Annotated in this window: 64 protein-coding genes and 8 pseudogenes; 55 read left to right on the top strand and 17 right to left on the bottom strand. The window is 55.5% G+C overall.

Annotation, left to right across the window (positions count from 1 at the left end):
* Positions 1 to 101 (bottom strand): annotated as a pseudogene (locus tag AC2FIT_RS19485) (IS110 family transposase); the annotation flags it as partial.
* An 85-nt stretch (positions 102 to 186) separates the two neighbouring features.
* Between AC2FIT_RS19485 and AC2FIT_RS19480 the strand changes: the two are divergent.
* The 3 genes and pseudogenes from AC2FIT_RS19480 to AC2FIT_RS19470 form a co-directional block, all read left to right on the top strand.
* Positions 187 to 409, top strand: a pseudogene (locus tag AC2FIT_RS19480) (IS6 family transposase); the annotation flags it as partial.
* A 212-nt stretch (positions 410 to 621) separates the two neighbouring features.
* Positions 622 to 1380 carry a LamG domain-containing protein gene (locus AC2FIT_RS19475; RefSeq protein ID WP_496831682.1) on the top strand — a complete coding sequence of 253 codons (759 nt, stop codon included), beginning with the start codon at positions 622 to 624 and terminating at the stop codon, positions 1378 to 1380.
* An 893-nt stretch (positions 1381 to 2273) separates the two neighbouring features.
* Positions 2274 to 3389, top strand: coding sequence for a glycosyltransferase (locus tag AC2FIT_RS19470; protein ID WP_496831680.1), 1116 nt, complete (start codon positions 2274 to 2276; stop codon positions 3387 to 3389).
* Here AC2FIT_RS19470 and AC2FIT_RS19465 read toward each other — a convergent pair.
* Positions 3386 to 4933 (bottom strand): lipopolysaccharide biosynthesis protein, encoded by a 1548-nt coding sequence (locus AC2FIT_RS19465; protein WP_496831679.1) that lies wholly within the window; start codon positions 4931 to 4933, stop codon positions 3386 to 3388. The two genes, AC2FIT_RS19470 and AC2FIT_RS19465, sit on opposite strands and share 4 nt — an antisense overlap.
* A gap of 1120 nt (positions 4934 to 6053) precedes the next feature.
* On the opposite strand from AC2FIT_RS19465, the gene AC2FIT_RS19460 reads away from it, so the two are divergent.
* From AC2FIT_RS19460 to AC2FIT_RS19395, 14 genes and pseudogenes are all read left to right on the top strand, one after another.
* A complete protein-coding gene (locus AC2FIT_RS19460; protein WP_496831677.1) occupies positions 6054 to 6938 on the top strand; it encodes a right-handed parallel beta-helix repeat-containing protein in 885 nt (294 codons plus the stop codon).
* Positions 6939 to 7582: 644 nt separating this feature from the next.
* Positions 7583 to 8878, top strand: a complete 1296-nt coding sequence (locus AC2FIT_RS19455; RefSeq protein ID WP_496831675.1) for a right-handed parallel beta-helix repeat-containing protein — start codon at positions 7583 to 7585, stop codon at positions 8876 to 8878.
* Positions 8879 to 9183: 305 nt separating this feature from the next.
* Complete coding sequence (locus tag AC2FIT_RS19450) at positions 9184 to 11187, top strand: nucleoside-diphosphate sugar epimerase/dehydratase (protein ID WP_496831673.1); 2004 nt, start codon at positions 9184 to 9186, stop codon at positions 11185 to 11187.
* Between the two features lie 2 nt (positions 11188 to 11189).
* On the top strand, positions 11190 to 12365 hold the full coding sequence (locus AC2FIT_RS19445) for a DegT/DnrJ/EryC1/StrS family aminotransferase (RefSeq protein ID WP_496831687.1): 1176 nt from the start codon (positions 11190 to 11192) through the stop codon (positions 12363 to 12365).
* A complete protein-coding gene (locus AC2FIT_RS19440) occupies positions 12365 to 13015 on the top strand; it encodes a sugar transferase (protein ID WP_496831672.1) in 651 nt (216 codons plus the stop codon). The genes AC2FIT_RS19445 and AC2FIT_RS19440 overlap by 1 nt, the downstream gene beginning before the upstream one ends.
* Positions 13008 to 14273, top strand: a complete 1266-nt coding sequence (locus AC2FIT_RS19435) for an O-antigen ligase family protein (RefSeq protein WP_496831671.1) — start codon at positions 13008 to 13010, stop codon at positions 14271 to 14273. Before AC2FIT_RS19440 ends, AC2FIT_RS19435 begins: the two co-directional genes overlap by 8 nt.
* Positions 14273 to 15445: a glycosyltransferase gene (locus AC2FIT_RS19430; RefSeq protein WP_496831669.1), complete on the top strand. Its 1173-nt coding sequence runs from the start codon at positions 14273 to 14275 to the stop codon at positions 15443 to 15445. Before AC2FIT_RS19435 ends, AC2FIT_RS19430 begins: the two co-directional genes overlap by 1 nt.
* Before the next feature lie 6 nt (positions 15446 to 15451).
* Positions 15452 to 16480, top strand: coding sequence for a glycosyltransferase family 2 protein (locus tag AC2FIT_RS19425; RefSeq protein ID WP_496831668.1), 1029 nt, complete (start codon positions 15452 to 15454; stop codon positions 16478 to 16480).
* Between the two features lie 135 nt (positions 16481 to 16615).
* Positions 16616 to 17323 (top strand): annotated as a pseudogene (locus AC2FIT_RS19420) (IS6 family transposase).
* 519 nt (positions 17324 to 17842) lie between these two features.
* Positions 17843 to 18067: a hypothetical protein gene (locus AC2FIT_RS19415; RefSeq protein WP_496831666.1), complete on the top strand. Its 225-nt coding sequence runs from the start codon at positions 17843 to 17845 to the stop codon at positions 18065 to 18067.
* Between the two features lie 3 nt (positions 18068 to 18070).
* Positions 18071 to 18784: pseudogene (locus AC2FIT_RS19410) on the top strand (IS6 family transposase).
* Positions 18785 to 18903: 119 nt separating this feature from the next.
* Complete coding sequence (locus AC2FIT_RS19405; RefSeq protein ID WP_496831664.1) at positions 18904 to 27390, top strand: GAF domain-containing protein; 8487 nt, start codon at positions 18904 to 18906, stop codon at positions 27388 to 27390.
* Positions 27391 to 27392: 2 nt separating this feature from the next.
* Positions 27393 to 27731: an Hpt domain-containing protein gene (locus AC2FIT_RS19400; RefSeq protein ID WP_496831662.1), complete on the top strand. Its 339-nt coding sequence runs from the start codon at positions 27393 to 27395 to the stop codon at positions 27729 to 27731.
* The gene (locus AC2FIT_RS19395; protein ID WP_496831660.1) at positions 27724 to 28770 is read left to right on the top strand and encodes an adenylate/guanylate cyclase domain-containing protein; all 1047 of its coding nucleotides are present in this window, start codon (positions 27724 to 27726) and stop codon (positions 28768 to 28770) included. Before AC2FIT_RS19400 ends, AC2FIT_RS19395 begins: the two co-directional genes overlap by 8 nt.
* Before the next feature lie 182 nt (positions 28771 to 28952).
* On the opposite strand, the pseudogene AC2FIT_RS19390 reads toward AC2FIT_RS19395, so the two are convergent.
* Positions 28953 to 29237 (bottom strand): annotated as a pseudogene (locus tag AC2FIT_RS19390) (transposase); the annotation flags it as partial.
* A gap of 137 nt (positions 29238 to 29374) precedes the next feature.
* The gene (locus AC2FIT_RS19385) at positions 29375 to 30355 is read right to left on the bottom strand and encodes a glycosyltransferase family 2 protein (RefSeq protein ID WP_496831658.1); all 981 of its coding nucleotides are present in this window, start codon (positions 30353 to 30355) and stop codon (positions 29375 to 29377) included.
* 751 nt (positions 30356 to 31106) lie between these two features.
* On the opposite strand from AC2FIT_RS19385, the pseudogene AC2FIT_RS19380 reads away from it, so the two are divergent.
* Positions 31107 to 31802: pseudogene (locus tag AC2FIT_RS19380) on the top strand (IS6 family transposase); the annotation flags it as partial.
* 75 nt (positions 31803 to 31877) lie between these two features.
* On the opposite strand, the gene AC2FIT_RS19375 reads toward AC2FIT_RS19380, so the two are convergent.
* Positions 31878 to 32546, bottom strand: coding sequence for a GntR family transcriptional regulator (locus tag AC2FIT_RS19375; protein ID WP_224889731.1), 669 nt, complete (start codon positions 32544 to 32546; stop codon positions 31878 to 31880).
* Between the two features lie 128 nt (positions 32547 to 32674).
* On the opposite strand from AC2FIT_RS19375, the gene AC2FIT_RS19370 reads away from it, so the two are divergent.
* The 5 genes from AC2FIT_RS19370 (at position 32675) to AC2FIT_RS19350 (ending at position 36872) form a co-directional block, all read left to right on the top strand.
* Positions 32675 to 33619 carry a class II glutamine amidotransferase domain-containing protein gene (locus tag AC2FIT_RS19370; RefSeq protein ID WP_496831656.1) on the top strand — a complete coding sequence of 315 codons (945 nt, stop codon included), beginning with the start codon at positions 32675 to 32677 and terminating at the stop codon, positions 33617 to 33619.
* Complete coding sequence (locus AC2FIT_RS19365) at positions 33616 to 34329, top strand: GltB/FmdC/FwdC-like GXGXG domain-containing protein (protein WP_082677567.1); 714 nt, start codon at positions 33616 to 33618, stop codon at positions 34327 to 34329. Before AC2FIT_RS19370 ends, AC2FIT_RS19365 begins: the two co-directional genes overlap by 4 nt.
* Positions 34314 to 35738 carry an FMN-binding glutamate synthase family protein gene (locus tag AC2FIT_RS19360; RefSeq protein WP_496831654.1) on the top strand — a complete coding sequence of 475 codons (1425 nt, stop codon included), beginning with the start codon at positions 34314 to 34316 and terminating at the stop codon, positions 35736 to 35738. The genes AC2FIT_RS19365 and AC2FIT_RS19360 overlap by 16 nt, the downstream gene beginning before the upstream one ends.
* Entirely contained in the window at positions 35735 to 36430 is a 696-nt protein-coding gene (locus AC2FIT_RS19355) for a type 1 glutamine amidotransferase (protein WP_496831652.1), read from the top strand. Before AC2FIT_RS19360 ends, AC2FIT_RS19355 begins: the two co-directional genes overlap by 4 nt.
* A gap of 91 nt (positions 36431 to 36521) precedes the next feature.
* Positions 36522 to 36872 (top strand): hypothetical protein, encoded by a 351-nt coding sequence (locus AC2FIT_RS19350; protein ID WP_496831650.1) that lies wholly within the window; start codon positions 36522 to 36524, stop codon positions 36870 to 36872.
* On the opposite strand, the gene AC2FIT_RS19345 is transcribed toward AC2FIT_RS19350, so the two are convergent.
* A complete protein-coding gene (locus AC2FIT_RS19345; protein WP_496831649.1) occupies positions 36869 to 38008 on the bottom strand; it encodes an FAD-dependent oxidoreductase in 1140 nt (379 codons plus the stop codon). The genes AC2FIT_RS19350 and AC2FIT_RS19345 overlap by 4 nt on opposite strands.
* 92 nt (positions 38009 to 38100) lie before the next feature.
* On the opposite strand from AC2FIT_RS19345, the gene AC2FIT_RS19340 reads away from it, so the two are divergent.
* The 14 genes and pseudogenes from AC2FIT_RS19340 to AC2FIT_RS19275 form a co-directional block, all read left to right on the top strand.
* Entirely contained in the window at positions 38101 to 39393 is a 1293-nt protein-coding gene (locus tag AC2FIT_RS19340) for a glutamine synthetase family protein (RefSeq protein WP_496831647.1), read from the top strand.
* Positions 39393 to 39659, top strand: a complete 267-nt coding sequence (locus AC2FIT_RS19335; protein ID WP_496831645.1) for a EutN/CcmL family microcompartment protein — start codon at positions 39393 to 39395, stop codon at positions 39657 to 39659. The genes AC2FIT_RS19340 and AC2FIT_RS19335 overlap by 1 nt, the downstream gene beginning before the upstream one ends.
* Positions 39660 to 39702: 43 nt before the next feature.
* Positions 39703 to 40011: a BMC domain-containing protein gene (locus AC2FIT_RS19330; RefSeq protein WP_068340255.1), complete on the top strand. Its 309-nt coding sequence runs from the start codon at positions 39703 to 39705 to the stop codon at positions 40009 to 40011.
* Positions 40012 to 40034: 23 nt separating this feature from the next.
* Positions 40035 to 41219, top strand: a complete 1185-nt coding sequence (locus tag AC2FIT_RS19325) for a hypothetical protein (RefSeq protein WP_496831643.1) — start codon at positions 40035 to 40037, stop codon at positions 41217 to 41219.
* Positions 41219 to 42598 (top strand): aldehyde dehydrogenase family protein, encoded by a 1380-nt coding sequence (locus AC2FIT_RS19320; RefSeq protein ID WP_496831642.1) that lies wholly within the window; start codon positions 41219 to 41221, stop codon positions 42596 to 42598. The genes AC2FIT_RS19325 and AC2FIT_RS19320 overlap by 1 nt, the downstream gene beginning before the upstream one ends.
* Entirely contained in the window at positions 42595 to 43218 is a 624-nt protein-coding gene (locus AC2FIT_RS19315; protein ID WP_068340262.1) for a BMC domain-containing protein, read from the top strand. Before AC2FIT_RS19320 ends, AC2FIT_RS19315 begins: the two co-directional genes overlap by 4 nt.
* Complete coding sequence (locus tag AC2FIT_RS19310; protein WP_496831640.1) at positions 43218 to 44399, top strand: malate dehydrogenase; 1182 nt, start codon at positions 43218 to 43220, stop codon at positions 44397 to 44399. The genes AC2FIT_RS19315 and AC2FIT_RS19310 overlap by 1 nt, the downstream gene beginning before the upstream one ends.
* Positions 44396 to 44806, top strand: coding sequence for a Rid family hydrolase (locus AC2FIT_RS19305; RefSeq protein ID WP_496831638.1), 411 nt, complete (start codon positions 44396 to 44398; stop codon positions 44804 to 44806). Before AC2FIT_RS19310 ends, AC2FIT_RS19305 begins: the two co-directional genes overlap by 4 nt.
* A 96-nt stretch (positions 44807 to 44902) precedes the next feature.
* The gene (locus AC2FIT_RS19300; protein ID WP_082677552.1) at positions 44903 to 46183 is read left to right on the top strand and encodes an ABC transporter substrate-binding protein; all 1281 of its coding nucleotides are present in this window, start codon (positions 44903 to 44905) and stop codon (positions 46181 to 46183) included.
* Between the two features lie 65 nt (positions 46184 to 46248).
* Complete coding sequence (locus AC2FIT_RS19295; protein WP_068340275.1) at positions 46249 to 47100, top strand: branched-chain amino acid ABC transporter permease; 852 nt, start codon at positions 46249 to 46251, stop codon at positions 47098 to 47100.
* A 2-nt stretch (positions 47101 to 47102) separates the two neighbouring features.
* Positions 47103 to 48050, top strand: coding sequence for a branched-chain amino acid ABC transporter permease (locus AC2FIT_RS19290; RefSeq protein ID WP_496831635.1), 948 nt, complete (start codon positions 47103 to 47105; stop codon positions 48048 to 48050).
* On the top strand, positions 48047 to 48778 hold the full coding sequence (locus AC2FIT_RS19285; RefSeq protein ID WP_496831633.1) for an ABC transporter ATP-binding protein: 732 nt from the start codon (positions 48047 to 48049) through the stop codon (positions 48776 to 48778). The genes AC2FIT_RS19290 and AC2FIT_RS19285 overlap by 4 nt, the downstream gene beginning before the upstream one ends.
* Positions 48779 to 48786: 8 nt before the next feature.
* Entirely contained in the window at positions 48787 to 49485 is a 699-nt protein-coding gene (locus tag AC2FIT_RS19280; protein ID WP_496831631.1) for an ABC transporter ATP-binding protein, read from the top strand.
* A gap of 173 nt (positions 49486 to 49658) precedes the next feature.
* Positions 49659 to 49751: pseudogene (locus AC2FIT_RS19275) on the top strand (IS6 family transposase); the annotation flags it as partial.
* Positions 49752 to 49858: 107 nt separating this feature from the next.
* On the opposite strand, the gene AC2FIT_RS19270 reads toward AC2FIT_RS19275, so the two are convergent.
* The 4 genes from AC2FIT_RS19270 to AC2FIT_RS19255 all read right to left on the bottom strand — a co-directional run bounded on the left by AC2FIT_RS19270 (position 49859) and on the right by AC2FIT_RS19255 (position 54004).
* Positions 49859 to 50827, bottom strand: a complete 969-nt coding sequence (locus tag AC2FIT_RS19270; protein ID WP_496831630.1) for an NAD(P)/FAD-dependent oxidoreductase — start codon at positions 50825 to 50827, stop codon at positions 49859 to 49861.
* A complete protein-coding gene (locus AC2FIT_RS19265) occupies positions 50824 to 51549 on the bottom strand; it encodes a hypothetical protein (protein ID WP_496831629.1) in 726 nt (241 codons plus the stop codon). The genes AC2FIT_RS19270 and AC2FIT_RS19265 overlap by 4 nt, the downstream gene beginning before the upstream one ends.
* 113 nt (positions 51550 to 51662) lie before the next feature.
* A complete protein-coding gene (locus AC2FIT_RS19260; RefSeq protein WP_496831627.1) occupies positions 51663 to 52070 on the bottom strand; it encodes an NAD(P)-dependent oxidoreductase in 408 nt (135 codons plus the stop codon).
* 1073 nt (positions 52071 to 53143) lie between these two features.
* Positions 53144 to 54004, bottom strand: coding sequence for a LysR family transcriptional regulator (locus tag AC2FIT_RS19255; RefSeq protein ID WP_496831626.1), 861 nt, complete (start codon positions 54002 to 54004; stop codon positions 53144 to 53146).
* A 93-nt stretch (positions 54005 to 54097) separates the two neighbouring features.
* On the opposite strand from AC2FIT_RS19255, the gene AC2FIT_RS19250 reads away from it, so the two are divergent.
* The 9 genes from AC2FIT_RS19250 (at position 54098) to AC2FIT_RS19210 (ending at position 63927) form a co-directional block, all read left to right on the top strand.
* Positions 54098 to 55543 carry an aldehyde dehydrogenase family protein gene (locus AC2FIT_RS19250; RefSeq protein ID WP_496831624.1) on the top strand — a complete coding sequence of 482 codons (1446 nt, stop codon included), beginning with the start codon at positions 54098 to 54100 and terminating at the stop codon, positions 55541 to 55543.
* A complete protein-coding gene (locus AC2FIT_RS19245; protein ID WP_496831622.1) occupies positions 55540 to 56553 on the top strand; it encodes a membrane dipeptidase in 1014 nt (337 codons plus the stop codon). The genes AC2FIT_RS19250 and AC2FIT_RS19245 overlap by 4 nt, the downstream gene beginning before the upstream one ends.
* Positions 56554 to 56644: 91 nt before the next feature.
* On the top strand, positions 56645 to 58147 hold the full coding sequence (locus AC2FIT_RS19240) for a BCCT family transporter (protein ID WP_496831620.1): 1503 nt from the start codon (positions 56645 to 56647) through the stop codon (positions 58145 to 58147).
* 56 nt (positions 58148 to 58203) lie between these two features.
* Positions 58204 to 59883 (top strand): hypothetical protein, encoded by a 1680-nt coding sequence (locus AC2FIT_RS19235; protein WP_496831619.1) that lies wholly within the window; start codon positions 58204 to 58206, stop codon positions 59881 to 59883.
* Positions 59880 to 60608 carry a DUF3726 domain-containing protein gene (locus AC2FIT_RS19230; RefSeq protein WP_496831617.1) on the top strand — a complete coding sequence of 243 codons (729 nt, stop codon included), beginning with the start codon at positions 59880 to 59882 and terminating at the stop codon, positions 60606 to 60608. The genes AC2FIT_RS19235 and AC2FIT_RS19230 overlap by 4 nt, the downstream gene beginning before the upstream one ends.
* A gap of 63 nt (positions 60609 to 60671) precedes the next feature.
* A complete protein-coding gene (locus AC2FIT_RS19225; protein WP_496831615.1) occupies positions 60672 to 60980 on the top strand; it encodes a RidA family protein in 309 nt (102 codons plus the stop codon).
* Positions 60977 to 61264, top strand: coding sequence for an integrase core domain-containing protein (locus AC2FIT_RS19220; protein WP_496831685.1), 288 nt, complete (start codon positions 60977 to 60979; stop codon positions 61262 to 61264). Before AC2FIT_RS19225 ends, AC2FIT_RS19220 begins: the two co-directional genes overlap by 4 nt.
* A 25-nt stretch (positions 61265 to 61289) precedes the next feature.
* Entirely contained in the window at positions 61290 to 62879 is a 1590-nt protein-coding gene (locus AC2FIT_RS19215; protein WP_496831613.1) for a GH3 family acyl-acid amido synthetase, read from the top strand.
* A gap of 31 nt (positions 62880 to 62910) precedes the next feature.
* A complete protein-coding gene (locus AC2FIT_RS19210; protein WP_496831612.1) occupies positions 62911 to 63927 on the top strand; it encodes a hypothetical protein in 1017 nt (338 codons plus the stop codon).
* A gap of 4 nt (positions 63928 to 63931) precedes the next feature.
* Here the strand turns inward: AC2FIT_RS19210 and AC2FIT_RS19205 are convergent, their stop codons facing one another.
* Both AC2FIT_RS19205 and AC2FIT_RS19200 read right to left on the bottom strand, forming a co-directional pair.
* Complete coding sequence (locus AC2FIT_RS19205) at positions 63932 to 64720, bottom strand: SDR family NAD(P)-dependent oxidoreductase (protein ID WP_496831610.1); 789 nt, start codon at positions 64718 to 64720, stop codon at positions 63932 to 63934.
* A 6-nt stretch (positions 64721 to 64726) separates the two neighbouring features.
* On the bottom strand, positions 64727 to 65992 hold the full coding sequence (locus AC2FIT_RS19200; protein ID WP_496831608.1) for an aminotransferase class I/II-fold pyridoxal phosphate-dependent enzyme: 1266 nt from the start codon (positions 65990 to 65992) through the stop codon (positions 64727 to 64729).
* Positions 65993 to 66068: 76 nt separating this feature from the next.
* Between AC2FIT_RS19200 and AC2FIT_RS19195 the strand changes: the two genes are divergently transcribed.
* The 6 genes from AC2FIT_RS19195 (at position 66069) to AC2FIT_RS19170 (ending at position 73711) form a co-directional block, all read left to right on the top strand.
* Positions 66069 to 67910, top strand: coding sequence for an AMP-dependent synthetase/ligase (locus AC2FIT_RS19195; RefSeq protein ID WP_496831606.1), 1842 nt, complete (start codon positions 66069 to 66071; stop codon positions 67908 to 67910).
* A gap of 508 nt (positions 67911 to 68418) precedes the next feature.
* Complete coding sequence (locus AC2FIT_RS19190) at positions 68419 to 68733, top strand: nuclear transport factor 2 family protein (RefSeq protein WP_496831604.1); 315 nt, start codon at positions 68419 to 68421, stop codon at positions 68731 to 68733.
* Positions 68734 to 68890: 157 nt separating this feature from the next.
* Complete coding sequence (locus tag AC2FIT_RS19185; RefSeq protein WP_496831603.1) at positions 68891 to 70279, top strand: SLC13 family permease; 1389 nt, start codon at positions 68891 to 68893, stop codon at positions 70277 to 70279.
* A 149-nt stretch (positions 70280 to 70428) separates the two neighbouring features.
* Positions 70429 to 72351, top strand: coding sequence for an ATP-dependent zinc metalloprotease FtsH (gene ftsH, locus AC2FIT_RS19180; protein WP_496831601.1), 1923 nt, complete (start codon positions 70429 to 70431; stop codon positions 72349 to 72351).
* A gap of 655 nt (positions 72352 to 73006) precedes the next feature.
* A complete protein-coding gene (locus AC2FIT_RS19175; RefSeq protein WP_496831599.1) occupies positions 73007 to 73366 on the top strand; it encodes a group I truncated hemoglobin in 360 nt (119 codons plus the stop codon).
* A gap of 189 nt (positions 73367 to 73555) precedes the next feature.
* On the top strand, positions 73556 to 73711 hold the full coding sequence (locus AC2FIT_RS19170) for a cation:dicarboxylate symporter family transporter (RefSeq protein WP_496831684.1): 156 nt from the start codon (positions 73556 to 73558) through the stop codon (positions 73709 to 73711).
* Here the strand turns inward: AC2FIT_RS19170 and AC2FIT_RS19165 are convergent.
* From AC2FIT_RS19165 to AC2FIT_RS19150, 4 genes are all read right to left on the bottom strand, one after another.
* Positions 73708 to 74433, bottom strand: a complete 726-nt coding sequence (locus tag AC2FIT_RS19165) for a universal stress protein (RefSeq protein WP_496831598.1) — start codon at positions 74431 to 74433, stop codon at positions 73708 to 73710. The two genes, AC2FIT_RS19170 and AC2FIT_RS19165, sit on opposite strands and share 4 nt — an antisense overlap.
* A 208-nt stretch (positions 74434 to 74641) precedes the next feature.
* Entirely contained in the window at positions 74642 to 75019 is a 378-nt protein-coding gene (locus AC2FIT_RS19160) for a SnoaL-like domain-containing protein (protein WP_496831596.1), read from the bottom strand.
* 644 nt (positions 75020 to 75663) lie between these two features.
* Complete coding sequence (locus AC2FIT_RS19155; RefSeq protein ID WP_496831595.1) at positions 75664 to 76617, bottom strand: MBL fold metallo-hydrolase; 954 nt, start codon at positions 76615 to 76617, stop codon at positions 75664 to 75666.
* A 113-nt stretch (positions 76618 to 76730) separates the two neighbouring features.
* Positions 76731 to 76871 (bottom strand): hypothetical protein, encoded by a 141-nt coding sequence (locus AC2FIT_RS19150; protein ID WP_496831593.1) that lies wholly within the window; start codon positions 76869 to 76871, stop codon positions 76731 to 76733.
* A gap of 572 nt (positions 76872 to 77443) precedes the next feature.
* Here AC2FIT_RS19150 and AC2FIT_RS19145 point away from each other — a divergent pair.
* The 3 genes from AC2FIT_RS19145 to AC2FIT_RS19135 are packed head-to-tail and all read left to right on the top strand — an operon-like array spanning position 77444 to position 81454.
* A complete protein-coding gene (locus AC2FIT_RS19145; protein ID WP_496831591.1) occupies positions 77444 to 77788 on the top strand; it encodes a hypothetical protein in 345 nt (114 codons plus the stop codon).
* Complete coding sequence (locus tag AC2FIT_RS19140) at positions 77785 to 79584, top strand: caspase family protein (RefSeq protein ID WP_496831589.1); 1800 nt, start codon at positions 77785 to 77787, stop codon at positions 79582 to 79584. The genes AC2FIT_RS19145 and AC2FIT_RS19140 overlap by 4 nt, the downstream gene beginning before the upstream one ends.
* A 13-nt stretch (positions 79585 to 79597) precedes the next feature.
* Positions 79598 to 81454, top strand: coding sequence for a CHASE2 domain-containing protein (locus AC2FIT_RS19135; RefSeq protein ID WP_496831587.1), 1857 nt, complete (start codon positions 79598 to 79600; stop codon positions 81452 to 81454).
* Positions 81455 to 81565: 111 nt separating this feature from the next.
* On the opposite strand, the pseudogene AC2FIT_RS19130 reads toward AC2FIT_RS19135, so the two are convergent.
* Positions 81566 to 81754 (bottom strand): annotated as a pseudogene (locus tag AC2FIT_RS19130) (IS3 family transposase); the annotation flags it as partial.

Genomic DNA, 81754 nt, shown 5'->3' with positions numbered 1-81754 from the left:
AGTTTTGATCTGGTCACCTTCTTCGAGATCACCTCGCCCTGATCGGTGATCCCGTGGATGTGAAACGACTGTTTGCCTAAATCAATCGCAAGTAACTGCATTCTGTGAACTCCTTCTGCTTGCTACGTCTGCCGAAAACTATCGGCGTCGGTGCAAGGGGCGTCCATTCCATAAGATGAGGAAGAAAGGTGGCTCAACAACCGGGTTGAAAACTCACACCTTGCATTCCGACGACGAGAACGCGGGATACATCGTTCTAGGCGGATGCAAAGTTTGCAGGACATCGCCGCCGTTCATCCCTCCGTCTACAACCACTTCAACCAGCAGTGATCTACTTATTAGCCGAAACACTTCCGAGCCGATACGGTCCGTCGCTCTTGCCGGGTGGTGTGAGCTTCACGCGGCATAAGGCGCAGCTTCAATCAGTCTAGCTGAGACTGGTTCGAAATTGTCTGACAGCACCGTCGAAAGAGAGATCATGTAATCTTGTCGGTAAATCGCGTATGGTTATGCGCAAAAGTTGCGCGAACTAGTGGATAGTAGACGTCACTTTGTTGAATAAAACCAGAATTCGGGGGGCAGCGTTTTGAGCTTTCTTGTATTTTATTGGAGTACTTGGGTGTGAAGAACTCATTGTATGTTGCAGTGGCGTTGTTGTTGGTTTTCGCTCTAAAGGTCGGTGCGGATGAGAAAGAAGGCCTTGTCGGAATGTGGAGCTTTGACGAACATCACGGTGACCTTGTCGTAGACATGTCCGGCAATGGGCATGATGGCACAATCATCAATATCGGGTCAGAAGAAGGGATAATTGATGGCGTGCTGTTGCTCGATGGCGAGAACGACAGCATCGTCTCGGTCCAGATGACGGACGAGATTCGCGCGACGTCCAAGTCGATCTCTCTGATCGCGTGGACTTATCGCACCGAAGACAAAAATGTTTCCGTCGTTGCCAGTGCCTATCCGGCGTTGTTCTTTGGTTTTCACGGCCCGCAGTTCAAGCTGCAACTTGCCGAGCGTCGTTCATTGCTTGCAAAAGTGACGCAAAAGATTGGGCTTTCGGATAGGGTACAGGTCGAGTGTTACGCTGATTTGCAATATGTGGCCGAGCTCGACAAGTGGATCCATCTTGCCGCAACCTATGATGGTCAAATGGCGCGCCTTTTTGCTGACGGAGCCGAGGTATGTGCGTTGCCTTACGAAGGTGAGATCGGCTTTGAGGATGAGCCTCTGACGGTTGGCGCGTTTATAAAAGCCGATGGCACTATCATCGATGAGATCGCCGGCAGTCTGGATGACGTCCGGATTTACAATCGCGTCCTTTCATCCGATGAAATCCACGCTCACTACCTGTCCACCACCCCGGTATCCCTTGGGCAATGACCCCATTCTCAGGCAGACGGGTGTTGTAAAAGCAAACTGGCTTGAGACGGGGAGGGCGTTTTTGTGGCGTCGCCCCATCACCAATCGATCGCCGTTTCGCTGTTTCAAGACCAGTTCACAATTCATCCATCTGGCGGTGATGCTGTTTGTCCTGTTTCCATGTCTCTCCGGAACGTCGAGAACCTACTGCACGAGTGCGATATCGATTTGAGCCCTTAAGCCATTCGATTTGATGGCGCAGGTTCGGCCGATTTTTCTTAACGAGTTCAGGAAACGACATGTCGAAGGGATTAAGTCGAACCGTTGGTGCTGGCATCTGGCCGAGTGGGGTGGTCTTTACGCAGGGGAAAGGTTAGCTATGCTGTCATTGCTCAGACGTGTTCGATCTCGTCCGTAAGTACTGCGATCTCTTATCAGCCAAGACACCTTCAAGCTGACACCTTCCACCGCTCTTACCGAGTGGCGCGACCTTGTCGCTGCATAAAGTACAACTCTACTCGCCTGCTTAGACTGGTTCGAATTTGTCTGACAGCATCTTGGCGGGGCCGGCAGTGTCGACTTAACGATGCTTGGAATTGTGCATGTTAGCAAATCGCTGGTATGCAGCAGCAAATGGAAAGAGCCCGCTCCCGAAAACTTGACCAAGAGTGTTGCGTCGGTAACGTTCTTGCGGCAAAAGATTAGTTTAAGAAAACAACATCTTGGATGATGTCAAAAGGTTAACTAGGGTGAGTTTTCTGGCGGAGTCCCGTCATTCTTGAAGCTGAGTGAATCTTGAAACAGACCATAGAGGTGCACGCGTTAGTCAAGAAAGGGAATGAATTAGCCGCGTCAAGGCTTGGATGTATGGAGCTGTTGCTATTCATTGCGATACCACTTTTGGAGGTCAAGGAATGTCCGGAAAGCGCGTAGTGCATGCTATCGATCATCTGGAAATAGGCGGTGCACAACGACTTCTGGACGTCATGCTTAACGAGGATCTCAGCGCCGACACACTTACTGTTTTATCGTTCGGCTCAATTTCGGACTTCCTATATGATCGACTTGTGTCGAAAGGCGCTGAGGTCGTCGTCGTAGAAAATTGCCGTCTTTGGACGCCGGTTAGCTATCTTCGGGTTCTTCGCTCGCTCAGAAAGCTTCGACCCGACGCGCTTCACCTGCACTTAACGTACGCCACGATCATCGGCGCGGTGGTTGGTCGATGGGCAAATATTCCGATGGTTGCTTCGATCCACAATGTTCGTACGGTTCAGTACGATGGTGTTCGTGGCTGGGTCTTGAGATTGATGGAGACTCTGGCGGTCAGGATGTTCGTGGACCGGGTTATCTTTGTTGGTCAAACAGCAGCGCAAGCCAACGAGGGGCGGTTTCCCGGAAAGCCAATGACGACGATAGACAACGTGGTCGAACCCGCCAAACCAAGTAGTGAGGAAGCTAGAGAAAAAGTCCGGTCCAAACTCGGTGCGGATCCGGGAGAGGTCATTGCCATTTCCACCGGCCGGCTTGCCCCGGTCAAGGATATCTCGACGATGCTCAAGGCGTTTGCCATCACACTCAAGACCGTGCCCAAAGCTCGGTTATGGATTTGCGGCGAAGGTCAGTTGCGCGAGGAACTTGAAGAGCAGGCAGAGCGCCTACAGATCGGAGAGCGCGTCCAGTTTCTTGGTGGTCGCAAAGATGTGAATTCCTTGCTGAATGCGGCGGATATCTTTGTCTTGAGCTCGGTCTCGGAGGGTTTGCCTCTCTCACTGTTGGAAGCGATAGCCGCTGGGCTTCCAGTGGTCTCAACCGCAGTCGGAAGCGTCCCGGAATACGTGAGTGCATCACAAGGACGTTTAGTCCCGCCTGGTCAACCGGAGGCGCTCGCCGAGGCGCTCGTCGAGTTGTGCTCCGATCCGGAGCTGCGAAATTCGATGTCGGCCAATGCTATCGCAAGTGCTGAGCGCTTTACGGATATAGCAACTTGGAAAAAGAAACTGAAAGCGCAGTACGACGCCCTTCCAAACTAAGATCGGCGAACCAGACGCGTCAGCAAGACGCGATCACCAGAATCGAATACGAAGAGATAGGAAAGCACGGGCAGAATTGCGAACCCGAGCATAACTGGCCAGACAGCGTCAAGCGCAAGGGCAAGTACTCCGATTACCATCGTCGAGGGCAGCAACACATAGATTGGCGACCAGACCCATGGTAGCGGGTAGGCTCGTTGCGCGAACAGCGTAACGACAGCCGTCTTGGTTATACTCCCCAAAACGACCGCCCATGCACAGCCAGAAATTCCGTACGTCGGTGCAAGGATCAAAATAGCTATTATTGTCACGCAGAATGCCAGAATGTAGGCGACAAGCTTCAGTCCGCTGCGCTTGGCAAGTACAACGCCGATTTCCGTCACCCAGCCGACAGCCTCAATCACAAGCGCCAGCACTAGTGGGAAAATGACGACCACTCCCGACCGGTAAGCTTCTGACGCAAGGAGTACGAGAAGTGGCTCTGCGAGGATGAGAAGGGCGAAGGAGGCAAGGCACACCGCAAGCGTGAAGCTCTTCAACACGGCATTGTAGGTCTCTGCCGCATCCGATTTCTTAAAAACCGCAAGGGCAAAGGGATTCCATGCGGTCTGGAATGCGAAGGCAAACAAGGAGAAAAGCATCGCGATCTTGGCACCGGCGGCGTAGAGACCGAGCGCCTCTGTCCCGATCAAGGCCCCGACAAGCGCCCGCTCTGCCAGCGGCCCTACGGCGCGCGAGGCACTGATCAGGCCATAGGGCCCTGCGTAGGGTAGCATCTCGCGAAGATAGTGCACATCTGACGGCCGTGTAAGCCAGTCACGCGTTAGCAGAAGCGCGATTAAAGCGAAGATAAGCGCGGCGGCGAAATTTGCGATCATGAGTTGGCCGATGCCCGCATTGAAAACGAGGATTGCGCAGACCACGAACGCCGCTTGCACGAATGAGAAGGCGAGCGAAAGCATTACAAAATGCCACCGTCGGAAGGTCAGACGCAGCAGTGTCACCGAAAACTCGATGATCACCATACAGGGCACTTGAAGGACGAGGATGCGAAATGCGAACACCGTTTCGCTGTCATACCCGAAATGACGAATGGCTGCTGGACCTAACGTCCATAACAGCGGCACGAAAATCACGATCAAAAAACCCCGAAACATCAGCGACTGAGATATCACCTGTTTCCTGGCTTCAGTTTTTTCGTACTCGAAGTAAAAGCGGGATACGGCGCTGTCCTGACCGAAAATGAAGAGGATGGTCAAGAACGCACCCATTACTTGAAGCGTGTCAAAGATGCCGTAGTCAGAGGTGCTGAGATGACGTGCAAGAAGGGGAAAGGTAATCAGCGTCGCCAGCCGACTAACAGCCGCCGCTCCTCCATAAACGGCGGAATCACGAAAGAGAAAGCCAAGTCGGCCCTTCGTCGATAGGCCCGATGGGCTTGGTGCGTTACTCGGACTTATCTCGTTCTCTTCCTTCATGAGATCACTCGTTAGCCACAGATGCTTTGCTTTCCAACAATGGTAGTCAAGGTCCACCAGCACCATTTCTCATGATGCAGATAAATGCTAGTCGGCAAGGAATTTCTATGTAAATACGTGACCCCAAAACGGAATGGTGCCGAACAGAAAGTGTGCGCAAGACGAATAAACTATCGAGAGCTTCATAGCGTTGAGTCCTGGCGAGCGGCAGGAAAACCCGCGGTACCATCTGACGAAAGAATGAAATCCATTACGCTTTCGTAGTCGATGGACAACCTGTTCATGCGAGGCAAGTATTATTTTTTTGGGATGCGGTAGCAGATTATCTGCATCGACCTTCTACAGCATCGGAACTGTTTTGGTGGACACCACGGCTGAAGAGTGGAATTGAACACTGCCTGCCAACGTTGCGTTGAATGCTGGTATTCTGTACAAATTACTTGTGACGGCTCGTAGTAGCATAAATCGCAAATATCTGTTGAGCGTAAGGTGAATGCCGATGAGCCTATTTCCGTCAATAGTGATGACTTCATTGCTAGCTCAAGGGCGGCTTCTGGTATGAAGGACAAGCCTAAATGACTGCAATTCGAAGTGTGGATGAAAAGTCTCTCTTGGCCGGCTTTGTGTTAAACGTCCGGATTAGGTGCGGCAAATGAAAACATCCAGAATGCCGCGGCCCGATTTCGATTGTCCAGATGAGCTGCGACGGACGACTGCTGACGGGATGGTTGAATTCAGCACTCACATCAACAAGCCCCGTCTCGATTTGCTTTCGGTGATCCGCGTGAGGAAAGCAGCCACGACAATTGCCTTTTATTGTGGATCGCAGCTTGCGCAGCTGCGGTTTCAGAAACTCCAACCCAGAGGATTCACCCTTCGCCATGGGTGTCCCCGCATGGTGTGCCTTCCACGCTAATGTGGCTCCAATCATGGGGATGATTAGGCAGACATCGCATCGTATCATTTTCCCGGTGCAGCATCCGGCAGGGGGGCGGCTTCTGTTGGGTGAATCCAAGGAAAACGGGGGGCGCGTCGCCTTCAGAGAATGGGACTTTTTATGAGACGTCGGAAATTTTCCTTCTTACTAATGTTGACGATAGCGTTGCTGAGCGGTTGTGCGTCAAGTCCGGACCAGCTAGAAGCGCGCGCGGCAGGAAATACGGGTGATCAGAGTACATCAGGTCGTGTGATCCATGTTTCCGCGGCAGATGGTAATGACACAAACGCCGGGACTTCATCAGACCCGATTAGGTCCATCCAGCGTGGCATCGCATTGGCACAACCCGGAGACACGGTTCTCGTTGCGCCCGGAGTGTACGGCTTCCAGGGCAGCACGCAGTATGGTCTCAATCTGGCAAAGAGCGGCAGATCCGATGCTCCGATTACCCTACGCGGCAGCGGTCCCGGTGTCCTTCTCGATTGCAGCGCTAAGACTTCGGCGCGCACGCTTTACTGTTTAAACCTGAACGGCGACCATTGGCGACTTATCAATTTCTCGGTCAGAGGTGCAAAGCAGAATTCAGCAGGGGCATGGGCCGTCGGTATTCAAATCAAGAATGCATCGAACAACCTGCTCGATAGGGTCCATAGCTTTGAACACCAGGGACCCGGAATTCTAGTAATCGGGGATTCACGCAACAATCTGCTTCGGAACTGTAAAGCGCACAGCAACTATGATCCAAGATCAGAGACGCCGGGCGGCAATGCCGACGGGATAGGTGTCACGTCCATTCCGAGGCGAGCTACAGGCAACGTGATTTCGAATTGTAGTTCCTACAACAATTCCGATGATGGCTTTGATCTGTGGCTGGCCGAGGCTCCTGTAACGATTGAAGGTTCGACCGCATCCAGGAATGGATGGATCCCGGGAACGCGTCAGGCCGCTGGTGACGGAGTTGGGTTCAAACTTGGCCGTAACACCACCGGGCCATTGCATCAAATTATCGGCAATCGGGCTATCGGCAATCGCGCAAGCGGATTTGACAATAATGGCGCGATGCGGCCCGCCCGCCTTTCCGGAAACAAGGCTTCGGGCAATGGGTGGGGTGGCTATAAAGACTTAAATCCGTGACGCAGATTTTTCGGACATTTTCTATAGCACCGATTTCGATCCAACGCTTAGCAAATAAGACTGGCCCCGACTTAACAGTTGCCTTGCTCTTTGGACAGGTTTGACCGCGATGTAGCCCGCCGGACTCACCTTTGCTTACGCAGCTTGCGCGACCGATCACCTGAATCGAATCGCTTTAAATGCGAGAAAACGCTGCGCGCTGAGCTATGCAATTAAAGGTCCTTGCATGCGTGTCTGCTTACTGACGGCATTAAATGCGGCTTTTCGTTTGTCCTCACGGTCCCAGAACGGAGAGCAGAGTGAGCAAGAAATTACTGGAAGCTCAGCATGTGACATGATTGCTTCCCTACCATGGGAAAAAGTTCTGATTTCAAGGTGATGTCAGCGTTGAAAAGCGCCAATCGGAGTCAATCCCCACAGACTGATCGGCGGAAATCAGCAGGGAAGTTGGCCGGAACTTGTCAGTTTGCCGCCTGTTCAGGCGTCGCAACCTTAGTCTTCTAGAAATTTTCGACACTACGCTAGACAATGGTTTTCGGATCGTCATGTCGCCGAACTGCCGTCGCTTACTAACACTTCAATAGACGGCAGATATCGTTGCACGGCGGTCACGCGAACAAAAAAACAATGTGCGAGCAGAACAAATGAACCTTTTCCTGTTTCTACGTGGGCTCTTTAGTAATGGCCTGTTTGATAGGTCGGATTGGCGAGGCGGCGAAGATACCTCTCATTCATTTTGGCAGTCTATCCACGATGCGGCCAAGCCTGCGTCGGAGTATGAGCCGGACTCTGGGTCTGAATTGGAATCCGAAAACACGCCGGAAGAAGTGATCGTTGCGGATCCGGGGTCGCCGAGCACACCGCCACCCGAGGACGTCGCTGCACCGGAACTTCAACCCGAGCAAGAACCTGAACCGACGCCGGATCCAGAACCAGTGCCCGAGTCTGTACCCGACAATAGTGCTCAGGCCGACGTCATCTCGCAAGCAAGGTTCTTTGTTTCAAACAGCGGCAGCGACAGCGGCACCGGCTCGATCGACGATCCTTTTAAGACCATCGAGCATGCGGCAAGTGTAGCTGGCGCAGGAGATGTCATCCTCGTTCGTGGCGGGGTATACGATGGGCCGATCCTGATCGAAAACGGTGGCGATGTTGGAAACGACATGGTCATCGCCGCCTATCCAGGAGAGCGTCCAGTCATTGATGGCAGTCGAACACCGCCCAATACGGATCTCGTCACCCTTGCAGCGGACAATATCCGTTTCGAAGGCTTCGAAGTTACAAACTCCACTGGAACGGGGCTTGTGGTCTGGGCGTCCGACAACGTGACCATTTCTAACAACATCGTGCATGCATCGGAAGTTGGTGGCATTTGGGTCGGGTCTAATAAGTTGGGTGATAGCAGTGGACATGTGATTACGGACAACGTCGTCTTTGACACCGGCTTGATGAATGAAGAACGTGATCTCGACTATGGTTGGCCGCGTGGGATTGCGATTGATGTCTCAACCGACGTTCTTGTCGAGGACAACATCGTGTTCAAAAATTACGGCGAAGGTATCGGCGTGTTGTCCTCCTCCGACGTCATGATCGAAGGAAACAGGGTCTACGACAATTTCAGCGTGCAAGTCTACCTGGACAATGCTCAGGACGTGACGGCGACAGACAATCTGCTGTTCCACACCGGCGACGAAGAATACTTCCGAAAGGATGCACCGGGAATCGGCCTTTTAATTGCCAACGAACACACCCGCTTTGAACAGCCAACGACAGACATTGAAGTCTATGACAACGTCTTCGGAGACGTGCAGCCCGTTTTCTACGATGACAGTTACGGCTGGGGCGGCGGTATCCAAGACTCAAACCTTGGACCAAATACAGTCATCGGTGCCGACGAGATTGATCCGAATTGGGAGTATTCCAACGGTCTTCTGTTCTGATCGTTACTGTTCCGCGTTTTGGACCGTTCATTGTTTTTGCGCGCTCGGGTCGGTTTAGCGGTCTGAGCGCGCTGTATTTTTAGGCCGTCTGGTAAGAGAATCTGACCACAAATCGGTGTGTTCCCAGTTTTTTTATGTGCAGCAATTTGGAAACAAACCGTATTTTTTCAGATTTATGGCGACAATGTGGCAACCCTGTGGCAAGACTATTGGAATTTTATCAGTACTGCGCATATGATGATATTATCATAAGTAACACTTGACTGTGTGTGACGCTCCATCTTGCGTGGCGCTTGGGGGTATTAGTGTTGGTTCATTTTCATGCCAACGGTCGTGTTGCGAACGGCCGTGTTTCGAATTTATTAACTACTGCTTTTAATTATGGTCGATGGCTGCGGCGGGGGCTAGCCAGGAAAAAATCTGGCCTTGTAGCAGCGGTTGTCTTTCATGATACGTTTGTCACTTGCGCCGCAACGTATTTTACCTTTTTGCTTCTGCCAACCGTGTACTGGGATCTGGACGCGAGTCAGATGCTTTTGGTAGTGGCCATCATCGCGGGGCTTTGTGTACCGGTTTACCTCGCCTTCAAGCTTCAATGTCAGGTTTGGCGCTATTTCTCTGTGCGGGATTTGCCAGGTATTCTGTGCGCGAGCGCGGTCGTTGTGTTTCTGTCCAATATATTGTTGAGCATCGGCTTTGCACGCTCTGGTGGTCAGTTTGAATTCTTGCTGGGTGTTTTCGCTCACTGGTTCTTTGTGAGTTTCGCTTTGCTTGCCGGTCGACTTGGCTGGCAGTATGTGATTGACTCAGCTCATCCCCTTTTGGAAGCCTCGCAGACTACTAATCGTGTCCTGCTGTTCCATGCCGGCGCCAATTGTAATCTTTGGCTTCGAGGTCTGGAACTGAACTCAGAAGCGAAGTTCGAGCCCGTTGGAATCATTGATCACAGAACAGACTACGTTGACCGTACGGTGCGCCAAGTGCCGATCTTGGGCGACCTTTCACGGCTTGACGCGGTGGTGGAAGAACTGGCGCGCAAAAACCGCCGTCCAAGCGAACTTATCCTGACGCGGCATCCATCGCAGGAAGAGCTCGCCCTAATTCTTAATGCAGCGGTCAAGCAGAACTTACGTATTTCAGCTATCCGCACTTCAATAGCGACAGCATCTTTCGTCGAAAGCGAGAGGATCGAAGTGGACCACGGCCTTCTGCAAGCTGTTGTTGGTCGCGCCCCGGTCGATCTCGATATGGCTCCAATTGAAAAAGCCATTAATGGCAAGCACGTGGTCGTGACCGGTGCTGGCGGGAGCATAGGAAGTGAGCTGAGTAGGCTCGTCGCTGAGATCGGGTGCTCGAAATTGGTGCTTATCGACAATTGCGAGTTCAATTTATGGAAGATCGAGCAGGCGATTAAGAAGGAATTTCCGGACGCTCAGATTCAGGCAACCATTTGCGATATCCGCGATTCGCAACGGCTTGAAACCGTATTCATGCAAGCTCGTCCGGATGTCGTGCTGCATGCAGCTGCGCTTAAACACGTACCCATGGTCGAGTCGAACCCGGTTGAGGCGGTTCTGTCGAATGTTATTGGCACACGAAACGTGGCACGGGCCACACTTGCCTCAGGCGCTAAGGCAATGGTTCAAGTCTCAACCGACAAAGCCGTGAACCCTTCCAGCGTTATGGGTGCGACCAAGAGACTTGCGGAACTCCACTGCCAGGCATTGGATCGCAGTCGTACTGGCGCGCGCTTTATGACGGTGCGCTTCGGAAATGTGCTCGGCTCATCCGGTTCGCTCATCCCGATCTTTCAAAAGCAGATCGAAGAGGGTGGGCCCGTTACCGTTACACATCCAGAAATGACCCGTTTCTTTATGACGATTCCAGAAGCTTGCAAGCTTGTCGTACATTCACTTGTGCTTGGCCTGAACAGCGATGACCGTGGAAACATCAACGTGCTGGACATGGGCGAACCAGTAAAAATCATCGACATTGCCCGCCAAATGATTGTCCTCAACGGCAAGCGGCCGGGCACGGATATTGACATCAAAATCATTGGTATAAGACCCGGCGAAAAACTCTATGAAGTTCTGTTCGACGATGCCGAGGAATGTATAGACGGGCCCACGCCGCGCATTTTGATGGCCCGATCCGCGGGAAAGTCTCTTGTGGAGACCACGCAAACGATCAACGAGCTTGAAGAGCTTATACGCATTGGCGGTGACGGTGATATCGTTGCAGCGCTGCAAGGATGTGTTCCTGGATATGCCGAGCAGCTTTCTTTTCATCGCGACAAGGGTGCAGCTTGAATATGCAAACTGACGAGTTGCGGCCCTATTTGCCGTTCGCTCTGCCGGATATCGGGCAGGCAGAAATTGATGAGGTCGTTAGAACCCTAAAATCCGGCTGGATCACGTCTGGACCGACAACGGCACGCTTTGAGCAGGAGTTCGCGGAACACCTTGGTGGCGAGGTCCAGGCTGTCGCGGTGAATTCTGCCACTGCGGGCCTACATTTGGCTGTCGAGGCCCTGGGTATCGGGCATGGCGATGAAGTCATCGTCCCGGTTCATACATTTACGGCGACAGCCGAAGTTGTTCGTTACATGGGGGCTGACCCGGTCTTCGTGGATGTCGATCCGGTAACGCTGAACATTGACGCTACCCTGCTTGCCGATGCCCTGACTGACCGAACGCGTGCGATCATTCCTGTGCATTATGGCGGTTTGGCATGCGACATGAGGTCCATACAGAGTTTCGCGAAATCGCATGGACTGGCTGTCGTGGAAGACGCCGCACATGCGCTTCCGACCACTTTCGAAGGCCAGCCGATCGGCAGCCTTGAGACCGACGCATGCGTGTTCAGTTTCTACGCGACGAAAACGCTCGCGACCGGTGAGGGCGGCATGCTGGTAACTCAAAACGAGGAGATAGCAGCGCGTGCGAGGACAATGCGGCTCCACGGGATCAACCGAGATGTTTTCGACAGGTATCAGGCCGGAGGACCATGGTACTATGAAGTGGTCGCCCCGGGGTACAAATACAATATGACTGATATCGCGGCCGCGATCGGAGTGCACCAACTTCGCCGCCTTTCGGAGATGCATCGGCGGCGCGAGTTCATCGCCCAGCGCTATACCGAGGCTTTCAAAGAGCTTCCGCTTCAATTGCCCTCTGCCGGGACATCGAGTGATTGCCACGCTTGGCACCTTTATCCTATCCGCCTTGAACCTGACTGCGGCATAGACCGAAATGCTATGGTGGCTCATATGAACGCGCACGGGATAGGCGTTAGCGTGCATTATGTGCCGCTTCACATGCAACCCTATTGGCGGGACCAATACCAACTGACCGAGGAGGCGTTTCCGGTCAGTAGTGCTGCATATCAATCAATGTTGAGCATTCCGATCTACAGCAAGATGGACGACGCGTCAGTCGAACGTGTCATTGACGCAGTAAAAAGCGCCTTCGAAAGTAGTCCGAAATAATGGGAAAGCTCGGGTATCTTCACCGCGGTCTGGACCTCCTTATTGGAGTTTTTGCGGCCATTGTATTTGCGCCTTTGATGATACTGACAGCCGCCATCGTTGGGCTGACAAGCAAAGGGCGTATCCTTTATCGGGCGCCACGTGTTGGGAAAGACGGCGATCAATTCACGATGTTCAAATTTCGCACCATGCCGGTCGGATCCGAGTCTGGATCCAAGGTGACGGCACCGGACGACAAACGTCTGCTACCGGGTGCCAAGTTCATCAGAGCGGCGAAGCTCGATGAGTTGCCGCAACTATTCAACGTACTTGCCGGTCAGATGGCTATTGTCGGACCGCGTCCTGAAGACCCTGAAATCGTTAAACAACTATACGGCCCAAGCGAGTGGGAGTCGCTCGCCTTCCGGCCCGGCCTTACTAGTCCAGGTAGTCTTTGGTATTATCAAGAGGGAGAAGCGCTTCTCTCACCTGATGATCCACTCCAGAATTACGTGAGTGTCATGCGTAAAAAACTCGCAATTGACGTAGACTACTTCCAGAACGCGACACCTGCCAGCGACCTGCGGATCATTATCTTGACCATACAAACGATACTGAAGACACTTTTCCTGAACACTTCTGTTTACCCGCGAAGAGCAAAGAATGGCTGAGGGAAATTTGCGACTTGCCAACTACCAAGTTGTTGTGAGCGCCGGACCAATTGCGATAGCCGTGACGTTGGCCTTTTGCATACTGGCAACAAACCTAGATATCTTCCTATCGGAAAGAGGGCTCTTTCCTTTAAGTGCCTATTTCATTTTCGTTGCTCTGGCAGTTGTGTTTGTCACTGCTATTGCGGTCGAAGGGACGGTTCGTACTTCTTTTGAACGCTTTGAGGGTGCGGTTCGGTTCTGTGTTGTGCCCCTGACGATTTTTTCGGGTTGGGTCGCGATACATGCCATTCACTCTGGAGGAATGCCGTTATCCGGCGACGTGGACTTCACCATTATTCTACCTGTCCTCCAGTTTGCTGTTCTGTTGTTCGGGATCGCATTAGCCAGTGAAGCTACGGTTACGGTTACCGTCCGTAAGATGTCCGCACTCGTAGTCCTGCTGTTGAGCGCGTCGGTTATCCTCGAAACTTTCCTGCCGACTGCACTGGGGTCTCCCATCGGGCGCACGGGCGGTTTGGCCCTTAATGCGAACACGGCTGCTTTTCTCATTGCTGCAAGTTTGTCATTGTCGGTAGATTACAGACGCATGCGATTGCTGGATGTTGGTGTCATTGTGGTTGCTGCAGCGGGAGTTGTTTGCACGCTCTCGCGGATGGGTATCTTCTTCCTCTTCATCGTTCTCGCGACATATGGTGCATTGTTCGCACTGCGTGAACTGCGGGGGCGGCGGCTTGACCGGTTGGTATTTGGTGCGGCGGTCGCAATTTCGGCTCTGGGGGTCAGCGTGGCGATCCTGTATGTTTTGACAACCCTGCCGCAAGTTCAGAACACGGCCATTGTTGAGCGTGCGGAACAGCTTCTACTTTCAGGTGCGGGAAACCTACAGGACCCTTACAGACCGCTTCTCTTCAACCACTACCTCGATATCGCGGCAAGAAGCCCGTTTGTCGGAAATGGGGCGGGCCACACATTAACCAATTTGGAAGCAAACGCCCCGTTTGGCTTCGGTCCACACAACATGTACCTGCGCGCCTGGATTGATGTGGGCTTGGTTGGACTGTTCATCTATGTCGCCTTTGTCTTCTCGATCATCGCTCTTGGCGCAGGAGCCAGATCGCCAGAATTGATTCTGGTCGGTTGCCTCCTCGGGCTATACGGCTTTTTTTCTCATAACGTGATCGATAACAAAGCGGTGGTTATTTTAGTGGCTGTGGCAATGGGGCAGGCGGCCGTCCTCTACGAGGGGAGAGGCTAGTGCGTGTTTTGCATGTCATCGATGGGATAGACGTGGGTGGTGCGGAATACGTTCTCGTTCAACTCGTCGAGGGGCTTCAGGCCGCTGGGATAAAAAACCACATACTGGTAATGACCAGTTGCGGACCTTTGAAGGAACGCTTGCTAGCGTCGGGCGCAGAGTTGATCGAGATCGGCGCCCCTCGTAAGAGGGTGCCTTTGCGGGCACTCTATCGCATGGTTCGAGAGGTGAGAAAAGCAGCGCCGGACGTGATCCAGGGATGGATCTATCATGGCAACCTTGCCGCCACGGTCCTGCGTATATTGGCACGTTCGCCAGCGCCGGTCGTCTGGAGTAATCACAACACGCTCGATCCGCCGGTTCAGCTTCCCGCGATAAGTCGGGCGGCAGCGAAGCTCAACCGATACTTATCTGGCTGGCCTGAAAAGATCGTCTATGTTTCGGAGGTCGCAGCGAAGCAGCACGAGCGGGCCGGATTCAATGCGTCCAAGACACTGGTAATCCCGAACGGCACAGATTGCGTTCACTTTCGGTCCCGGCCGAACTCTCGCGAAATGCTGAGCAACGAGATTGGCAACACTGGGGATGCAACCCTTTTTGGTCTTTTTGCCCGCTGGCACCCAATGAAGGGGCACGCGGTGCTTTTTTCTGCGGCAGCCAAATTGCGCGCGTCAGGGGTGCCAATTCACCTCGTACTCGCAGGTACCGGGATCGAACGTCAAAACCCGGAACTCGTCGACGCGCTCGCGCGTGAGGGGATTGACGATCATGTATCCTGCTTGGGCGAGCGTTACGACATACATGCCCTACTGCCTGGACTCGACGCTTTTGTGTTGCCCTCAGTGTTTGGCGAGGCTTTCCCGCTCGTCTTGGGCGAGGCGATGGCGAGCGAGGTGCCATGTATTGCGACAGATGTCGGAGATAGTCGACTGATCGTTGGGGATACCGGTGCGATCATCCCGCCCGGAGATACCGAAGCGCTCGCGGATGCCATGCGGGCAATTGTCGAAATGCCAGCCGCCGAACGCCTGACCTCGGGGCGGCTCGCCCGAAAGCGGATCGAAGAGAAGAACTCCCTCGAAGCGATGGTCGGCCGCTATGCTGACCTCTATGAGCGCGTGTGCCTCAACGCCCCGGGTCAAAAACAGCAAGTGCTGGGTCTGGGGGACTGACTGGAGATGAAGCAGCGAAGTGGTGACGAGAAGGGGCTTCCTTCAGTTGCGGCGATCATGCCTTGCCGTAACGAGATCAAACACATCGACGCCGCAGTTACCTCGGTTCTGGAGTTTGACTACCCGCGCGAACGCCTCTCTCTCACGGTGGTTGACGGGATGAGCGAAGACGGTACACGCGCGCGCCTTGACGCGCTTGCGGCATGCGAGCCCCGTGTTTCGGTGCTTGATAATCCTGATCGGCTACCGGCCCATGCTCTAAATCTTGCGCTCGAAGCGACCGACGCAGAGATTGTGTTGCGGCTTGATGCACATGCTGTCTACCCAGCCGAATATGCCCGGTCCTGTGTTGACGTGCTCCTCGAAACCGGAGCTTGGAACGTCGGTGGCGTCGTCATCACGCATCCAGGCGCAAAGACCCCCATGGCAGAAGCGATTGCTTTCGCCATGGCGCATCCGTTTGGGGTCGGGAATTCCTCATTCCGGATCGGAGCCGAGGGGCGAAAGCGTGTCGAGACCGTACCGTTTGGCTGCTGGCGGCGCGAGGTACTTTGGGATTTGCGCGGCTTCGCGACCGACATCCCCTATGCCGAGGACGACGAATTGAATGCGCGGATCGTCGCGAGGGGCGGCGATGTGGTGCTCGATCCGACTATACAGGTGGCCTATATCGCGCGAGACACGCTGCGTACTCTGGCGCTTCAGATGTTTCGCTACGGTCGTTATAAGCCAGTTTCAGGCAGGCGTCTCGGTCGGGTAACGACTTGGCGGCAGACAGTTCCTCCCGCTTTCGTAGCAGCAATTAGCATTTCCGCGTTGACCGCAGTTCTGTGGCCGCCAATGGGCGGTATCGGTGTCGCATTGCTGGCGCTTCATCTTTTTGCCGGCGGTCTGGTCGCTGCTCGTGCAACGTGCGATCTAGAGCCGGCCGCGGCGTTTCGGCTTCCGATAGTATTTGTTTCAATGCATGTAGCTTATGGTGCCGGTTACCTCCGCGGTTTGGCGTCCCTGCTCTTTGAACGAGGCAGCGGATGAGGTGCCGAAAGGGGCACCCGATGTTGGATTGTCGCAAGCCAGGACCTATGCGTTTTCGCCTGTTTCGACTCACGCGCAGTGTCTTTTCAGACTGACCAATCTTGAGCGGGCTGGGCCGTTGGCTAGCGTTCGCGCATGGTCAAATCTACCTCCTTCAAATACGTCAAAACCAGCCCCGAGGTTACTCGCCTGTCGGTGATGATCTATTTCCGGCTTCCGTGATCGCTCAGAAACGTCGAAGACCTGCTGTACGAACGCGGCATCGACGTCAGCCATGAAACCATCCGGTTCTGGTGGAACCGGTTCGGGCCGATGTTTGCGCCTGAAATCCGCGGGCGGCGTGTTCAGCAACTGCGCGCGTTTTCGTGATGGCAGTGGAAAGTCGACGAGGTCGTTGTGAAGATCAACAGTGAGCGCTACTACCTGTGGTAGGTTGTCGATCTCGAAGGTGAGGTGCCTGAGAGTGTCGTCACAAAACGAAGAAACAAACGCGCTGCATTGAAAACGCTCAGGAAATTGATGCAGAGATATGGTCCGCCAGAAGTGCTGGTAACGGATCGGTTTACTTCATACAAAGCCGCGCTTCGCGACATGGGCTATGAAGACCGGCAAGCCTATGGTCATTGGCTGAACGACAGAGACGAGAACTCGCAACTACCATTCCGACGACGAGAACGAGCCATGTAGCGCTTCCGTCGGATGCGAAGATTGCAAAAATTCGTTTCCGTCCATTCTTATGTCTTCAATCACTTCAACCAGGATCGCAGCCTCTCCAAACATGACCATTTCAAATTCAAACGCACCCCTGCTCTGGCCGAATGGTGCGATCTCGGCGTGGCATAAGGGACAGCGTCATTGTCCTGACAAAGACGACTTCGAATTAGTCTGACAGCACCGCCACTTATACCCTTCTCAATTCAGTTGTGTTTTCCAAGCCGGAATTGTGCCGTAATTCCCGCGAGTTGGCGCATGCGCTTTCAATCAGAGACGGAGCAGACTGTACATTCAGAGGACAATTCAGGCGCCAGTCTCAGTATCGCATTTTGTCGGGGTCGCCTTGGGCCAGATTTCCCTGATAAAGCGGCAACTTACAGGGAATTTTCGCAAAACGGGACTGAGTTCCGTCATTTCTCCCTCTATAGCTGTATGTTTTTCAGAGGTTTATGCTGCAAATTCCCTAAAAGGTGGAACAGGGAATTCTCTCGCGCGAACAGGGAATTGTTCCGCCGGATCAGGGAGGACGAACCCTGTAGCAGGGAGGCCCGATCTGAAGGTGTCAGAAACCGGGCTGATACAGTTCTGGCGATCTGGGCGCGCTATGCCGGCCAAACAGTTCTGGTTGGACTATTGGTTGCTCCTCGAATGAAGACGGTTTTGAAAACAGGTTGCCCTGGTTTGCAATTTTTTCGTTCTTTGTTTCTGCTCATCGCAACATCATTCTTCTTCTTTGGCTTTATATCCATCGGCCTCGCAAATGCCGCGGCAATCATGTCGCTCAACCCCGTACTTAATACTCTGGGCGCAGCTTTGATCCTTGATGGTCATGTCAGAAGAACTAGGGTTGAGGCGGGCAGGGCGGTTGCGTAGTTTTTGCCCATAACCAGACCCGCCTCTTTCAAATACTTTAAAACCAGTCCCGAGATCATCCGCGTTGCGGTGATGCTGTACATCCGCTTCCCGCTCTCGCTTCGGAATGTCGAAGATCTGCTGCACGAGCGAGGCATCGACGTGAGCTACGAAACTATCTGCTATTGGTGGAACAGATTTGGTCCGATGTTTGCGCCGGAGATCCACCGGCGACGTGTTCAGCAACAGCGCGCGTTCTCCAAATGGAAATGGCACGTGGACGAGGTTTTCGTGAAGGTGAATGGCAAGCGGCATTATCTTTGGCGGGCTGGTGATCACGAAGGCGAGGTGCTAGAAACCGTTGTCACCAAACGCCGAAACAGAGCTGCAGCACTGAAATTCCTCAAGAAATTGATGAAGCGACACGGCAAAGCGGAAACCGTCGTCACAGATCGCTTCGCCTCATACAAAGCCGCGCTCAGAGATCTGGGCGCGCTCGAAAAACAACAGACGGGAAGGTGGCTCAACAACCGCGTCGAGAATTCGCACCTGCCGTTTCGACGACGTGAACGCGCGATGCAACGTTTCAGGCGCATGCGAAGTTTACAGAAGTTCGCCGCCGCCCATTACTCCGTACACAACCACTTCAACTAGGAAAGATCACTGACCAGCAGAGATACTTTCAAGTTGACACGCACCGCCGCTCTTGCTGAGTGGCGTCAACTTTGTTCCGGATAGGTTCTTGATTTTAGCGTCAAACTGAGACTGGTTCGAATTTGTCTGACAGTACCTATCTGGCCATGTCTACGTGTCATAGACTAAACTATCACGAAAACGCGATAACGTGGGATGATTGATTGCCGGAATTAGTCGACAACGCAAAAATCGATAGCTCGCTGGCGCAAGCCCGGGCGCGGGAAGCTGCGCTGTTGGACGTGCTGTCGCTCATGCATCAGGCGGCAGGCGATGTGCAGCCGGTACTCGATGCTGTGGCGCGGCATGCAACTGAGTTGTGCGATGCATCCTTTTGCAACATGTGGCGGCTTGAGGGTAACGTCATTCATCACGCCGCGATCTACGGGTTTCCACGCGAAGAGCTTGAAGACTATTTGTCCGCGTTTCCCGCGCCAGTGACGCCGAACACGGCAACCGGGATGGTCTATGACAGCGGCGCTCCTGTGCATCTTAAGCATGTCGGAGATACGGATTACCGGGATAAAAAGCTCGCACAATCCTATGGGTTCAACGATGTTATTGGAGTTCCAGTTCCGGCAGAGGACGGGATGTGGGGCGTCATTGTGCTGGGGCTGCGTGAGACATTCGAGACGGCGGATGAACAGATCGCGCTTGTGCAGGCCTTTGCCGAGCAGGCCAGCGTCGCTATTCAGAACGCGGCGATGTTTCGCGAAACGCAGGCCGCTCTGGCGCAGCAAAGCGCGAGCGCGGAAATTCTGCGGCTCGTCAGCAATGCGCCGGGCGATCTGCAACCTGTGTTCGACGCGATAGTGGAGAAGACCGCGGAGCTATGCGACGCGAGCTTCGTAGTACTCGATCAGGTCGGGGATGCCGGCATACTGCATCGCGCGGCGCACGGGTTTGCGTCAAATCTGGCACAGGAGCTGAGCGATCACTATCCGGTGCCGCCCGATGATCTGACCCATCCCTCGGTTCAGGTTGTGCAGTCCAAAGATCTCATCGACGTCGAGGATTGCCGCGATGAGACCTATTACGACGCTAATTTCGCCCAAAAAGTCGGCCTGAGGCGCCTGATTGGCGTGCCGATTTTCAACGGTGGGCAAGTTTGGGGTGTCATACTAGTTGCGTGGCCCAGCACGGCCGAGCGGCCGCGCGCTCAGGTGGAACTCATTCAAAGTTTCGCCGATCAGGCCGCAATAGCAATCGAGAACACACGGCTTTTCACCGAAACCCAAGAGGCGCTCGAGCGGCAGAAAACCACCTCGAGTATCCTGCGGGCGATCAGTCAGTCGCCCACCGACGTCCAGCCGGTGATCGACACGATTGTGCGCAGCGCGGTAGAGATGATTGGCTGCGAGATGGCCATTTTCCACCTGCGCGAGGGTGACAATTACTATCCGGCTTCGGGCGCGGTGCGGGGCGGTGTGATGATCACCGAAAAGGTTCGCGAAGGCGCGGCCAAGCTCGCCTCGCGCTTCACCGTGGGCGGTCTGCCGCTCATGCCGCTTGAGCCTGAACAGAACTTTCCGTCGCGAGCCATGATCACAGGTGAGACGCAGCATATTATCGACTGGGTCAATTACGATCTTCCGCCCCACGAGGTCGCTCGCGGCAAGCAGCTTGGGCTCTCTTGTGCCATCTACATTCCGCTAGTGCAGAACGGCGTCTGTCTCGGCTCTCTTGCGCTGGGATCCAAAACGGCGCTGGAATTTTCTGCGGCCGAGATTGCACTTGCACAGTCCTATTGCGATCAGGCCATTATCGCCCTGTGCAACACCCAGCTTTTCGTCGAAACGCAGGAAGCGCTGGAGCAGCAGACGGCAACGGCGGATGTGCTGCGGACGATCAGCGGGTCGGTGTTCGATCTGCCGGTGGTGTTGCAGGCCGTTCTAGAGGCCGCCGCGCGGCTCTGCGATGCGTCGATTGCGATCCTCTTCAACCGGGAAGGCGATCTACTCACGCTCGGCGCAAATGTAGGCTGCCCACCAGAGATGGTGGCGTTTCACACCGAGAACCCGCATCGCCTGGAGCGCACCAATGTCGCCGGGCGCGCGGTGCTTGACCGCGCCACGATCCATATCCCTGATATCGAAGAGGACCTCGAATTCGACAACCCGCTCTCCACCGAGCTTGGCGGGTGGCGCTCGATCATCGCGGTGCCTCTGATGCGCGAGGGTGAGGTGATCGGAGTGCTTGATCTGGCGCGCCCGAATGCCGGCCCGTTCACGAAGCGGCAGATCGAGCTTGTGGAGAGCTTCGCTGATCAGGCGGTAATAGCGATCAATAACGCGCGGCTCTTCGGCGAGGTACAGGAACGCACAACGGAGGTCGAGGAAGCGCTGGAATACCAGACCGCGACGTCCGAGGTGCTGGGGGTCATCTCGCGCTCTCCAAATGAGCTTGAGCCGGTGCTGGAATCGATCCTCACTGTCGCGTCGCGGATCTGCACGCCGGAATACGCCTTCTTTGCCATGCGCGATCCAGATGACGGACTCTACCGGATCGCAACGTCGAACAACGTCTCGCAGGAGTTCACCGCGTTCCTGCAGGCCAACCCAATCCCGCCGGAGGAAGGCTCCTGCATCGGGCGCGCGGCACTGCACGGCAAGACGGTTTATGTCGCCGACACCGCGACCGATGAAAGCTACACGTGGAAGCAGGCTGCCGACGTCGGCATGTACCTGACGACGCTGGGCGTGCCGCTGGTGCAAGACGGGTTGGTGGTCGGGGTGATCGTAATGGCCCATAGCAAAGCGCACGCGTTCAGCGCCAAGCAGATTGCGCTTTTGGAGACGTTTGCATCGCAAGCAGTGATCGCACTCAGCAATGCGCGTCTGTTCGACGAGTTACAGCAGCGCACGGCGGAGGTCGAGGAGGCGCTGGTGCGCGAGCAGGCCAGTGCGGAGCTCTTGCAAGTCATCAACGAGGCGACATCAGATCTTCAGCCCGTCTTTGATTTGCTGGTGAAAAAGGCCGCAGAGCTTTGTCAGGCGACCTTCTGTGTTCTGGATCACTTTGACGGCGAGACCTACAGCTTCCGGGCGCAGTACGGGTTCGATGCGGAAATTGACGAGCTTGCAGAAGGCTACGCGTCCAACAGCCCGGAAGTTCATGTCGGGTATCGTGTGATGCAAACTGGCAAACCTTTTTTTGTCGAGGATGCACAAAACGATCCCCTCATGGCCAACGCTTTTGCAACGCGTCTGGGCTACCGGCACACGCGGGGTGTTCCTGTCCGGGTCAATGGAAAGGTAGAATATGCGATCGTGATGGGCTGGCCCCACACAGGCTCGCCTCCGCCTGCACAAGTCGAACTTGTGCAGACCTTCGCTAATCAGGCCAGTATCGCCATAGAGAACGCACACCTGTTGCAGGAAACGAAAGAACGTACGGCGGAGGTCGAAGAAGCGCTGGAATACCAGACTGCGACCTCGGAAGTTCTCGGGGTGATTTCCCGCTCGCCGAACGAGGTCAGGCCTGTGCTGCAGGCAATCTTGCGTGTGGCAAAGCGGCTCTGCGCGCCGAAGGGCGGTTACGTGGCCTTGAAGAACGCAGAGACGGGCAATTTCGAAGTTGTCGAGGTCATTGACGCACCTGACGATATTGTTGAGATCCTGAAAGCAAATCCCATCGTGCCTGGCCAGAACACTGTCACTGGCCGCGTCGCTGGAGCGGGCGAACGGGTATATGTCGCCGACACTCTCGCGGACCCGACATACGAATGGAGCGGACCCGCGCGGCAGGGCAATTATCTCTCCGCGCTCGGGGTGCCGCTGATCAAGAACGGCGAGACCATCGGTACCATCACCATGGCCCACGATCAGGTGAACGGTTTCTCTGAAAAGCAGATTGGATTGATGGAGACCTTCGCCGCGCAGGCCGTGATTGCCATCGGCAACGCCCGGCTGTTTGACGAGGTCCAGCAGCGCACTGCGGAGGTCGAAGAGGCGCTGGAGCAGCAGAAAGCCAGCGCGGAAATCCTTAGCGTCATCAGCCAGTCCGTCGAGGACACTCAGCCCGTGTTCGAGAAAATCCTCGACAGCTGCCGCAATCTCTTTGGCGGTGAGGAACTTGATGTTCTGCTGATAGACGATAATGGGCTCTTGCAGGTCGCGGCCTATATCGGGAACTACGAAGACGAGCTTTTGCAGACCTTCCCTGCGCCATGGGAGATCACACCGGCGGGCGACGCGATCCGTACCCGGCGTGTGGCAAACTTTGCCGATTGCGCGAACAACCCGGACGTGCCGAAAGTGCTGCGCGAGATGGCTCGGATCGCCTCCTATCACTCGGTCGCTTTCGCGCCAATGATCTGGGAGGGCAAAGGGATCGGTGTCGTGGGCGTGGCGCGCTCGGCGAAGCCCTTTACTGACAAAGAGCTCGGCATTATGCAGGGCTTCGCCGATCAGGCCGTTATTGCAATTCAGAACGCGCGGCTCTTCCGCGAGACCAATCAGGCGCTTGAGCAGCAGACTGCCACCGCGGATATCCTGGAGGTCATCTCCAATTCGGTCGAGGACGCAAAGCCCGTATTTTCCAAAATCCTCGACAGTTGCCAGAAGCTCATTCCCTGCGACGATCTTTCGGTGCTTACGCTCGAAGCCGACGGTTTGGTGCATATCGGGGAAATCCGCGGTCCTTATGGGACACGGCAAGGCGCCGACTATCAACCATCGCCCCCATCTCGGACACTGCTTGATGCCGTCTCGGACCAGCCGCGCGTCCGTTATGTGCCCGACGCCGTTAACGGTGGCGACGTGCATCCGGTCGTCAAACGCATGGGCGAAAAGAATGGAAACTTCGCCACGATCCTTGCGCCGATGCTGTGGAAAGGTCAGATTATTGGGCTCATAAGCCTCGCTCGCAGCCATGACGATCCGACCTCGCCCAGTGTGTTTACGCAGCGCGAAATGGACCTGCTGGAAAGCTTCGCTGACCAAGCAGTGATCGCGATCCAGAATGCGCGGATGTTCAATGAAACCCAAACAGCACTGGTTCGCCAAACTGCCAGTGCCGAGATCCTGCGCGTGGTCAGCGAGGCTCAGGATGATCTCACGCCGGTCTTCGAGGCGATTCTGAGCCGGGCCGCCGACCTCTGCGACGCGCCCATGGCCAGCATGAACCTCGTCGAAGAACAGAAGACCCATTCGCGGCTTGTTGCCCATTGGGGCGAGGAGATCGAATTCCTGAAAGTGGGAGAGACACGCTGGGATCTGGCCTCCGGTCTCAACACGACGGAGTCGATTGTCCAGATGCGCCCCATGCACGTTGAAGACGTGCTTGAGACCGAAGCCTATAAGAACGATGACCCTGCTATCATAGCGGCCAAGGCAGAAAACATCCGCACCTTCCTTGCCATTCCGATGGTCCACAAAGGTAAGGGGATCGGGAACATCGCTCTCTACCGGAGGGAGGTGAAACCCTTCGCCGCCACGGACATCGCGCTCGTTGAGAGCTTCGCCGATCAGGCGGTGATCGCGGTGGAGAATGCGAAGCTCGTCAATGAGACGAAAGCCGCGCTGGCAAGGCAAACCGCCAGCGCCAATGTGCTACGGGTGATCAGTGAAAGCCCCACAGATGCGCAACCCGTCTTCGAGGAAATCGTCACCTCTGGCGTCTCTTTGATCGACAGTGATGTCGTTCAGGCCATGCAATCGGACGGTACCTATGGGTGGCAAACCACAGTCGCCACGCCCGAGGGGCTCTCTGCGAACGTGGCGGAGGTGCGGTTCCCGCTTGATGCCACGGAGAGCCTGCTTCCAATGGCGATGCGCAAAGGGGAGCTGGTGCACATTCCAGACTGGAGTACAGCTGAGCTCGGCCCGGCAGATATCGTTTTGCGCGACAAACACGGCTATCGATCCTCGCTCTTTGTGCCTATGATGCGAGGGCAGACCTGTCTTGGTGGCTTCACGTTTTTCCGCACGACCAAGCGCGCGTTTTCCGAAGAAGAGATCGCAATGGCCCGGTCCTTTAGCGACCAGGCGGTGATTGCCCTCGAAAACGTTCGACTCTTCAGCGAGACGCAAACCGCGCTCGCGCGGCAGATCGCCAGTGCCGATATTCTTAAGGTCATCAGCCAGTCACCGGACGACACGACGCCGGTGTTTGAGGCCATCGTGCGGTCGGGGGTGCGGCTTATGGGGTGCGATGGGGCAGTTATCCTGCAGCGCGAGGGAGATTTCGTCCGGCCCGCAGCCGGGGCGCGGCCCTCAGGTCCCGCAGACGATCTGGTCAAACGCGCGATCCCCATCAAGCCGGATCGGAACTACCCTTCGCGTGTCATGCTTACAAAAGAGTATCTGCACATCCCCGATGGCTCACAGGTCGATCTGATCGGTCACGAGCCGGAAACATGGGAAAAATTTGGTCTCAAGACTGCGCTCTATCTACCGCTCTTGCGCGAAGGCGAGGCGGTGGGGGTTTTAATTTTCACACGGACCAAAGCGGCCCAGGCCTTTACTGACGACGAGATTGAGCTTGCACAAAGCTTCTGCGATCAGGCGGTGATTGCGATCGAGAATGTGCGGCTATTCAACGAAACGCAGTCTTCACTCGCCCGGCAAACAGCAAGCGCCGAAATTCTGCGTGTGATCAGCCAGTCACCGGACGATTTGCAGCCCGTCTTCGATCGCATCACCGAAAGCGCAACCGATGTGTGCAACGCCAAGTTCTGCATGCTCTGGCGCTATGAAGACGGGCTTGTTCATCATCGCTCCGCCAGCGGATTTTCCGAGGACTTCATGCGGGTATACCTACGCCGTTACCCAGCGCCGCCAAGCGAGAACTCCATCGTCGGAGAGGTCATCACGACCGGCCAGCGGCATCACATCGTCGATGCGCAAGACCCCGCGCTCTATTTTGACCATGAAACCGCTCGGCTTCACGGCTACCGGCATATCATCGGCGTTCCGGTCCGCACCGGCGGGGGGCTCTGGGGTGTTTTGGTCGTGGCCTGGGCGGACGGGGTCATGCCCAGCACGTCCGATTTCGACCAGCTCGAAGCTTTTGCCGATCAAGCCGCCATTGCAATCGAGAACGTGCGCCTGTTCCGCGAAGCGCAGGAGGCGCGGGAGGAAGCCGAGCAGGCCAACGAGGCCAAAAGCGCCTTCCTTGCTACCATGAGCCACGAAATCCGCACGCCGATGAATGCAGTGATCGGTATGAGCGGGCTTTTGATGGACACCCCGCTGAACAACGAGCAAAAGGACTACGCGCGGACGATCCGGGATAGTGGCGACGCGCTCTTGGGCATCATCAACGAAATCCTCGACTTCTCGAAGATCGAAGCCGGGCAGATGGAGGTCGAAACGCACCCGTTTGATCTGCGGGAGTGCATCGAAAGTGCGCTTGAGTTGATGGCTGGTCGCGCGGCGAAAAAGCAGCTCGATATCGCCTACCTGATGGACGATGCCGTGCCTGCCGCGATCAGTACCGACCTCACCAAGCTGCGGCAGATTCTGCTCAATCTGATCTCGAACGCCGTGAAGTTTACCGATTCTGGCGAGGTAGTGCTCTCTGTGACGGCCACGCCGCAAGAGGACGGGTACGTCTCGGTCGAGTTTTCCGTTCGCGACACCGGGATCGGTCTCACCGAGCAGGGCATGGCCCGTTTGTTCCAATCCTTCAGTCAGGCCGACAGCTCCACCACCCGCAAATACGGTGGCACCGGGCTCGGCCTTGCGATCTCGAAACGTTTGGCGGAATTGATGGGTGGGACGATGGCCGCCGAAAGCGAAGGGGTAGGGAAAGGATCGACCTTCCGCTTCTCGGTGCTGGCAAAGCCTGCGACACTGCCGAAAACCGAAATGCGCAGCCTCACCGGCCCGCAAAACGAGCTTGTCGGCAAGCGCCTGTTGCTGGTCGATGACAACGAGACCAATCTCAAGATTCTGTCGCTGCAAACCGAGAAATGGGGTACGCACACCGTGGCCTTCGACACGCCCGCAGCTGGCTTGAAAGCGGTTGAGCGCGGCGAGCCGTTCGACCTTGCCATTCTCGATATGCACATGCCCGACATGGACGGGATTGCGCTGGCCACAGCGATCCGCAAGGTGCGCCCGGACCTGCCGCTTGTTCTGTTCAGTTCGCTGGGTGTGCGGGACGTGAAATCCGAGGAAGGGCTTTTTACCGCGTTCCTCTCCAAGCCCCTCAAGCAATCGCACCTGTTCGATACGCTCATCAGCATCTTTGCGCCCAAGACGCGCCGCAAGCCGCGGCGCCGGGTCTCATCGGCCAAGAAAAGCACCGAGCCAAAACTGGGAGAACAGCATCCGCTGCGCATACTGCTCGCTGAGGACAATCTTGTGAATCAAAAGTTGGCGACACGTCTCCTGGAACAAATGGGCTATCGCTGCGATGTGGCCAGCAACGGGGTCGAAGCGCTCGAAAGTCTCGTCCGGCAGACCTATGACGTAGTTTTGATGGACGTGCAGATGCCTGAGATGGACGGGCTCGAAGCTTCGCGCCGCATCAACGCCGCGTCTTTTGATGACCGCCCCCGGATTGTTGCGATGACCGCCAACGCCATGCAGGGCGACCGGGAAATGTGTCTGGCCGCCGGGATGGATGACTACATTGCCAAACCCATTCGCGTCGAGCGCCTTGTCGAGGCGCTCAAACAGGTTCCGCAGAGAAAGAAGAAATGACCATGGCCGATCTGCCACTAGATGCCGACATCTTTGACACGTTGCAGGACACGATGGGTGAGGGCTTCGTCGAAGACCTCGTGAACACGTTTCTCGAAGAAGCGCCCGGGTTGATCAAAGAGATGAAGACGGCGATGGTCGTCGGCGATGCCGACAAGTTCCGGCGCGGCGCGCACTCGCTGAAATCGAACGCAAATGTGTTCGGGGCGACTGATCTCGCGAAACAGGCCAGGCAGCTGGAACTGGGCGGTCTCAGCTCCGACAATGGGCCCCAGATCGAAGCGCTGGAGGACCGCTACGCCGAAGCCAGCGCCGCCCTGATCGAGTGGCGTGATGGCTGAGACTGGGCAACGACTTCTGATCGTCGATGATAACAAGGTCAATCGGCTTCTACTGTCCCGAAGCGTCGAGATGCTCGGCCACCACGCCGAGATTGCGGAAAACGGACGGCTGGCGATGGCGCGTCTCAACAAAGAGGCGTTCGATCTGCTTCTTCTCGATATCGAGATGCCGGAGATGGACGGATTCGAGGTTCTCGAAGCGCTCAAGGCCGATCTGGCGCTGCGCGACCTGCCGGTAATCGTGACCTCGTCCGTCGAGGGATTGGAAAACATAGTGCGCTGCATCGAACTCGGTGCAGAAGACTATTTACCCAAACCGGTGAACAAGATCTTGCTCAAGGCCCGGATCAATTCCTGTCTGGAGAAAAAACGGCTACGCGACGAGCAAAGACGGCTGCTGCAACGCTTCGCGACGCGTGAGGTGGCACAGGACCTCGCCGAACAGGGCTTTTCGATTGGCGGGCGGCGCGTCGAGGCTTCCATCCTCTTTTGCGATATCCGTGGCTTCACGGCCTTAAGCGAGGCGCAGACTCCCGAGGAGAGCATTGAGCTTCTAAACGCCTATTATACGCTGATGTTCGACGCGATCGCAAACCATGGCGGGATCGTAACGCTCATGATCGGGGACGGGCTTATGGCGGTGTTCGGGGCACCGCAAGCGCTTGAAAATACGGCGGTCTCTGCGGTTTCTGCCGCGCAAGACATGTTTGCGATGATGGCGGATTTTAACTCCGAACGTATCGCGGCCGGCGCGCCCGCCATCCGGATTGGGGCTGGTATTGCGACTGGTGAAGTCGTCGCTGGCTATGCCGGGACCGAGGCGCGCGCGAGCTATACCTGCATCGGCAGAACGGTGAACCTCGCAGCACGGCTTGAGGCGCACACAAAGGCGATTGGCTGCGAGCTATTGATTGATGAGACCACGAAGAATGGCCTTGGTGCAACGCTGGATTCGAGATTGATTCAAGGCGTAGAGTTCACAGGTTTTTCCGAGGCCATGGATGTTTATTCGATAGCCACATCGCACCACGCTAACTAAACTGCTTTGGTCTCCTGACCGTAGCTTCGCGTTATTTCGCAAAAAAAAGGGTGACCGATCATACCGTACGCCGCTGGGCTCAAATCCACCATTCGCTGTGGCCTTGTTGCACAGATCTGCTGAGGGCCGGAGTTCCCCTTTCCCCGGACGGATTTAACCTACGGTCACTGTGACGGGCACCGGGTACTGAAGTCCGGCACCGTCCAGTCCAAGCCGACAAGCTTCAGCCAGCTTTGCACGAACCCTGCCGTTTGCCGCAATGGCATGCCAAACAGCACCTTCATGGTCAGTTTGGTTTGGATCGCCGCGTCGCTGAAGCTCGGTTGTCGACCACGCTTGCCGGTCGGTGGTGGTCGCCATGTCATCTCCGGATCAAACCAGTTCGAAAAAGATCCGCACCGCATCAACGCTTCATTGTAAGCCGACCAGTTCTTGGTCTTGTACTTCGTAGGGGCCCATCTGTTCATGCCATCCAGCTATCTTACTGGATTCACGCAGTGAATCCCTCAACCGAATTGTGCAACAAGGCCCCGTCGACCATAAAACCCATGACACCCACGACTGCAAAACGGGCAATCCGTGTCAAAGAGTGTGGCGCTGGCACCTAGCGGCTCCGGACCGGTGGTGTCTGCAGGTAGTACAGCCGCTTCATCTCGCGTCGCCCCAAGGTCACCGTCCCCAGAATGAGGCCCGCCATCGTGGAGAGGACGGCAATCACCATGATTGAAGCTGCGAGCACCGCAGTGGGCAATCTCGGCACAAGCCCCGTTGCCACGAACTCGGCCACCACAGGCCAACCTAAAACAACCGCCAGTACCGCGAGCAGCCCGCCGAGCCCAGCAAAAAAAGCAGTCGGGCGCTCCTCTTTGATGAGGCTTACGATCATTCTCAAAATGCGGAAGCCGTCACGGAAAGTCGACAGCTTGCTATTAGATCCCGGTAGCCGGTCAACATAGGCTGTATCGACATCGGCGATGGGCATGCGCAATTCAAGTGCGTGAACGGTCAGTTCCGTTTCGATTTCAAATCCGCGCGATAATGCCGGAAAGCTCTTCACGAAGCGTCTTGAGAAAACGCGATAGCCCGACAACATATCGCGTGTCCGCCGACCAAAAACGGATGTGACCAGACCGGTAAGAACCCTATTGCCCAACACGTGGCCTGGTCGGTAAGCCTCTCGGATTTTTGTCACGCGGCATCCGGTGACCATGTCAAGCGTGCCGTCAACCAAGGTTGAGATCAGTCGAGGTGCAGCGGCTGCCTCGTACGTGTTATCGCCATCGACCAGAACATAGATGTCTGCGTCAATGTCTGCGAACATGCGGCGTACCACGTTGCCCTTACCTTGCTGTGGCTCAGTGCATACGATGGCGCCCGCCTCTTCTGCGACTTCTATGGTGCGATCGGTGGAGTTGTTATCACATACGTAAATCCGGGCATCGGGCAGGCTATCCCGAAAGCCGCGTACGACGTGTTCGATTGATTTTTCCTCATTGTAACACGGCACCAAAACTGCAACGGACGCCACGGGGTGGCGGCGAGCGTCACGGTTAGATGCTGTATGGAGCGGGTCTTTCGTGGACATGATAAAAAGGCTCTCGCTTTACTTGAACAACCCGTGCGTCGGGAATTGTATATTGCGACGCAGAAAAGACCATTGAAGCCAGGCGGATCAGGTATTTCGCAGGCCGGCGGTTTCCGTTTCGGCTACAATAGTTTTTCCCGTCTGGAATTGCACACGGTTCCCTGAGGCATTGGGCGCTGAAATGTCACAATATTTCTCATGACTGCGGCGCAAGGCGTGCGAGATCGCGGACGGGTTACTGTCCTAAAGGGTTCAAACCCGAACTCCTGACCGATTGGCCGACAGGGGATCGTGACTTGATTGTTCCCGTCGATCTGCTTCCGCCAGCAATGCAGCAAGGGATGGGCGACACTTGGCGCAAGCGGCAAGCTTGTGGCGAAGCCCTAGGTATGGAATAGCCCTAACTTTCCCCCGCCCTTCGCGTTCAAATTGTGCGAAGTGCGGTTAAACTCATTTCGATCATTGTTGTGTGACTGCTTCGTCCCGGGAAACAGACATAGTGCGGAACTCGCTGAAAGTCTGCGTCGAGCCCACTCTGACCAATGCTGCGGTCTGGACAAACGGGTAGAATGCCGAGGTCGCGGACATCCTAAGGAAGGACTCGGAGGACCGCGTGTGGCGTTTAGCTGTCCCTAAGCCAATTCTCTCGGACGATGATCGGTGCCACATCGACTTGCCGCAAGGTTATCTGCTGGGTTTTGTCAGAAGAACTTGGGTTGAGGCGGGCAGGGGCCTTTCGTCGCTTCGGCACATGAATAGAAGATTGCCTTTCAAGTACTTTATAAGCAGTCCTGAGGTCATTCGTCTGGCAGTGATGCTATACGTTCGGTTTCCTCTTTCACTTCGAAATGTGGAAGATCTGCTGCATGAGTGAGGGGTTGAAGTAAGTCATGAAGCCGTTCGGTGCCGTTGGAACCGTTTTGGTCCAATGTTCGCATCGGAGATCCGGTGGAAGCGGGTCCAGAAATTGCGGGCATACTCAAAATCGAAGTGGCATGTGGATGAGGTCTTCGTAAAGGTGAACGGCAAGCGGCACTACCTGTGGCGCGCCGTTGATCACGAGGGCGAGGTGCTCGAAGCCGTTGTTACCAAGCGTCGAAACAAGAAGGCGGCATTGAAATTCCTCAAGAAACTGATGAAGCGACACCGGGCTGCGGATGAAGTTGTCACGGATCGCTTCGCGTCATATCGGGTTGCGTTCAGAGAACTCGGTGCGGCATAAAGGGCAGCTATACTGGCCTAGCTGAGACTGGTTCGAATTTGTCTGACAGTACCCGTTGGTGAAACAATCGCGCCGAATACTCTCATCTCCTGCTTCCGGCGAATGCGAAGTTAACAGAAATTCGCATCTGTCCACGCCTCAACCTACAACCTCTTCAATTCGGAACGCAGTCTCTACTCCAGATCAGAGTCCAAGCTGAACCGCGCCGCTGCTTTTGCTGAATACGCGGTCTGGGTGCGGAAAAATGGGCAGCCATACTGTCCATACGTAGACGAGTTCGAATTGGTCTGGCACCACCTGTCAATCAGCCATCTCCTTCAGACCTTCGATCTGCAGGTCGAAACCCTCTTGAATGTGACTGGTGAACGTCTCAAGAGCTTCGGTTACATCACCGGTCGCAATTGCATCAACGAGTGCAAGATGGTTTCCGAGGGACTTGGAGATATCCACATTTTCAATAGCTGAAAACAGATGGAACGCCATTGCTTTGCCCCAGATCATATCGAACATGTCGATAAGAAATTTGTTGCCCGCTTCGACCATGAACGCGCGGTGGATGCGGCGATTAGCGATGAAATAGTCGCGGGTTGTTGGTTGGATTAGATCTTCTTCGCGACGAATTAAGTCGCGCAGTCGATCAAGGACTTCCGGTTCTGCGTGAACAGCAAGAATTCGAGCAGCTTGGCCTTCGATCGCAGCACGTGCCTGATACAATTGCCGAACTTCGGTCTGATCCATGCGAGCCAGTCGAAATCCGCCACTTGCGGCAACTTCCAACACGCCTTCGGTTTCCAACCGCATGAGCGCCTCGCGTACCGGTGTCCGGCTGATGTTCAACTCGGCCGCAAGTTTCTCCTGCACGAGCCGATCCTCGCCGGTGATCTCGCGACTCATGATGGCTTCGACCAACTGGTCATAGACCTCGTCCGCAAGGCGCCTACGTTGTGTTTTGATCTGCTTTAGAGCCACTCGAAGCCTCTCTTTCTGTTCTTTCTGAATTCTGTATTCAAAAATGCAGCGGGTGCCAAGGCGAATAGGGTTGCTATTGTCCGTGTACTGTATACAGTATACAAGCATGAATGAACAGGGAGTCCTTTATGTGTGGAATTGCTGGCAGAATACTGGCCGCGCCCGGTAAGGTTGGGGCGGACCTAGTTGACCTGATGGACGCGCAGGAACATCGAGGTGCCGACAGCACTGGGTTTGCTGTTTATGGCTTGCCGCGGGAAACCGGGTATGTATTGCGAGGAATGGGCTTTGACAAATCCCAACAAGATGCGGATCTGATCAAGTTTGAGGCCACACTGCGTGAGCACGGAAGCAGTTTTCTATCCGATCCGGCAATCGTCGCGGATGATAACCCTCATTACTGCTTTCGGATGGAGATTTCGGATCCAGCAAATTTGAAAGCGTGGGTCGCAGATGCTGATGAACTGACGGATCGAATTGAAATACAATCTTGTGGTCGCAGCCTTGAGATCATCAAGGATATCGGTGGCGCTGAGGCCGTGGCCGAAAAGCACGGTGTGCGCGATTTAATCGGAACGCACGGGCTGGGGCATGCACGGCTGGCCACAGAAAGCTCAGTTCTGCCCAACGCATCACACCCGTTCTGGGCGCGTCCGTTTTCGGATGTCGCTATTGTTCACAACGGGCAGATCACCGACTACTTCACCTGGCGCGATAGGCTGACCAGGATGGGCTATCGGTTCCTGACCGAAAATGACAGTGAGTTGATTGCCGTGTGGGTCAGTGACCAGATGAAGGCGGGGTTGACGATGGAGCAGGCGCTCAAAAAATCTATCACCTCGATCGACGGCGTATTCACCTACATGATCGCGACACAAAACGGTATCGGTTTTGCCAAAGACCGATTTGCCATGAAGCCTCTGGTCGTTGTCAATCGCAATGGTGATCTGGCCGCAGCGACCGAGGAACAAGCGGTCCGGCGCGTGATGACCGAAGAATGCGATGTAATCAACTATGACGGACCATCATTAACGGGCATCTGGGGTGTTGGAAACCGGAGCATGGCGGCATGAGCGAGGTGGCAGAAAGGATGGACGAGATCGTCATCGAAGTCGGCAAGCGACATATCCGCGAGGTGAACCGGGACATTATGGATGCGTGTGCCACTGGTCGGCCAATCCGTGTCGTAAACACGCTGTCGCGCCATAACCTTGGGGTGGGTCTTCCAGACAACGTGGATATAACATTCGAAGGGTCCGTCGGCTATTACTGCGGCGGTCTCAATACTGGTGCGAACATTTCAATCGAACGCAACTGTGGCTGGGCTGTTGGTGAGGGTATGGCCAAGGGGCATATAACCGTGGGTGGTTATGCTGGCATGTCCTGCGGGGCCGCCATGATCGGTGGCACGATCCACGTCAAAGGTGATGCCGGGCCAAGGGTCGGCGTTGCGATGAAGGGTGGAAACATCGTTGTCGAGGGCAAGATCGGATATCAGTCCGGCTTCATGGCCCATTCCGGTCGGATTATAGCGCTTGGTGGGGCAGGGGAATCCTGTGCTGACGCACTTTGGGAAGGTGAGGTCTGGGTTGCCGGAGAAGTTGACAGTCTGGGCGTGGATGTCGACGTGATCGAACCGACTGCCGAAGAAGTGGCCGAGGTAGATGCGATCCTCGAACCGCTTGGGTTGGTCGACAGTTCGCGAAATTGGCGCAAAATGGTTTCGGGCCAGCGTCTTTGGTATTTTGAAAGCAGGGACGCAAGCGCATGGCTCATGATCTGAGTAAACCTTACGAATATCCGTTCGACGTCGCATCGGAAGAGGAGATCAGATTCCGGGATGCCGGTGCGGTTGATGGCCGCCCGGCCGGTGTTCCATCCTCTTATGATGAGGGAGGCTCGACCCGCTGGACGCCCGAAGCGATCTCGGAAGTTCACGCTCTGGCGCAGCTCGGGCGCTATCAGGTGCGCGGGTACAATACGTTCAATAAGCAATTGCCGACATTTGATGACCTGACATTCGTGCCCGCCACAATGACGCGTCTTCCACTGGAAGGGTATCGCGAGAGCTGTGACACGACGACCGTTCTAGGCGGTGGGCGCGGATTGGTTGAACGTCCGCTGGAACTGAAAATCCCGATTTATATCGCCTCGATGTCCTTTGGCGCCTTGTCAGCGTCGGCGAAGGCGTCGCTGGGCTATGGTGCTTCCAAGGTGGGCACCATGACCTGCACGGGTGAGGGTGGCATGTTAGAGGAAGAGCGCGAAGCCTCTCAACGCCTGCTCTATCAGATGTCACCCGCCCGGTATGGCGTGGATCTTGATCACTTGCGCCGCGCTGATGCGCTGGAACTTGTTGTAGGGCAGGGGGCGAAGCCAGGTACCGGAGGGCTACTGCTGGGCATGAAGGTCAGCCCGCGGGTCAGCCAGATGCGGACTTTGCCGGAAGGCGTCGATCAGCGTTCGACGATCCGCCATCCCGATTTCCTCGGGGCTGACGATCTTTCGGTCAAGATTGAGGAATTGCGCATTGCCACCAATTATCAGGTGCCGATCTTTATCAAAATGGGTGCGACACGGCCCCGATTTGACGTGGCGGTTGCAGCCAAAGCCGGCGCGGATGTCGTGGTCGTCGATGGTGCTGAGGGCGGCACAGGAGCGTCTCCGGAACTATTGTTGAACCATACCGGTATCCCAACGATGAGCGCCATTCGTGCAGCGCGCGAAGCATTGGATGAATGTGGCATGACCGGAAAGGTTTCCCTTGTGGCTGCCGGTGGCATTCGATCTGGTGTAGATGCTGCGAAATGCCTGGCACTTGGCGCCGATGCAGTCATGATCGGCAACGCGGCCATGGTTGCTCTGGGGTGCAACAGCCCGCGGTACTTGGAGGATTACGCGGCCTTGGGAACATCCCCCGGCGCCTGCCATCATTGCCACACAGGTCGTTGCCCGGTTGGCATTGCGACCCAGGATGAGGAGCTGGAATCACGGATGAACCCGCGTGCAGGGGCAGAGCGAATTGCGCGCTATTTGACTGCCATGACGATGGAGATTACGGCGCTGGCTAAGGCCTGTGGCAAGTCGTCTGTTCACAACCTGGAAACCGAAGACCTGCGCGCCCTTAGCTTTCAAGCGTCGGCCTTCACAGGCGTGAAAATGGCCGGAATTGATAGGGCCTTCGACTGGTGAGGATTACAGTTCTTGAACTGACCAGCCACCCGCTGCCACTGCTGGACGGAATGCCGCGAACCGCGCAGCAGATTCAAGCGTGGATCGCGCCGCATCTGCCGGAGGCTGTTTTTGATGTGGTAGGAGTCGTTGATGGAGAACCGCTCCCCAACGACAATGATTTCGACGGTATTATTGTCGGCGGATCAGAGTTTGGCGTTTATGACGTCACGCAATGGATGCAGCCGCTGCGTACGTTCCTTGAACGCTGTCGAGAGACTCGCAAAGCGGTATTTGGAATTTGTTTCGGGCACCAAATAATGGCTGACGTCTATGGCGGGCGGGCCGAGAAGGCCGAGGTGGGCAAAGTCGTTGGCGCCCGACACTTCAACTTTGGCGGTGACAACGTTGACGCTTTTGTCTGGCATCAGGATCAGGTGACACGGGTTCCCAGTTCGGCCCGGGTGGCGGGTTCAGCAAGCCACTGCCCCGTGGGCGCTTTGGATTACGACTTTCCCGCGCGCTCAGTTCAGTTTCATCCCGAATACAGGGAGGATCATTTGCGTGATTTGTTCACTAGGGGGCGAGGGGAATTGTTGTCACCAGCTGAAGCGGATGCAGGGATGTCGTCGGTCAGCTCTGCAAAGGTCTCAGACGATCTTGCAGCGTTTCAGGCGGTGGAATTGTTTCGCGGTACCTACGTCCCGGAGTGATAAGCTTTCGAAAAAAGGCTCTTGATCCTGATCAAGTTCACCTGATCGTTTTCGTGTATACTGTATACGAAGTAAATCGAGAGGGCTCGGGATGACAGAGTACAAGGGCTTCATTGAGCGGATGGCGCGTATTTTCGGGGTTCCGCGTGAACGGCGTATCAGCGACCTAGAGTTATCGGATCTTGGCCTTTCCAAAGCAGATTTTATCATGCTTCGGTCTGGTGTGCCAAATGCACGGGAGCGCATTCTGTCAATGGCCCGTCAATTTGGTCTGACAGAAGACGATCTTGACGCACATCCCGAGCTTAGCCTGGAGTTGGCGGAAAAGTGTGGGCATTGCCGTCAGGCAAAGACCTGCCGCGACGCAATCAGATCAGGTGACCGCCTGCCGCAAGAGAAATGCCCGAACTCGGGGCTGTATGCGGCGCTTTCAGAAGTTTAACGCCCACTTGGGCTTTCTTTTGCACTTAGCTTTCTGCGACCGGTGATCTTGAAGCGATCAGCCGTTCCGAAGTCATTCATTCCAACCCCTGCAGCAAACTCGGCAAAGACCGGTGCGTGCTTGAACAGATGCCCTGAACAGCCGCCAGCAAACAACACGTTTTCGTGCTCGGGGTGCCAGTCTACAATGAAATGCGTGTCTGGTGTCAGGATGATCTGGTTGAATTTTGAATCCACAACTCTTTGACCCTCAAGGCCCGGGAGCCGGTGTCGGATATAACTCCGAGTGCGGCCCAACGTTTCCTGACGGATCAGCCGTTCGTCGTTATCCAAATCGATTTTGTCCGGAATGACCACAGCCGCTTTTACGCCTGAACCTTCGGACGAGGGTAGACCAAACGAACCCTGGCCATGATCGATCCAACAGGGCATCCGGCTCATGTCGAAATCTTCGGATCCTTCGGGCGTCGAGGTGTACAGAACGTTTACACCAACCACCGTCGATATCGGCTTGATCGTTCTGGGGAACATGTCCGCCATCCAAGGGCCTGTCGAAACAACGATAAGGTCCGCCTCAAGCGGTTTTCCATCCAGCATCGGGCGCTCTGATCCATCGGTGGTTACGCGACCGCGCTGCACAATCCCGCCTGCACGCCGAAACAGCTCCAACGCGGTCAGGACGCAGCGATGTGCCATCAGCATTCCGGCTTCGGGCTCGAACAGGGCGTATTCGATGTCAGGCACGCGAAATTGAGGGAACCGACTTTCGATATCCTGCTGCCCGAACTTGTAGTAGGGCACGCCAACACGATCGAAGGTCTCGGTCGTGGCGTTTTCCCAATCACAATGACCACCGGTCGCCAGAATCAGTGCACCGCACTCATACATCAGGTTCTGGCCGCTCTCGGCCTGCAATTCCAGCCAGCGCAGGCGGCTTTCGCGCGCCCACCTCGTATAAAATTCGTCCCGCCCGGAAATCGCGCGGATTACACGGTTGTAATCCGTTGAAGACGCACGGGAATGTCCCGGCTCCCAGCGGTCGATTAAAGTCACCGCCTCGCCGCGTCGTTGCAGTGTAAGCGCCGTCATGACGCCGACGATGCCGCCTCCGACAACGATGACCGAGCTCTTGGACATGATGCAGATTTTCCTTGTTTATCGATTGGCTTTGTGAATACTGTATACAGAATACAGCAATTATAAAGCCAAAAAACAGGGAGAGCGCACCAATGAGTTCGGGATTTGATTTGCCCAAGGGCACGCACACCGTCATTCTTGGTGTGGGTGACCTGAACGGCATCATGCGCGGGAAGCGCATTCCGGCCAGCCACTGGGACCACGTCTGCGAAAGCGGCAATGCGTTGTCGATTGCTTTGATGGCAATCGACATGACATGCGACGTCTGGGATACGCCTTACGTCAATTTCGACAACGGTTACCCCGATATGCACGTCTTCCCTATGACCCAGCCCGTTGCTGTGCCGTGGGAACCGGGAGTTGCTGTTTGTTTCGGGCGCGCAGAGGGTATGGACCATAAGCCGGTTCCCATCGATCCAAGGCAAGCATTGGTGCGTCAGGTTGAGCGGGCACGCGAGATGGGGTTCGAGGTCAATGTCGGCACTGAGCTTGAGTTCTATCTTCTGGATCCGGAAACCGGGAAGCCTCGTGACAGTGGAATTCAGGTTTACGGCCTTGGTCGCGCAGCGCGGATGGAGCACATTGTCGGGCCAATCCGTCAACAGATCAATGAATGCGGTATTCCCATTGAGCAATCGAACCCTGAGTACGCCGCGGGCCAGGTTGAGGTGAATATCCGGTACGGGGAAGCTCTGCAAGCTGCCGACCGAGTTGTCCTGTTTAAGTCTTTGATCCGCCAGTTGGGGATCGCCCATGGGTATCTGGCGACCTTTATGCCTAAGCCGTTCTTTGAACAGTCAGGCAATGGATTTCACACTCATTATTCACTGTGGAAAGACGGTAAGAATGTCTTTGCTGACAACGGCAAGATCAATGGCGTAGGCAGATCATTCATCGCCGGGCTGCAACAGCGCATGTGCGAAACGGCAATTTGCGGCAGCGGTACGGTAAATGGCTATCGACGTCGCCAGCCCTATACGTTCTGCCCAATCAATACGAGTTGGGGCCACGACAACCGTACGGTTGGTATTCGGGTGATAGAAGGGTCTGACAACGCGGTGCGCGTCGAAAAGCGTGATGCAGGTGCGGACGCGAACCCCTACCTTCTTCTGGCTGCTGAAATTGCGGCGGGGCTGGATGGGATCGAGCAAGGAATGACGCCCACAGAGCCGACAACCGGCAATGGTTACGAGGAAGGGATCGGCGATCCCATTCCTACCGATTTGCCAACTGCTATCGAACTGGCGAGGGGATCGGATTGGCTGCGTGACGTAATGGGCGAAATGCAGTGGGAGCTGGTTTTGCAACAGGCCGAGCGCGAGCTTGAGTTCTTCAATCAACAGGTCACACCGATTGAGTTGGACCGATACCTGAGGACTTTCTGATGCATTTGGGCAAGGTTGCCGGAACCGTCACCGCTACAGCCAAAGACGCAAGACTGGTGGGTACGAAACTGCTGGTGACGGATTTGGTGGACAGCAAAGGCAAAGTGGTCGATCCGGCGCGGGTTGCTGTCGATACTTGCGGCGCCGGAGTTGGTGACATGGTTCTTGTTGTCAACGGCTCGGCGGCGCGCATGGCGGCCGGTTTGTCCACCGCACCGGTCGATTTGGCAATCATTGCGGTGGTGGATCGCGTGACTACGACCTGAACCAAACACAGCACACATCAACATTTTTTTGGAGGAACAGAAAATGGCGAAACCAGTGGCAGGGCAAATGGCCCTGGGGATGATCGAAACTCGCGGACTTGTCGGCGCGATCGAAGCGGCGGATGCGATGGTCAAAGCGGCCAGCGTTTCGATTGTCGGTCAGACCAAGGCTGGCGGAGGTCTGGTCACGACCCTCGTACGGGGTGAGGTTGGCGCGGTCAAAGCGGCAACCGATGCGGGTGCCACGGCTGCTAACAAAGTCGGAGAAGTCGTATCTGTACATGTGATTGCGCGCCCGCATGATGAGCTTGAAGCCATCATCGACGGACTTGGTGCTGGCACTGCGGCCTAATCCGCCTGCTATTAGGAGACGCTATGTCAGCCGGATTCGAAGAATTCACACGTGCAGCGACGCGTGGCGCGACGCGGGGCGCGCCTGAACTGCCCAAGCTCGACCAGATTGCAGTGCTGGGTGGCGGTGCAGATGCGCGGTTATTGGCAGCTTTGTGTTTTGCGGAAGGGGCTGAGGTCACCTTGTTTTCCGCCTATGGCGCTGAACTGTCGCTGCTGGCGCAATCCTCTGGTATCTCGCTTCGGGGTGAGGGGCCGGTCGGGACTTATCAGGTTGACCGGGACGGGCCATCGGTGCGCACGACCGCTGAACTGGATGCGGCAGTGAGCGGAGCGCAGGTGATTTTTCTGACCGGTCCGATTCATAAACAGCGCACCTACGCCATGGTTCTTGCGGATCACCTTAGCGACGGGCAGGTTTTAGTTCTTGCGCCGGGCCGATCGCTGGGCGCTGTTGAAACGGCCTGGCTCTTGCGGATCGGAGGCTGTGTGGCGGACGTCACGCTGGTTGAGGTTCAGGGTCTACCGTATTGGTTCCGGTCCGAAGGCGCTGGGCTGACACTTTCGCTGGCGGCTCCGATGGCTGCGGCAACTTTGCCACGCGGACGTGACGAGGTCTTGCAAGCCTTGTCCACGTACCTTCCCAACTTACAAAAAGTCGACTCCGTCTTGGCATCTGGCTTCAACGATCTTTCAGCCGCCGTTGAAATACCGGCTTTGATCCTCGGTGGGTCTGCAATGGGCACAGGTGGTCCAAATGTTCCCATGGGTGGCGTTCCGTTAGAGGACAACCAGACTTTTGCATCGCTGATTGGGCCTGACCAGAAAGAGGTAGTCCGGGGGCTTGCGGACGAGCGGCGGCGCATTGCGGCTGCCTTCGGTGTACGCAAACTACCTGAAACTGAGCATTGGGTATCCGTGTTCGCCGGTTCGGAACGGGGTTCAGGTGCACGTCCAATCCCAGATCAGCAAAGGTCTCGTTCCATGATGCGTGACGGGGTGTTGGGTTCACTTGTTCCACTTGTGTCTGCCGGTGAGCTTGCGGGTATTCCAAGCCCTCTGACAAGCAGTCTGATTACCGTGTCTGATCGCATTCTGGGCGCTGACATAGCTGCTGCCGGGCGGCGCCTTGAAACTATTGGTATTTCAGCGGGCGACGTCGACCAGGCACGCCGTATCTTTGACACCATCGTCACCGGAGCTTCGTAATGGACGCAGATCTGAAATCGATTGCCTCTGCGAGGCGCGCTGCCGATAGCGCGTTTGAGGCCTATCGTGCTTTTCTGGGCACTGACCCGGTGCAGGTGGACGCAATCGTTGACGCCATGGCGCGCGCTATCGAGCCGGAAGCCGAACGGCTGGGGCAAATGGCGGTCGAGGAAACCGGTTACGGAAATGTTCCGGACAAACGGGTCAAGAACCTGTTCAATGCTCTTTCTGTCGCGGACTACCTCAGAGACGTGACAACGCTGGGGATGCTCTGGCGAGATGATGCGACGAAGATCGCCGCCTTTGGAGAGCCTATGGGTGTCGTTGCAGCCCTTATCCCTGTGACGAACCCAACGTCGACAATCATCTACAAGGTGCTCTCGGCGGTAAAGGCAGGTAATGCAATTGTGTGTGCACCGCATCCGCGCGGCGTTGAGTGCGGGATCGAAACCGTGCGCATCATGGCGCGCGTGGCCGAGCAGATGGGGGCTCCAAAAAGCCTGATTCAATGCCTCGATTCAGTGACAATTCAGGGCACCGCTGAGTTGATGAAACATCGCCGTACGTCGGTTGTGATGGCCACTGGTGGCCCGGCAATGGTTAAAGCCGCATATTCCAGTGGCAAACCGACGCTCGCAGTCGGTGCCGGTAACGTGCCTTGCTATGTGCACAAGTCGAAAGCACGCGATCTGGCCGAAGTGGCCGAGATGATCGTGACATCGAAAAGTTTCGACTATGGAACGGCCTGTGTCAGCGAACAGGCTGTCGTGGCCGACCCGGAAATCGCACGTGATCTGCGCCACGAACTTAAACTGAAAGGTGCCTATTTCTGCACTCCGGCCGAGGCGGACCGTCTTGCCAAGGTGATCTTTAAAGGCGTGCGGGTTATGGATCCCGACAAGGTTGGGCAAAGCCCGCAAGCGCTCGCAGATGCGGCGGGATTTGCGATTCCGCCGCGCACCCGGTGTCTTGTGTCGGAAGAGAGTGAAGTTGGTTGGCAACGCCCGCTATCTGCTGAAAAACTAAACCCTGTTTTGGCGTTCTATGAAGCGAAATCCACAGATCATGGAATTAAACTGGCGCAATCCATCGCCAAATTTGAAGGTTGGGGTCATTCCTCTGTTATCCATTCGGATGACCCCGAGGTCGTCGCCCGTTTCGCCTCAGTTCCCACTGGGCGAGTTCTGGTAAATACGCCGGGCATTATGGGTGGAATGGGCTATTCCACCGATCTTGAGCCATCTTTCATGCTGGGCACGGGCACGTGGTCGGGGTCGATTACTTCCGACAACGTCACGGCGCTACATCTCATCAACATCAAACGGGTCGCCTATGAAAGCAGACCTTGGCGCGACATTTACGAGGAGTATGGCGCATGAGCGAGATCACGATCCGGGCGCTGATGCAGATCGACAACCTGCAACCCAAATTCGCCGCCTATAACGGGGCGACGGTTCAGGGTTCGGTGCCCTTGTCCGGCGATACAGTTCTGATCGGAGAGTTCGCGCCAGGCAACGGGGTGTTTTCGCTTATCGACCGGGCGCTCAAGGCGTCCTCGGTCGAGGCTACGACACAGATGGTAGAGCGTGAGTTCGGGTTTTTCATCCTGCGGTCTCCGTCAAATGCCGAGGTGTCCGCCGCGCGGGATGCGATGTTGTCCGAACTCGGGGCCACGATGTCTGACCGCCTAAAGCCAGCGATAAGCTCCACTCAAATCATAACCAGTGTAGAGCCCTATCAGGCGCAGCTATTGAACAAATGGCGGAAGGGTGCGCTGATCGTTCCGGGTCAGACTTTGGGGATCGTGGAATGTGCACCGGCCGCATATATCTCAATCGCCGCGAATGAGGCTGAGAAGGCAGCAGAAATCGACATCGTCGAAGTGCGTGCTGTGGGGCGGTTTGGAAGGCTGTTTATCTCCGGGTCGGAAAACTCGGTCAAAACCGCCGTCGAGGCCGCGACAAGCGCCGTCGAGGCGGTGGATGGACAGGCCGGTTGATGGCAGATCCGCGTGTCATAGGTACAGAAGCGGTCGAAGATGCCCGCCGTCGTGGTCGGATCGTTTTAGAGGTGTTACCTGATGATATCGTGACAGCCTTGGCCCGCGAAACCGCTGAACGTCTCGGAATTACACTGGTCGATGGCCCGCTGGAGAGGCAGCAACCACAGCGCACGGATGCGGCGATTTCAATGCAGCGGGTGTTATATCGCCGCTCGCCCAAATGGGTTGCTCCGGTTCGCACTAAACGTAAGGCGCGCAGGCTGGGCAAGCTTGCCCTGATCGGAGCAGGGGGGGTCGGTGGTAATGTGGCGCATCTGGCGGCCATGCAGGATATCGCGGATGAGATTGCTCTGATCGACATCGTACCTGGTATGGCCGCGGCAACCGCCTTGGACCTTAATCACACCACAGGCATTACCGGAGCACGTGCGCGGTGCGTAGGGGGCGAGTCGCTAGACCTTGTGACTGGGGCCGAGGTGGTTGTCGTAACTGCAGGCCTTGCTCGCCGCCCTGGTATGAGCCGAGCAGATCTGATCGACGTGAATGCGCGCGCAATCCGTCAGGCCGCCGAGGCGATCCGGTCGGCCGCTCCAAATGCTATCGTCATTGTTGTCACTAATCCGCTTGATGAAATGACCTTTGAAATGCTGCGTGCAACTGCGTTCCCCCGCGAACGCGTCCTTGGGATGGCTGGAACGTTGGACAGCAGCCGTTTTCGAAATGCCCTTGCCGTGGCCGCTGGAGTTGGTCCCGCTGATATTGAAGCCTTTACTCTTGGAAGTCATGGAGACGAAATGGCGCCAATATCCAGCCGGGCCAAAATAAAAGGCCGGGCTTTGGATGTGTTTCTGTCTTCTGATCAGATCGACGCCTGTGTTCAAGACGCAGTCACGGGCGGGGGGCAGGTCGTTGCCCTTAAGAAGTCAGGTTCCGCAACCATCGCTCCAGCGCATGCGTCGATTGAATTGATTGACCATATCCGGGGTGCACGTACCGGCCCTGTTCCGGTGTCCGTCATGTTGCAGGGTGAATATGGAATTGACGGTGTGGTACTTGGCGTTCCCGCCCATCTCGGGTCCACCGGGTTGATTGAGGTTGAGGAGTTGCGTCTGACAGATCAAGAACAAGCGGCCTTGCATGAGGCGGCTGATGCTATCCGGTCGAGGTTGGGTCTTTGACCCGCCGCATATGGAAATCAGGCGGACGGTTCGAGGAAGTCGCGTCTTATTCCCGCGCAAAACGCATCGGTCCCTTCGTTTGGGTCGCCGGGACCACAGCTATCGAGCCCAGCGGGCGCATTCACGCGCCAGGAGATGTTGAAGCCCAGACAAGCTATATCCTTTCCCGTATAGAAGAGGCTTTAAAAGCTGTCGGAGCCGAGATGCGCCATGTTGGACGCGTCCGGGCATATCTGACAGACATATCCAGTGCAGGAAAGTTCGCCCGCGTTCATGGAACTGTCTTCCGTGACATTGATCCGGTCCTGACAGCTGTTCAAGCGGGCCTGACGCAGCCCGGTTTGGTGGTAGAAATCGATGTCGACGCGGTTATTCACGACGAAAACGGCGAAATCAGTGGAATCTGAACATGAGTTGCAAAGAAAGGATTTGATCGGACAAGCGTCTTGTGTACTGTATACAGAATACAAGAAAGGCATAATAAGACACAGGGAGCTAATGTGATGATGAAGACAGCGCTACTCAGCGGGACATGCATCGCGCTCATGGCCTCGGCGGCCGGGGCGGAAATTAAGGTTGGATTTATCGGGTCGCTTTCCTCGGATACCGGCCTATCGACCCTGCGGGGGGCCGAGGTTGCGATTGAGGAGTTGAACGCCAATGGCGGCGTGATGGGCCAGCAGATAACTTTGGTTTCAGCCGATACCGGACAGGACCCAACCGAAGGGGTGCGCGCATACGAATACCTCGCCGAGACCGAAGAGGTCGATTTCATCATCTCAGGCTCGATTGACGATGTGTCCCTAGGTTGGCTGCCAAGGATGCAGGAATATAGAATTCCGACGCTGGACACATGGACATCCTATATTGGCATAATCGACATGGTGGTCGAAGACCCCGAAAGTATGGCGCCCTATTTCATGAATATTGCCTCAGATGAGGCGCTGGCAACGCTTTACATAAACTTCGGCGCGGATGTTCTTAAGGAAAAGATGGGCTGGGACTCGGTCGTCATTCTGGCCGAGGACACGGCTTTTGGTGAGGCGATCACCGGACTGGTTACTGAAGCGCTTGCGCCGGTTGCCGGGATCGAGGTCAAGGACATCATCACCTATGACGTCGCGACTGTTGATTTCGCACCAATTTTCAGCCGGGCACAAGACACCGGGGCGGACTTCATCTATCAGGTATCTTCTGTGAATTCGCAAGTTGTCTCATCGCAATATGTCAAACTGCAAGTGCCAATGGCGATGACGGGCGTAAACGTATCCGCATTGGGTATGGAGTATTGGGAAGACACTGGCGGAGCCGGTGGCGGCATCTCGACCCTGTCACCTATCCCGTCTGTGGGGTTCAAGCTGGACCCGGCCAGTCAGGCTTTTGTGGACACCTATCAAGCCAAATATGACAGCCGCCCATTGCTGCCGCATTTCAACGGCTTCAACGCCTATCACGGTCTGAAGCAGGCCATGGCTGCTGCAGAAGAGGCTGGAGGCTTCGACAATGTCGAAGGCTGGGCCGACGCGATGAAGAAACAGGATCTGGTTTTGGAGATGGATGGCCAGCTTTGGCTGCGCTACGCCTTCTGGGGCGATGATGAGGTCGAGCCCGTGACGGGCCGCACCTATCCGCACAATATCCGCTTTGATCTGTCCGAGCCGTTTGACGATGCAGCTCCGTCAATGGTCGTGGTTCAGTGGTACGAGGATGGCACTGCGGCTGTTGTGTATCCCGAAAAATACGCGACGGGTGAGTTCACGCTGCCCAGCTGGGTAAAACAGTAGACCGCTCGCCCAGATAGCCCGAACCGGGCGCGCGCAGGTGCGCGCCCGCAGCCAGGAATCCCGACATGTTACAGATATTGATTCAGGGGCTTTTGCTCAGTGGCCTCTACGCGCTTATCGCTATGGGTTTTACGCTGATCTTCAGCATCGGGCGCGTTCTGAATCTCGCTTATGGCGCATATTTGATGGTCGGCGGTTACATGTACTTCTGGGTTTCTCAGACGCTTGGGATGCCAAAGCTCTTGGGCGTCGCCGTGGCGGCCGTGCTTGGTGTACTGATGGGTTTCTTGAAATATCGCCTGATCGTCAAAACGCTCAAAGGCGATCATGTGGCGGTCGAGATTTCGACGCTGATCCTCGCGGTTGTTATTCAGGCAGGGATCGTTCTGGTATTCGGAGACAGCAGCAAAATTCTTTTGCCGATTGTCCCGGGCGTGATCAACGTGGCCGGGGCATCAGTTACTTATAACATCCTGATCGCGACCCTTATCAGCTGGGCAATCCTATTGGGGCTGTTTGCCTTTGTACGGCTCACACATACCGGACGGGCGATGCAGGCCGTGTCGATGGATGCTAAGGGCGCAGCGATTTCGGGAATTGATCCTGATCGCATCAACCTGATTACGTGGGGTATCTCTGGCGCTTTGGGAGCGATCGGCGGCGTCTTCTTTGCAAGTTATACGCAATTATCGCCATCTATGTGGGTAGCACCACTTATCATTTCGGTGGCCGTGGTAATCGTGGGTGGCATCGGCTCGATCCTGGGAACGCTGGTGGTGGCCCACATTATCGGGTTCCTTGAAGTCATTGTCGTGGCGACACTTGCACCAGAATTGCGCGGTGTCTTCACTATGTTGTTGATCATCGGCGTGTTGGTGACGCGCCCGCAGGGTCTGTTTGGCCGCGAGGAGTTGTAACGATGGGGCTGCGCTGGTTTCACTTTGCACTCTGGGGCGGTTTGATCGTCGGAATGCTCCTGTTGCCGCAGGTTGTTTCGAACGGAACACTGCGAACGATGATCTTTGCGAACTATCTGGCGATCTTTGCCATCAGTTGGGATGTGCTATCGGGTCGAACAGGGTATGTAAGCTTTGGCCACCCGTTCCTGATCGGTATCGGAGCCTACACCACTGCAATCCTGACCAAGCGGTTCGATGTTCCGGTCGAAATCTCGATACCCGTGGCAGTTCTGTTTACCATGATCGCGGGCCTTTTGGTTTTGTTGCCAGCCTTGCGTATTCGAGGCAGTTATTTCGCTTTGGTCACGCTAGCCTTCATGGAGCTGCTCTATCAGCTCGTTCAAGTTATTCGTCCGGATCTGACCGGTGGAACGCGGGGTATGTCTGGAATTCAAACGCTTACACGCGGTGCAGCGAACGGGTATTACCTGTCCACTACGTTGATGCTGACGATTGCTGTCAGTATGTGGTTGCTGATGAAAACGCGGCTTGGCACTGCGTTGTCCGCTATTGGCATGAATGAGGAAAGTGTTCGGGGTTCGGGCCTGAGCACTACACGTCTGAAAGCATTTGCCTTTCTGGCAAGCGCAATGATCGCCGGGCTAGGCGGAGCATTCTACGTCCACTACTTGGGATCACTCGCGCCGCGTGCTCTGTTTGATATCAATTTCTTGTTCACGATCATTGTCGCTGCGCTTTTGGGTGGAACATCAACCATTATTGGCCCAATGATTGGCGCTTTCTTCATGACCTTCCTGCTAGAGTACTTAAGACCCGTTCTTCCCGGTGCAGAGCGTTACTTTGTATACGGTGCCATTGCGCTGCTCCTTTACATGTATCAGCCGAAAGGTCTTGTGGAACTTGTCCGACGTGGCTTCAAAAGTTTGAACAAGGGGCGAACGGCATGAGCACAGCCTTGCAGGTCTCAAATCTGGTAAAGCGTTTTGGCGGGTTGGTCGCGACAAATAATCTGTCGTTTTCACTGAAAGAGGGAGAGTCCTTGGGGTTGATCGGCCCCAACGGAGCGGGCAAGACCACCGTATTCAGCCAGATCATGGGTGAGCTGCGGCAAAACAGTGGCACAATTGAACTGTTTGGGGACGAAATCTCAACGTTGTCAACGCCTCAGCGTATTCGGGCCGGTGTCAGCAGAACTTATCAGATTCCGCGCCCGTTTGGTGAGATGAGTGTTGCTGAGAATATTCGTGTAGGTCTGATGCCGGACGACATCTGGCAAATGATCGTGTCACCCCCTGATACCAGACGTGAAAGAGAACTTGCGCTCAGTGTCGGTTTCCTAAAGGCGGACCTTGGCCGTATGCCAACTGAATTGGCGATGGGCGATCTGCGCAAGCTTGAGATGGCGCGAACCATGGCGACGGCGCCCAAGGTGATGTTGTTGGATGAGGTGTTTGCAGGCCTTACCACCGGTGAGATCGCTCAGATTTCCGATCTCATTCAGTCCATGCGCAAAGATGGGATGACCTTTCTGATTGTCAGCCATGATTTGCCTGCGCTTGAACCTTTGATTGATCGCGCGATCGCCATTGAAAGAGGCACCATGATCGCAGAGGGCACGTTCAGTGAGGTCATGAACGACAAGGCGGTTCAAGCCTCGTATTTGGGGGGCGTGTGATGTCATATTTGGAGATCGAAAACCTTTCTGCTTTCTATGGCAAGGCCCAAGCGCTGACTGACATTTCTATAACTGTACAACCCGGCGAGATCGTAGCTGTTGTTGGTCCGAATGGTGCTGGAAAGTCCACGTTACTGGATAGCATTATGGGTTTGGTCAAAATCGACGGTGACATTCGGCTTCGAGGCCACAGTCTTGTCGGTCGAACACCTTCGGAAATTGTGCGGCACGGAGTGGGTTATGCGCCGGAGCGTTTCAACCTGTTTCCCTACATGTCGGTGCGTGACAACCTGATGGTCGGTGCCTTCACGGCTCGTGATGATATCCAGAGCAATCTGAGCATGGTGCACAGCCTCTTCCCGCGTCTTGAAGAGAGGGAAGGGCAGGAAACTTCGACCCAATCAGGTGGGGAACGACAAATGGTCTCATTCGGTCGCGCCCTAATGACGAGTCCCGAGCTGTTATTGGTTGACGAACCCACAATTGGATTGGCCCCAAAAATCTGCCACGAAATCGCCGAGGTCCTGCGAAAGCTCAACAAGGAATACGGTCTGACGGTGGTAATTACAGAACAAAACGCCAATTTTGCTCTTTCTCTTGCAAGCCGGATTTATGTGCTCGAGTCGGGCCGTATGCAGACTTCGGGCACAGCAGATGAACTGCGAAATGACAAGAGATTGCTTGAAGCTTATTTTGGCGGACATTGAGACCCTTTTGGGACAAGGGAGCACATTCTCTTTTTTCCATTAATGGAGGGTCAACACTAAGTCCTCTGCGTGCTCTTGTCGGAAGAAATCAGACTGAGGCGGGCAGGTGGCTTTCGTAGCCTCGGTTCGTGACTAAACGATCGCCCTTCAGGTAATTCAAGGCACGTCGAGAGATAATTCTTCTTGCCGTGATGCTTTACGTTCAGTTTGCTCTGTTGCGTCGAAACGCCGGGAAGCTGCTGCATGAGCGAAGCATCAACGTCAGCCAACCGCGACGAAGCCAGGAACGATCATCCGGATCGTGGTTGTTTCTGCCTGTCACAGCCCTTGGGAACTTCTATCGTAGGGCCACAGTGGCATTTAATTACACGCTTCAGTTGGCAACTTCTGGACTGGTAAGATCAGGCAAATCCAAGGTTCTTAAGACATCCTCCGCTATGTCTGTGCCCGAGCGCCAGGCATCCTGAATCTTGGAGCCGCAACACCAATCGCCTCCGGCCCATAGGGTTCCATGTGATACAAATGGCTGACCGAGTGGTTTCTCTACCAGGCCGTATCGCCACCCCTGCAAGCCTTCGTGGCGGAGTTTGGCTGTATCGACATCCAGTGCGTCGCATAGCAGGTCCACCATCTGCGCTTTGGTTTCCGCCCGGTTAGAATCAATGTGCTTGGCACTCCAATCCGGGTGCGCCTGCGCAACCCAAGTCTGATACGCCTTCGAACGGCCTGGTTTGGTATTGTTTTGTGCAATCCAACTCAGCACTGCATCAGCGTCGCGCCGTGTCACAAAGGGCGCGGGTGTGCTGGGATCAAAGGCTGCCATAAGGGTTATGCACGGACGCATGAACGCACGGGCGGCGTCCTGAACTACCGCATGCGTTTCGCCAAGAATGGGGGCGAGTTGGGGCGCCGGGACCGTGATGATCACGTGCGAAGCGGTCGTCTTGCGTGTCTCTGTCGCGATCTCCCAGTGGGAGGCTTGCTCCCTCACGGCCGTCACGCGCTTGTTGAGGGTCACATCCAGACCACGCGCCAAAGCCTTTGGCAGGGCCCCCATCTCCGGCGCACCAATGATGCGTTTCTTTCCTTTGTCCAAGTGCCAGAAATCTACGTTGCAAGGGGCGAGTGCCGCGATCCTCGCGGCGTTTTCACCTTGATCGAGATATTGCGCGCCGTGGTCGAAAGTAATGCGCTCATCGGCCACGTCCGCGCGTCTGGTTGCCACGCGTCCTCCTATCCCACGACTCTTGTCGATCAAACGCACGGGCACACCGGCGTCCTGCAGGGTTCGTGCGCAGGCGATCCCAGCTATGCCTGCGCCGATGATCACGATGTCAATCATGTCAGCTCCGCGTTTTGGACAAAAGCGGGGATAGGTTTAGTGTCCTTGAAGAACGCAGCAGTGGCGTGAGGCAAAATCGCGCCATCAAAATCCCAGCGCCATTCGCCCAAGTCTATTCTTGCTTTATCCAAGGCGTGCTTAGTTTTGAGCACAAAAGCCCGAAAGCGACCCGTAAGACTGCATGGTGTTGCAAATTGAGTATCGCCCAACCGCCAAGGCAGTTCGAGAGAGTGGATCCAGATTGACGTGAACGAAAAGTGAGCATGGGTTTGTAGGTAGCCAGTATCCATTGGTTCCTCGGCCCTGCTGTCGAATAAATCGGGTGCTGACTGCCCGGCCTGAGCTGCTTGCACCCGTCCGCAATGACCATGATCCCGATCCAGTACCGCAAGCTCGCGGTTCAGGCCTTTTTTGTAATGATCCCAGACGACGGGATGTCGTTTCATCCACCCCTCAAAGTGATCGCGCCAATTGATTTCTTGGACGAACTTACCTGCGCTTTGCCCATGCACTGCGGTCGCAACTGCATCTTGTTCGCACACAAGACACCGCCGCAGGTATGTCGAGAGTATCGAGACATCGCATTGTTGGCCCAGGCCCCGATCAAAATTGCGCCCTTTGGTGTACTGTTTGCCTATCCGTGGCGCGAAGGGCTGAAGGGCTTCTTCAAGCGTTGCTCGCGTGAACGCCAAACTCTTATTTCTCTTCGCGTCGAGTGGCATAAAGTCATTTCCCAGCTGTTTTTGCAGTGACGTAAACCGAAGCCCTGTGCCGTCGAACCCTTGCGTGGCCGTCTTGCAGAATTTCACCCGTGGTAGCGGGTCTGATCAAAGGATCAGCGCGCAAGTACGACATCTTTTTGAATGTGCAATCCCTGCTCCACAGCGTCCACGAGATAAGAAGCAACCTCGGCTCGAGCGACAAGCCCATTTCGCCATTTATCTGGGTTATCAAGCACGCGTACCTTACCAGTGGCTGGCCGATTGATAAGTATCACCGGACGTACGATGGTCCAGTCGACATTACTTTCGACGATTATCGCTTCTTGCCTCGTCTTATCCGCGTATACGCACCCCAGAAGCGATCCGTGACCCAGCCGTTCCCGGATGCCAAGGGCTACGACGACAGCGCCAACGTCACTTAAGGCTAAAGCGATATCCTCCGCCTTTAAGGCGTCACCGACCATGCGATCCAGTAGAGGGTGTTCCGCAAGGCTGTCGGCAGATCTGGCAAAAGCCCTCACAGAACCCTTCTTGCTGCAAGCTGAGGACTCGCCCTGGTGTTTGTTCATCTGAAACTTGAAGAGCCAGGTGTCTTGGTTTTTCGGAGCAGTTCAAAACCTAATAAAACAGAGTGGCTGCCTATCAAACCGGGCTCACGCGGACAGTGATCGCTGCCAAGACCACCGCTACAGCGGCGATGACAAATGCTGTACGGCGAGACCTTGACGCTGTTTGCCAGTGTCTTGGTCTGATTCCCTTTAAAACCAATGGAATCGGCGACGCTGGTTGTGTTTCACACGTACGGGCATCGCGTCGCGTTGGCGCATTGCGCGTCTGTCGTGATGCTGGGTGGCCAGCACAACAAGGATAACTGCTCCAGCTAAGATTATTGACATTTCATTCATGAGTTTGCGTCCTTGGACCATCAGATGTTTGTTGATCGTTTTGTCTCAGTTGGCGAAGCCTGCTCTGGCAGGCTTTGTTCGCACGAAACGCTCGCCGCAGCTCGTGTTGGCTCTTTCGGGTTCCGGGCTTCTCTCCCATCTCGCTTCCTTGGTGGTTACGATGTGCCAGAAAACCTCTCTTATCGAGTCACCCTGAACTGTCTCAGCGGCGATGACGTCAGGCACGCCGATGTCTGTTAGGGCACTGTCTGCCCTTTGACTGGTTGCCGTTAAAAGAAAACTGTTGCGTAGTGCGTGTGCGGTTTGGTTGCGTCTCAACATCTTGCAAGTCGAATTAGTTTAAAGGCAGCCTTTTTCTACCTATTCCTGCCATGGTGACGGTCTGCCGCATCTGCATATGAAGTTCGAAGCGTGGTTCTGTAACCGGCGAACTCACCCGCTTTCCTTGCGCACCGCGGAGTGCAACCAAAACTGAAAGCCAGAACTGTGAAGCGAAGTAAATTTTTGCCTCTGCCAGCCATAACGGCAGAAATGGCCACGTGGCAGACCTTGGCGTCTCGGAGCACTCGGACTGCTATCCGGCCACTAAGTGAACAGCTGACAAAAGCGCTGATGTTACCGCCTTGACTTGCCGATTCAACCGATCATGGTAACACCTCTTCGTGCCGTCCGCAGCACGACTCACTTTCTTACAGCGACAACCAGAATGCTTCTGCCGCCGGGCTGAGGTGGTGTGACTTTTCCCGGATCTTGCGAAGCTGTCGACGGGTCGGCGGGTCATCGGGCCGAAGGAAGGACACTTCGTCGAGTTGGTGCTGCACAGCACTTCGTGGCAAAACCGTTGCCCCAAGGTCGGCCCGGACGAAAGATAGCAGAGCGGTGGTGTTGCGGGCTTCGAGGTTGCAGGTGGCCAGCAGCGGCGCAAGGCAAGCATGCGCGACCAAATGGCAAAGCGGATTGGCGATGAACGGCTCGCGAAGCAGCAGTTGCCACGAACAGGCTTCGCCGTCTGCCATCGCATTGGAAATGGCCCCATCCCTGCGGCAGACTATGCCAAGATCGTCTTCGTAGATCACAGTGTCTTCGGTTGCGTCCTCAACGGGCTCGGACAGGATCCCGATATCGGCATCATCAAGCTTGACACGCTGCCGAACCGTCGCGCTGTCTACATCGCTGATTTCCAGCCGCACGTCCGGGCGCTGCTGCTGAAAAGAGGCGATGATGCCGGGCAGGAAGGTCACGGTCGCTGAAGGGACGACGGCAAGCCGTACGGTGCCGGCGGTGGAAATAGCGTGCCGCCCAATCGCATCGACACTTCGTGAAAATGCTTCCGTTGCACGATTACTTTCCTGAAGGACAAGCTGACCCAGCGGTGTGAGTCTGTTCTTGCGGTCTGTCTCGAACAGCGGCGCGCCGATATGGTCCTCCAGCAGCGCCAGCGTCATCGACACTGCGGATGGCGTCCGCCCAAGCTGTTCGGCCGCGGACCCAAGCGATCCCTGCTCGGCGACGGTTCGAAAGGTGCGCAGCATCTCAAGCTTGATCGCCATTTCAGTTTTCCTGAAATTATCTTCAATACTTCCAGATTGCCTGAAATCACATACTTCGTCTAGGACCGATCTCAGGCAAGACGAGGATGTTCCATGCAAACCGGACTCTATATCGATGGTCGTTGGCAAAACGGCGCAGGTGAGATCGAAAACCGTAACCCTTCGGACGTATCGGACCTGATCGGCACTTTTGCCCAGGCCAGCGCGGATCAGTTGGACGCCGCTCTCGACGCCGCCAAGCGTGCACAAAAGATCTGGTGGGCAGCGGGCATACAGAAACGCCATGACGTTTTGATGGCAATCGGAACCGAGTTGATGGCGCGGGCTGATGAGATCGGACGCCTCGTGTCGCGCGAAGAAGGCAAACCGCTGGCCGAGGGAAAGGGCGAGGTTTACCGCGCCGGGCAGTTCTTCACTTATTACGCCGCTGAATGTCTGCGCGGTCACGGCGACCTGGCCGAAAGCGTCCGTCCCGGTGTCGAGATTGACGTGCGCCGCGAACCTGTGGGCGTGGTTGCGATCATATCGCCCTGGAATTTTCCCGTGGCGACGCCCGCATGGAAGATCGCCCCCGCCCTGGCCTTTGGCAACGCGGTGGTTTGGAAGCCTGCCAACCTGACGCCCGCCAGCGCCGTAGCACTGACCGAGATTATCGCTAAACAGGACATTCCCGCCGGTCTCTTTAATCTTGTCGCAGGACCGGGCCGCGATGTCGGCCAGCGGCTGGTGGAAAGCCGTGACGTGGCGGCGATCAGCTTCACCGGGTCGGTTCCGGTTGGGCGCGGCATCGCGGCCTCGGCGATCGGAAACATGACCAAGGTGCAGATGGAGATGGGCTCAAAAAACCCCATGCTGATTATGGACGATGCAGATCTCGATCTCGCCGTTATGCATGCTGCCGGCGCGGCCTTCGGTGCCACGGGTCAGAAATGCACCGCCGCCTCGCGCCTGATCGTGCACGCTGCGATCCATGACGAATTCGTTGCAAGGCTCGTTAAGGCTACCGAGGCATTTAAGGTCGGCCATGCGCTGGAAGACGGCACGCAACTCGGCCCGGTGGTCAGCGAGGGACAGCTGGAACAGAACCTGAATTACATCCAGATTGGCAGGGACGAAGGCGCTGAACTTCTGACAGGCGGAGGGAGGCTGGAGCGTGCGACTGACGGGTACTACATGGCCCCAGCCGTCTTTGCGGGCACAACCAATGATATGCGTATTAACCGTGAGGAAATGTTCGCGCCGATTACCTGCGTGATCAAGGCCGACGGCTACGACGAAGCGCTCGCCATCGCCAATGACAGCGACTTCGGCCTCACCGCTGGGATTATGACCACAAGCCTTGCCCGCGCCAGCCATTTCCGCGCCAACATGCAGGCCGGCTGCGTCATGGTGAACCTACCGACCGCAGGCACCGATTATCACGTCCCCTTTGGCGGGCGCGGTGCATCATCTTATGGCCCGCGCGAACAGGGCAGTTACGCCGCCGAGTTCTATACTTCGGTCAAAACCGCTTATGTCGCGGCGGGAGAACCGGCATGAGCGTCCTGATTGACGGGCTGCAATACGCCAACTGGTCCGAGAAGATTTTCCGCCAGATGCGCGCTGGCGGGGTGGATGCGGTGCATGTCACCATCACCTACCACGAGACTTTTCGCGAAACGGTCCTGCAAATCGAACATTGGAACCGCTGGTTTGAACAGTTTCCCGACCTGATCTTTCAGGGCCGCACCGCCGCCGATGTCCGGCTTGCGCAGGAAACCGGGCGCACCGCGATCTTTTTCGGTTCGCAGAATCCGTCCTGCATGGAAGACGATATCGGGCTGATTGAGATCCTTCACACACTTGGCCTGCGCTTCATGCAACTGACCTACAACAACCAGTCGCTGCTGGCTTCGGGGTGCTACGAAGACGACGACACGGGACTCACCCGCATGGGTCGCGAGGTCGTGGCTGAAATGAACCGTGTCGGGCTGGTCGTGGACATGAGCCATTCCGGAGAACGCTCGACGCTTGAGGCCATCGAACATTCGTCACGTCCGATCACCATCACCCACGCCAATCCTGCGAGCTGGCACAAGGCGTTGCGCAATAAGTCGGATACAGTGCTCAAGGCACTGGCAGAGAGCGGCGGGATGCTGGGGTTTTCGGTCTACCCACACCACCTTAAGGACGGCAGCGCATGCACGTTGCAGGATTACTGCGACATGGTCGCCCGCACTGCCGACCTGATGGGCATCCACAATATCGGTATCGGCACCGACCTGTGCCAGGATCAACCGGACAGTATCGTCGAATGGATGCGTGTGGGCCGCTGGACCAAGCGAATTGACTATGGAGAAGGCAGCGCAGCGGTGCCGGGGTTTCCTGAAATGCCTAGCTGGTTCGCCGACAACCGGGATTTCGGGCACATCCGGGCCGGTCTGCGCACTGCCGGGATGGACGACGCAGAGGCTGATGCCGTCATGGGCGGCAACTGGCTGCGATTTTTCGAACAAAGCTTTGGCGCGAAAAGATCGGTAAAAAACACCAGCGCTCGCGCAGCGGAATGACCATCCCCGCGGGAGGCGGGGCTTTGTCTGGGAGGACAACAAATTGACGGATAGAACGACAACCGGCAGCCAGCCGGCCAGCCTGGGCAGAGTGGACAAACCACTTTTCGCCATCACCGGCGGGTTCATCGCGTTGTTCTGTGTGCTGGCGCTGATCGACATTGATCTTTTGTCGCGCATGGTCGACTGGGGTTTCAACTTCTCCGCAACCTATTTCGGCCTCTATTGGCAGCTACTGCTGCTGGCCACATTTGTGATCGGCCTTGGGCTTTGCGTCCTTCCTGGCGCAAAAACCCGCATGGGCGCGCTGACCACACCGGAATTCACGATGTTCCAGTGGGGCTCGATGATCATGTGTACGCTATTGGCGGGCGGCGGTGTCTTTTGGGCCGCCGGTGAACCTATCGCGCATTATCTGTCCACGCCACCGCTGTTCGGAGACCTGAGCGCTGACCCCAAGGCGCAAGCTTATGCCGCTTTGGCGCAAAGCTTTCTGCACTGGGGCTTTCTTGCCTGGGCGATCCTGGGGTCGCTGACAACGGTGATGCTGATGCACTACCACTATGACAAAGGCCTGCCGCTGGCACCACGCACGCTGCTCTATCCGCTGTTCGGAGACCGCGCGCTCAACGGACCTATCGGCCTGATCGCCGACGCATCCTGTATCATCGCGGTGGTCGCAGGAACGGTCGGACCTATCGGCTTTCTCGGGCTTCAGATGTCGTACGGGTTGAATGCGCTTTTCGGCATTCCTGACACCTTTGCCACCCAGACGGTGGTGATCCTGGCGCTGGCAAGCGTCTACACCGTGTCGGCGATCTCGGGCCTTTCGAAAGGCATTCAGCTCTTGTCTCGGGTCAACGTCATCCTTGCCTTCGTGCTTCTGGCCTTCATGCTTGTCGCCGGCCCCACCTTTTTCATCTTCGACGGTTTTGCCGGCGGGATGGGCGTATATCTGTCGAACTTCTTCGACATGGCGATGTACCGCGGCGAAGCGGGTATCGTTAGCGCGCCGGGCTGGCTAGGCTGGTGGACAGTGTTCTTCTGGGGCTGGTTTCTGGGCTACGGGCCGCTCATGGCGATCTTCATTGCCCGCGTTAGCCGGGGCCGGTCGATCCGGTCGATCATCCTGATGCTGTCTGTCCTAGCACCCATCGTGACAAACTTTTGGTTCACCATCATCGGCGGCACGGGGATCGCGCTGGAGCAGGCTGTCCCGGGTGCAATTTCTGGCCCGTTCGAAGGGTTCAACCTGCCTGCCGGTCTGCTCGCCACTACGCAGGCACTGCCGATGGGTTTCCTGCTTTCTGTTCTGTTCCTGGTTCTGACGATGATCTTTGTTGCCACGACCAGCGACTCGATGAGCTTTGTCATCGCCACGTCGATGTCAAACGACAATCCGTCACCCGTGCTGCGTGCCTTCTGGGGGATTGCAATGGGGGTCATGGCACTTATCCTGATCTCGACCGGATCAGGGGGGATCGGCAAGTTGCAGAGCTTTATCGTGGTCACGGCCGTGCCGGTGTCGCTGGTGCTCTTGCCATCGCTCTGGGATGCGCTGCGGATCACATTGATGCTGGGCAAGAAGAGCTGAAAAAGGGGCGCGGGCACGTCGCCCGCGCCGACACCCAATACCCCGAGGAGGACATCATGGATCGTGCGCATAACTGCCTGAACCCCGAAACCGCACCGTTCCGTCGCGCGCCGTCGCAGGTCATGCGCCTCGACCGGATGGGTTGCGCGCATCCCACCCGCCTGTCCTTTCTGCGCACCCTGTTGCGCCGGATCGAGCGCGAAGGCTGGGTCTTCGACCGCCCGGTGTGGGAGATCGACGCGTTGGGCGTAGGCCGCGCCGTCTATCGCGCCAAGGGCCCCGAGCGGACCTATTGCCTCGTCGCTTTTGCCCATGACCTGCCCGACGAGATGCGCTCGGACCGGGTCATCGCAACGGCCTGGGACGCGACCTTCGCCCTTTTCGACGGTGAACCGACCAAGGCCGATCTTGACCGTCTTCAGGCCAACGTACCCCTTCAGGAAGCAGGCCGTATCTCTCCGCGCGAGCTTTCGCTCAGCCGCGCCAACCGCTCGGTCCGGCTGTTTGCCCATGTCATCGACCATCTGGCGCAGGGACAGCAGCCCGACATCGCCGAGGTCGAAAGCGTCGGCTACCTGATGCGCACCACTGCGGTCTACGGCTCGGGCAAATTCGGCGCTGCTGATCGGGTGGCCATTGCCGACCGCCCGGAACTCAACGCGCCGTTCCAGATCGAGATGCTCTCGGTTTGGCTGACCCGGCAGTTCACTGTCGACATCGCGGAACATCTCGCCGCGGCTCAAGGCGGCGCAAAGGCCGTGCGGTTAGACCCGACCATCCGCAGAATGCTCGGCGTGGGGAATTCAACAGGCCTCGGCATGGCGCCGTTCCTCGTGCGGCACCCGGTGTTGCTGAACAACTGGATGATGGCGCGTGAAGAGGCCTTGGCGCGGGTGCGCGCCCAGGAATCTGCGACACCGCAGGTAGCAGATGAGCTACGCACGGCGCTCACGGCTGCGCAGGTCAATGCCGCAAAATGGACCTCAACCCATCCGCTTCAGATCGCCAAGCTCGAGGCCCTTCGCAAGGATCTCGACCAGTTGGCTAGCTGGCTTGGCGACTGGCCCGCGCCAGACGCACCATACCCCTGGGACGCGCTCTGGCGCCGGGCCGAGGCCGAGCTGTCGCTCGAAGGGCAAGAGGCCTTGGTGGCGCTGATGCTGGAACCGCACGGCGCGCTGATCGACGACCTTGCCGAACAGATGACTGCTGATGAGTCCGCAACCTTCCGGCTCGACGGCGCGATGACGACCGGAGCCCTGACCTGCATACTGGCTGATCACTACGATTGGGCGCTGGATATCGATTTCGATGCCCCGGAAAATATCGCCCGGTTCTGGTATGTGTCGGAGGAAAAGCTGGAACCCCGGCTCGGAAACCGCTTCGCCGAGGATGGTGCCACGCTAGAGCAACCGCTTTGCATCGCCCGCTTGGCCAATGAACTACACGCCGCCCTTGCTGACCGCCCCTATGACGAACCGCTCGCTGCCTTTCTACTGGCGCATCCCGATCATCGGTTCATGGCCCGCCGGGCGCAGATCGCCGCCAAGCACCCGTTTGGCGAAGTGCGCGACAACTTGATCGCTGAAGATATGCTGCCAATCGACCTGATGCGCTGCAAGCTGGCGTTCTTCGGTGCCAGCCGCTTTGATCCGAGATCCGACAAATGGGTTCGCATCAGCTTGTTCCAGGATATGCCCTATCCCTCAGATCTCTGCCCCGGAGGTTGGACATGACCGTTCTGCACGATCAAACCGAAGCCATGGACCCGACCCGCTCGGGCTCTCCAATGCCGACCGGCAAGAGTGCCAGCCTGTCTCTGAACGAGATCGAACAGCTTTGCTTTAAGGCTGCGCGCGGAGCGGGCATGAGCTGGGGACAGGCAGAAGAGGCTGGCTTTGCCGCAGCATGGCTGGCACGGCAGGGGCTGGACGGTCCGGGCGCGCTTCTTGCGCAATTGCAGGCCGCGCAAGGCCGCGCCTGGCGCGACATCTGCCCCGTGGTCGACGCTGGCGCTTTCCGAGCATCTGATGGTGGCCTTCTCTGCCCCATCGCATTGGGATCGGCGCTGTGCGATCATGTGGCGTTGCCCTTGATGCAATGTGACAGCCTGCGGATTGGTCCGGTCACACAGCCAATCCTGCTCTTGCCGTTCCTGTCCGACATGGCTCGGGCACGGCAACAGCCGGTTCGGATCGAATGGCCCGGCGGCGCGGTCGTGACAAGCCCCGATGGCCGGGTAGCTGGCGATATCAGAGCACTGGCAACGGCATTGCAAGTGGTCGCCGAGCTTCTGGTCGGATCCGAGTTCGCCACGCGCCAGCCGGACTCGGCGCCGATGGCACCGATGGTGGTGGCCGCCGAAACTATTGGCGCGCTCAATACTCTTGCAATGCGTATCACCGTCCCTGCTTCTGATGTCTCGCGCGCCGGAGCAGGCGCGGCGGGCGACAACGATTGACACGAAAAGGAAGACCACATGAGCCTTCAACGACTGAACCCGGGCCCGAGCATGAGCTAGGCGGTGTGCATAGGCGACATCGCCTTTCTCGCCGGACAGGTGCCAAATGGCCTGACCAGCGATATCACCGCGCAGACCCGCGAAGTGCTGGACAAGATCGATGCGGTGATGGCCGAGTTGGGCGGCAGCAAGGCCGACATCGCCTCGGTTCAGGTCTGGCTGTCCGACATGGCCGATTTCCAGGGCATGAACGCGGTCTGGGATTCATGGGTTGATCCGAACCATCCGCCCGCACGCGCCACTGGCGGCGTGCCGCTCGCCCGGCCTGGCATGCGCGTCGAAATGATTGTTACCGCCCGCGCCCCAACATAGTTCACTTTCGGACCGCTGACATTGCTTGCATCAAGGCCTTCAACAGCAAACTCCGATCCGAATGCCTGAACGCGTATTGGGTCATGGAGCTTGAAGATACGGTTGAAAAGCTGGAAGTTTGGAGAAGACACTACAACGAGGACCGACCCCACAGCGCGATCGGATACAAGATGGCTGGAGGTCTTAAACAACGCCGAACCTTAATTGACCCAAATTATCTGACAAAGGACAACTTCATTTGGCGGGCAAAAAACACCCGTAAAGTAAACGTTTTCAAAACCTAACCTTGCAAACTGGGTGACTAGGACGATGAGTAAACCGCAACCGAAGCGCGCAAACAGCCAATCCGGGCATATTGTCGACTTCAGTCCGTTGGCTCGTCAATGCGCGAAGGCCAGGGTTTGGAGTTTGAACCGACAGAACCCTTGTGTTGTTCAGTCGAGCCTTTTGACCCGGCTTGTTCGCCGCGCGTCTAACACGAATTTCGGGCAAGCCCATGGCTTCGACCAAATCACCAAGCTCAGAGACTACCAGCAGCGAGTGCCTATCCGCCACTACACCGAGTTCTGGAAGGAGTGGTGGCAGGAAAAATACCCCGATCTCATCAACCGAACTTGGCCGGGGCGAATTCCGTATTTCGCAATGACCTCCGGGACAACAACGGGCCGCTCTAAATATATTCCCTATACGTCCGAGATGCGGCGTTCCGCAGCGCAAGGATTTCTAGATTTATTGTGTCATCACTTTGTAAACAGGCCAGACAGCCGACTACTGGGTGGTGATGCTCTTGGATTGACCGGCCCGATTGACTTACAGCCTGCTGCTTCAGGTGTCGATGTCGGTTCGGTCAGCGCGATCACAGCAGGTGCTTTGCCGAATTGGTTTGAGGGTCGCGTGTTGCCGCCCCCCGATATTGCTGGGATTGAAGACTGGGAGGAAAAGATCCGCCGTCTTGCTCCGTTGTCTCTGCGGAAAGATGTGCGTTTCTTGGGTGGTTCACCAAACTGGTTACTGATCTTCTTGGACGAATTGGCCCAAGCGGGGGACACTTCAGGTGTAAAACTAGCCGATTGGTACCCAAACCTGGAGCTCATCGTTCATGGAGGTGTAAACTTCGCCCCCTACCGGCAGCGGTTTTTAGGATTGATGCAGGGAGGTCATTCAGAAACACGAGAGATGTACTCTGCAAGTGAGGGTGTATTTGCTTATGCCGACAGAGGCGACGGGGAGGGTATGCGCCTGCATTTGAACGGGAATGTGTTTTTCGAGTTTATTCCTGCGGAACAAATCCATTCCAAAAGCCCCGATCGGCACTGGGTTGGAAATATTGAAACCGGAGTTGATTACGCCTTGGCAATTTCAACGGCCGCCGGGCTATGGTCATATATTGTGGGGGACATCGTCCGCTTTGTGAATATCTCGCCACCACGCTTGTTGGTGGTCGGGCGAGTGGAAAACGGGTTGTCCGTCTTCGGTGAACATCTGATTGAGGCCGAGATCGCGGACGCAGTAGCTGCCGCTGCATCGAACACGGGACTCTCCGTTATCGACTATAGCGTTGGTACCGTCTGCCAAGATCAGCGCAATCGCCACCTCTATCTCATCGAAGTTGAAGGAGAACCTCAGCCGAATGCTGCAGAATCGTTCGCGGCAATAGTCGACAAAGTTTTGTGCGCGCAAAATGATGACTATTCAGAATTGCGCACAGGAGGTCTCGCTCTGTCTGCACCAGAGGTGAATTTCGTTGCCAAGGGAGGGTTCCTCAGATGGATGAAATCTCGAGCCGGTTTGGGCGGCCAGTATAAGGTTCCCAGGCTCGTGACGGACGCCAGTTTGTTCGATGACATGCGTAGGGCTATTTTGAGCCAGGCAACCGAAGGTCAAAGTCATGACGGTTGAGGTGATTTGGCAAGACCCCAGCTCACTCCGAATGATCACGCGATCGGATGAACCTTCAGCGGCAACCGTTGAGTTGCTTGCTCAAACAGTCTGGGGTAGCCGGTCCACGAAATACCGCATTATTGATATCGCCAAAACGTTGGCTCGGTTGCGTGACCCAAGTTATTTTGTTTTGTCAGATGCCGGGCAGGAGCTTTGCGTATTCGTTCTGGATAAGTGTTTGAAATTGTTGATGGGGAAAAGGTGCCATGGCTTCCACTTCGTAATGGCCTCGACTAGGCCTGATCGACAGCACGAGGGACTTGCAGGACAGCTGATTGAGCATGTCCGGAACTATTGCACCTCGACCGTCGGGGCACCGGGGTTCGGATTTGCCTATGTCGAAGAAACAACTGAATATTCGCTGCACCTATCGGATCAGATTGGTCACACAGTTGAGGCAAACATTACTCTGGCGCTATTTACTCGGGTTTTTCCGCGTAATGATCCAAAAGTGGGCTTGGTCCTGCCCGGGGAAGCGGAACAGGTCTTGGCTGACTTGGAGCAGACCTACGAAGGCCACGAATTAACCGATTTCCGCTCATCATTCAAACCGGACGAGTGTTTCGTTGTTCGAGAAGGAGCGACAATAGTAGCGCTTGCTCAGGCGGAACTGTTGCGGTGGTCGATCATCTCGATACCCGGAATCCGGGGAGCTTTTTTGCTGAGGATTCTTCCATTTTTGCCGGGACTAAATGGCGTTTTGAACTTGCGGGACCTCAGGGTGGTCAGGTTGGGGAACTTGGTTGTGAAAGAGGGACAGGAAGCAGCATTCTTTAAGCTGTTGGAGGCCTGTTTGTATCACTACCAAGCCAAAATTGGCCTCATAATGCTTGATGAACGAAGCAGCGTATTTCGCCGCATTCGGGAAAGTGGAAAAATGGGACTGCTATCTCATGCCATGTCAGGGTCCGCCAAACTGAGGATCGACGTTGTGGGAATGGGCGAGGATATGATCGCGAAGTTGCGAAACGGACCTGTAATGGTGAGTGCTGGCGACGTCTTCTGATCGGTCACTCGCCAACTATCTTGCGCCCCAGAGAACCGGGTATGACCTTGAAGAACAACGCCACTGCCTTGTTGAACAGGCCCGGAATACAGATTGGTTGGTTTTTTTCCACGGCGCGTAAAGCGGCGGCCGCAACATCATTCGGCTCGCTCCACATCCACTTCGGGATTGCGACAGACTCCACAGTCCCACCCGCTGCAGCTTGAAACCCAGTATGTGTGAACCCCGGGCAAACGGCGGTGACGTGTACGCCACTCGCTTTCATTTCTGCCCGCAAAGCGATTGAAAACCGAGCGAGGTACGATTTTAAAGGGTAGTACAGAGTTCCTCCTGCGTGAGGTGGAACAAATGCCGCCAGGGAGGATACGTTTATGATCCAACCCGACCCTCTTTCCTGCATTGTCGGAGCAAAAAGATAGCACAGCCGAACCGGGGCTGCGCCCATAACTTCGATGGCCTCACGATGCCTGTCCCATTCCACTTCGCACAGAGTTCCGGGAACCCCGAACCCGGCATTGTTCACGAGGATATCCACGTGGATGTGTTGCCCCGTCAGGTAATCGAACAGGCGTAGAGGCGTCTCAGGTATGGCAAGGTCTCCGGTCCAAACTACTACGTCTATGCCATGTTGTGATCGCAGCTGTGACGCCAACTTTTGTAAGGGATCATTACGACGTGCGACGATGACTAAATTGACGCCTTTGGATGCGTATTCTTCCGCAAAAGCCTGTCCGATACCCGAGGACGCCCCCGTGATGAGCGCGGTTCTGTTGTTTAGGGTTTCCAACGTCACGCGCTCCTAAAGGTTCAGGGTCTCACGCATTTCCGCAAGGCAGCCCAGCAGGAAGTCAATCTGTTCGCGTTCGTGTTGGCAAGTCATCACGAACCTGATGCGAGCTTGGCCGAGTGCAACAGCGGGGTAACGAGCATGCGGTGCAATAATACCGCGATGTCTTAGCAGGCGGGTAACCTCTGCCGCTTTTAGTTCGTCGCCAATCAAGGTCGGGACAATGTGTGCTTCGCTGCCAAGCGTTCTATATCCTAGGGATTCCACTTCACGCCTAAAGTAGAAGGCGTTTTCAAGCGCTTTTTCGCGTCGCCAGGGCTCGCGTTCAGCAATGTCGATAGCTTCAGTAACCCCGGCTGCGATGGCGGGTGGCAATGGTGCTGAAAATATATAAGTGCGTGCGGAAATACGCAAAAAGTCGATAACCTGCTTATCTCCAGCAACATATCCACCAACGCCTCCGAAGGCCTTTGTAAATGTGCCCATTTGCAAGTCGACGTCGGTTGAAGCGACCCCGTGGTGTTCAAGGCTGCCCCGTCCATTTGCCCCGAGCATACCTACCCCGTGCGCATCATCGATCATCAGCATGGCATCGTGTTCGAGTGCCAAATCGGCAATCGCCGGGATCGGTGCGATGTCTCCATCCATGCTGAACACGCCGTCGCTTACGATAAGCTTGGATGGCATTTTCGACACGCCAAGAGCCTCAGCGAGGCGTTTTATGTTTTTATGGGGGAACTTGCTGATCTTGGCTTTTGCAAGGCGTACACCATCTACGACGCTTGCGTGGTTCAGTTCTTCACTGAAAACTTCCCAACCAGCGGTATCATCCTCTCCGAGCTTGTCTAGGGTAGGATTGCCAAGGTGGGTCTCAGCCAACGACTGAAGAAAGTCTACCTTCATTAGCGCTGGGATCACCCCAACGTTGGCCATGTACCCTGCTGCAAAACAGATAGCGTCTTCTTGGCCGACAAATTCGGCGATACGCTGCTCAAGCGCTCTGTGAACATCGATGTTCGCCGCCATCTGTCGAGATCCGCCGGAACCAAGCCCATAGCGTTCGAGCGCTTTCTGGGCTGTTGCTTTGACTTCTGGATGGTTGGATAAGCCAAGTAGGTTGTTGGAGCAAAATAACAGATGATCGCGGCCGTCGACCCATATCACCGGCTCAGTCGTCGCACTGTTCACGATGGGATTGTTCGGGTAAAGTCCCGAATTTTGCACGAGTTCTGTCAAAGACTTTATTCGTGCAGCGGGTGAGGAAGCAGTTCCTGCCATCAGTCGAACCTTTCTTTCCAAGCCTCGAATTTTCGAGCAATTCAAGACCCACTTCGAAAGGTTAACCCCCTCAGCGTTGAATGAAATTGATTTGAATCATGGAGGTTTTGAACACCAACTGGGAAGATCGGCCATGCTTGAAAGGTCGCCAACCAGCGGGGTAGGGGATGCGCTATGCCAAACGATTCCAGAGGCATTTGAAGCAAGAGTCAGTGATACGCCTGACAGCCCTGCCTATATTCAGTTCGTGAACGGTGCCTGGCAGACACTGACTTGGCGCATGGTGAAGGAACGTGTCGACAAACGACGCGCTGCCTTTGCGCAAACTGGTTTGCGTTCCGGTGATCGGATCGGGATTTTCTTACCAAACGGTGTTGACTGGATAGTCACCGATCTGGCAGCCATGAGCGAGAGGCTTGTAACCGTTCCGGTCTACACGCGGGATAGTGCCGCCAATATTTGCCACGTCCTGAACGACAGCGGTGCGGCTTTATGTGTGACCGACAGTATAGATCGCTGGGAAGGGTTGGGGCCTGACCGTAAGTCCCTGACCGAATTAAGTCACGTTTGGCTGCTCAACGGGGAACAGCCTTCTAGAGGACGAGCGATAGCCTGCCCCGACCCAGTAAAGGGACCTCACCAACAAGATCCAGGGGAATTCGGTTCGCCAAATGACCTGGCGACACTTATTTACACTTCCGGCACCACGGGGGCTCCAAAGGGGGTAATGCTAGCTCACAAAGCACTCCTTTGGAACGCGGCGACGGTGGGGAAAATTAATCCGATTTCAAACAAGGACTTATTCCTGTCTGTCCTTCCTTTGGCTCACGCATTCGAGAGAACCTTGGGCTATATTTGTCCGATGCTCGCGAACAGCCCGGTAGCTTTTACGCGTTCCATACAAGAACTAGCTCAAGACATGGAAACTTTGCATCCGACCGTGATGCTGGCGGTGCCACGACTTTTCGAAAGGTTCCATGACAAGGTGATTTCTGAAGCAGAAGGTTCGCTAATCGCACGCAAGTTGCTAGCTTGGACCGAGGCAATCGGCTGGCGCCGTCGTCAAGCAATTGAAAAAAACCTACCTCCTCCTTCTACTATGGCGAAACTTTATTGGGGCCTGATCGGTAGACGTGTCGCCAGGCGTGTGCACGCAGCTTTCGGGGGCCAAATTAGGATGTTGATTTGCGGTGGCGCGCACTTGTCTGCAGACACGTCCCGGTTTTTTGCGGCAATGGAAATACCTCTGCTTCAAGGGTACGGACTTACTGAGGCTGGACCTGCAGTTACCGGGTCGACAATTGAGGATCGTCGCTGTGACAGCGTCGGGTTCACGCTACCTGGCAGCGAACTGAGAATAGGCGACCGCCAAGAACTCTTGGTCCGCTCGCCAAGCGCAATGATCGGATACTGGAACAATCCAGACGCCACAAACGACGCTTTCGATCAAGATCACTGGCTCCGTACGGGGGACGCTGCCGAAATAATCGATGAACGCGTCTACATAAACGGGAGAATAAAGGACATCCTCGTGCTATCGACCGGGGAAAACGTAAACCCAACGCCTATAGAAACAGCTCTGGCTGCCAATCCTCTGGTCGATCAGGTCTGCGTCTTGGGTGACGGTAAGCCATGGTGCTCAGCGGTTGTTGTTGTAAATGTACCGAAATTCCAAGCTTGGTGCCGAGGGTTGGATATTTCTGTGGCTGACCCAATGTCCGAACAAGTACGAAGGAAGCTGGTCAAATTTTTAGCCATTGGTTTGGAAGATATCCCACGGTTTGCCCGCATCCGCGACATTGTTATTGAAACTGAACCCTGGGGTCTCGAAAGCGGTCTAATCACGCCGACACTTAAGCCTAAGCGTCCGCAAATTCTAGCGCGCTATGAGAGAGCATTCACAAAGCTCTACCATTGATTGCACATATCGCGCTGTGCCTAAATGCCGTTAGTGCATCCGAAGCGGGGGTTCATTTTGCCGGTAAGGCGGTCACACGCGAGGGCCATACAAGAAGAACTTGGGCTTAGGCGGGCCAGGGGTTTCCATGGGGTCTCGTTGAAATGCCTGCTCTAAGCTCAAGGCGCACTATTGCGCCGGAGCGACACCTTCTGTTTCCTCTGGTCGCAAAGCGGCCGTTGGTCAAGAGACAGTAGGGTGCGTGCATCGGCGCGGTGGCGAAGCCTGAGCTTACGGACAATTTGTAAGACTTGGCGCTGTTAAACCTTGTGATCCACAGCAATACGGGCAGGCCGTTTCGGTTCGCCAGAAGATCGAGAAAACAGCTTTGGTCGGTTGATGGCAGTCGTCCGCCATACCAGACCAGACACTGCCAACATCTGACAGCCCCCTCCGTTCAAGGGCCCAATACGAACCAGTTTCCGGCTTGTTGTAGAACTACCTTGGATCACATGAACTGGAGGGTGCAATGACTAATCTTGACCCAATTCTCGCCACGTTGGAGGAATACGCTGATGCGCACTGTGCCAAGGACCTTGAACGGTTGATGACCCTCTTCGTTGACGGGGATGCGATCTCGCTCATCGGGACTGGTGGTGACGAGCTTTGTTCGGGTCGCTCAGCTGTGTCGTCAGTTTTTGCGCGGAACTTCCGAGACGCGACGGCAACACCATTTGAATGGGGATGGAAAGATATTGCTGTTCATGGCGAAGCGGAGCCAAAATTTGGACTCCTGCATCCCGCTTCAACCGATCGGTGCTGTAACCGTCAGCATTTTGCATGACCGATCTACAGATCTTGGGAGGCGTCGAATGAAAGTGGCAGCCGCTGCAAAAACTTTCACTATTTTGATTGTGTTGAGAATTCTTTGTTTGGCCGAGAACGCACAGATCGATAAGATGATTGCCTGAACCCGAATGACTTGCTGTTAATCTTGCGCGATGAAACTGAACACGTTGACCATTGCCGCCGGTTTGGTCGTGCTTTTGGTGCCAGTCCTCGTACCGGCTCCGGCTGGTATGTCAGAGCCAAGCTGGCGAGCGTCTGGCTTAGCCGTTACCATGGCTTTTTGGTGGCTCACGGAAGCGCTGCCATTAGCTGCAACAGCGCTACTGCCTTTGGCTTGCGCTCCAATCCTTGCTCTTGCCGAACTGGACGACGTGGCTCGATCTTACAGTGATCCGCTGGTCATATTGTTCTTGGGCGGTTTTCTTATCGCCAAGGCGATCGAAAAATCGGATTTGCACTGCCGTCTCGCGACTGCGCTGGTGCGACGGGCAGGTACGAGTCCACGTCGTGTTCTTGGCGCGTTCATGGCCTGCACCGCATTTCTCAGCCTTTGGATCAGCAATACGGCCTCTGCAATGGTTGTGGCTCCGATTGCTGCTGCGATTGTGAGTGCGCACGATGATGACAGAGGCTTTTGTACCGCGCTGATGCTCGGCGTGGCATTTTCGGCCACGATCGGGGGGATGGGCTCCTTGATCGGCACGCCGCCCAATGCGATTTTTGCGGCCTATGTCAGCACCACCTACGATGTCACCGTGGGTTTTGCGCAATGGGCGGTGATTGGCATTCCTGTCGCGTTTGTTCTGTTGCTGGTGACATGGGTCTTTCTCGCTTGGGTTTCACCGGGTGTGCGCAAGGGTGAACTGCACGTTTTGGATGAGCGATCGGGCATGCAAGTAAGTTTGGCCGAGCGCCGAGTCGCAATTGTCGCAGGTCTGACGGCGACCGCATGGCTGTCGCGCCCTTTGGTGGAATGGCTGTTGCCGACACTTGAGTTTTCAGACGCGGGTATCGCAATGATTGCGGCTGTTACGCTTTTCGTCGTTTCGGATGGGAAAGGTAGTCGGTTGCTCGACTGGGAGACCGGGTCATCAATACGCTGGGACGTACTTATTCTTTTCGGCGGCGGTCTGGCCCTTGCCAATATTATTCAAAGCTCCGGTTTGGCGGAAAGCATGGGCGGGAGATTTCAGGTGATCGCTCACTGGCCGGAGTTGGCTGTTTTGCTCACCATAGCGGGGCTTATTGTTTATCTTGGAGAACTGGCAAGCAATACTGCAATGGCGGCAATATTTTTGCCAATTGCCGGTGCAATCGCGACAGGACTGGGCGCTGATCCAGTAACGTTTTTGCTGCCAATCGCATTGGCCGCCTCGATAGGCTTTATGCTTCCCGTGGCAACACCACCGAATGCCATCGTCTTCGCCAACCCCGCTGTTACGCGGCAAAGCATGCTGCGCGCGGGCGCGCCGCTGGATCTGATTGCTTTGGTCATCACAGTAGTCCTGACATCAATTCTAGGACCTTGGCTGCTAACGTAAGATGGTGCTTTTGGTGAGGGCGCTGGCCGTATCGGGAACAGCCGCCGCCTGCACGCCGGTCGATGTTGCATAGTTTGCGCTTCTCGTTAAAGTGTTGCGTCTGCTGGTCCTTTTGAACAAAGCGCTGATCAAACCGGAAGCAAAAACCAATGCCGCAAGAGCCCCCAAAAAGTCCACGCAACGGGCCAAACTGGTCGGTTTGGACCAATTACATCGGCTTCGCTTTCATTCTGGCGTTTGTATTGATCGCCAACTTCCTGGTTCAGCCCGGCGAAAAGGAAACAACGGTTACTTACACCGAGTTGAAACAGGTTCTGCGCGAAGGCCGGGCTCAGTCAGCAGAGCTGCGCGAACATGTTATTGTCATAAATGCAAAAACAGAAGGAGGAGATGGCACGCAGGTTCTGCGAGCTGTCATACCGCCTGTGGGCGATCCGGAATTGCTGGAATTGCTCGAAGACCAAGGTGTCGATATCACTGCTACTGAACCAGCTGATATTTCGCTCTTCACCTATATTCTGCCTTGGGTCCTGATCCTTGGCATATACTTGTGGCTTCAACGGCGAATGATGGGCGGTGTTCCGGGTAGCCCTGGCGGCATGACCGGTAGCCTTCTCAGCGGCCGCTTTTCCAAGCCGGCGAAATCGGGGAAAACTTTGACCTTTGACGATGTCGCAGGCCAAGATCAGGCCAAACGCGAGGTGGCGGAATTGGTCGAATTCCTGCGTGACCCGGAAAGGTTTACCCGCGTGGGCGCTGAGGTCCCGCATGGTGTTTTGCTTGTCGGTCCGCCCGGTACCGGAAAAACCTTGCTGGCCAAAGCACTTGCCGGTGAGGCGGATGTCCCTTTCTTTTCGACGTCAGGTTCTGAATTCATAGAGATTTTCGTAGGCGTCGGTGCAGGTCGGGTCCGCAAGCTGTTTGAAGAAGCACGCAAAGCGGCCCCTTCGATCATCTTTATTGATGAGTTGGACAGTGTTGGACGCACACGCGGCACGGGGCTTGGCGGTGGCCATGATGAGCGGGAACAGACACTGAACCAGATACTTGCCGAACTTGACGGGTTCACCGAACGCGAAGCGGTTGTCGTGTTGGCCGCAACAAACCGGCCAGACGTGCTGGATCCGGCCCTGCTCAGGCCGGGCCGGTTTGACCGGCATGTCACGCTTAACCTTCCTGACAAAAAAGCGCGACGTGCGATTCTCGATATCCATGCCAGGAAACTGCCGTTGGAAGATTCCGGTGATCTTGACCACATCGCAGCTGGGACACCGGGTTTCTCGGGGGCAGATTTGAAAAACCTCCTCAACGAAGCCGCAATCGGCGCGGCGCGGCGCAATGCAAGTCTGATTTCGCGCCCTGATCTCGACGAAGCGCGTGACAAGGTGATGATGGGAACGGTACGCACACTGGCAATTAGACCGGAGGAACGTCACCGTCTCGCGGTACATGAGGCTGGCCATACCGCCGTTTCTTACTTCATGCCCGAAGCTGATCCGCTCTACAAGGTTACAATCATACCGCGAGGCCATGCTCTCGGCGGAACACATTCCTTACCAGAGGCAGAGCGCCATACACTTGATGAGGCCTTCCTTCGAGACCAACTTGTAACATTGCTTGCAGGGCGTGCCGCCGAACGCTTGTTCCTTGGGACTGTGAGTTCGGGTGCCGATGACGATATCCGGAGAGCCACTGCAATCGCGCGTTCAATGGTTGCGCGTTGGGGGATGACTGAAGAACTCGGCCCCATCGACCTGCGGCAAAGCGAAGATCACCCGTTTCTGGGGCGGTCAATCGCGCAGCCCAGAAGTCATTCCGACACAACTGCAGCCCAAGTGGACCAAGCTATTATCAATTTGCTCAACGAGGCCGAGACGCGGGCAACCGCCACTCTTAAAGAACACAAGCTTCGGGTAGAAGAACTGGTCTCGACGCTTGAAGCCAAAGAAACACTGGATTTCGATGAGATCCAGTTGTGCCTCGATCCAGAACATAGCGTGCAACAGCCTCGGCAGGTCCCGCGCTCGGTTACAAAGATACCGGCGGCTGGGCATACGGAACACTCCAGTTAGAAATGCAAATGCCGTTGCCTACGTGATGGACGGCATTTTTTGCATTTTGGGTGAACCCAGCCTTTGGTGGTCACTGCAGCTGCTGCAAAATTCGGAGACCTTGACCGTTTCCAAAAGATCCACATCGTCGATGACTTACCCCGGCGCTGCCATGGCAACCCAGACGAGGGTTTTGTCAGAGGAACTCAGGTTTAGGCGTGTATTTGCAGGAGGTCTGGGCGGGAATCGCGGGTCTTTCGTCCGAGTAAACCCGCCAGCTTAGTGCCATTTAATGCGATGCTGAATCGTCCCGCCTGGCAGTTGTTCGCGGTACTTTGGGTCGGCTCCGATTGCGCAGACCATTCGGAGTACCAGACGTGTTCATCCTGGTAGCCACCGCACAAAACTTGCGGCAACAAGCGAAACTCAAGCCAACGACACAGCCCGCACCTAACGAGGTGGGCTGAGCGCCGATTGTCCAAATAGATACTCGCGTCAGCCGTAGCCACCTCACCAAATCCAATGCGTTTTTTTCAACGGCATTAGCACAATGGGGGGCATCTTGTATCGCTGTGATGCGACAATTAATCAAGAAATTTGGCTCTGGGCAGAGTTGCATGCTAGCGTTCTGGACATAAAGACCGCGTAAAGCACGCTATTTGCAAGGAGTTCAGTCATGACCGCAACGTTATATGACCGACTAGGAGGAACTGACGGTATTCGAAAGATAGTTGACGTGCTCGTCGACAACCACTCGAAAAACTCGGTTGTTTCTGCGCGATTTGCGGGAAGCGATATGAACAACCTGAAGCAAATGGCGGGTGACTTTTTCATAGCTGGTTCCGGTGGTCCTGAGATTTATTCAGGCAAAGACATGATTGCGGCGCATCAGTTTATGAACATCAGCGGAGATGAGTTTGTCGCAGTTCTTGACGATGCCATGAACGCTCTGGAAGCGAACGGCATTGGCCAACGGGAACAAGAGGAAGTCCTGTACATTCTCTACGGCCTCAAAGACCAAGTCGTAGGAATTTAGGCGCGCTATTCTGTACAAAAGGCTGCAAAGACCTTTTGATGCTTTGGCCGTAAGCAAAACGTTGCGCTAAAACAAGCGACATCCGCTTAAGATTAGCGGATGGTAGCCTTTGACTGCACTACGATACCGGTTCAATTCTTCTGGTGACCGGTAATATGCATTTTTCATGGTTAGCGAGCCGAGCCTTTCCTGTTGTTGATGGAAGCCTTGTTATCCACCACGATGAATATCGTGAAATGGGCGACGTTTCTGGCGCCGCTCGCGGTTTTCGGTCTGATGGCTCAGCTTGTGATGCGCGTCGGCTTCGACACATTGCAAAGTATAGGCACCAATTTATTTCTTTAGTGCCCGAAAAGAACTGGAACGCTGGTTTGTTCCAACATTGCTTGCGTTGTTCCCCCAAAAACGGACTCATGCAAATAAGAATGCCCGTAAGCACCCATTGCAACGAGGTCAGCCCCCACTTCTCTTGCACGCTCCTGAATGCAGTGTTCAATCGACAGCCCACCACTCGGGAGCCGCGAAACGACCACCTTGCAACCGTGATGGTTGAGCCATGCAGCAATGTCAGTTCCGGGTTCCTGATCTTTTGCGTTATCAAGCAATGGCGGATCAAAACATCCGACCACAACCTCTTTGGCCGCCAGAAAATAGGGTAAGGCCAAATGCGCAGCCCTGGACGCAGGCAAGCTATCATTCCATGCCAGAAAAACGCAATCGCGTTGGGCAAACGGATCTCCGTTGACCATCAAAGCGATCGGTGAATGGAATAATAGCCCATATGCGATCTTGTGAAATACGTCGGGGTCTTTTCGCAACTCAGTGTCCAGAAAGGCGACGTCGGAGCAATTAGCTTGCCGTGCAGCAAGATGCTGTAAATCTGTTCCAGAACCCATAAAGGCGATTACGTTTGCTGATACGCCATGCCGCACAAGAAGGGCTTCAATCTTTGCGGCACGGGACTTTAAGGCGGCGTCTTTTTCTTTCAGAGCATCCAACCAGTTTGAAGGCAGACCTGCTTTAACAAACCTGTTTGATTCATACTTTAGGTAAGGCAGGTTGGGCAAAGCCGTGGTCAGAACGCAAATTAAACGGCTGTTCTGCATACGGGCAGCTTCAGCGCATTTCAAAATCTGCGCGTCATCAGTATCAACTGCTAAGAAATATGCCGCTGTTCTGTGTTGCATTCCTTACCTCCATCCAGAATCCCACATCGCCTGGGAGCAGAACGCGCTGTTTCAACCAAAACTGAGATAATTTTGCCGGTCGCTCTTCTTACTTCGGCAGCATGAAAAACTCTTCCAGAACAATCTTGCCGTCGGCCACTGAATAAATCGCTATCTCGCGCAAGGTCATGCGCTCTCCCGTAGCTTTCTGAGTTACTTCAGCCCTAAACCGCACTCCAAAACGGTTGGGAGGGTGGACGTAGGGGCCATCCACGTCGAGTTCCTGAATCTCATGCGTCGCCAGCCAATCCTCTCTTTTCCCCTTTATCGCTTCCCGACCTTTTGTAACGCGGAATTGTCGGACCGGAGGCACAACCGCCTCTATCGACTGTGCGTTTTCGGCATACATTTCATCGACACTTGCAATTCCCCTGCGTTCACGCATGGCCTGTACGAATGATCTTCCGATTTCAATTAAGCCTTCCATGAGCACCCCCCTGCTTTGCGATTAGCTGTACCACTTTTTGTCGCAGTCAGTCTTGACAAAGATCAATGAGTATATCGACCGATGGTTTGAAGCCAATTCGAACCAACTTCGGCTAGGCCAGAAGGGATGACCTTTATGCCGCGCCAAAGCCGCATTGCTTTGAAAAATAAGGCGGACCAGCATTGTCAGAAGAAACCAACTAAAGGCGGCCAGAAGAGAAAGCCATTATGGCATTTGCGGACATGCTGAACAGGATGAACTGACGGCGGCTTCGACTTCGCTACCCCCCGGCTTCCAAACGCAGATTGCAATTTTTCCTGAACGCCTTTCCGGTGAGGTTAATGAACTCAACTCACTTGGAAAGCACAACGAACAGGCATCAACTTGGAATTTGTCCCTACACGATCCTCCTGGATGATTGGGGTTAATTTCTATCAAAGAACGCCAGTTCAAAGTGCTGCACGGGCTTACAGTCGTGGCATTAGCAAGAGGTTCGGTAAGCAATCAAAAAAGAAAAGGATATTGAACCGACGGCTCGAAAAATACTCACACCCGTCAGCAATACGTCAAGTTAGGCATATGGGCGCGCGTGAAGAACAATGCCTTCAGGCGTGTGAGCCGTCAGACCCCCTGCCGCTCAAATCTCAGCCATATTGCCAACTTTGCGGGACAAAGCGATAGCCTTCGGATTCCGCTTCGACAAAGCCCACACCGGGGAAAGAAACATGCGCGCCGGCGATCCGCAACCGATCTGCGCTTGCCATGTCAAAAACCCGCGCCCGCGTGGCTGCCGCCATCTCCGTATCGACGTCAAAGCCGATAGTGACCTCGGGGCGTGGAAATTGGACAGGACCGACATGCACGATGTCCCCAAAAAACAGTAGCGTGTCATCGCCTGAACTCAGCATGAATCCGGTGTGCCCCGGCGTATGACCCGGCAGCGGCATGGCGGCTAATCCTGCGCCCAGATCGCTTTCCCCCGTAAACGGCATCAACCGGTCTCCAAACGCTGCGACCGCCCCAGTTGCCATGTCAAAGAAACCCTGAAACTCTGCTGGTGCCTTGGACTTGATATCGGCATCACCCCAGAATGCCAGATCAGCCTCATTGACATGCAGCGTTGCGTTGGCGAAGGGGTTGCCCGTCTCGGTCAAGATGCCGCCGATATGATCAGGATGCAGATGGGTCGCGCAAACAGCGTCTACGGCAGCCGGATCAAGCCCGAGTGTCGTCATCGTAGACACCAGATGGCCCAAGCCGTCGCCAAATGCTGTGCCGGTACCGGCGTCAATCAGTGTCAACCGCCCACCATGGTCGACGAGAAAGGCGTTTACCCCGGTTGGATGAGTTGGGCCGGGAAGATACGCGTCCGCGAGCAAAGCAGCAAACCCTTCGGCATCGATCCCGATCATTGCGGAGGCATCAATGGGTAGAAACCCGTCCGACAGCGCGGTGATCAACGCCTCGCCGATCTGAAATTCTCGCGCAGCCACAAGACCTGTGCCCGCAGAGCCCGCTGCTTTGACAGGTGCCACCCGAAGCCCGGCCATGCCGACCGCAGCCAAAGCACTTGCGGTGAAAAAGTCACGACGGTTCATGTTGGTTCTCCCGTTTCAGCAAACGATTCTTTCCATTTGGTCCAGCTTAGCAGAGAAATGGCACACAGGCTTAACACTGTTCAGAGCGCTCTCGAGCGTCCCGTGGCCCTCTATCAACCATGCCCGATCGCGTGGTTGGACAGAACAGCAGCATTGTCCGCATAGTGGTCGTTCATCAGCTCATTAACCGATGCAGTGCAGCCAATGGCACGTGGGCGGCCTAAGCGTTTATTTATTACGTGCTCAGCGATCATCTTGTTTTGCCGAGTTATGGGTCGTCATCGGCACCCGCTTTGTTCAAGGCCGCAATCCAATCGCGCCACTATAAATGGACATTTGCGGCCAATTGTGGCATCTTTCACGGGGTTTAGAAATTTTTCCAGATGCATAATCTGCGAATTAGTTTGTGCATTTTCGAGCTCGTTCTTGCAGAAAAGTTTCGATGCAACATGGCGGGTATCTGCGCTTTCGTAGTGGGTCTGGTTCTGAAGGAATTTGTTTTCTCGGTGGCTTGCTAGCTCGAGCCACCTGAATGTCTGGGTATGGATTGCGACTGACAACGATAAACATCGTAGTGTTTGCGCTCGCATTGGGCTTTTGTACGGTGGCTAGCGCTGACTCGAATGATAAGGCGGACGCGCCTGTGGAAGGCCCGGTGTTTGTGCCTCCAGAAATCGGCGCGCCGGCTGAGCGCCTAGGGGCAGGGACGCGTGATATTGATAGCGCGACAGAGGAACTCCTCCTGCTTGTACCGCCGAATGGCGGGTTGACGTCATCTGGAACACCACCTTTGGTTTGGCGGCTATCAACAGGGTTCCGCGGTAAAATGACAACCCAGATTTCCGCGCCGGGCGCGACGGGTGTTGCGCTCGAACGGCAAGGTCCGCTGCCCAAGGGCTATTACAGTCTTGATCTGCGTCGTTCGGACTTTCGCCTCAAGGCGGGTATTATCTACGTTTGGAAAGTCATGCTGATCGAAAGCGATCAGGTCGTCGCAACAGCCGAAAGTCTTGTGGAACGCGTGGAGCTGACGGCAGACGACCCAGGTCAAACCGGCATTTGGTTCGATGCTTTAGCGCCGCTGGTATCTATCGATCTCAACGGCAGAGCGCGCATAGCTGATGATCATGCGTTAACCCAACTTTTGAAGGCCGGAGGAGTCATCGAATGAAACCAATGCTGTGCAAGATGTTCGCTTGCGTTCTATTCGTTGTTCTCGGTGCCGTGCAAACGGTCTTAGCAAATGAGCGTCGTGTCGCGCTCGTGATTGGCAACTCGGCCTATGAAAACGTGTCGCGCCTGCCTAATCCGGCGAATGATGCTGAAGACTTGGGAAGCGCGTTGGAACGCCTTGGCTTTGAGGTAACTTCCAGATTGGATATGGAATATAACGAGATGCGCCTGGCTTTGCGCGACTTCAGCGACAAGGCTGCGGGCGCAGATGTAGCGCTCATTTATTTTGCTGGCCATGGCATCGAAATCGATAAAGAAAACTACCTGATTCCCGTCAACGCTGAACTCAGAAGTGATCGAGACATTGATTTTGAAGCGATCCGGCTTGATACCGTCATAGGCAGCCTTGCTGACACAAAGGGAGTCCGCATTGTCCTTCTCGACGCCTGTCGAAACAACCCCTTCGTCGCCGATATGCAACGTACAACTGCCACACGCTCGATTGGCAGGGGGCTAAGCAGAATAGATCCCGGTGGGGTTCTTGTAGGCTATGCTGCGCGGGGTGGAACAATTGCGCTGGATGGAGAGGGGCGTAATAGCCCTTATGCACAGGCGATCCTTGCTAACATCGAAGAGCCCGGGCTGGAGATCGGTAAACTCTTCCGTCGAGTTCGGGACATGGTCCTCGAGAAAACTGATGGGTTCCAGGAACCTTTCACCTACGGCTCATTACCGGGGAATGACATATTTCTTGTACCGCCGGTGGAAATTGCGTTGGTCGCGCAGTCCGCACCTGTGACAACACCTTCAATGATTGAGGAAATGCTAGACGAATTTGCGCAAGCCGAAAATTACGACACCCTGCCACGCTGGAACGACTTCGTTAACAGGTATGGCGAAATGGGGGAAAACAGGCTGGTCCAGATTGCGCTGCGACGACAGGCTGAGTTGCAAAAAGAACAGCAGCGTAAGGCACGCTCTGCCGCGCGACCGCCGATATTCCAGCCCGAGTTCGATGAAAGGGGTCATGCTGTCCTTGATCGAGAGCAAAGCAAGCTCTTGCAAGAGGCGCTGGCCTACATGGGTCACTACACCGGTCCAATCGACGGTGATATTGGGCGGCAATCGCGAAAAGCGATCACCACTGCCCGGCTCGAAGCTAAGCTTACATTCGGAACGCACGTCGACCGTCCGTTGCTGGCAGCCCTGCCGGATGTCCCGGCGATCAAGGATCTCATTCCAGAGAAAGCAAGGTACTTTGAGGCAGACGACCTGCCGGTGGGACTCGAACCAAGGTTGGAAAGGGCATTGAATTACTTTGCCAACCCCCTGAGCCGCAGAGAAATCCTCTTCGACTATTTTCAGGGGAACCTCTACATTGCTGTCAAAGAAGACTATGGTGATTTTGGCACAGCGGTCCGCAAGGCTGACGCGGTCGGAGGACATTTGGTTACGATCCAAAGTGCCGCTGAAAACCGGTTTCTCGTCGATCTGTTTAGCAAGGATTCGAGCTTTGTCTGGCAGGATGGAAGTGGTAGTTTGTATGGACCTATGATTGGTCTGTACCAACAACCCGGCAGCAACGAACCACGCGGCGGCTGGACATGGGTGACTGGCGAAACTCTAGACTATACAGCCTGGTCACCCGGCAACCCAGACAATTATAAGAATCGCCAGCACCGTGCCCGTTTTTACCAGAACGGCAGGACGGTAGGAAATGGCAGCACACCAAAGTTCTGGGATGATACCAGCAACCATTTGATGAACCTTGGCTTCATTATAGAAATCGAATGAACAGGCCTGAAGCATGAATGTCTTTCTGCCCATGTGGCAGCGGATCGCGATTGCGCTTGTTGCAGCCTTGGCAACCGGTCTCGGGGTATCCGGACTGCGCATGACCGGAACACTTCAGACTTGGGCGTTGTTTCATTATGATCTTGTGACAACGTATCTGGCGGAACCTGAACCAGTTCCTGACGTAGTACTCATAGCCCTTACCGACGCTGAACTTGCGCGTTGGGGATGGCCGGTTCCAGATGATCAGATGGCACGAATCATTCAAGCTGCTTTGAACGCTGGTGCCCGTTCGGTGGGACTGGATGTTTACCGCGATGTTCCGGTTGGCGCTGGGCGGGCAGAATTGCTGGAGGTACTTTCTGATCCGCGCGTTGTCACGATATCCAGACTGTCTTCCCCTGAAGCCGTCGCGATTGATGCACCCCCCGGTGTGAAAACAGGCTTCGCGGACATCCCCATAGATTTAGATGGCGTAGCGCGACGTGCGCTTCTGCTCGTCAATAACGAAGATGGCTTGGCCCTATCCTTCCCAATGCAACTTGCCATGACATTTCAGGGCGAAAATAACTTGCAACCAGCACCGGAAGACCCGCGTATTCTCGCCTTGGGCCCGGCGCCGGTACCTCCTTTGCCAAGCGTTTTTGGCCCGTACCAGCGATTGGACAACGCCGGTTATCAGATCATGACCCGGCATCTTAATGCGCTACCTATCGTGGAACATGTTTCTCCGCTGGACGTGCTCTCAGGATCAACAGATGTCGATGGCAAAGCTGTGCTGATTGCTCTTACAAGCCACACTGTAAAGGACTATTTCGCGACACCGCTCAATCGCCGGACAGGAGCTGACTTTGCTTTTGGGAGTGAGGTTCACGCGGCGATAACGCAGCAGCTGATCAGTCATATGTCAGGAACGTTGCCTCCGTTGCGCGTGGTCAAAAATACGCCGGCTATTGTCATGGTTTTTGCCGCGGCCTGCGCAGGAGCTATGTTCGCGACACTGTTGCCATTATCAATGCGCAGTGTAGCTTCGGGCCTCGTCGTCGCCGGATTGCTGGCGCTTTGTTTGTCCGCCTCTCAGGTGTTCTCGCTGCTTGCTCCCGTTGTCTCTGTCACTTTGGCATGGAGTGCCGCCTTTACGCTGGCATTTGCAATTGCAGCCTCAATCGCTTGGAACCAGCGCAGGGTAATGGCCGGAATATTCACGTCGCAAATGTCAGACATGCTTTTCGCCGACATCTGGAAACAGCGAAAACGTCTGATCGACGGACGAAAGCCCGCGTCGCGCCGACTGTTCGTTACGGTACTTTTTGCCGATATCGAAGGCTCGACCCGGATTGGTCAAGTCATGGAAGCGCCAGATTTTATGTCCTGGATCAGTACGATACTCGACGAATTGGCGCGTATAGCACAGGACCATGGCGGCCTTGTGGAGAAGTACACTGGAGACGGAATATTGGTCGTGTTCGGCGCGCCAATTCCCCGCGAGTCGCTGCAAGAACGGCAAGATGATGCCAAAGCCGCAATTGAATGCGCGCGTTCCATGCAGCGGGCGGTTGTCGAGTTGAACCAATCGACAAGCTTGAGTGCATACAGCCTGAGGGTCGGTATCAATAGCGGCGAGGTCGTGGGCGGCACCCTCGGAACATCGGGCGCCATGCGCTACAACATCATCGGGGACACGGTAAACGTAGCGGCGCGCGTTGAAGGGTGGAGTAAATCGCAGACTAAGGACAATGCGGGAAACCTCCCTGTATGCGTTACTGAAGCCACAGCAGAGCTTGCAGGCGTCGATCAATTCACATCGTTCAGCGAGCGCCTTTTGCACGATGATGGCCAAACATACATTCGCATTTACACACCGAATTGATTGCCCTTTAAGCTGCATTATCCTCGATAGCGTGCGAACCGTGCACGGATCTAGCTGAATTAAAGCACAATGACGCTGAACAGACGGATATCTCATTCCCCATCTCCTTCATCCCCGATCATGCGCTTTTTTAGCATGCGGTTCCTCTAGGTCCGATCAGCCACCGCGTCCTTCAGAGCCGCTGCCTCATGCCGCAGCTCCCTCATCTCAAGGTTGTGGCTTGGCGCGCGGTGTCGCCCGTGGGTCGCGTCTTGCCGGCCTCAAGAAACTCTTTCGACCACCTGTAGTGGGGGCTCGTCG

This window comes from Ruegeria sp. YTSA135 (genome assembly GCF_059610165.1).
The sequence above is the reverse complement of the archived record's forward strand: the minus strand, read 5'-3'. Positions and strand labels throughout refer to the sequence as shown.

Excerpts from the sequence above, each read along its gene's own strand:
- ftsH (WP_496831601.1), top strand. The coding sequence starts at position 70,429 with ATGCCGCAAGAGCCCCCAAAAAGTCCACGCAACGGGCCAAACTGGTCG.
- AC2FIT_RS19445 (WP_496831687.1), top strand. The coding sequence starts at position 11,190 with ATGCAAACTGACGAGTTGCGGCCCTATTTGCCGTTCGCTCTGCCGGAT.
- AC2FIT_RS19415 (WP_496831666.1), top strand. The coding sequence starts at position 17,843 with ATGAAGACGGTTTTGAAAACAGGTTGCCCTGGTTTGCAATTTTTTCGT.
- AC2FIT_RS19150 (WP_496831593.1), bottom strand. The coding sequence starts at position 76,871 with ATGATCGCTGAGCACGTAATAAATAAACGCTTAGGCCGCCCACGTGCC.
- AC2FIT_RS19140 (WP_496831589.1), top strand. The coding sequence starts at position 77,785 with ATGAAACCAATGCTGTGCAAGATGTTCGCTTGCGTTCTATTCGTTGTT.
- AC2FIT_RS19440 (WP_496831672.1), top strand. The coding sequence starts at position 12,365 with ATGGGAAAGCTCGGGTATCTTCACCGCGGTCTGGACCTCCTTATTGGA.
- AC2FIT_RS19425 (WP_496831668.1), top strand. The coding sequence starts at position 15,452 with ATGAAGCAGCGAAGTGGTGACGAGAAGGGGCTTCCTTCAGTTGCGGCG.
- AC2FIT_RS19255 (WP_496831626.1), bottom strand. The coding sequence starts at position 54,004 with ATGGCGATCAAGCTTGAGATGCTGCGCACCTTTCGAACCGTCGCCGAG.
- AC2FIT_RS19190 (WP_496831604.1), top strand. The coding sequence starts at position 68,419 with ATGACTAATCTTGACCCAATTCTCGCCACGTTGGAGGAATACGCTGAT.
- AC2FIT_RS19335 (WP_496831645.1), top strand. The coding sequence starts at position 39,393 with ATGCATTTGGGCAAGGTTGCCGGAACCGTCACCGCTACAGCCAAAGAC.
- AC2FIT_RS19385 (WP_496831658.1), bottom strand. The coding sequence starts at position 30,355 with ATGTCCACGAAAGACCCGCTCCATACAGCATCTAACCGTGACGCTCGC.
- AC2FIT_RS19310 (WP_496831640.1), top strand. The coding sequence starts at position 43,218 with ATGGCAGATCCGCGTGTCATAGGTACAGAAGCGGTCGAAGATGCCCGC.
- AC2FIT_RS19470 (WP_496831680.1), top strand. The coding sequence starts at position 2,274 with ATGTCCGGAAAGCGCGTAGTGCATGCTATCGATCATCTGGAAATAGGC.
- AC2FIT_RS19270 (WP_496831630.1), bottom strand. The coding sequence starts at position 50,827 with ATGATTGACATCGTGATCATCGGCGCAGGCATAGCTGGGATCGCCTGC.
- AC2FIT_RS19250 (WP_496831624.1), top strand. The coding sequence starts at position 54,098 with ATGCAAACCGGACTCTATATCGATGGTCGTTGGCAAAACGGCGCAGGT.
- AC2FIT_RS19160 (WP_496831596.1), bottom strand. The coding sequence starts at position 75,019 with ATGGAAGGCTTAATTGAAATCGGAAGATCATTCGTACAGGCCATGCGT.
- AC2FIT_RS19295 (WP_068340275.1), top strand. The coding sequence starts at position 46,249 with ATGTTACAGATATTGATTCAGGGGCTTTTGCTCAGTGGCCTCTACGCG.
- AC2FIT_RS19370 (WP_496831656.1), top strand. The coding sequence starts at position 32,675 with ATGTGTGGAATTGCTGGCAGAATACTGGCCGCGCCCGGTAAGGTTGGG.
- AC2FIT_RS19285 (WP_496831633.1), top strand. The coding sequence starts at position 48,047 with ATGAGCACAGCCTTGCAGGTCTCAAATCTGGTAAAGCGTTTTGGCGGG.
- AC2FIT_RS19245 (WP_496831622.1), top strand. The coding sequence starts at position 55,540 with ATGAGCGTCCTGATTGACGGGCTGCAATACGCCAACTGGTCCGAGAAG.
- AC2FIT_RS19345 (WP_496831649.1), bottom strand. The coding sequence starts at position 38,008 with ATGTCCAAGAGCTCGGTCATCGTTGTCGGAGGCGGCATCGTCGGCGTC.
- AC2FIT_RS19435 (WP_496831671.1), top strand. The coding sequence starts at position 13,008 with ATGGCTGAGGGAAATTTGCGACTTGCCAACTACCAAGTTGTTGTGAGC.
- AC2FIT_RS19340 (WP_496831647.1), top strand. The coding sequence starts at position 38,101 with ATGAGTTCGGGATTTGATTTGCCCAAGGGCACGCACACCGTCATTCTT.
- AC2FIT_RS19210 (WP_496831612.1), top strand. The coding sequence starts at position 62,911 with ATGATCACGCGATCGGATGAACCTTCAGCGGCAACCGTTGAGTTGCTT.
- AC2FIT_RS19360 (WP_496831654.1), top strand. The coding sequence starts at position 34,314 with ATGGCTCATGATCTGAGTAAACCTTACGAATATCCGTTCGACGTCGCA.
- AC2FIT_RS19465 (WP_496831679.1), bottom strand. The coding sequence starts at position 4,933 with ATGGTGCTGGTGGACCTTGACTACCATTGTTGGAAAGCAAAGCATCTG.
- AC2FIT_RS19300 (WP_082677552.1), top strand. The coding sequence starts at position 44,903 with ATGATGAAGACAGCGCTACTCAGCGGGACATGCATCGCGCTCATGGCC.
- AC2FIT_RS19320 (WP_496831642.1), top strand. The coding sequence starts at position 41,219 with ATGGACGCAGATCTGAAATCGATTGCCTCTGCGAGGCGCGCTGCCGAT.
- AC2FIT_RS19330 (WP_068340255.1), top strand. The coding sequence starts at position 39,703 with ATGGCGAAACCAGTGGCAGGGCAAATGGCCCTGGGGATGATCGAAACT.
- AC2FIT_RS19185 (WP_496831603.1), top strand. The coding sequence starts at position 68,891 with ATGAAACTGAACACGTTGACCATTGCCGCCGGTTTGGTCGTGCTTTTG.
- AC2FIT_RS19455 (WP_496831675.1), top strand. The coding sequence starts at position 7,583 with ATGAACCTTTTCCTGTTTCTACGTGGGCTCTTTAGTAATGGCCTGTTT.
- AC2FIT_RS19350 (WP_496831650.1), top strand. The coding sequence starts at position 36,522 with ATGACAGAGTACAAGGGCTTCATTGAGCGGATGGCGCGTATTTTCGGG.
- AC2FIT_RS19400 (WP_496831662.1), top strand. The coding sequence starts at position 27,393 with ATGGCCGATCTGCCACTAGATGCCGACATCTTTGACACGTTGCAGGAC.
- AC2FIT_RS19235 (WP_496831619.1), top strand. The coding sequence starts at position 58,204 with ATGGATCGTGCGCATAACTGCCTGAACCCCGAAACCGCACCGTTCCGT.
- AC2FIT_RS19325 (WP_496831643.1), top strand. The coding sequence starts at position 40,035 with ATGTCAGCCGGATTCGAAGAATTCACACGTGCAGCGACGCGTGGCGCG.
- AC2FIT_RS19395 (WP_496831660.1), top strand. The coding sequence starts at position 27,724 with ATGGCTGAGACTGGGCAACGACTTCTGATCGTCGATGATAACAAGGTC.
- AC2FIT_RS19315 (WP_068340262.1), top strand. The coding sequence starts at position 42,595 with ATGAGCGAGATCACGATCCGGGCGCTGATGCAGATCGACAACCTGCAA.
- AC2FIT_RS19230 (WP_496831617.1), top strand. The coding sequence starts at position 59,880 with ATGACCGTTCTGCACGATCAAACCGAAGCCATGGACCCGACCCGCTCG.
- AC2FIT_RS19365 (WP_082677567.1), top strand. The coding sequence starts at position 33,616 with ATGAGCGAGGTGGCAGAAAGGATGGACGAGATCGTCATCGAAGTCGGC.
- AC2FIT_RS19155 (WP_496831595.1), bottom strand. The coding sequence starts at position 76,617 with ATGAACCGTCGTGACTTTTTCACCGCAAGTGCTTTGGCTGCGGTCGGC.
- AC2FIT_RS19215 (WP_496831613.1), top strand. The coding sequence starts at position 61,290 with ATGAGTAAACCGCAACCGAAGCGCGCAAACAGCCAATCCGGGCATATT.
- AC2FIT_RS19145 (WP_496831591.1), top strand. The coding sequence starts at position 77,444 with ATGACAACCCAGATTTCCGCGCCGGGCGCGACGGGTGTTGCGCTCGAA.
- AC2FIT_RS19200 (WP_496831608.1), bottom strand. The coding sequence starts at position 65,992 with ATGGCAGGAACTGCTTCCTCACCCGCTGCACGAATAAAGTCTTTGACA.
- AC2FIT_RS19290 (WP_496831635.1), top strand. The coding sequence starts at position 47,103 with ATGGGGCTGCGCTGGTTTCACTTTGCACTCTGGGGCGGTTTGATCGTC.
- AC2FIT_RS19135 (WP_496831587.1), top strand. The coding sequence starts at position 79,598 with ATGAATGTCTTTCTGCCCATGTGGCAGCGGATCGCGATTGCGCTTGTT.
- AC2FIT_RS19175 (WP_496831599.1), top strand. The coding sequence starts at position 73,007 with ATGACCGCAACGTTATATGACCGACTAGGAGGAACTGACGGTATTCGA.
- AC2FIT_RS19265 (WP_496831629.1), bottom strand. The coding sequence starts at position 51,549 with ATGCCACTCGACGCGAAGAGAAATAAGAGTTTGGCGTTCACGCGAGCA.